This is a genomic window from Methylobacterium aquaticum, from assembly GCF_016804325.1.
In the GTDB taxonomy this organism is placed as follows: domain Bacteria; phylum Pseudomonadota; class Alphaproteobacteria; order Rhizobiales; family Beijerinckiaceae; genus Methylobacterium; species Methylobacterium aquaticum_C.
In genome coordinates this window covers 4,501,639-4,615,809 of sequence record NZ_CP043627.1, presented here as the reverse complement: position 1 = coordinate 4,615,809, position 114,171 = coordinate 4,501,639, and the positions used below count along the sequence as shown (strand labels likewise).

Below are 114,171 nucleotides of genomic sequence, written 5' to 3'. Positions count from 1 at the left end.
CCTGGAAGTCCTGATCCTGGGTCACGGCGCCTACCTCTTGGCCGTCGGGGTGACGGTGCGGGTGGGAGTGGAGGTGGAGCCGGTGGTGCGCGGCTCGTCGCTGCGGGCAGCGGTGGTGGAGGGCGCGCGCTCCTTGGCGGCGGGCGTCGCCGTGGCGCCGAGGCCCAAAGCCTCGAGCTTGCGGGCGATCTCGTCGCCGCGATCGGCCTTGGCCGGCAGGTCGGCGAGCCGCCCGAGATGGGCGGTGCCGATCGGCTCGAGGTCGAGATACTTGGTGACCGCCCCCTGGAGCCGGTCGGGCCGGGTGAGCAGCTGCCACTCGGCGCGCAGGACCGCGATCGCGTCGCGCTCCTTGCGCAGGCGGGTCTTCAGCTTGGCGACCTGCTCGGCCTGGTAGAGCGTGTCGTACTTGATCGAGTAGGCGTAGATGGCCGAGGCGATCAGCCCGGCGATCGCCGCGAGGTGCAGGAGGCGGATCACCGGCGCCCTCCCCGGGTCTGGGTCTCGGGCAGGGAGGCCAGGGCTTCGAGGGCCGTCAGCGGCGGGGGCGCCGGCGCGTCGGTGCGCTCGCCGGCCCGGAGCTTGGCCGAGCGCGAGCGGGGATTGGCCCTGCACTCGGCCTCGCCGGCGGCGACCGGGCCCTTGGTGGCGAGGGTGAAGCTGCGCGGCGTCGGCTGCGAGGCCATCGGCAGGTGGCGCGAGGCCGCGACCGCCCGGCCGCTGCGGGCCGAGAAGAACTGCTTCACGATGCGGTCCTCCAGCGAGTGGAAGGTGACCACCGCGAGCCGCCCGCCCGGCCGCAGGATCCGCTCGGCGGCGTGCAGCGCCCGCTGCAGCTCGCCGAGCTCGTCGTTCACCGCGATGCGCAGGGCCTGGAAGGTCCGGGTCGCCGGATGGATGCCGCTGCCGGGCTCAGCCCGCACCACCCCGGCGACGATATCGGCGAGCGCCGCCGTGGTCTCGATGCGGCCGCGCCGGCGGGCCTCGATCAAGGCGCGGGCGACGGCGCGGGCCCGGCGCTCCTCGCCGTAATGATAGATCACGTCGGCGAGCGCCGCCTCGGAGGCGTCGTTGACGAGGTCGGCCGCGCTCTCGCCCGCCCGCTCCATCCGCATGTCGAGGGGACCGTCGAACCGGAACGAGAAGCCGCGCTCGGCCTGGTCGAGCTGCATCGACGAGACGCCGATATCGAGCACGACGCCGTCGGCCTCCGCGAAGCCGTGGTCGCGCGCGATCGCGTCGAGGTCGCCGAAGCGGCCCTGGACCAGGGTCAGGCGCCCGCCTTCCGCCTCGACCAGGGCCTGGCCGGCGGCGATGGCGGTGGGGTCGCGGTCGATGGCGAGCACGCGGGTCCGCGGATCGGCCGCCAGGATCGCCTTGGTGTAGCCGCCGGCGCCGAAGGTGCCGTCGATCACCGAGGCCGGGCTGTCGGAGACGCGCAGGGCGCCCAGGACCTCGGCGAGCAGGACCGGGATGTGGGGAGCGGCCTCGGTCACGACCGGCGCTCCGCCGCGGCGGCGACCGACGGAAAAGCCCATCCCGCGCGCCGGGCGCGCCCTGAGGCGTGACGAATCATGGTGCTCCGCTGTCCGCACGAGCCGGGCCGAGGCCGGCCGGGATCGGCGCCAGGGCGCCGCTTTGCCCAGGCGAGGCACCGCCGCGCGACCACCATGCCCGCTGTCGCGGGGTGAGGCCGCCGATGCTGGAATCGCCGTGGACGGGGTGGCTCGGGGTATCATGGGCCTCTGGGGTCGTCAACGCGAGGACACACGCGGCGGGCAGCACCCGCTCCGACCGCATCAGAGACCAGCAAGGTTAACGAAGGCTTGTGACGGCGGCGCGCCGCACCGGAAAGTCGAGATCCGCCCGGCTGATTGCCGGCGGGCGCCGGTTCTACCTCGGCGATGCCTCGCCCCGGCTGGATTTCAGCTGGGGCGGCCCCGGGAGGGACTTTTTTTCGAATTGGGTATCAGCCGGCCTATAAGCCGGGTTCTGTATGGCCCGGTGGATCCGCGAGGATCCCCCGGACGTGGCGGCCATTCCTCTGGGACGGCCGTTGCCGGCCGCCTCGAGCAACCAACCCGGGCGACGGGCCTGAAGAAGGCCGTGCGCGAAGCCTCGCGCGTGCCGCCCCTATTCGGTTTTGCTCCCGGTGGGGTTTGCCGTGCCGTCCGCGTTGCCGCGTCCGCGGTGCGCTCTTACCGCACCCTTTCACCCTTACCGCGGCGAATCCCGAAGGACCCGCGATGCGGCGGTCTGCTCTCTGTGGCACTGTCCCTGGGGTCGCCCCCGCCGGACGTTATCCGGCACCGTCTCTTCATGGAGCCCGGACTTTCCTCCCCGGATCCCGCTGGGGCAGGCGAACCTGCCGACGGGACCGGAGCGGCCGCCCGGCCGGCTGATGGCGCCGATGTGCGATGCGGGAGCGCCCGCGTCAAGGCGGGGCGGACCCGCGAGGCGCGCACGGGGCGGGTTGCCGCGCCGTCGGGACTCCCTACCTGCCGGTCTCAAGGCCGCCCCGATGCGGCCGCGAGAACGGAGGCGACCCTGATGAGCGAGAACATCGAGGCGGGCTGGACGCTCGAGACCGTGCAGCAGCTCAAGGCCATGGCGCAGGAGGGCGTCTCGCCCTCGGTGATGAGCCTGAAGCTCAAGCGCCCGGTGACGGCGATCCACGCCAAGCTGGCCGAACTCGGCATCACCCCCGCCGCCGGGGCCTGAGACCCGGCGCGATCCAACCGATGGATCCCACACCCTCCGCGTCATCCCGGGGCCGCGAAAGCGGAGCCCGGGATCCAGATCCGCAGGTGCTGACGAATCGAACGGCACGCTGTCCGCTCGATCCTGAACCATCAGAGGGTCTGGATTCCGGGCTCCGCTCGCGCGGCCCCGGAATGACCCGGCGGGTGTTGGTGTCGTCTTCGTCCTATGTCGACGGGTCCCTGGTCGCGGGACGGACCGCGTGCGACCCGCCCGCCGGCCCCTACCAGCTGCCGGTATTCTGCATCGAGGCCCAGGGCTCCTGCGGCGGCTTGGCCCCACCCTTCTGCAGGATCTCGATCGAGATGCCGTCGGGCGAGCGCACGAAGGCCATGTGGCCGTCCCGCGGCGGGCGGTTGATGGTGACGCCGGCATCCTGGAGCTTCTGGCAGGTCGCGTAGATGTCGTCGACCTGATAGGCGAGATGGCCGAAGTTGCGCCCGCCGGTATACTCCTCCGGATCCCAGTTGTAGGTCAGTTCGAGCAGCGGCGACTTGCTCTCCTTGGCCCGCGCGGCATCGCCCGGGGCGGCGAGGAAGACCAGGGTGAAGCGGCCCTTCTCGCTCTCGGTGCGGCGCACCTCCTGGAGGCCGAACTTGTTGCAGTAGAAGTCGAGCGCCTTGTCCAGATCGGCGACGCGGACCATCGTGTGCAGGTATTCCATGGCGCTTCCCATTCCTTCCGTGTCGGGACGCCCGTTCCGGGCGCCGGATCCGGCGTCGTAGCTAGGGCGGCCGGCCGCCGGTGGGGAGGGCCGGAAGGACGTGCGGGAAGGCGGACGGGCCGGGATCTCCGCATCGATCCCGCGTTGCGCTGCGGCCGGTGCCGGTGCAAAGGCTCGTGTCTTCCCCCGCGCCCCGCGAGACCGCCGAGGACCCCGCCATGCAGCCGATCACGCGCCTCGCCGATTACCGTCCGAGCGACTACCTGATCGACCGCGTCGACCTCGACCTGCGCCTGCACCCGACCGAGACCCGGGTCACCGCAACCCTCGCGCTGCGGCCGAACCCCGCCGGCGAGCCGGGCGCGCCTCTCGTTCTCGACGGCGACGAACTGACCTTGCTCGCCATCGCGCTCGACGGGCAGCCGACCGGCCCCGGCGCCATCGACGTAACGCCCCGCTCGCTGACCCTGCACCAGCCGCCGCAGCGGCCCTTCGTGCTCGAGATCGCGACGCAGGTGAACCCGAGCGCCAACACCAAGCTGATGGGGCTCTACCGCTCGAACGGCGTCTACTGCACCCAGTGCGAGGCGGACGGCTTCCGGCGCATCACCTATTTCCTCGACCGGCCGGACGTGATGGCGGTCTACACCACCCGGATCGAGGGCGAGCGGGCCGACACCCCGGTGCTGCTCGGCAACGGCAACCCGGTCGAGCAGGGCGAGGTCGGCCTGACCCGCCATTACGCGGTCTGGCACGACCCCCATCCGAAGCCCGCCTACCTCTTCGCCCTCGTCGGCGGCCGTCTCGGCCGGGTGGCGTCGCGCTTCACCACCATGGAGGGGCGCGAGGTCGAGATCGCCGTCTACGTCGAGCCCGGCAAGGAGGACCGCGCCGACTTCGCCCTCGACGCGGTCGCCCGCTCGATGCTCTGGGACGAGCGCACCTTCGGCCGCGCCTACGACCTCGACGTCTTCAACGTCGTCGCCGTCTCCGACTTCAACATGGGGGCGATGGAGAACAAGGGCCTCAACATCTTCAACGACAAGTACGTGCTGGCGAGCCCCGATACCGCGACCGACGCGGACTACGCCAACATCGAGGCCATCATCGCCCACGAGTACTTCCACAACTGGTCCGGCAACCGGGTGACCTGCCGCGACTGGTTCCAGCTTTGCCTCAAGGAGGGCCTGACGGTCTTTCGCGATCAGGAATTCTCGTCCGACGAGCGCTCGCGCCCGGTCCACCGCATCGCCGAGGTGAGGACGCTGCGCGCCCGCCAGTTCCCGGAGGATGCCGGACCGCTCGCCCACCCGGTGCGGCCGCAGGCCTATCGCGAGATCAACAACTTCTACACCGCGACGGTCTACGAGAAGGGCGCCGAGATCGTCCGGATGCTGCGCACCCTGCTCGGCCCCGAGACCTTCCGGCGCGGCATGGACCGGTACTTTGCCACCTGCGACGGCACCGCCGCCACGGTGGAGGATTTCCTGGCCGCCTTCGCCGCCGAGAGCGGTCGCGACCTCGCGGCGTTTTCCCGCTGGTACGAGCAGGCCGGCACCCCGACCGTCGCGGTGTCGGGCACCTACGACCCGGCCGCCCGGACCTATACCCTCGCCTTCCGCCAGAGCCTGCCGGTCGTCGCCACCGAGGCGACGGCCGGCTCCGCGCCGCAGCCCCTGGTGATCCCGGTCGTGCTCGGCCTCGTCGCCCGCGAGGGCGGGCCGGTCGCGGCGACGAGCGAGCGGGTGCGGGACGGCGTGTTCGTGCTCGAGACGGCGGAGGATACGCTGGTCTTCCACGAGGTCGCGGCGGCGCCGGTGCCGTCGCTGTTTCGCGGCTTCTCGGCGCCGGTGAAGGTCGAGCACGCGCTCACCCGCGACGAGCGCCTGACCCTGCTCGCCCATGACGGCGACGCCTTCAACCGCTGGCAGGCGGCCCAGAGCCTCGCCATGGAGGTGCTGGTCGATCGCGCAACAGCCGACGCGCCGCTCGAAGCCGAGGCCGGGCCGGAGGCTGCGGGCCTGAGCTCGGCCCTCGCGACCTTCCTCGACGGCGAGGCCCTGGCCGACCCCGCCTTCGCCGCCCTGGTCCTGACCCTGCCGGGTGAGCAGGAGGTGGCGCAGACGCTGCGATCCGAGGTCGATCCCGACGCGATCTGGCGCGCGCGCCAGAGCCTGCGGATGCAGCTCGGCCGCGACCTCGGCCCCCGGCTCCTGTCCTTGCGCGAGGCGCTGGCCGCGCCGGCGGGCGCTCCCTTCAGCCCCGACGCCGCCAGCGCCGGGCGCCGCGCGCTGCGCAACGCCGCCCTCGACCTCGTCGCGGCGGCCGATCCGCAGGCCGGCACCGCCCTGGCGCTGGCCCAGCTCGAGACGGCGGCGACCATGACCGACCGGCTGGCGGCGCTCGCCACCCTGAGCCTGGTGCCGGGCGAGGCCCGGGAGGCGGCGCTCGCGCGCTTTGCCGACACCTATCGCCACGAGCCCCTGGTGCTCGACAAGTGGTTCGCCCTCCAGGCGATGATTCCGGAGGACGGGACGCTGGAGCGGGTCCGCGGGCTGATGCGCCATCCGGCCTTCTCGCTCGGCAACCCGAACCGGGTCCGCTCGCTGGTCGCCAGCTTCAGCCTCAACAATCCGACGCAGTTCCACCGCCCGGACGGGGCAGGCTACGACCTCACCGCGGAGGTGGTCCTGGCCCTCGACGGAAAAAATCCGCAAGTCGCGGCGCGCCTGCTAACTGCCTTCAATACTTGGCGTATGGTCGAGGGCGGGCGCCGCCGGCGGGCCGAATCCGCCCTGCGGCGGGTCGTCGAGACCCCCGGCCTCTCCCCCGACGTCAGCGACATCGCCGGGCGGTCGCTCGCCGCCGCGAAATAATGCATAACCCCTTGCAGACATGAGAAAAATCGCGCCGGAGCCGGATTCCTCGCGCGATCCGATCACTGGTTAACACTTCATTTCCAAGGCGCGAGGCGCTGGACAAAATGCTTGTGGAAATGCCAGATTGAGGCTCGATTCGGGGGCCTGCCGGGAACCTCCGCGGCATCTGTCTTTTTGTTCCGTTGGGGGTTTCGGTATGCTGGAGGCGGATCCCGCCCCCTTCTCGGCGCGTGCCGCGACGATCCTGGGAATCAGCCGGGTCTCGAAGGCCGCGCACCAGCGCCTCGCCCATGCGGAATCCTGGCTCCGCTTCGCCGTTCCGGCGATGCTGGCGGCCTTCCTGCTCTGCCTCGGCACCGTCACCGCCCTGCAGCTCTCCGGCCACCGCGAGGAGGTGGTGAGCGACGCGCGGCGCGACATCGACCTGGTGGCCCGCCTGACGGCCGGGACGCTCCCGGCCTCGCTCGCGCGCTCCCCCGGCGCGGTACCGTCCGAGGTGATGACGCCGGCCGCCTTGCGCGAGCGGCTGGTGCGCCTGCTGCCGCCCGGCGGCCTGCCGGCCGGCCGCTCCGTGCTGCTGATCGGCGCCGACGACGCGATCCTGGCCGCCTTGCCGGAGCAGCCCGGGCTGCCGCGCCAGTTCGGCGAGTTCGTCGGCGAGGTGCAGGTGCTCGGCATCATGGGCGAACGCGCCGGGGTGCTCAACGTCGTGCTGGGCAACGGCGAGCGGGCGCTGGCGACGGTGCGCTCGGTCGCCGGCGGGGCCGGGATCAGCCAGGTCGCGGTGGTCCAGACCCTCGATTCGGTCACCGCCCTCTGGGCCGGCCGGGCGCGCATCGCCGCGGTGCTGGTCGGCGCCGTGACCCTCGTGGTGGTCTGCACCGGGCTGGCCTACGCGCTCCAGGCCGACCGGGCTCGCGCCGTCGACCGGGTCTGCGAGCAGGTGCGCCAGCGCCTCGACACGGCGCTCGGCCGCGGCCGCTGCGGCCTGTGGGACTGGGACATCCCCCGCGGCCGGATCTACTGGTCGGATTCGATGTACCAGCTCCTCGGCTACGTGCGGGAGCAGGAATTCCTCTCCTTCGGCGACGTCAACGCCCTGGTCCACCCGGACGACACCGATCTCTACGGGCTCGCCCGCCAATTGGCGGCCCGCGACACCACCGTCGACCACGAGTTCCGCATCCGGGCCGCCGGGGGCGAGTGGGTCTGGCTCAAGGCCCGGGCCGAGATCGTGCAGGACCTGGAGGACAATGGCCGGCACCTCGTCGGCATCGTCATCGACATCTCGGAGCAGCGGCGGCTGGCCGAATCGACCGCCACCGCCGACATGCGCCTGCGCGACGCCGTCGAGGCGGTGTCCGAGGCCTTCGTGCTCTGGGACGCGCAGAACCGCCTGGTCCTGTGCAACTCGAAGTTCCGGCGCCTGCACGCGCTGACCTCCGACGAGGCCCAGCCCGGCCGCCGCTACGACGCCATCATGGGGCGCGCCGCCCTGCCGACCGTGCGGCGCGAGATCCCCGCCGGCGAGTTCCCGGAAGCGGGAGCCCGCACCTTCGAGGCCGAGCTCGCCGATGGGCGCTGGCTCCAGATCAGCGAGCGCCGCACCAAGGATGGCGGCTACGTCTCGGTCGGCACCGACATCACGGCCCTGAAGAGGCACCAGGAGCGGCTCGTGGAATCGGAACGCCAGCTCATCGCCACCATCGCGGACCTCAAGCGCTCCCGCCGGACCCTCGAGATCCAGACCCAGCAGCTCGCCGACCTCGCCGAACGCTACCTCGACCAGAAGGCACAGGCCGAGAGCGCCAACCGCTCCAAGTCCGAGTTCCTGGCCAACATGAGCCACGAGCTGCGCACGCCGCTGAACGCCATCCTGGGCTTCGCCGAGGTGATGGAGAGCGAGGTGTTCGGATCCCTCGGCTCCGAGAAGTACCGCGAATATTGCCGCGACATCCGCTCCAGCGGCCATTACCTGCTGTCGGTGATCGACGACATCCTCGACATGTCGCGGATCGACGCGCGCCGGGTGAAGCTCGCCAAGCAGCCGGTCGCCGTGAGCGAGGCGCTAGAGCGCGCCCTCAAGCTGATCGCCGAGCCGGCCCGGATGAAGGGGCTCACCGTCAGCGTCGAGATGAGCGCCGACACCCTGGTGATGGCCGACGAGCGGGCCCTGCACCAGATCCTGGTCAACCTGCTCCAGAACGCCGTGAAGTTCACGCCCGAGGCCGGCCGGGTGGCGGTGCGCACACGGCGCGCCATCGATGCGGTCCACATCTTCGTCGAGGATAGCGGCATCGGCATCCCGAAGGCGGCCTTGCCGAAGCTCGGCTATCCCTTCGAACAGGTCGAGACCAACTTCGCCCGCAGCTACAAGGGCTCGGGGCTCGGCCTCGCCATCGCCCGCTCGCTCGCCGAGCTCCATGGCGGGGGCCTGCGCATCCGCTCCGAGGAGGGCACCGGCACGATCGTCCTGGTGCGCCTGCCCCGGCCCGGCCGCACCGAGGCGGCCGAGGCGCAGGAGGCGGCGGAACTCCAGGCGTGAGGCTCGCGCCGCTTCGCGACTCCTGGAGCCTATTCGCGTGATCAAACCGAATTGACACCCTCGATGTCATCCTAGGGCCGCGAAAGCGGAACCCGGGATCCATAACCGCTCACCTTTCCAGACAAAGCCGACAGCGTTCCGCATCATCCTGGACAATCCGCGGTTCTGGATTCCGGGCTCCGCTTTCGCGGCCCCGGAATGACCCGGAGGGTGTCAAGACTGTCGAGAAAGTCGAACGGTCTCTCACGCCGTCGTCGCCAACCACTCGCAGAAGGCCCGCACCACGGGATCGTCCCGGCGGGCCTCCGGTACGTAGGTGTAGTAGCTGCGCGCCGGCAATGCCGGCCCCGCGAAGGGCAGCATCAGCCGACCCGCCGCCACGTCGTCGGCGACGAGCCGCGTCGGGCCCATCGCGACGCCCAATCCGTCGAGCGCCGCCTGCAAGGTCAGGTAGACATGCTCCAGCGTGATCGAAGCCTGCGGCTCCAGGTCCGGCACTCCGGCCGCCGCCAGCCAGTGCGGCCAGATTCCCGGCAGGGTCGCCGCGTGCAGGAGCGTGTGGCGTGCGAGCTGTGACGGATTGTCGAGCGGCAGCCGCTCCAGCAGGGCCGGGCTGCAGACCGGGATCCGCTCCTCGGTGAGGAATTCCTGCCCGACATGGCCCGGCCGAGAATCGGGGCCGCCGCGGATCGCGACGTCGTAGGGCCCGGCCAGTTCGGCGAGCGGCACGGTGGAGGTCGTCAGCCGGACCTCGATGGCCGGATGGGCGCGCTGGAAGGCGTGCAGCCGCGGGATCAGCCAGCGCAAGGTGAAGGTCGCCAGCGTGTTCACGTGAAGAATTCGGGCCTGGCCGCGCTCAAGCTGCCGCGCGGTCGCGAGCGCCACGCGGTCGAGGGCCGCGCCGATTTCGGCGAGGTAGCTCCGTCCGGCTTCCGTCAGCACGACCCGCCGGTTGTGGCGCACGAACAAAGGCACGCCGAGCCAGGCTTCGAGGGCCTGCACGTGCCGGCTGACCGCGCCGTGGGTCACCCGCAGCTCCTCCGCCGCCAGGGTGAAGCTGCCGTGGCGGCCGGCCGCCTCGAAGGCCTTCAGGGCGTTGAGCGGCGGCAGGCGGCGATGCACGTGTCAGGTTTCCTCACGCGAAAGCCACCATAAGGCGTTTGTCGGCGCGCGGCGAGGGCGGCATGCTCCGGGCTCATGAACACCACGACCGACGGATCGCCGACGATGGATCGAGGGCCCGCCGCATGACCCCGACCGTCCTGGTCGGCGTCGTCTGCGCCGCCATCCTGCATGCCGGCTGGAACGCGGTCCTGCGCGGCGGCAGCGACCGGCTGTGGTCGATGACGCTGATGATGATCGCCGTCGCGTGTGCCTCGGCGGTGGCGGTGGTGTTCCTGCCCTGGCCGGGGCCGGCGAGCTGGCCCTATCTCGTCGCCTCGGCGGCGATCCATGCCGGCTACAACCTGTCCCTCGTGCGGACCTACCGCTCCGGCGACCTCGGCCAGACCTACCCGATCTCCCGCGGCTCCTCCCCCGTCCTCGTCGCGCTCGGGGCGGCTCTGTTCGCGCACGAATCGCTCACGCTGCTTGCCGTCCTGGGCGTCGCGCTGGTCTCTGGCGGCATCCTGTCCCTCGCCCTCCAGGGCGGGCGGCTGCGGGCGGATTTCCTTCCCGCCGCCTGTCTCACCGGCCTCCTCATCGGGGCCTACACCGTCGTCGACGGGATCGGCGTGCGCCTGTCGGGCAACAGCCTGTCCTACGCGGCTTGGATGTTCCTGCTCTGGAGCCTGACCATGCCGCCGCTCTACCTCGGCTTGCGCAGAACGACGCCGTCCTACAGCGCCCGGCAGACGGCGATGGCGCTCGGCGGCGGACTCGTCTCGATCCTCGCCTACGGCATCGTCATCTGGGCGATGCAGTTCGACGCGATGGGGACGGTCTCGGCCCTGCGCGAGACCAGCGTAGTCTATGCGGCGCTCATAGGACGGGTCTTCCTCGGGGAGAGCTTGAGTCCGCGCCGGGTCGCCTCGTGCCTCGCCGTCGCGGCCGGCGCGGCGTGCCTGGCCTGGTGAGGGACGTCGGAGCCCGGTCGAGGGAAGCGACGGTCTCGATACCCACCGCGCCAGTCCGGGGCCGCGCACGCGGAGCCCGGAATGACGCGACGGGTTCGGGATCTGTCGAGATCAGCCGCAAACCGCTCTCATCCTCGACAAGCCTCTGCCCGCCCCTCCCCCGCTCGACCCGCACCAGCAGGCATCCCGGCCGCGCCGTGTGGATGTTCACGAAGGCCGTACGGGGATCGTCGAGCGCGCGGGCGAGGGAAGCGTCGATCTCCGCCCCGGCACAGACATGGCCGAGGTCGTAGAGGCATTGGTGCTCGCCGTCATAGGCCCGGACCGAGACGAGGGGATTCGCCCGCACGATCGGGGCGATCTCGTCGGCCGCGTCGGAGCGCGGACATTCCGCCTCGTGCAGTAAGATCGGGCTCGGCGTCCAGTAGATCCCGAGCGGCTTCGGCAGGTCGTAGGACCCGAGGAGCATGGCCTCGCCCGGCCGGGCGAGGCGCAGGCAGTGCCGGCACGGGTAGCCGCCGCCCGGCATCGCTATGATCCGCCGGAGCGGATTGCCGCGGTCGTCCAGACCGGTCGCCCGGAACCGGGCGGCCGTCTCGGTCTCGATCGCGATACAGTGGAAAGCGGTCATCGGGTCACCTCCGGGACCAGCCCTACGGCGTCCGGAGCAGAGGTTTCATCCCGCTTCTTGCGCCCGAATCGCGGAGGCGATCATGGCGCCCGCGACGCGTCAGGCCGCCCGCACGGTGGCGAGGAAGCGCGCCACCTCGGCGCCGAGATGCTCGGACTGGCGCGACAATTCGGTGGCCGAGGCGAGGACCTGGGTCGCGGCGGCGCCCGTTTCCTCCGCGGCGCCGGCGACGCCCGCGATGTTGCCGGTCACCTCGCCGGTGCCGGTCGCGGCCTGGGAGACGTTGCGGACGATCTCCTGGGTGGCGACGCCCTGCTCCTCGACCGCCGCCGCGATGGCCACGGTGACGGTGTCGATCTCGCGGATCCGGGCGGTGATGGCGGTGATCGCCGAGACCGTCTCGCCGGTCGCGCTCTGCACGGCGGTGATCTGCTGGCCGATCTCCTCCGTCGCCCTGGCGGTCTGGGCGGCGAGTTCCTTCACTTCCGCCGCGACCACCGCGAAGCCGCGCCCCGCCTCTCCGGCCCGGGCCGCCTCGATCGTGGCGTTGAGCGCGAGCAGGTTGGTCTGCGCGGCGATCGACGAGATCAGGCCGGCGATGTCGCCGATCCGGCCGACGATGTGGCTGAGTTCGCGCACCTGGGCGCCGGTCCGGTCGGCCTCCGCCACCGCCTGGCGGGCGAGGCCGGCCGAGCCATCGACCTGGCGGCCGATCTCCTGCACCGAGGCGCCCAGCTCCTCGGCCGCCGCCGCGACGGTGCCGACATTGGAGGCCGCCTCCTCGGCGGCGGCGGCGACCGCGGCGGACTGGCTCGCCGTCTCGGTCGCGGTCCCGGTCATCTGCCCGGCGGTCGCCTGCAACTCGGTGGCCGAGGTCGAGACGATGCCGACGATGCCGCCGACCGTCCGCTCGAACCCGTCGGCGAGGTCCATCATGGCGCGCCGGCGCGCCTCGGCCGCCGCGGCGTCGGCGATCCGCTTGATCTCGGCTTGCTCGGCGGCCTTCTCGGCCACCATCGCCTTGATGCCCTCGACCGCCCGGCCGATGGCGCCGATCTCGTCGCCCCGGCGGGCCTCGGGAATGTCGGCGTCGATCTCGCCGTGGGCCATGCGGTCCAGAATGCGCACCAGCCGACCGATCGGACGGGTGACGCCGAAGACGGAGACCAGTGCGACCGCCACGAGGCCCAGGGCCAGGCCGAACCCGCTGACGGCCATCAGGCGCATGCGGGTGGCGTTGGTCTCGTCGGTCAGCCTGTCGGAGGCCCTGGTGACGTAGTCCTGGATGTCGTCGGCGAGTTTCCGGGTTTCGTCGCGCTGTCCGCCCAGGACGGGATCGACGCTGCGCCGGACCAGGTCCAAAGCGTCGGCATTGCGATGGGTGATGCCGAGGTCGCGCACCGCCTTCAGCTTGCTGGTGAGGTCGTCGAGACCGTGGGCGAGCGCGTCGATGCGTGCCGCGAAGGTCGGCGCCTGCTCGCGCAGGGCCGCGACGGTCGGCTTGAGGAGGGCGAGGGCCTCGTCGAATTCGGCACCGGCACGATGCATCTGCGCCTGGTCGGTCTCGGCGATGATGCGGAACGTGGCGGAGGTCAGGGTGTAGAGGGCGCGGTTCAGGCGGCTGGCGCTCGCCGTCGCCCGTGCCTCGCGCACCAGGAACACGCTGTAGGCGTCGTCGATCGCCGTCATGCGCTCCTGCGCGTACCAGACGCAGCCGCCGACCAGGGCGGCGATCAGCATGACGGCGGCAGTGAGCTTGTGCAGAATCTTGAACTTGGCGAGCACGGCCGCGGTCCCCAATCGATATCCGTTGCGCCGCACAAAACGACAGAGTACTTAACCCGGCGTAAAACCTGCGAAATCCAGGGAGTGACGACAGGCTATTCGCATCGGTTTTCCCGTAACCATCGTTCGGCTCCACGACTGTGCAACCCTGTCGTGCGCGTTAGTTCTTGTCCGGCTTGCCGTCAGATCAGAACCGGAGAGTCGGCAGGCCGGCAAAGCAGGAGGCCGGCGGCGTGGGCGAGCCACGGCGATGCCGCGGGCCGCGGCTCTGCGTGAGCCGCGAGACGACCATGCGACGACGGATCTTCCCGGTCGCGCATCCGGCGCGCCCCTCACGCCAGGATCGTCCCGAACGCCTCCCGCACCCCGGCCCGCGTCTCGGCGAGCTGCGCGGCGAGCGCCGCCTCGTCGGGCTGGCCGAGCGCCGCGGCGAGGCGGGCGCGGGCCGCCGGCGGGGCGGTGCGGCCGAAATCACCCTCGACCATCAGGCGCTGCCAGTGATGGGCGTCGTCGAGGAGCCGGTAGGCGGTGACGAGGCGACCGGCGAGGCCGGCCTCGAGGAGGCCGTGGCGGCCGGCCCGCTCCAGCACCTCCGGCGCGTCGAGGCCGACGAGGTCGGGATGGGCCGCGGCATGGGACAGGACGAGGGCCTGGGCGAGGAAATCCAGGTCGAGGAGCCCGCCGGGAGCGAGCTTCAGGTCGAGGGGGCCGTGATCGCCCTTCTCGCGCTCGATGAGCGCGCGCATCGTCCGCACCTCCCCGACGACGCCGCGCACGTCGCGGGTCTGGCGCAGGACCTCGACGGCGGCGGCTTCGGCCTCCCGCATCAGGCTCGCATCGCCCGCGACGGCTCTGGCGCGAGTCAGGGCCATGTGCTCCCACAAGGCCGCCTCCTCGCGCCAATAGGCCGAGAAGCGCTGCCACTGGTTGGCGATCGGTCCCTGCCCGCCGCTCGGGCGCAGGCGCAGGTCCACCTCGTAGAGCCGGCCGCGCCGCGTCGGCACGGTGAGCGCGCCGACGAGGCGCTGGGTCAGGCGGTTGTAATAGACCGCCGCATCGAGGCGGCGGCGTCCGTCGCTCTCGCGGTGTTCGGGATCGAAATCGTACAGGACCACGAGGTCGAGGTCGGAATCGGCGGTGAGCTGGCGCGAGCCGAGGCGTCCGAGGCCGAGCACCGCGATGCGGCCGCCCGGCACCCGGCCGTGATCCTCGGCGAAGGCGGCCTCCACGGCGCGCAGCGCCGCCGCGATGGCGGCATCCGCGATGCCCGCATAGGCCCGGCCGGCACCCGCGGGCGGCAGGATGCCGGAGAGGAGCCGGGCGCCGGTGACGAAGCGCAATTGCCGGGCGGTGTCGCGGCTGCGGTCGAGGAAGTCTTCCAGGTCCCGGGGCTGGCCGAGGCCGAGGCGGAACTGCTCGGACAGCGCCCCGGCCTCCGTCACCGGCGCCACGAAGGCGGGGTCGATCACCGCGTCGAGGACGTGCGGGCTGAACGCGACCGTGTCGGCGAGCCGCGGCACGGTGCCCAGCAGATCGGCGAAGAGCAGCCGCAGCCGCTCGTGCGAGCGCAGGATGGTGAGAAGCTCGACCGCCGCCGGCATCCGCCCGAAGGCGCGGTCGAGGGCGGCGAGCGCCCCGTCCGGGTCGGCGGTGCCGGACAAGGCCTGGATCAGCGCCGGGACCAGCTCGGTCAGGACCTCGCGGGCCCGCGGGCTCGTCACCGCCGGGCGGCGGCCGAAATGCCAGCCCCGCACCGTCTCGGTCGCCCGCTCCGGCGCCCGGAAGCCGAGGCGGCTCAAGGTGGCGAGCGTGCCGGGATCGTCCTCGACGCCGGTGAAGACGAGGTCGCCGACCTCCGCGGCCAGATCCGGCTCGGCCTCGAACAGCAGGGCGTAATGCCCCTGGACCCGGCGCGCTTGCGCCGTCAGCGCCTCGCCGAAGGCGGCCTCGTCGGGGTAGCCGAGGAAATGGGAAAAGCGCGCGAGTTTGGCGGTGTCCTCGGGCAGGCGCTGGGTCTGCTCGTCGGCCACCATCTGCAACCGGTGCTCGACCGTGCGCAGGAAGCGGTAGCTCTCGGAGAGCTCGTCGCGGGCCTCCGGGGTGATCCACCCCTCGTCGTGGAGGGCGGCCAGCATCTCCAGCGTGCGCCGGCCGCGCAAGGTGGGGCGGCGGCCGCCGAAGACGAGCTGCTGGGTCTGGACGAAGAACTCGACCTCGCGGATGCCGCCGCGCCCGAGCTTGATGTCGTGGCCGGCCACCGCGATGGCGCCGTGGCCGCGCACCGCGTGGATCTGCCGCTTCATCGCATGCACGTCGGCGATCGAGGCGAAGTCGAAGTATTTGCGCCAGATGAACGGCCGCAGCTCGGCGAGGAATCCGTCCGCTAGCGCGTGATCGCCGGCGACCGGCCGGGCCTTGATGAAGGCCGCGCGCTCCCAGTTCTGCCCCACGGTCTCGTAATAGGTATAGGCGGAGGCCAGCGACAGGGCGGTCGGGGTCGAGCCGGGATCGGGCCTGAGCCGATAGTCGACCCGGTGGACGTAGCCGTCGGCAGTACGCTCCTGGAGGAGCTTGGCCACCGCTTGCGCGATCCGGCTGAAGAACGGCGTCGCCTCGACGCCGTGGCGCAGCGGCGCGGTGTCGGGATCGAACAGCACGATCAGGTCGACGTCGCTCGAATAGTTCAGCTCGCCGGCCCCGAGCTTGCCCATGCCAAGCACGATCAGGCCCGACCCGCCTTGCGGCCGGGCGGGATCCGGCGGCAGGAAGCGGCCGGTGCCGGCGGCCTGAGCGAGCGCCGCATCGACCGCGGCGCTCACCGAGGCATCGGCGAAATCCGAGAGCGCCGCCGTCACCTCTTCCAGCGACCAGACCCCGCCGATATCCGCGAGCGCCACCAGGAGCGCGTGGGCGGCGCGGTTGCGGCGCAAGGCCCGGGCGACGTCGCCGCCGGCGAGGCCGGCCGCGCGCTGGTCGGCCAGGATCGCGGCGTTCGACTCCTCGGGCGGGCGCGCGAGCAGCCCGGCGAGCCGGGCCGGCTCGCGGGCCGCGAGGCCCCACAGGAACGGCGAATGGTCGGCAAGGCCCAGCAGCAGGTCGCGGGCCGGGCCGCCCTCGCCGAGGAGCGGAGCGAGATCGGGCGCTTCGGCGAGGAGGTCGGCGAGCCGGCCCTGCGCCCGCTCCGGTTCGGCGAGGCGGGGCGCGGCGGTGAGACGAGCGGAGAGCGGCCCGGTCATGCGGCGATCTCCTTCGGAGCCTGGTCGCGCAGGGCGGGCAGCCGCAAGGTCGCGCGCAGGCCCGGCGCGTTGTCCTCGAGCGCGAAGGTGCCCTGGTGCAGGCGCGCGACGGCGTTGACGAGGCTCAGGCCCAGTCCGAATCCCGGCCGGGTCCGGGCGGTCTCCAGCCGCACGAAGCGTTCCAGCACCCGGCCGCGCTCGGCCTCCGGGATGCCCTCGCCCCGGTCGGCGACCGACAGCACGATCTCGCCCTCCTCCCGCCGCGCCGCGACGCGGAGTACCGGCTCGGCCGCCGAATCGACGGTTTTCTGTCCGTATTTCAGGGCGTTGTCGATCAGGTTCGCCATCGCCTGTCCGATCAGTTCGCGGCTGCCATGCAGCTTGAGGCCGTCCTCGACCTCGGCCGTCAGGGCGATGCCGCGTTCCTCCGCCACCGCTTCGTACAACTCCGCGACCTCGAGGGCGACTGCGCCCGCGTCGAATTCCGCCAGCCCGTCGCGAGGAGCGTTGCCGGCCTCCAGGCGGGCGATCATCAGGAGCGCGTTGAACACCCGGATCAGGTTGTCGCTCTCCTCGATATTGGCCTCCAGGGCCGCCCGCAGGGCGTCCGGGTCGTTGCCCTCGCGGAGCGCCGCGTCGGCCTTGTTGCGCAGGCGGGTGAGCGGGGTCTTGAGGTCGTGGGCGATGTTGTCCGAGACCTCGCGCATGCCGCGCATCAGCTCGCCGATCCGGTCGAGCATCGCGTTGAGGTTGCGCGCCAGCCGGTCGAGCTCGTCCCCGGTGCCGGCGAGCGTCAGGCGGCCGTCGAGGTCGCCCGCCATGATGGTGCGGGTGATGTCGGTCATCTGGTCGACGCGCTTGAGCACGCGCTGGGCGATGAACCAGCTGCCGAGGAAGCCGAGGCTGACCACCAGCATCAGCGACCAGGCGAAGGCCCGACCGATCACCGCCCGCAGGCGGTCGCGCTCCTCGACGTCGCGTCCCACCAGCAGGCGGAAGCCCCCCGGCAGGGTGAAGATGCGCACGATCGCCCGGTGGTCGAGGCGGTCGTTGTCGGTGTTGCGGGCATACGCCGTCTCGGTCTGGCCGGGCTCGGCGAGGGTGCCCGGGGCAGCGCCTCGACGTTGCCGGCGACGTGCTCGCCGGCCGGGGTGGTGACGAGGTAGAGCGAGGCGCCCGGCTCGCGCGAGCGGCGCTCGACCACGCCGACGAGGCGGCGGATGCCGCCCGCGGCGTATTGGTCGGACAGCCCGTTGATCTCGGCCTCGATGGTCGAGACGATCTGGTCGTCGAGGACGCGCCGGGCGTTCCAGGCGACGTAGCCGAGGGCGAAGAACGCGAAGGCGGCGAAGACCAGGAGGTAGGCGAGCGAGAGCTTGAACGCGGTGGTGCGGAACAGGGCGCCGAGGCGGGCGAGGATCCCCTCCTGTCTCCCGTCCGGTCCTTCGCTCGCCGGACCCGCATGCGCCGGCCCCGCATTCGCCGGCCCCGCATTCGCGATGCGCGCGCTCACGCCTCGCCGCCGGCGCGGACCATGTAGCCGGCTCCCCGCACCGTGTGGATCATCGGCCGCTCGAAGCCCTTGTCGACCTTGGCGCGCAGGCGGGAGACGTGGACGTCGATGACGTTGGTCTGCGGGTCGAAATGGTAGTCCCAGACGTGCTCCAGCAGCATCGTGCGGGTGACGACCTGGCCGGCATGGCGCATCAGGTATTCGAGCAGGCGGAACTCGCGGGGCTGGAGCGGGATCTCCTGGCCGGCCGGGTGACCCGGTGCGACAGCCGGTCGAGTTCGAGGTCGCCGACGCGGTAGCTCGTCGCCTCCGCCGCCGAGGAACCGCCGCGGCGGCGCGCCAGCACCTCGATCCGGGCCATCAGCTCGGAGAACGCGTAGGGCTTGGGGAGATAGTCGTCGCCGCCGGCCTTGAGGCCCTTCACCCGGTCGTCGACCTGGCCCAGCGCCGAGAGGATCAGCACCGGGGTCTCGACGCCCTGCTCGCGCAGCGAGCGGATCAGCGACAGGCCGTCGAGCTTCGGCAGCATGCGGTCGACGACGAGCACGTCGTAGGCGCCCTCGCGGGCCAGCGCGTAGCCGTCGAGGCCGTCATCGGCGGTATCGGCGACGTGGCCGGCCTCGCGAAAGGCCTTGGAGAGGTAGGTGGACGCCTCGCGGTCGTCCTCGATGATCAGGAGGCGCATGTCGGGCATTCTAGGGCAGATCCCCGGCGCGCGGGAGAGTTCCGTCTCCGGGATCCTGGCGCCCTGGCCCCGGGACGGGCCCCGCCCGACATGCCGCTTTCGAGGGGGAGGAAGCGCGGCACGCCGGGTGTCGCCTCCGGGGCGGCAGGCCGAGCGGGGGGCTCGGCCTGCCGCGGCACGGAGCACCGGATCGTCTGGGGGGCGACGATGATGATCCGGCGCCTCGGCCCTCGGGGCCTTGGATCGCGGCGGCGCCCCGGGGGATGAGGGCGCCACCGCGTCCGGCGACGGTGTCGTTATGGACCGTGCCGGCTTACGCCGGTGTCTCCGCCCCGTGACCGATAGGTAATCTTTGCCGGAGCGGGAGGCCCGCTCCGGGTCGTGCTCCCGGGGGTCAGACCACGGGGGGCGCCGTCGCGGCGGCGTCCGGCGCCGGCGACTTGGTGCCGGAGACGAGCGGCCCGTCGCCGTGGATCAGCGTCATCACCAGGGCGACCACCGCCAGCAACGCGGCCAGCACGGCGGGGACCAGGAAGGCGCTCTCGCCGAACCGGCTGTGCAGGAGGCCGCCGGTGATCGCCCCGAGGCTCAGGGCGGCCCAGAGGGGCGCCTGGATCCAGAAGGACGGCGAGGGATGGCCGAGCAGCAGGTTGGCGAGGCCGGTGCCGAAGCGCACCACCGCGCCGGTGACGTAGGTCAGCGCCAGGCTGCGCCCCTCCTCGTCCTGGAGCACGGCGTTCTGCATGCCGAGCGCCAGCACGATCGGGTAGGCATGGAACGGGAACTCCTCCGGCCCGCGCGGCAGGGTGAGGCCGACGCAGAGCAGGAGCGCCTGGAGGCCGAGCAGCACCGCGAGGCGCCAGTAGCCGACGGCGGCGGCGATGAGCGTGCCGATGAAGGCGCCGAAGCAGAACACCGCGATGGTGCTGCCGACCCGGGTGACGTTGCCCCAGTCGCTCAGGCTGACGGCGACGCCGAGACGGGTGGTGTTGCCGCTCATGAAGGACATGAACAGCTGCGAGAATTCGAGGAACCCGATCGAGTCCGCGCAGCCGGCCAGCGCCGACAGGGCCAGCGCGAACGGCACCCGCGTGCTCGCGGCGGCCGGAAAGGCCTTGGTTTCCTTCTCTGCTGCCATCCAGTCCGTCTCCTGTGCTGCCGTCGGGGCAGAAATCGCTCCAAACCAGAACAGGGCGGCAGCGTGACGGTTCCGCTGCGGCGCGGCAAACCGTTGCGTCATCGGAACGCAGCGTCAGGCAGCCTGCGGGCGACGGCGCCCGTCACGTGTTTGCGGCGCGACCGATCCCGCTTCGTTCAGGTGCGGCGCAGGGCCGGCAGCATGCCCGCCAGGGCGTTGTAGTCGAAGGGCTTCGACCAGGCGGGAATCGCCTCGTAGTCGGCCGGGATCGCCGCCGCGTCGTAGCCGGTGGCGAAGACCACCGCCACGCCGCGCCGCGTCAGCTCGGCAACCAGGGGATAGACGAGCTCGCCCCGCAGGTTGATGTCGAGGACGGCGAGATCGAGGGCGTGCGAGGCCGCGAGCGCCCGCGCCTCCCGGACCGTCGGCACCGGACCGACGACCTCGACGCCGTGCCGGGTCAGCGCCCGCGAGAGGTCGTCGGCGATGAAGTACTCGTCCTCGACCACGAGAACCCGAAGGGGATCGGGTCTCCTCTGTCCTGACATCGCCTCGTCCCCACCTCGGACGGCGCATCCCGCACGGGCGCCGTCCGGGCGGCATGCTATCACAGCCGGGTCGGTTCCGTCGCGCGTGCAACAGAGGCGGTCGCTGACCGGCGGGCACCCTTGGCGGCGGGCACCCTTCGCGGCGGGCACCCTTCGCGGCGGGCACCCTTCGCGGCGGGCACCCTTGGCGGCGGGCACCCTTGGCGGATCGGCTCAGGCCGCGATCTCGGCCACCACGGCGTTGAGCACCGGGGCCCCCTTCGGGGTCGCGGCGAGGCGGCCCTCGCCCGTCCGGGCGACGAGCCCGGCCGCGACCAGCCCGGCGACGCGGTCCGGGTCGAGGGGCCGGCCCTTGAGCGCCGCGTAGCGGGCGGGGTCGATGCCCTCGCGCAGGCGCAGGCCCATCATCAGGAACTCGTCGGCCTGGTCGCCCGGGCTCAAGGATTCCGTCTCGACGACCCCGTGGCCCGCGGCTTCCGCCTTCGCCAGCCAGGCCTCCGGGTTGCGCTCGGTCGAGGTGCCGATGCGGCCCTCCGGGAGCACGAGGCGGCCATGGGCGCCGGGGCCGATGCCGGCATATTCGCCGTAGCGCCAGTAGAGCAGGTTGTGGCGCGATTCGGCCCCGCGCCGGGCGTGGTTCGAGATCTCGTAGGCCGGCAGGCCGGCGGCCTCGCAGACCTCCTGCGTCACGTCGTAGAGGATCCGGGCGGTGTCGTCGTCCGGCACGGTGAGCTTGCCGGCGGCGGCGAGCCCGTAGAACGGCGTGCCCTCCTCGATCGTGAGCTGGTAGAGCGACAGGTGCTCCGCCGCCCGGGCGATCGCCCCGCGCAGTTCCGCCGCCCAGGCCTCCGGCGTCTGGTCCGGGCGGGCATAGATCAGGTCGAAGGAATAGCGCTCGAAATGCGCCGCGGCGGTCTCCACCGCCCGCATCGCCTCCTCGGTGCTGTGCAGCCGGCCGAGCTTCTTCAGCGAGGCGTCGTCGAGGGCCTGGACCCCGAGCGAGACCCGGTTGACCCCCGCCGCCCGGTAGCCGCGGAACCGGCCGGCCTCGACGCTGGTGGGGTTGGCCTCCAGCGTCACCTCGACCCCGGGGGCCACGCTCCAGGCGCCCGCCACCGCCTCGAGGAGCGCCCCCACCGTCTCGGGCTCCATCAGCGAGGGCGTGCCGCCGCCGAGGAAGATGCTGGTCACGGTCCGCCCCGGCGTGAGCGAGGCCGCGTGGGCGATCTCGCGCGCGAAGGCGGCGCGCCAGCGCGCCTGGTCGAGGCGCCCGTGGCGGACATGGCTGTTGAAGTCGCAATAGGGGCACTTCGCGGCGCAGAAGGGCCAGTGCAGGTAGACCCCGAAGCCGACGTCCCGGGTCGGATGATCGATCATCGGGCGGATGTGAACGCCTTGGGCCCGCGGCGCAAGGGGCTGGGACGTCAGACCGGCAGGCCGTGATGCCGCCGGGCGATCAGGCATTCCGGGTCGCCGGGCTCGCAGGTGCGGCAGACCTCGGGGCGCACCGCGTAGACCTTGCAGGCCACCCGCTCGCCGACCTTGCCGTCGAGGGCGCTGCAGCGCTCGCCCTCGCAGCGCATCCGCCCGGCCGGGTCGTCGACGTAGACTTCCGGGATCCGGGCGATGTCGGCATCGTCCTCGGTGCTGAACCGCGGCCACTCGGCCGAGTAGGCGCAGCAGGCGCCGCATTCCTGGCAAGAGAAACTTTGGCGGATGAAGGTCTCCGGGTCGGCCGGGCTCACGGCGTGAGGCCCGGCGCCGCCGGCGGGATCGGGCGCGGACGGCCCTCGTCGTCGATCGCCACGAAGGTGAACACCCCGACCGTCACCTTCTCGCGGGTCTGGGTGCGGAAGCGCCGGGCCCAGGCCTCGATCTGGATCCGCATCGAGGTCCGGCCGGTGGCGACCACCTGGGTGTAGACGCAGAGCACGTCGCCGACCCGGACCGGGCGCAGGAAGGTCATGCCGTCCACCGCCACCGTGACCACGCGCCCCTGCGCCCGCTCGACCCCGGCGATGCCGCCGGCCTGGTCCATCTGCGACATCACCCAGCCGCCGAAGATGTCGCCGTTGGCGTTGGTGTCGGCCGGCATGGCGATGGTCCGCACCGTCAGGTCGCCCTGCGGCCGGGCCGCCTCCCCGGTCGTCGCGTCGGTGGTCATGATCCCCCTGCCCCCTTTGCCCCTGGTCTCCGGCGCGAGCATAGGGCATCGAGACACCGGAGCGCGAGCGCCCCGATTCGAAACGCCCCGCGGTTTCATCAGCCCGCGGATGGTTCTAGTTTCGGCGGCACGCCATCAGCCGGAGGACGCATCATGATCCAGGGCCATCCCACCAGCGGCGCCGAAGCCGACCGCGACTGCCCGGTCCCGCTGGCGACCCTCGGGGAGATCTACCGGGCCGAGCCGGAGGACCTGCCGGACCTCCTCGACGCCCTGCCGGTGGAGACCCGCGCCAAGCTCGCGGGCTACCTCTATGCCAAGAGCCACACCCACAAGCTCGGCCTCACCGTCGCCCGCACCTGCGGCAAGGACGACCTGGTCAAGGCCCTGGGCGAGATCGGCACCGTGGTCCACGGCCAGGCCCACCTGCCGCCGCCCAAGCCCGTCCAGGCCGCCCCGGCGGCGCCCCAGACCCGCAAGATCAGCCTCGGCGGATCGGGCACGAAGCGCAGCTTCGATTGATCGTTTTTTTCGATCGGCGCGATCAAAATGCAGGATCCCGCGCGCAACCTCATCCTGAGGTGTCAGTCGATCGACGATCGACTGACCTCGAAGGAGGGCTCCAGAAAGCTCGGCGATCTTCTGGAGCCCTCCTTCGAGGCTGTGCGATCTTCGATCGCCCAGCTCCTCAGAGCCTGTTTGAGCAGGATTTCTACCCAATATTTGAGGCAGGGGGGGGATCATCCTGCCCACTAACCTCATCCTGAGGTGCGAACGAAGTAAGCCTCGAAGGAGGGCTCCGGGGATCGCAGAGGCTTCTGGAGCCCTCCTTCGAGGTCAGTCGATCGTCGATCGACTGACACCTCAGGATGAGGTGGAATGGTAGGATATCTCCTGATTTTTCGCAGTTTTCGTCAAATCACGCTGCTCAAACATGCTCTCAGGAAGAGGTCGTGAGCCGGATCACCGTCACGACGCCGCTTCCGTCCCGCACCACTCGGCGACGAACAAAGCCATCGCGGTGGTGATGCGCCTCAACGAGGCGAGGCTGACCCGCTCGTCGAAGCCGTGGATGTTCTCGCTCTTCGGCCCGTAGCAGAGCGCCGGCACCCGGTCGTAGAGGGCGTGGACCCGGGTATCGAGGTAGCCGGCGGTCATGAAGCTCTTCAGCGGAGCCCCCGTCGCCGCCTCGTGCGCCTGGGCCAGCACGGCTTCCGCCTCCGAGCCCTCCTCCAGCACGTAGCCCTCCGCGAAGAAGCCGTGGAAGGTGACGCTCGGCGGGCTGTTCGACAGGAACACGTCGTCGCGGGCGAAGGCCTGGACCGCCGCCTCGATCTCGCGGGCGGCGTCCGCCGCGCTCGTGCCCGGATAGATCGCGATACGGCAGTCGATCCGGCACCAGGCCGGCACCGAAGAGGCCCAGTCGCCGCCCTCGATCCGCCCGATATTGAGGTTGATCGGGTGCGCCTCGCCCTCGAAATGCCGGCGGCCGGCCTTGTCGGCGTTCCAGCGTTCCTCGAGGGCGCGCAGCGCACCGATCACCCGGTAGGCGGCGTCGATGGCGTTCGCGCCCGTGCCCATCTCGCGCACGTGGACCGGCCGGCCGCGGACCTCGACCCGGAACCACAGGACGCCGGTATTGGCGCGCACCAGCATCTCCTCTTCCGGCTCCGGGATCAGCACCGCATCGGCGCGGTAGCCGCGCAGATGGGTCATCAGGGCGCCGTTGCCGGTCGATTCCTCTTCCACCACCGATTGCAGCGTCACGGTGGCGGCGGGCTGGAGCCCGATCCGCCCGAGCGCGTCGAGGGCGAACAGGTTGGCGGCATGGCCCGCCTTCATGTCGGCGCCGCCGCGGCCGTAGAGCCAGTCGCCCTCCACCACCGGCTCGAAGGGCGGGTGGGTCCAGAGGTCGGCGGGGCCCGCCGGCACCACGTCGACATGGGCCTGGAGGATCAGCGAGCGCCCCCGCTCCTCCCGCGGCCGGTGGATGCCGACGACGATCGGCGCCTCGGAATGCTCGGGCGTGAACCTGGCCCCGCCCGGATGCGCCTCGATCTGCGCCCGGTCCATCGCGAAGCGGTCCATGGCGTAGCCGCGCTCGCGAAAGGTGCGGAAGACGAAGTCCTGGATCGCCTGCTCCTCGCCGCGGGTCGAGGGGAAGCGCATCAGCGCCTGGGTATGGGCGACCTGCTCGGAAAAATTCTCGGCGACGGCGGCGACGATGCGGTCGCGCAGGGCGGGATCCAGGGGCATCGGGGGCTCCTCGAAGGCAGGGACGCCCTCCTGAATAGCCGGGAAGCGCCGCCGCCGCGACGCACTTGTCCCCGGACGATCCTGCGATCGGCGCGAAAGCCCGACCGCCCCGGCCGGTCAGGCGAGCCCCGACAGCACCGCCTCCCGCAAGGCCAGCGGCAGGGCGACGAGTTCGCCGTGGATCGGCTCGCGCCGGTTGTAGACCGGGGCCCGGCCGTCGAGGCCGAGCACGGCGCCGCCGGCCTCGCGCAGGATCAGGTCGGCGCCGGCGAGGTCCCAGTCGCGGGCATCCGAGGAGACCAGGCCGACATCGACGAGGCCCTCCGCCACCCGCACCAGGCGCAGGGCGAGCGACGGGATCCGCGGCAGCCGCACCAGCGCGTCCGGGGTTCCGCCGAGGCCGAGCCGGCCCTCGAGCCGGTCGGCCATCGGCTTGGGGCCGGTGACGCGGGCGCCGGCCATGCCGGCCTGGCCCGAGACCCGGATCGGCACCCCGTCCTTGGTCGCCCCCTCCCCGGCCACGGCCTCGTAGAGGGTCGCGGTGACCGGCGCGGCGACGTGGCCGAGCACCGGCTGGCCGTTCGCGAGCAGGGCCACGGCGATCGACCAGTCGGGATCGCCCGTCAGGAAGGCACGGGTGCCGTCGATCGGGTCGACGATCCAGACGAGGTCGTGGGAGAGGCGGACCGGATCGTCGCGGGTCTCCTCCGAGAGCCAGGCGGCACCGGGGATCAGCTCGCTCAGGCGCACCTTCAGGAAGGTGTCCACCGTCACGTCGGCTTCCGTCACCGGCGAGCCGCCGGCCTTGTTCCACACCCGGGCGGAGGTGTGCTGGCCCTGGCGGAAATACGGCAGCGCCAGCAGGGCCGCCTCGCGGATGATCGCCCGTACCTGGGGCAGGAGCGGGCGCAGGTCGTCGGGGAGAGGCATGGAAGGCCGCCGCTGATGCGAGGGGAGTGCCCGGCGGCCCCGCGGCGGGCACGGGTCGAGCCGGATCAGGATTCCCTCCGTTGTAGGCCCCGGCTCCGGGCGCCACAAGGATTCGTCGCGGCGCACCCGGCGGCAGCGATGCCGCATCGTCTTAGCGAAGCGTTTCACTCCGCGGCTCTGCCATGTACTGGCGGTGAACGATAAATGAATCGCAACGCGACAAGGATCCGTTGAGCATTCGGCTCATCTGTGCCGCGCCAACTATCGCTTAACGCTGCCTTTTAAGGCGTTCTGAGGCGGTGCGGGTCCAATGTCGGATCAACAGCGGACGACACGACAGAGGTCGCCGCCTCACGCGGACAGGGCGTCGAGCAGAACCATGATCACCAGATTCCCCTCTTCCAGCAGCCGGTCTTCGCGCAGCAACGCCGCCCGTCGCGACGTCGAGCTCCCCGTCATCCATCGCGGCCCGGTCCAGGCCGAGCCGACGGCGCTGCCGATGGTCGGCCGCATGCCGGGCGCCAGCGCCGCCGGCAGCCTCGCCCTCTGCCTCGACGGCGATGCCAGCGACGCCGCCGGGGAGGACCGCTTCGCCGTCATGGTGCTCGACCGCAGCGGCGACCCGCTGATGCGGCTCGGCCTCTACGGCGACGACGAGGTGGTGGCGGTGTGGCGCCGGCTCGGCGCCGAATCGGGCCTGCCCCTGGTGGTGATCCAGGAGGACGGCGCGGTCTCGCCGATGGGTGAGCAGCTCGGCCGGGTGAAGCTCGGCGCGGTGCGGATCCGCCGCCGGCACGGTCTCCTGAACCACCGCCGGCCGCGCTTCCTGACCCGCCGCAAGACCGGCCGCCTGCCGCTGCGCCCGCTGGTCTACCGCGACGAGGCGCTGATGACCGAGGGCGGGAGCGTCTGACGCTCCCGATCTCGTCAACTGGTCACATCAAGCCTTGCCAGAGCGCATCCAGCGTGAGGCCGCAGAACAGGATCAGACCCGCATCCCGGTTGCTGCGAAACAGCCGCAACGCCTCCGCGCCGTCGCGCGGATCGAGCCGCCCGACCTGCCAAGCGAGGTGGCCGGCAAACAGCGCGAGACCGGCAAGACCGATCGGCCCGGCCCCGGCTCCCGAGAGGGCGAGGCCGATGAACAGGACGCAGGCCAGGAAGCAGCCAGCCACGGCGAGGCGCACCTTCGTGCCGAAGAAGCGGGCCGAGGACTTGATGCCGGCGATCTCGTCGTCCTCGATGTCCTGCACCGCGTAGATGGTGTCGTAGCCGATGACCCAGGCGATGGCGCCGGCATAGAGCCAGTAGGCCGGCGCATCGAGGCGGCCGAGCAGGGCGACCCAGCCCATCAGCGCGCCCCACGCGAAGGCGAGGCCGAGCACGGCCTGCGGCACCGGCATCACCCGCTTCATGAACGGGTAGATGGCGACGGGCGCGAGCGAGGCGATGCCGACGAGGATCGCCGTCCTGTCGAATTGCAGCAGCACCGCGAGGCCGACCAGCGCCTGCAGCGCCAGGAAGGTCAGGGCGTGGCGCACGCGGATGCGCCCGGAGGGCAGCGGCCGCAGGCGGGTGCGCTCGACCCGGGCGTCGAGGTCGCGGTCGGCGATGTCGTTGTAGGTCGAGCCCGCCCCCCGCATGGCGACGGCGCCGATCAGGAACAGGGCGAGGTGCCACAGGCTCGGGCCCGGCCGCCCCGCCGCGATGGCCGCGAGCGAGGCCGACCACCAGCACGGCAGCAGCAGCAGCCACCAGCCGATCGGCCGCTCGATGCGGGCGAGCCGCAGGTAGGGCCGCACCCCTTCGGGCGCGTGCCGGTCGACCCAATGCCCGGTGACGGCATCGGCGACCGGACGGTCGGGGGCAGGATTCATCTCTCGGCGTGAGGCGCCGGGGCCGTCATCGGCATCCGGCTCACAGGGCGCCCTGCGGCACCCGGAAGCTGCCGGTCAGGCCGGGACCGCCGAGGAGGCCGCCGCCGCCACCGCCCTGCTGCTGCTGGGCCGCCATGGCGCGGGCCTTCTTCTCCATCGCCGCCTGCTGCACCGCCGCGTTGCAGACCTTGGTGCGCAGGGTCGAGACCCGGCCGTGATCGGCCTTGAAGCCCTCGACGAAGGAATCCGGGATCGAGCACCAATCCTTGTTGGCGGTGATCCACTTCAGGCCCTCGGTGCCGTTGGCCTGGAGCTTGGTGAACAGGGTGCAGGCGGCGGCCGCGGTGATCTTCGCCTTCTTGCCCTGGGAGGCGGCGTTGACCTTGCCGACGATGTCCTTGCGCTCGGTGAGGGTCTTCTGGATCGTCGAGCAATCGGCGCCCTGGGCCCGGGCGGCCCCGCCGAGGAGCGTCGCGCCGAGCAGGCTTCCGGCCAGCGCCGCCACGGTCACACGCATGCGAGTCATCTCCCAACCCCCCAAAGCTCTCGGCCCCGTTCATCGGCCTTGCGCCGGTCCGGCCGTCGTGTCGGCGCCCCCGGCATAGTGAAGAAGTCCGTGCCGCTCCCGGCCTCGTAGCGCTTTCTGCACAGGAATGTGGCGCCTTCATGCGGCCGGAGCCCGGCGGCACGCGTCCCGGCCATGGTCGCCGCCCCTTGTTGCACGCCGGCAACAGACTCGGCGCGACCGGTCCGGCGATTGACATCCCGCCCCCGACTCGGCGAGCAGAGCGGCCATGGCGGCCTACGACTTCAACGCACCCCGGCTCTTCCTCGACATCCCGATGCACGAGGGGGCGCGGCATACCCTGGAGCGGGCGCAGGCGAATTACCTGCTCTCGGTGCTGCGGCGCGACGCTGGCGAGCCGGTGCTGGTGTTCAACGGCCGCGACGGCGAGTGGCGGGCCGAGATCGAGCCCACCGGCCGCAAGGCGGCGGACCTGGTGCTGCGGACGCGGCTCCGGCCGCAGACGCCGCCGGGCGACCTGCATTACCTCTTCGCCCCGCTCAAGGCCGCCCGCCTCGACTACGTCGCCCAGAAGGCGGTGGAGATGGGCGCGAGCCTGATCCAGCCGGTGGTGACGCGGCGCACGCAGGGCGACCGGATCAAGCTCGACAAGTTGCAGGCCAACGCGATCGAGGCCGCCGAGCAATGCGGGATCCTGAGCCTGCCGGAGATCCGCGACGCGGCGCCGCTCGGGCAAGCCCTGGCCGGGCTCGCGCCGGAACGGCTGCTGGTGTTCTGCGACGAGGACGCGCCCGTGGCCGATCCGGTCGCGGCGTTGCGGCAGGCGGCCTCCGGGCAAGCCTCGTCCGGGAACGCCCCGGTTCCGCTGGCCGTTGTGATCGGGCCTGAGGGGGGGTTCACGCCGGAGGAGCGCACCCTGATCGGAGACCGTCCCAACACCGTCCGCCTCTCCCTCGGCCCGCGGATCCTGCGCGCCGACACCGCCGCCGTGGCGGTGCTCGCCCTGGTCCAGGCCGTGCTCGGCGACGGGCGGCAGAAGGCCTGACGAGGGCCTGACAAGGGGCCCGATCCGCCCCGTTCCGCGGCCGCGACCATCCGGGCTCGCGCCGCAATTCAAGCGCTGACTGACCGAGCCGCCCCGTGGGCGCACGCCGATTCGCGGCGCGCGACCCTCGGCGCGTCGCGGCCCGCTTTTGCCGGAGGTGTTGCGTATGCGAGCGGATTTCGACGTCTGCCTCGAGGAGGAAGTGTTCATCAACGATGCGGGCAAGCGCGACGCCGCCCGGGCCCGCACCCGCGATTTCCTGGCCGCCTGCCGCTCCGCCCACCCGCAGGTGCGCACCGAATTGATGGAGCCGCAGCTGGTCTGGGCGACCGAGCCGGCGAGCGATCTCGGCGACGCGCGCGCGACCCTCGCGGCCCTGCGCCGCGAGATCGGCGCGCTGGCCTCCGCCCGCGGCCTCGCCCTGATGGCGTCGGGCACCCATCCGCTGGCCCAGTGGAGCCGGGTGCGCCCGCGCGACCAGGCCGCCCGCGGCCGGGTGCTGCGCGACCTCCAGATGGTCGGCAGCCGCACCATCGTCTGCGGCCTCAGCGTCGGGGTCGGGGTGCCCGACGGCGTGTCGCGGATCGACCTGATGAACCGGATGCAGCCCTACCTCGCGCTGCTGCTGGCGCTCTCGACCTCGTCGCCGTTCTGGCAGGCGCAGCGCACCGGGCTCCTCGGCTACCGCCTCGCCGCATCGCGGGAGCTGCCCCGCAGCGGCTTGCCGCCGCTGTTCCGGGACGATGCCGATTACGCCCGCTACCTCGACATGGTGGTGGGAGCCGGCGCCATCGACGACCCGCGCCACGTCTGGTGGGTGATCTGCCCGTCCCCGACGGGGCCCGGGCTCGATCTCCGCATCGCCGACAGCTGCACCCGCCTCGACGACGCGCTCGCCATCGCGGCGCTCTACCGCTGCCTCGTGCGCCGGCTCGCCCACGCGCCGGCGCTTCACCGCGACCTCACCGGGGCCTCGCAGGCGATCGCGGCGGAGAATTGCTGGCGGGCCCAGCGCTACGGCATCCACGGCAGCTTCGTCTGCGAGGCGACGCGGACGGCGCGGCCGGTGGCGACGGTGCTCGCCGAGACCCTGTCGCTCGTCGCCGAGGATGCGCGGGCCTTGGGGTGCGAGGCCGAGCTCGACCTCGCCCGCTGGATCGTCGCCCGCGGCACCAGCGCCGACCGCCAGCTCGCCCTGTTCACCGAGGCGCAAGGGCGAGGCCTGCCGCCGCGGGAGGCCCTGGCGGAGGTGGTGGACTGGCTCACGGCCGAGACGGTGGGGGCGAACCCGACGCGGCATTGATACGGTTTCCGCATCGCGAAGCGATCAACCGGAAATCATATGAGAGCCTGTTGAGGCGCCCGACCGAACTGAAACCCTCCTCGTCATCCTGGGGCTCGACGAAGTCGAGAACCCGGGATCCATAACCGCTGACGCCGCCAGACGAGGCGGTCGGCGTTCCGCTACATCCTGAAAGGTCAGCGTTTATGGATCCCGGGTCCCGCTTTCGCGGCCCCGGGATGACATCGAGATGTCCAACTGGACGACGCTGGATGTCGCCTTGGATCATGCGAACGCTTCATCTGATGATCTTCGCGACAGTTGTCCGGCGCCCGTCCCATCCTCGACCTCATCCTGAGGTGTTAGTCCATCAGAGATGGACTGACCTCGAAGGAGGGTTCCAGGGATCGCAAGGCTTCTGGAGCCCTCCTCCGAGGCCAAGCGATCTTCGATCGCTCGGCACCTCAGGATGAGGTTGCGAGTGGGATGACAGCAGAGCCAGCCAAGCAGGATCTCAGCCGACCCTCACCGCCCCACCGTACACTCGATCTGCCCGTGCGGCTCGTCGGTGGCGATGAAGACCTGATTCGGGTTGTCGAGGCCGAAGGGCGCAAGGTTCGCCAGCAGGTAATGCTTGTTCGGGCAGGCGAGCGTGATCGTCTCGATCTCCGGCACCGCCGCCAGCGCCGCCATGCCCATCCGGTAGAGGCTGTCCTGCAGGCTGTGGCTGTAGCTGCCGGAGAAGACCCGCAGCAGCGTCTCGAGAATCAGCGCGTTGGCGGCCTCGTAATCGGCCGGCTCCGAAGTCCAGCGCCAGGTCGCCTCCATGCTGGTGGCGGCGATGCGGTCGTGGGTCTCGGGAATCGTGGTGTAGGGATCCTTGACGTAGTTGGCCCAGCCCGATTCCGTGCTCTTCAGGAAGGTGAAGCCCGACAGGCCGGATTCCACCACGGCACCTTCGCGCGACAGCTCCACCCGGGCGAAGGGCTGGCCGTTGCCGTCCAGCGTGAAGGTGTGGGGATGGGCGGCGCCGTCGACCGCGAGGCGGTTCCAGCGGGTCTCGTGGCCGGTGACGGTCGCCGTCTCCATCTGGGGATAGCTGTCGAGCAGGGTTTTCGCCACCGCGCGGCAGAACGCCTCCGCCGGCAGGGCCGGATTCTCGCGGGCGACGATGTAGACCACGTTCTTGACCGTGTCGGTCGAGACGGTGGCGCTGTTGTCGGCATCGGTGAAGGTGCGGTCGAAGGCGCCGGTCAGCATCGCCTTCACGGTCAGCTCGCGCACCTCGTGCCGGTCGCCGTCGCGGTGGACGCGCATCACCCGCACCCGGCCCTTGCCGTAGGTCTTGTGCAGCAGGGTCATGGGTTCCTCTTGCAATATCCCGGATCAGACGTGTTCGGCGGCGGAAGCGGCTCTGGCGGCGTCCCGCCCGGCCTGCTCGGTGCTGCGTACGCCGTTGAAGAAGGCGTTGAGCAGGACCGCGGCGATCGAGGCGAGCAGGATGCCCGATTCGAGCAGCGGATGCAGCGCGTGCGGCAGGTTGCGGAAGAAGGTCGGCGCCACCAGCGGAATCATGCCGAAGCCGACCGCGACCGCCACCACGAACTGGTTCTTCGGCCGGCCCCGGAAATCGACGCCCGTGAGGATGCGCGCCCCGGTGGCCGCGACCATGCCGAACATCACCAGCCCGGCGCCGCCGAGCACCACCTGCGGCACCGCCTCGACCAGCGCCGCCATCTTCGGCAGCAGCCCGAGGGCCAGCAGGATGACGCCGCCCGCCACGGTGACGTGGCGCGAGCGCACCCCGGTCACCCCGACGAGGCCGACATTCTGCGAGAACGAGGTGTAGGGGAAGGTGTTGAAGATGCCGCCCAGCAGCGTGCCGAGCCCGTCCGCCCGCAGGCCGCGGGCGAGGTCGTCTTGCGAGACCGGCCGGCCGGTGATCTCGCCCAAGGCCAGGAACATCCCGGTCGATTCGATCATCGTCACGATCATCACCACGCACATCGTGGCGATCGGCACCAGGTGGAATTGCGGCCAGCCGAAATGGAACGGCAGGATCGGGGCGAACCAGGGCGCCGCCGCGACCTTGTCGAGATGCATGAGCCCTAAGGACGCCGCCAGGACCGAGCCGGCGACGATGCCGAGCAGCACCGCGACGTTGGCGACGAAGCCCCTGCCCCAGCGGATCAAGGCGAGGATCACGAGCAGCACCAGGAGGGCGATGCCGAGGCCGCCGGCTTGGGCGTAGTTCGGGTTCGGCACGGTGGCGGGCACCCCATCGATGATCCTCGTCAGGGTCGGCTGGCCGCCGCCGGCCCAGTTGATGCCGACCCGCATCAGCGAGATGCCGATGACCAGGATGATCGTGCCGGTGACGACCGGCGGGAACAGCGGCAGCAGGCGGCTGACATGGGGCGCGACCAGGAGGCCGAACACGCCCGACGCGATCACCGCGCCGTAGATGCCGAGAAGCCCGATCTCCGGCAGGGCCCCCATCGACAGGATCGGGCCGACCGACGCGAAGGTCACGCCCATCATCACCGGCAGGCGGATGCCGAATCCCGAGAATCCCGCCGACTGGATCAGGGTCGCGAGGCCGCAGGCGAACAGGTCGGCACTGATGAGGAAGGCGACCTCTTCCGGTTTCAAGCCGAGCGCCCGGCCGACGATCAGCGGCACCGCCACGGCGCCGGCATACATCACCAGCACGTGCTGCAGCGCGAGCGGCACGAGGCGGGCCGGCGGCAGCATTTCCTCGACGGCGTCGGCGGGCTCGACTGTCATGGGGCGCATCTCTTCCTGCGGCATCCGGGGATGATGCGGGCGGACCGATCACGACGTCCCCTACGTCGCCCCGGCGCCTCATCATCGCCCATCCCGGGGCGGCCGCAAGCGCCGTGCCAGCCTCCAGCCGGGTTGCGCGGGTGCGCGCCTGGGTATTTGTTCACCATTCCGGGCCGACACTGCCCGCGCGGCCGGCAGCCCCTCGCGAGGGAGCGCGGCCGCATTCCGTTTTCAGACCTTCAGGCAAAGGCAGCCATGCGAACCATCGTGTATGCCGACGGCGGCTGCGATCCCAATCCCGGCCCGGGCGGCTGGGGCGTGGTGATCCAGGCCACGGACGGCACCGTCGAGCTGTGCGGGGGCGATCCGCAGAGCACCAACAACCGCATGGAGCTGACCGCGGCGATCCGGGCGCTGGAGCATTTCCCCGAAGGCGCGGCGATCGAGATGCGCTGCGACAGCCAGTACGTGGTGAAGTCGGTCACCGAGTGGATCCGCGGCTGGAAGCTCAAGGGCTGGCGCACCACCACCGGCCCGGTGAAGAACGTCGAGCTGATGCAGCGCCTCGACGAACTGGCGGCGCGGCGCGACGTGCGCTGGGTCTGGGTCAAGGGCCATTCCGGCGAGGCCGGCAACGAGCGCGCCGACCGGCTGGCGGCGCAAGGGCGGCGCCAGGCCCTCGGGCTGCCGCCGCGGGCCGACATCGCACCGGCCAAGACGCCGGCCAAGACCCCGGCTGCCTCCCCGGCTTCCGCTTCACCGTCATCCGCACCGCCCGTGGAATCCGCGCCCCGCGGCACCTCGATCCCGGTGGACGGGGCGCTGGGCCTGCGCCTCTCGCGCGCGGCCAAGCAGGCCGGCACCACCCCGCAGGCCTATGCCGACGAGGTGCTGCGCCTCGCCGTCGATCTCGGCCCCGAGGGGCTGGCGCTCCTGCGCGAGGCCAAGGCCCGGAAGCTGCCGGCGGCGTGAGGGCGCCGGGAAGCGGCCAGCGTTTCGCTTCTCCCTGAAACCTCGGCGTCCATGGATCCCGGGTTCCGCCGCGCGGCCCCGGGACGACCCGGAGGGTCCCAGGATCGTCGCGGGAAAGCCGGCACCGCCCGCTCACGCGCTCTTCGGGAACGGCACCACCGTGTCGTCGTCGGGACCGGCCTCAATCCCCCGCACCACCACCTCGATCATCCGGGCGAGCGTCGCCTGGTCGTACGGCTTGGCGAGCCGCGGCAGGCCGGCGGCCTCGTCGGGGCCGAGATCGGCGTAGCCGGTGGCGAGGATGAGCCTGAGGCCCGGCCGCTCGGCGGCGAGGCGGGCGGCGAGCTGGAGCCCGGTCATCTCCGGCATGGCGTGGTCGGTCAGCACCAGGTCGAGGGTCCGGGCGCGGCGCATCAGGTCCAGGGCCTCGCGGCCGGACCGGGCCTCGATCACCCGGTGGCCGAGATCCTCCAGCATCGCCGCGGTGTTCTCGAGCACCAGGGGATCGTCGTCGACGACGAGGACGACCTGCGCCGGCACGGGGCGGGCGGGAGCGCGGCGGGTGGGCGCCTCGACCGGCACGGGCATCGCGGAGTCGGGCGCCGCCACCGGCAGCCAGATCTCGGCGGTGGTCCCGGCGCCCGGCCGGCTGCGCAGCGACAGGCGGCCCTGCGACTGGGCCGCCAGGCCATGCACCATCGAGAGGCCGAGCCCGGTGCCGCGGCCGACGCCCTTGGTGGTGAAGAACGGCTCCTGGGCGCGGGCGAGGGTCGCCTCGTCCATGCCGGTGCCGGTATCGGCGACCGAGAGGCAGAGTTCGGGGCCGCCCGCCCCGGCTTCGCCCGTCCGGGCCGCGATCGTGACGGTGCCGCCCTCCGGCATCGCGTCGCGGGCATTGACCACGAGGTTGAGGAGCGCGAGCTCGAGCTGGTGGGCATCGACCAGGGCCGGCGGCAGCCCGGCGGGAAAGCGCGTCTCGATCCGCACCGCGGGGCCGATCGAGCGCTGGAGCAGGTCGGTCATGTCGCGCACGAGATGGGCGAGGTCGACCGCCTCGGGCTTGAGCTCCTGGCGCCGGGCGAAGGCGAGCATGCGCTGGGTGAGCGCCGCGCCGCGCTCGGCGCCCTGGACCGCGTTGTCGAGCAGGCGCAGCAGGCGGGGATCGTCGGGCAGGCGCTTGCGCAGCAGCTCAAGGCTGCCCAGAACCGCCATCAGCAGGTTGTTGAAGTCGTGGGCGACGCCGCCGGTGAGCTGGCCCACCGCCTCCATCTTCTGGGCCTGGGCCAACGCTCCTTGCGCCTGGACCAGGGCCTCCTGCGCCGCCTTGCGCTCGGTGATGTCGCGGGTCACCTTGGCGAAGCCGACGAGCCGGCCGTCCTCGCCGACGATCGGGTCGATGACGGTGCTGGCCCAGAACCGGCTGCCGTCCCGGCGCACCCGCCAGCCCTCGGCCTCGAACTTGCCGCTTCCGGCCGCGATGGCGAGCGCCTGCGCCGGCTCGCCGGCCGCCCGGTCCTCCTCGGTGTAGAAGCGCGAGAAATGGGTGCCGACGATCTCCTCGGCCGCGTAGCCCTTGATCCGGCGGGCGCCGGCATTCCAGTTCGCCACCACGCCGTCGCGGTCGAGCATGAAGATCGCGTAGTCGGTCACGCTCTGGAGGAGCAGGCGGTAGCGCTCCTCGCTGGCGCGGAGCGCCTCGGCCTCGCGGGCGACGCGCTGGGAGACGCGGCGGTCGATCGCGGCGGCGGCGAGCGCGAGGGTGAGGACCAGGAAGGTCACCGCGGTGACGCCGGCGGCGAGACGGACCTGGTCGACCCCCGCCCCGATCCCGGCGGGATCGGCCCCGCCCGTATGCGACGCGTGCAGGCCGCGCATGGCGGCGTAGTGCATGCCCGCGATGGCAAGCCCCATCGCCCCGGAGGCCGCGGCCCGCACCCAGAACCCGCTCTCGGCCAGCGCCAGCCGGATCGCCACCGTGGCGGCCCCGACGGCGATCAGCACCGAGGCGGCGACCCAGGCCGGATCGTAATGGAGCGTGGCGGCCAGGCGCATCGCCGCCATGCCGGTATAATGCATCGTGGCGATGCCGAGCCCGGTCACGACGCCGGCCGCGACCACCGCTCCCCGTCCGCCGCCGGCCTTCTGGGCGATGGCGAGCCCGAACGCCGTGACGGCGACCGGCAGCGCCAGGGAGAGCAGCGTCTGGCCGAGATCGTAGGTGATCTCCAGCCCCGGCAGGCGGAAGGCCAGCATGGCCACGAAATGCATCGACCAGACGCCGCCGCCGAGCACCAGCGCGGCGACCGTCAGCCAGGCCCACCGGGCCCAGCCGGTCGCGGCCTTCATCCGGCCGGCGAGATCCAGTGCCACGAAGGATGCCAGCATGGCGATGGCGATCGACAGGACGACGAGGACGGGATCGTGGACGCCTTGATGCGCCATCGGGCACCTTGATTCGCAGGAGCGGACCTCGCGGCAGGCCCGTCCGGCCCCGGCTCGGCCGGGCGGGGGGCCTCATTTGATACTCCAGCCCACCCGCCAGTGCGATGCACGAAGTGGGAGTTGTGCCATCACATTCGACCGGCCCGCGCCCGCAGGACTACCAGATGGTCGGTTTCGGGTTGCGCTCGTCGAAGCCCTTCTGGTGCCAGTAGGGATAGATCGGGGTTTCCCGGCTCGCCGCGTCGAGGCGGGCGATCTGCGCCGGATCGAGGGTCCAGCCGACGGCGCCGAGATTCTGCTTCAGCTGCTCCTCGTTGCGGGCGCCGACCACGATGTTGGCCACCGTCGGGCGGCTGAGCAGCCAGTTGAGCGCCACCTGCGCCACGCTGCGCCCGGTCTCGGCGGCGAGTTCGTCGAGCACGTCGACGACCCGGAACAGGGCCTCGTCGGCGACCGGCGGCCCCCCTTCGGCGCCCCCCGCCGCGATGCGCCCGCTGTCGTTCGAGCCGCGGCGGATCTTGCCGGTGAGGCGGCCCCAGCCGAGCGGGCTCCACACCATCAGGGCGACGCCCTGGTCGAGGCCGAGCGGCATCAGCTCCCACTCGTAGTGGCGGCCGACGAGCGAGTAATAGCCCTGGTAGGCGACGTAGCGCGCCAGCCCGTAGCGCTCGGAGGTCCCGAGCGCCTTCATCAACTGCCAGCCGGAGAAGTTCGAGGCGCCGATATAGCCGATCTTGCCGGCCCGGACGAGGTCGTCCAGCGCCCGCAGGGTCTCGTCGACGGGGGTGAGCGCGTCGAAGCCGTGCATGAAGTAGACGTCGATATGGTCGGTGCCGAGGCGCTTCAGGCTGGCCTCGCAGGCGCGCACCAGGTGGTAGCGCGAGGACCCCATGTCGTTCGGTCCCTCGCCCATCGGGAAGGTCGCCTTCGTCGAGATCAGCGCCCGGTGGCGCTTGCCCTTGAGCGCCTGGCCGAGGATCTCCTCGGAGGCGCCCTGCGAGTAGATGTCGGCGGTGTCGAAGAAGGTGACGCCCGCGTCCAGGCACAGGTCGACCATCCGGCCCGCCTCGGCGACGTCGGTCCGGCCCCAGCGCTGGAAGAACTCGTTGTTACCCCCGAAGGTGCCGGTGCCGAGGCTCAAGGCCGGGACCTTGAGGCCGGAGCGGCCGAACTGCCGGTATTCCATGGCGCGTGCCCTCATCTGGCGCCGGGCGGTGCGCCCGGCGGCGTGGGATGGGGGGTGTCTTAGGAGCCGGGAAAGCGACGACAAGCCGGACGGGTGCGGGATCCGGCTTCACGCCACCTGCCGCAACCCCGGCCCGGCGAGCACCACCCGGTCGCGCCCCTGCGCCTTGGCCTGGTAGAGCGCCCGGTCGGCGAGGCCGAGCAGGGCCTCGAAATCGCCCGTGCCGTCGGTGCCGGAACTCCGGGCGACGCCGACGCTGACCGTGACGACGAGACCGGGCGCCCGGTCGGGGCGCATCGCCGCCACGGCGAGGCGGACGGACTCGGCGATGGAGGCCGCCCCGGCCGCGTCGGCGCCCGGCAGGAGGCAGGCGAATTCCTCGCCGCCGAGGCGCCCGAACGCGGTTCCGGCGGGCAGGACGCGTCGGGCGGCGGCGCAGAAGCCGACCAGCACCGCGTCACCGACCGCGTGGCCGAAGGTGTCGTTGACCCGCTTGAAGTGATCGAGATCGAACAGCAGCAGGGCGGCGGGCCCATGGCCGAGCACGACGCGGGCCTCGGCCGCGAGCGCCCGGCGGTTGGCGATGCCGGTGAGCGGGTCGGTCCCGGCGACGCGGCGCTGCTCGGCCTCCAGGCGCTCCTTGGCGAGCGCCATGAACAGCACCGAGACCGCCACCGTGTAGAGCAGGGCGACGAAGCACAGGGCCGCGACCCAGCCGGTCTGGACCGGGGTGCCGGTCGGCGGGACCGGCAGGACCAGGGTGGCGGGGATCCGCGCCCAGATCAGCAGCCCCTCGCTGGCGAGGAGGATCGCCGCTGGGGTCCGCGACGGCAGCCGGTCGCCGCCATGGTGCCAGAGGGTGCGGGCGGCGAGCGTGCAGTACAGGCCGGCCACCGCCGAGGACAGGATCACCCGGGCGCCGAGGGAGGCGTAGAACGGCGGCACCAGGCAGGCGGCGAGCCAGAGGAGCGGGCCGGCGGCGAGCCAGGCGAACGGGATGCGCCGGCCCTCGAACGAGCGGGCGCCGCACCACATCAGCCCGAAGGCGACGAGCATCACCGCGTTGGCGAGCCCGATCGACAGCCAGTCCGGGATGACGTCGCGCAGGCCGAACAGGGTGATCGCGGCGGCGCCCACCACCTGGGCCGCGCCGAGGAAGCCGAGCGCCCGCGTCTGCCGCGCCTGGCTCCAGGACAGGAGGTACAGCGCGCCCATCACGACCATCACGAAGACGGTCACGGTCACCAGGGTCGGCGCGTCCAGCTTCATGTGCGTGGGTTTCCGGCCCGGGCCGACTCGGCACCCGGTTGTAGCACGCCCACTTCTCGAAAAGTGTCAAAGCGCGGTCGGGAAACCCTCGAATGGGTGAGAGCCGAGGAAATTTTTCTGGGGTCGGACGGGATTAAGGAGGCGGGCCGGCTCACGCCGGAAGGCGGCGGAACCGCCACGCCACCCGGGTGCCGTCGGCGGCGGTGAGGTGGAGCACGATCTGCTCGGTGCGGCGGGCGCCGTTGAAGGCGGCGAAGAACACGCTCTCCTCGATCACCGGGTCGACCTCGTCGGCCTCGAACAGCCAGGGCGCGCCGGCCCCGGCGAGCCGCACGCCGCCAGCGACCCGGCTCGCCCGTACCGACGGGTGGAGATGGAAGCGGATCGCGGTCTCCACCGGGCCGCCCCGCCCGCCCGCCTCGCGCACGAAGCCGTCATGGCCCTCCAGCAGGGCGCCGTCCGGGTGCAGGCGCCAGCGCCGCTCGTGCAGGAGGCCGAGCGTCGGGGCGTAGCCGTCGTGCCGGGCGGCGAGCACGGCGGCCCCGGCCGCGTCGGTGCCGCGCTCGACCGCGACCTCGGCCGGCCCGCGCACGACGATCGGCCCCATCCGGCGCTTGAGCCAGGCGGCGAGCGGGTGGATCAGGCCCGGCTGCGACAGGGAGAGGAAGCGGCAGGAGGAGGTATCGGCGAGGCACGCGGTGGAATGGGCCGCGGTGGTGCGGGCGAGCTCCCGCATCTCCTCGCCGGTGGCCGGCATGCCGCAATTCACCACCAGCCGCTGCGGCCCGCAAGACAATTCGAAGGACAGGCAGCCGGCGCCGGCCAGCGCCGAATAGGCCGGCGGCGGAGCGGCACCGATATCGGCCACCACCAGGGTGCCGCCCCCGCCCTCGAGGCGGGCATAGCCCGAATGCGGCGCGTGCATCAGGGGCTTGGCCAGTGCGCCGTCATAGACCAGCAGGGTCGCGAGCTGGTCGGCGGCAGTCGCCCCCATGCCGTTGTGGTGGCCGAGGGAGGCGTCGCCGTGGCGCAGGAGGCGCAGGAGCGGCAGCATCCGGTCGATGGCATTGAGCAGCGAGTCCGGCGGGGCGATGTCGCGGCTGAGGAAGCTCTGGCGCAGCGGCAGGAGGTCGAGGAGGAGGTCCTTGGCAAAGCCCGGGTCGCGGCTGCGATGGCCGCCATCGGGCAGGATCTGGCGGGTCAGCTCGCGGTGCAGCAGCCGCGTGCCCCGGCGCAGGACGGGCTCGAACCCCTCGCAGCACAGGCCCGCATAGGCGAGCGCCACCGCGCAGACGAGCCGGTCGCGGGGCATCACGCCGCGGCGCAAAGCCCGGTCGAGACTGCGGGTGGAACGCCCGATCAGCTTCAGGAAGGCCTGGTAGAAGGCGTGGTCGGCCCCCTCCAGCACCAGGGGCGACTGGGACAGGAGCGAGATCAGCCGCCTGGCGACCACGGAGGGCCGCTGGGCCAGGACCGGATCGCCGCGGCCGGCCATGACATCCTGCACGAAGGCGCGGGCGTTGGACCGCGACAGCGCGCTCTCGGCGGCGCGCAGGTGGCGCAGCCAGCCGAAGCCGTAGAGCGCCTCGCCCCATTGGCTCGACGGCGGCGCGAAGTCGAAGGGCGAGCGCCCGCCGGTGGCGAGCGCCCGGCCGGCGAACACGAACAGGCCGGCATAGATGTCGGCCGCGATGGTCGGGTCGCTGGTGCGCAGGTCCTGCGGCGCGATGACGAGGCCGGTCGGGCGCAGGCGGGCGAGCGCCGAGGGGCGCGAGGTCGCGCGAACGGCGGCGGCCCGCAGGACGCGCCCCGCCTCGTGCCCGACGAGCCGGTAGAATCGCCAGCGGTCAGGCCCCCAACCCACGCCACCTCCTGCCCGTGGACCGGCGCCGTGCGGCCACGCTCAAGGAATGGTCAAGGATCGTCACGGGGTCAAACCGCCGGATCGCCCCGTGAACAGGTTCCTCACGCGCCGCGCCGCTCCAGCCGCACGGCGAAGAAGCCGTCGAGCCCGCCGCGGCCTTCGTCCGGCCAGTGCGACGGCAGGGTGCGCAGGTCCCCCGACGGCGTGACGAGGGCGGGATCGCCGACCTCCTCGGGCGTGATCGGGCGGCGGACGAAGTCCGGCTGGCGCTTGAGGAAGGTCTCGGCCTGCACCTCGCCCTCCGCCGGCTCGAGCGAGCAGGTGCAGTAGACGAGGCGCCCGCCCGGGCGGGTGAGCCGCGCCGCCTTGTCGAGGAGCCGGGCCTGGAGCGCGGTGAGGCGGGGCAGGTCGCTCTCGCGCTTGGCCCAGGCGACGTCCGGGTGGCGCCGCACCGTGCCGGTGGCGCTGCACGGCGCATCGAGCAGCACCGCGTCGAAGGGCCGGTCCTCCGGCAGCGCCAGCGCGTCCATGGCCTTGACCTCGGCCGAGAGGCCGAGACGGGCGAGGTTCGCTTCCAGCCGGCGCAGGCGCGGGGCCGAGCGGTCGACGGCCAGCACCGTGGCGCCGCTTGCCGCGAGCTGGGCGGTCTTGCCGCCGGGCGCCGCGCAGAGATCGGCGACCCGCTCGCCGGCCTGCACCCCGAGGAGATGGGCCGGCAGGGCCGCGGCGGCGTCCTGCACCCACCAGGCGCCGTCCTGGAAGCCGGGCAGCTCCGGCACCGGCGTGCGGGCATCGTCGAGGCGCAGGCTCAGGCCGCTCGGCAGGCGCCGCCCGTCGAGGCCGTCGGGCAGCGCGGCGCCCGGGCGTAAGGTGAGGTCGAGCCCCGCCCCCCGCGCATGGGCCGCCGCGATGGCCCGGGCGGTCTCCTCGCCATAGGCCTTGATCCAGCGCTGCGCGAGCCAGCCCGGCGTGTTGAGGCGCAGGGGCTCGGCATCGCCCTCCTGGCGGATCGCGTCGCGCTCGCGGGCGATCCGGCGCAGGACGGCGTTGGTGAGGCCGCCGAGATGCTGCATCCCCGGCTCGGCCTTGGCGAGGCGCACCGCCAGGTCGACGGCGGCGTGGTCCTGGACGTTGAGGTAGAGGATCTGCGCCGCCCCGGTGGCGAGCAGCGCCACGAGGCCCGGCTGGTCCTCCGGCAGGCCCTTCGCCAGGCTCTGGTCGAGGGCGTTGAAGATCACCCCGAGATGCCGGAACGTCGTGGAGGCGATGGCGCGGGCGAGGCCCGCATCCTGCGGCGGCAGCGCGGCCCGGTGGACGACCGGCTCCATCGCGTCCTCGAGCGCCGTGCCGCGGTTCTTGCCGAGCAGGTCCGCCACGATCCCCCAGGCGAGGCGCCGCGCCGGCAGGCCGGCGGCCTCGGGGCCCGCACCGGCGTTGTGTTGTCCGTCCATCCTCACTCCACCACGCCCCCGGGCCTGGAACGGCCCGCGCGCGCCTCGCCCGTCCGCGGGCCTGATCTTGACGCTGCCGCCCGCGCCCTCCACCTCGGAGGGAACCGGCGGCCTGATCTCCCGGGGTGGCATCCGGCCGCCCGAGATGCAAGCGCCGCGACGCAGAGACCGAGCGAGACCCGATCGATGAGCGAGAGCGAGACTCCGTCCAAGACCCTGTCGCCGGCGGCGCAGCGGGCGCTGGCCGAGGCCGAGGCGCGGCGGGCCGAGATCGACGCCCGGGCGGACGAGATCCGCCGCGAGCGCGAGATCAACGGGCGCGGCGGCCTGGAGCCGGTGCGCTACGACGATTGGGAAGTGAAGGGCCTGGCGACCGACTTCTGAGGAGAGACCGATGGGCTTGCTCGACGGGCTGCTCGGCCATGGCAGCGACATAGCGCCGGAGGCGGTGGCGCAGGAACTCGACGGGATGCTGGTGCCCGGCGAGACCGTGCAGGTGGCGTTCCGGGTGATCCGCGACCTGATGGTCTTCACCGACCGGCGGATGATCCTGGTCGACAAGCAGGGCGTGACCGGCCGCAAGGTCTCGTATCTCACGGTGCCCTACCGGGCGATCACCTCGTTCTCGATCGAGAATGCCGGCAGCTTCGACATGGATTCGGAGCTGACGATCTGGGTCTCGGGCCGGCCCGACCCGATCAGCCGCACCTTGAAGCGCGGGGCCGACATCCGCGGCATCCAGCGGGCGATCGCCGCGACCTTGCGGTGACCTGACGTCTGGAACGCCCGCCCTTCCGCTTCCGTTGGGGTCGCGAAACCCGCGACAGGAGCGATGACCATGGGTGACACGACGATCAAGAAGGTGTCCGGCGGGCAATCGCCGCAGGGGCCGGACGGCCAGCGCTACCTCGCCTCCGGCAAGCAGGTCGCGATGCGGCTGTGGGTCGACGAGCCGCCGACCGACGACAAGCCGAGCGCCGCCCGCGACTACGAGACCGTCGGCTACGTGATCGCCGGCCGGGCCGAATTGGTGGTCGAGGGCCAGACCGTGCGGCTGGAGCCGGGCGATTCCTGGCTGGTGCCGGCGGGCGCCGAGCACACCTACCGCATCCTCGAGACCTTCACCGCCGTCGAGGCGACGTCGCCGCCCGCGTGAGGCATGCGCGCGAGGGCTGAGGAGGGGGGGCACGCGCGGTCCGCGACACGGGAGGCTGCGCGAGTGCGAGTGCGGGCGTGACGAAAGCCGTGCGTGAACCCTCCCCCCTCTGCGGGGGAGGGTGGCCTGCGGCGAGTGCGCAGCACTCGTGCCAGGCCGGGAGAGGGGCAGCACGACGCTTCGGGGCTTGGCGCCCTTCAGTACGTTTCCGCCTTATCCGGAAGCGTGGTTCCCCTCTCCCGCCCGGCTCCGCCGGGCACCCTCCCCCGCAGAGGGGGGGAGGGTCACGCTCCGGCAGTCGTCGCTCCCCATCAAACACCCTGACGTATCACCGCGTCACCACCACCGTCGTCCCGACCTGGACGCGGCCGTAGAGATCGGCCACGTCCTGGTTGTACATCCGGATGCAGCCATAGGACGCGAAGGTGCCGATCGAGCCCGGCCGGTTGGTGCCGTGGATCGCGTATTCGCCCCGGTCGAGGGTGAGCGCCGCCACGCCCATCGGGTTGCTCGGCGAGCCGCCGGCGATCACCTCCGGCAGGCGCGGATTGTCCCGCTTCACCTCGTCCGGCGGCGACCAGGCCGGCCGGAGATATTTGCCGTCGATGCGGGCATAGCCGGTCCATTGCTTGCCGGCCTTGCCGACCGCCACCGGATAGCGGATCGCCGTCCCGTCGCCGTTGACGAAGTACAGCCGCCGCTCGGCGGTGCGCACCACCACCGTGCCGGCTTCCGCCGCCGCGTCGAAGGCGACCAGTTCCCGCGCCGCGGCCGGACCGGCCGCCATCGTTGCCGCGACGATCGCCGCCGCGGTCCATCCACTCTGCTTGTGCATCCCTGCGGTCCTCGAGCGTGACCTTTTGAGCAGAGCGATAATCCGCCGGGAAACCTGTCGTTCCGGTTGGCAAAGATGCTTGCCGGGGGATGAAGAGCGGGGGGATGCCCGGGAGCGTCAAGGAGTGGTTACCGGCGGCCCCGTATCGCGTCGCCGACCCACCGCGCCGGGACACGCCATCGACGGTTGCCCGCTCGTCGCTCGCGCATCCGTCAATTGACAGACGCAGCCGGCCGCCGCGAAGCTGTCAGCGCTAAAAGGTGCGAACCAACGGCCCACCGGCGGCACCCCACGCGGCCGCTCCTCCCCCACGGCGCCGCCCGAGCGCCGGCCCAACCCGAACGGAAGCGCCCATGATACGCCTGAACGTGAACGGCTCCGTGCGCGAGGTCGAGGCCGAGCCCGACACGCCGCTGCTCTGGGTGATCCGCGAGCAGGTCGGCCTCACCGGCACCAAGTACGGCTGCGGCATCGCCCAGTGCGGCGCCTGCACGGTCCATATCGACGGGCAGGCGGTGCGCTCCTGCTCGATGCCGGTGTCGAGCATCGAGCCGAACCAGAGGATCGTCACGATCGAGGGCCTGAGCCCCGACCGTTCCCACCCGGTGCAGAAGGCCTGGGCGGCGCTCGACGTGCCGCAATGCGGCTTCTGCCAATCCGGCATGATCATGGCCGCCGCCGCCCTGCTGGCGCAGAAGCCCAAGCCCAGCGAGGCCGAGATCCGCCAGGAGATCACCAACATCTGCCGCTGCGGCACCTACAACCGGGTGCTCGCCGGCATCACCCTCGCCGCCGAGGGCGGCGAGACCGGCCGCGGTTGAGGGGACACGCCATGACCGACACCGTCTCCCCCATCCTGTCGCGCCGTTTCTTCCTCGCCGGCTCCGCCGCCGCGGCGGGCGGCCTGGCGCTGGGCTTCGATCTGCCTGTCGCGCAGGCCGCCCCCGGCGCGACCGCGCCCGAGGTCAATGCCTGGGTGGTGGTGCGCCCGGACGAGACCGTGGTGATCCGCATCGCCCGCTCCGAGATGGGCCAGGGCACGCTCACCGGCCTCGCCCAGCTCGTCGCCGAGGAACTGGGCTGCGACTGGAACAGGGTCACGACCGAGTATCCGACCCCGGGCCAGAACCTCGCCCGGGGCCGTGCCTGGGGCGATTTCTCCACCGGCGGCAGCCGCGGCATCCGCGAATCCTACGTCGCGGTGCGCCAGGGCGGGCCGCCGCCCGCACGATGCTGGTCGCGGCGGCAGCGGCAGAGTGGAACGTGCCGCCCGGCGAGTGCCGGGTCGAGCGGGGCACGATCAGCCATCCGGCGTCCGGCCGCTCCACCACCTTCGGCAAGGTCGCCGCTGCTGCCGGCCGGATGGAGGTGCCGAAGGACGTGGTGCTGAAGGATCCGAAGGACTGGATCATCGCCGGCCAGCCGGTGAAGCGCCTCGACACGGTGGAGAAGACCGACGGCTCGCAGGTCTACGGCATCGACCTGAAGCTCCCCGGCCTGCTCAATGCCGCGATCCGCGATTGCCCGGTGGTCGGCGGCACGGTGAAGAGCGTCGATGCCGCGGCCGTCGAAAAGATGCCCGGCGTGCGCAAGGTGGTGCGGGTCGGCGACAGCGCCGTGGCGGTGGTGGCCGACACGTTCTGGCGCGCCAAGACGGCCGTGGACGCGCTCACGATCGTCTGGGACGAGGGGCCGAACGCGAGCGTGTCGAGCGAGACCATCGCCGCGATGCTGAAGGAGGGCCTGGACGCGCCCGAGGCCTTCATCGGCAACAAGGCGGGCGACGCCGCAGGCGCGCTCAAGGGCGCCGCCAAGGTGGTCGAGGCGACCTACGCCTATCCGTTCCAGAACCATGCCACGATGGAGCCGATGAACGCCACGGCGCGCTGGACGCCGGAACGCTGCGAGGTCTGGACGCCGACCCAGAACGGCGAGGCGGCGCTCGCCGCGACGGCCGAGGCCGCCGGGCTGTCGCCGCGGCAATGCGACGTGCACAAGATCCATCTCGGCGGCGGCTTCGGCCGGCGCGGCGCCACCCACGACTGGGTGCGCCAGGCGGTGCTGATCGCGAAGGAACTCCCCGGCACCCCGGTCAAGCTGATCTGGACCCGCGAGGAGGACATGACCCATGGCCGCTACCATCCGGTCACGCAGTGCCGGATGCGGGCGGCGCTGGACGAATCCGGCAACCTGACCGGCCTGCACATGCGGATCTCCGGCCAGTCGATCCTGGCCGGCATCCTCCCGGGACGGCTGGGGGCGGACGGCAAGGATCCGGTGGTGTTCCAGGGCCTCAATCCCGGCGGGGCGGAAGCGGCGATCGGCTACACGATCCCGAACCTCCTCATCGACCATGCGATGCGCAACCCGCCGATCATCCCGGGCTTCTGGCGCGGGGTGAACACCAACCCGAACGCGATCTACCTCGAATGCTTCCTCGACGAGGTGGCGCATGCGGCGGGCCAGGATCCCCTCGCCTTCCGGCGCAAGCTGATGGAGAAGCACCCCAAGCACCTCGCCGTGCTGAACGCGGTGGCCGAGCGGATCGGCTGGGACTCGAAGCCCCCGTCCGGCATGCATCGGGGTCTCGCCCAGATCATGGGGTTCGGCAGCTACGTGGCGGCCGCCGCAGAGGTGTCGGTCGGCGAGGACGGCCGGATCAAGGTCCACCGCATCGTCGCCGCCACCGATCCGGGCATCGCGATCAACCCGCAGCAGATCGAGGCGCAGGTCGCCGGCTCCTTCGTCTACGGGCTGTCGGCGGCCCTCTACGGCGAATGCACGGTGAAGGACGGACGGATCGAGCAGACCAACTTCGACACCTACCCGGTCCTGCGCCTCGACGAGATGCCGAAGGTCGAGGCGATCCTGATGCCGTCGGGCGGCTTCATCGGCGGCGTCGGCGAGCCGACGATCGCCGTGGCGGCGCCCGCCGTCCTCAACGCGGTCTTCGCCGCCACGGGCAAGCGGGTGCGCCAGATCCCGGCGAGCCGCACGGACCTGAAGCGCGCGTGAGGTCCGCTCTGCTGCTGCTCCTCCTCGCGGGCCCGGCGGCGGCCTCGCCGCCGGGCGCCTCGTCCTGCTCCGGCTGCCACGGGGCGCCGGGGGGCGCGGTGCCGAGCCTCGCCGGCCGCTCGGCCGCGGACATCGCGGCCTCGCTCGCCGCCTTCCGGTCGGGATCACGGCCGGCCACGGTGATGAACCGCATCGCCAAGGGGTTCTCGGACGAGGAGAGCCGGGCGATCGCCGCCTGGATCGCGGGGGCGGCCCATGACGGGACTCGATCGGCGGGCGGTCCTGGCGGGGCTCGCCGCCAGCCTCTCTCGCCCCGCTTTGGCGCAAGCCGCGCGCGGGCGCGTCGTCGTGGTCGGCGGCGGCTTCGGCGGCGCCACCGCCGCGCGGGTCCTGCACCGGGCGGGCCTCAGCCTCACCCTGGTCGAGCCGGCGGAGACGTACTTCGCCTGCCCGTTCAGCAACGAGGTGATCGCGGGCCTGCGCCCGCTCTCGGCGCAGGCCTTCGGCTATGACGGCCTGCGGGCGAGCGGCGTCACGGTGGTGAGGAGCAGCGCCGAAGCGATCGACGGCGCCGCGCGGCAGGTGCGCCTCGCCGACGGGTCCACCCTCGATTACGACCGGCTGATCCTCTCGCCCGGGATCGCGCTCCGCTTCGACGCCCTGCCGGGCTACGACGCGGCCGCCGCCGAGAGGATGCCCCATGCCTGGAAAGCCGGGGCGCAGACCGAGCTGCTGACCCGCCAGCTCGCCGCGATGCCGGAGGGCGGGACGGTGGTGCTGTCGGTGCCGGCCAATCCCTATCGCTGCCCGCCCGGCCCCTACGAGCGGGCGAGCCTGATCGCCCACTTCCTCAAGACCCGCAAGCCCCGCGCCAAGCTGATCGTGCTCGACGCCAAGGATACCTTTTCCAAGCAGAAGCTGTTTCAGCAGGCCTGGGCGGCGCTCTATCCGGGCATCCTGGATTACGTGCCGCTCGCCTCCGGCGGCCAGGTCACGTCGGTCGATGCCAAGACGATGACCGTCGCCACCGACTTCGAGACCTACCAGGCCGACGTCGCCTGCATCATCCCGCCCCAGCGGGCGGCACCGATCGCCGCTGCGGCCGGCGTCGCCGACCGGTCGGGCTGGTGCCCGATCGATCCGGTCACCTTCGAATCGCGCCTGGTGCCGGACATCCACGTGATCGGCGACGCGGCCATCGCGGGCGCGATGCCGAAATCCGCCTTCGCGGCCAACGCGCAAGCCAAGGTCTGCGCCGAGGCCGTGATCGACCTCCTGGCCGGGCGGGTGCCCGAGCCGCCGAAGCTCGTCAACACCTGCTACAGCCTGGTCGCGCCGGGCTACGGCATCTCGGTCGCCGGGGTGTACCACCCGGACAAGGGCGTGCTCGCCGATGTCGAGGGCGCCGGCGGCACCAGCCCGGTCGATGCGCCCGAATCTGTCCGCCGGCAGGAGGCGGCCTATGCCGAGGACTGGTATCGCACCATCACCCAGGCGGTGTTCGGGTGAGGCGGGCGGCCATGCTCGTCGCCCTCACCCAGACCGCGCTCGCGCCAGTCGCGATCGTCGGCGACGCAATCCCGTTGCCCCTCGACGGCCGGACCGGCGATGCGGCCCGGGGACGGTCCATCGCCACCGACACCCGCAAGGGCCTGTGCCCGCTCTGCCATACCGGCCTCGGCGGCGCAGGCCCGGCCGGCGATCTCGGGCCCGACCTCTCGGAGGTGGGCGCGCGGCTCTCCGAGGGGCAGTTGCGGCTGCGCCTCGTCGATGGACGCGTCTTGAACCCCGCGACCCTGATGCCCTCCTATTACCGGACCGGGGGCATCCGGGTCGCCGGCGCCTGGCGCGACCGGCCGGTTCTGGAGGCGGGCGAGATCGAGGACGTGATCGCCTATCTCGTCACGCTGAAGGGGGCCTCGAGGACGCCATGACGGCTTTCCACCGCCGCACGATCCTCGCCGGGGGCGCCGGCCTGCTCACGATCGCGCTGGTGCGGCCGGGGCGGGCGGCGATCCTCCGCCCGACCCGCGAGGCGACCGTGGAGGCGATCCGCCGCTTCACCGGCGGCGCTCCGGTCCAGGGCGGCCGGATCCACCTCGACATGCCGCCGCTGGTCGAGAACGGCAACACCGTGCCGCTGTCCATCACCGTCGAGAGCCCGATGAGCGCGGCGGATTTCGTCCGCCGCATCGCGGTGTTCAACGACAAGAACCCGCAGCCCCACGTGGTGACCCTGCATCTCGGCCCCCGGGCCGGCCGCGCCGCGGTCAACACCCGGATCCGCCTCGCCGATTCCCAGACCATCACCGCCATCGCCGAGATGCGGGACGGCACCTTCTGGTCCGCGACCGCCGACGCGATCGTGACGCTCGCGGCCTGCGTGGAAGGATCGTGACGATGGCCCGCGCCCTCATCAACCTGCCCAAGACCGCCAAGGCCGGCGCGGTGATCGAGATCAAGACCCTGATCTCGCACCCGATGGAGACCGGCTACCGCCCCGGCCCCGACGGCCGCCTGATCCCGCGCAACATCATCACGGAGTTCGTCTGCACGTATGACGGCGAGGAGGTGTTTCGCGCCGAGTTGTCGTCGGCGAGCGCCGCCAACCCGTACCTCACCTTCACCACCGTGGCGACGAAGACCGGCACCCTGCGCTTCGCCTGGACGGGGGATAACGGGTTCTCGCAGGTCGAGGAGGTGGGGCTTACGGTGACGTGAGGGATGTCGGGGGCTTGCGGGTCTTCATTGGATGTCGACGATCCCAAGAGCCTGTTTGAGCAATAATTTATAAAAACGATTAGCGTGAGGCAGGATCATTCCATCCTCTGACCTCATCCTGAGGTGTCAGCCGATTGAAAATCGGCTGACCTCGAAGGAGGGCTCCAGGGATCGCAGAGGCTTCTGGAATCCTCCTTCGAGGTCAGTCCATCTCCGATGGACCGACACCTCAGGATGAGGTGGAAGGATAGGATATTCCATGGTTCCTTGTGATTTTTTGTCAAAATAAACATGGTATATATTAGACAATAATACAAAATTTTTGATCATGCTTTGAAGACTTCGATTGGCATCATGAGGCGCCCACCTACAGAAAGCTCTGCGGGTCGACATCGATCCCGACCCTCAGATTCCCCCGCACCTTCGGCCCCCGGGCGAGCCAATCGCGCAGATAGCTCTGAAGGTCGATCTCGCGTTCGGTCTTGACCAGGAGGCGGAAGCGGTAGCGGCCGCGCACCAGGGCGAGCGGCGCTTCCGCCGGGCCGAGCACCATCACGCCGGGCGGCGGCTCGGCGACGCGGGCCAGCGCCCGGCCATGGGCCTCCGCCGCCTCCCGGTCGGTGCAGGAGATGACCAGAGCCGCCAGGCGCCCGAAGGGTGGCAGGCCGGCGACCTCGCGCGCCGCCGTCTCCTCGGCATAGAAGCGCTCGGCATCGCCCGAGATGAGCGCCGAGAGCACCGGATGCTCGGGCTGGTAGCTCTGGACCAGCGCCCGGCCCGGCTTCTCGCCGCGCCCGGCCCGGCCCGTGACCTGCTGGAGCAGCTGGAAGGTGCGCTCGGCGGCGCGGGGATCGCCGGAGGTCAGCCCGATATCGGCATCGAGCACGCCGACGAGGGTCAGGTGCGGGAAGTTGTGGCCCTTGGCGACGAGTTGGGTGCCCACCACGATGTCGCAGCCGCCCTCGGCCACGGTCTGGAGTTCGGCCCGCAGCCGCTCGGCGCCGCCGGGAAAGTCGCTCGACAGCACGATCACCCGCTTGTCCGGGAAGGTGGCCGAGACCTCCTCGGCGATGCGCTCGACGCCCGGACCGCAGGCGGTCAGGTTGTCGAAGGTGCCGCATTCGGTGCAGGCCTCCGGGCGCCGCTCGGCGTGCCCGCAATGGTGGCAGACCAGCGCCCGGCGGAAGCGGTGCTCGACGAGCCAGGTCGAGCAGTTCGGGCATTGGTAGCGGTGGCCGCAGGCCCGGCACAGGGTGAGAGGGGCATAGCCGCGGCGGTTGAGGAAGAGCAGCGCCTGCTCGCCCCGCGCGTTGGTCTCGGCGATGGCCGAGACGAGGCTCGGCGACAGGTAGCGCCCGCGCGGCACCTTCTCGGATCGCATGTCGATGGCGCGGATCTCGGGGAGGCGCCGTCCGCCGAAGCGCTCCGGCATCACCACCCGGCGGTAGCGGCCGCGCTCGGCATTGACCCGGGTCTCGATCGCGGGCGTCGCCGAGGCCAGGACCACGGCGGCGTTCTCAAGCTTGCCGCGCACCACCGCCATGTCGCGGGCGTGGTAGCAGACGCCGTCATCCTGCTTGTAGGCGCCTTCGTGCTCCTCATCGACCACGATCAGGCCGAGCTGGCGGAACGGCAGGAACAGGGCCGAGCGGGCGCCCACCACCACCTGCACCTCGCCCGACGCCACGCCGGCGCGGATCTTCTCGCGACGGCGCCCGCCGATTCCGGAATGCCAGGCGGCGGGCCTGACCCCGAAGCGCTGGGCAAAGCGGTCGAGGAACTGCGCCGTGAGCGCGATCTCGGGCATCAGCACGAGGGATTGCACGCCCCGGCGCAGCGCCTCCGCCACCACCTCGAAATAGACCTCGGTTTTTCCTGAGCCGGTCACGCCTTCGAGGAGCGTCACGCCGCCCTCCCCCGCCGCAGCCCCATCGGCAGGCGGCGCGGTCAGGGTGGCGATGAGCGCGCGGGCCGCCTCGGCCTGGGGTTCGGAGAGGGGATCGTGCGGATGCTCGGGATCGGGCGGCTCGGCGACCCGCTCGGGCGCCAGCGCCACGGTCTCGAGCACGCCGTCGTCGATCAGCCCGTCGATCACGCCGGCGCTGACCCCGGCCTCGAGGGCGAGCGCCCGCTTGCCCCGCACCGCCTTGTCGGCCGCCACCGCCACCACCTTGCCCCGCGCCGGGGTCATCCGGCTCGGCGGCATCCCGGTCGCCCGCACGCCGACCTTGGCGGTCTCGGTGCGGCTCTCCTCCGGCAGGCGGAGCGCCATGGCGAGGGCCGAGCCCTTCGGCGCCAGGGTGTAGCGGGCGATCCACTCGACGAGGCGGCGCAAAGCCGGGCTCAGGGGCTCGACGCCGAGCCGGCCGGTGACCCGCCGCAGGTTCGAGCCGGCGCCGTCGCGAAGACTCCAGACCACGCCGACGATCTCGCGGGGCCCGAGCGGCACCTGCACCACGTCGCCTTCCGCCAACGTCAGTTCGGGCGGCACGGCGTAGCTGTAGGCCTGGTCGAGGGCGAGCGGGATCAGGACGTCGGCGATCGGGGCGGTCATCGGGCTGTGCTGTCGGGCGGCATCATCCGCTCATATAGGAACGGTCACGCCGTCTCGCCGCTGGACTCCTCCTCGTCCTCGCCGATCCGCCGCCGCACGCCCCACTCGGCGAGAACCGCGTTGAGGTCGTCGAGGACGAAGTGGCGGGCACTGTCCTGGTCGTAGCCCTCCTCCAGGAGGGAATCGTACTCGGTGAAGACGTGGCGGGCATACGACACCATGCCGAGCCAGGCGGCGGTCTCGGGTGCGGCGCCGCGCAGGCCCGTGCTCGCCAGCGCCCGGTCGACGATCGCCTCCGCCTCGAAATCCGGCGCCCTCGGGGCGAGGCGGGCGAGCGCCGCCTCCACCGCCTCGCGGCGGGTGGGGAGCGCGGGATCGGGGCGTCGGGTCATCGGCGTCCTTCGCGGGCGGGAGGACGACCCTGCCGGAGCAGGGCGATCCTGTCACCCCCGGGCTGGACGGCGCGAACAGGAGACGAGGCCGAGGCGCGCCAGCCACCGCCCCGGATGCGCCGATCGGCGCCGGTGTCCCCGTCGGCGAAACAATGCATAAGGACGAGAGACTGCTCCTTTTCCGCCGTCCCGCGACCCGAGCGGGCGGCGCCCGGGACCCCGCCATGCGCCTCCTCCTCGCCAGCACCCTTCTCGCCGCGCCTCTCCTGGCCTTGGCCGCCGGCACCGCCGGGGCTCAGACCGAGACTCCCGCCCCGCTCGGCGCCGCGCCCGCCACCGCGCCGGAGGCGGCGCCCGTCGCCGGACGGCGCCAGCCGCGCCGGATCGACGCCGCCGCGCCAGGGGCAGCCAAGCCGGTCGCCGCCAAGCCCGATACGGGGGAGGCCCTCCGCAAGGCCCAGGCCGCGACCGCGGCCCGCGACAAGGCCTGGGACGTGCGGATGAAGCGCACCCTCGGGTCGATCTGCCACGGCTGCTGAGCCCGGCCGGGCATCCGATGCGGGAGGCGCGGCGATGATCCGCTTCGAGGGCGTGGGCAAGACCTATCCGGGCCAAGCCAGACCCGCGCTCGACGCCTTCGACCTGACGGTCGAGGCCGGCACGACCTGCGCGCTGATCGGCCCATCGGGCTGCGGCAAGTCGACGGCCCTGCAGATGGTGAACCGCCTGGTCGCGCCGAGCACGGGCCGGGTGTCGCTCGAGGGGCGCGACGTCGCCGGGCTCGATCCGATCGCCTTGCGCCGCCGCATCGGCTACGTGCTCCAGGGCGTCGGGCTGTTTCCGCATCGCACGGTCGCCCAGAACGTCGCGACCGTGCCGGGTCTCCTCGGCTGGGACCGGGCGCGGATCCGGGAACGGGTCGACGCGATGCTCGACCTCGTCGGCCTCGACCCCGGCGAGGTCCGCGACCGGCGGCCGGACGCGCTCTCGGGCGGTCAGCGCCAGCGCGTCGGCGTCGCCCGGGCGCTCGCCGCCGACCCGCCGGTGCTGCTGATGGACGAGCCGTTCGGCGCCGTCGACCCGGTGGCCCGCACGCGCCTCCAGGACGAGGTCCGGGGAATTCTGAGGACGCTGAAGAAGACCGTGCTGATGGTCACCCACGACATCGACGAGGCGGTGCGGATGGGCGACACGGTCGCGCTGATGCGCGAGGGGCGCCTCGTCCAGGTCGCAGCCCCCGCGACCCTGCTCGCCGCCCCGGCCGATGCCTTCGCGGCGGAGTTCGTCGGCGGCGACCGGCTGCTGCGCCGCCTCGCCCTGCTGCCCGCCCGCGACCATGCCGAGCGCGAGGCCGCCGGCGACGCACCGCGCCTGCCTGGGGATGCGTCGCTCAAGGACGCGCTGGCCCTGATGCTGGGAAGCGGGCGGGAGCGGGTCGGGCTCGGCGAGGGCTCGGTGACGCTGTCGGGCCTGCGCGCCGCCGCGGAAGCCGATCCTTCGGGATAATACCAACGGTCGTTGGAAACGACCTTTGGTTCCGTTCTCGAATTTTCGTCAAGCCTCTGGCTTGGCATAGAAAATTCGAGATGACTCAATGGCCCGATGCGTCAGCATCTTGGGCCATTGGTATAACACCGTCTTGAGGTCGCGAGCGGGCCCGGTTCGGACCCGCCCGGCGGATGAACGGAAGAGCATCCGGGAGAGGCCCGGCTTTCCCGTGCCCTCCCCTCGCGCTCACCGGCCCGACATCCGGACAAAGCGCCGGACGCCCCGACCGCGAGCCTATTTCCGGTTGGAGATCAGCCGATCGACGTTGTGATTGGCTTCCTTGGTCTCCTTGTGCTGCTGCTTGATCTGGCTCTCGGTGTATTTCTGAGACATCTCGTCCCGCTTGCCCTGCGGGATGGTGTTCCCGGCGGCGAGCACCGGCGTCACGGTCAGCAGGCAGGCCGCGCACAGAGCGGCGGAGATCACGGACTTGGACATGGCCTCTTCCTCTGGGTGAGAGACCGTTCAACTCGCAGCAATTCCGACAGGTTCCGCAGCCCACACTCCGTTTTCGCTGCGGCGCATCGATCGAACGGCAGGGTGAGAAAGACACTAACACTCTGTATAATTGTGCATCGCGCCATAATGACGAAGATGACTTATTCGTAATCTTTCACGCCCGGCATCGTCTCGCGGAACGATGCCGGGCGGGAGCGCCCTCTCCTACTCCGCCGGTGCCGGCCTCCGGGCCGCCTCGTGCCCCGGCGGTTCGTCCACGGCGCCGACGAAGCGCCCGAACAGGCGGCCGGTCAGGCGGGACAGGTCGTCCATCAACAGGAAGATCGCCGGCACGAAGACGAGGGAGAGCAGGGTCGAGACGATCAGGCCCGAGATCACCGCGATCGCCATCGGCGAGCGGAACTCGCCGCCGATGCCGAAGGCCATCGCGCTCGGCACCATGCCGGCCGCCATGGCGATGGTCGTCATCACGATCGGCCGGGCGCGCTTGGCGCCGGCCTGGGTGATCGCCGTGACCCGGTCGACGCCGCGGGCCATCTCCTCGACGGCGAAATCGACCAGCATGATGGCGTTCTTGGTCACCACGCCCATCAGCATCAGGATGCCGATCACCACCGGCATCGAGATCGGCCGGTTGAAGATCAGGAGGCCGAGAATCGCCCCGCCGATCGAGAGCGGCAGCGAGAACAGGATGGTGAGCGGCTGGAAGAACGAGCCGAACAGCAGGATCAGCACGCCGAGCACCATCATCAGGCCGGCGCCCATCGCCATCGCGAAGCCCTCGAACACCTCGCCCATCACCTCGGCGTCGCCGGTCTGGCGGAGCGTGATGCCGGGCGGCAGGTTGCGGGCGGTGGGGGTGTTCATCGCGAGCTTGATCTGCTCGCCGAGCGCGTCCGAGCCCTGCATGTTGGCCTCGAGCGCCACGCGCACCGCCCGGTCGTAGCGATCGATGGCGGTGGGCCCGCGGCCGAGGCTGATATCGGCTACCGCCGACAGGGGCACCGAGGCCCCGTTCTTCGCCGGCACCTTCAGGCTCTCGAGCGCCGGGAGGTCGCCGCGCAGGGTCGTCGGCAACTGCACCCGGATCGGGATCTGCCGGTCGGTGGCGTTGAACTTGGCGAGGTTCGGGCCGATGTCGCCGATCGTGCCGACGCGCACCGTCTCGGCGATGGTGTCGGTCGAGACGCCGAGATCGGCGGCCACGCCGGGTTTGGGGCGAATGCGGACCTCGGTCCGGTCGAGGGGCGCGGTCGACATCACGTTGACGAGGTTCGGCAGCGCCGCGACCTCGCGCTGCATCCGCTCCGCCACCTCGGTCACCTGGGCGGTGTCGCCGCCGGCGACGATGAGCGTGAAGTCGCGCTGGCCGCCCTCGCGCAAGGACCAGTAGCGCACGTCCGCCTCGTCGCGCATCAGGTCCATGATCGCCGCTTCCACGTCGGCCTGCTTGCGGGCGCGGGCATTCTTCGGCGTCAGGTTGATGGTGAAGGTGGCGAGCCGCACCTCCTTCTTGCCCGGCAGCTGGCGGCCGCCATCGACGAAGACCGAGCGGACCTCCGGCAGGGTGCGGATGCGCTGGGCGATCCGGTCGGTGACGGCGATCGTGTCGTCGAGCCGGGCGCCTGGGGGCAGCTCGACCACCATCAGGGTGCGGGCGGCGTCCTCCTTCGGCAGGAAGCCGGCGGGCAGGAGGCTGGTGGAGAGGATGGAGGCGGCAAACAGCGCGAGGCCGACCACCAGGGTCACGTATTTGTGCCGCACCGACCACACCACGACGCGGTTGTAGACCCGCATCACCGGGCCGTCCCGCTCCTCGTGGTGGCCGTGGTCGCGCAGGAAATAGGCCGCCATCATCGGGGTGATGAGCCGGGCCACCAGCAGCGACATGAACACGGCCGCCGCGATGGTGAGGCCGAACTGCTTGAAATACTGTCCGGCGATGCCGCCCATGAAGGAGACGGGGGCGAAGATCGCGATCAGGGTGGCGGTGATGGCGATGACGGCGAGCCCGATCTCGTCGGCGCCCTCGATCGCCGCGCGGTAGGGCGACTTGCCGAGCCGCATGTGGCGGACGATGTTCTCGATCTCCACGATCGCGTCGTCGACCAGGATGCCGGTGACCAGCGTGATGGCAAGCAGGCTGACCGCGTTGAGCGAGAAGCCCATCGCGCTCATCGCCCAGAAGGTCGGGAAGACCGAGAGCGGCAGGGCCACCGCGGCGATCAGCGTCGCGCGCCAGTCGCGCAGGAACAGGAACACCACCAGCACCGCCAGGCCTGCGCCCTCCATCAGGCTGTGCATGGCGGATTCGTAGTTGCCGATGGTGTTGGTGACCGAGGAATCGATCCGGTCGAAGCGGACGTCGGGATAGGTCCTGGCGAATTCCTCCATCTTCTTGGCCACCACCTCGCCGACCGAGGCGTCGCTGGCGCCGCTCGCCCGCGAGATCGCGAAGGCGACGACCGGCTCGCCGTTGAGGCGCGCGAAGGTGCGCGGCTCCTCGGCCCCGTCGCTCAAGGTGGCGAGGTCGTCGAGGCGGACCTTGCGCCCGCCCGGCAGCACGATCGAGGTCGCCGCCAGGGTGTCGAGGCTCGAGGAGGCGGCGAGCGTCCGGATCGACTGCTCCTGGCCGCCGACCTCGGCCCGGCCGCCGGCCATGTCGGCCGACGTCAGGCGCAACTGCCGGTTCACGTCGGCCGCGGTGATGCCGAGCGCCAGCAACCGGTCGGGTTTCAGGGTCACCCGGACCTCGCGGGCGACGCCCCCCAGGCGCTCGACGCCGCCGACGCCGCGCAGGCCCTGGATCTGGCGCGCCACCACGTCGTCGACGAACCAGGACAGGTCCTCGGGCGTCATCGCGGGGGCCGAGGCGCCGTAGACCATGATCGGCAGGCCGGCGATCTCGACCCGGGAGATGATCGGCTCGTCGATCGTCCGGGGCAGGTTCATCCGGATCTTGGCGATCGCGTCCTTGACGTCGTTGACGGCGCGATCGGTGTTCACCTCCAGCCGGAACTCGATGCTGGTGGCCGAGGTGCCCTCGGTGATCGCCGAGGTGATGTGCTTGACGCCCTTCACCCCCGCCACCGCGTCCTCGACCCACTTGGTGACCTGGGTCTGCAACTCGCTCGGCGCGGCGCCGGCCTGGGTCACCGTCACCGAGACGATCGGGATGTCGATGTTGGGGAAGCGGGTGATCGGCAGGCTGCGGAAGCTCACGAGGCCGAGCAGCCCGAGCACCAGGAAGAGCACGATGGAGGGGATCGGCTTGCGGATCGCCCAGGCGGAAACGTTCAGGCGCATCGCGCGGACCCGTTCAGGAGAAAAATGGCGGAGGCGTCGGGGACGCCGAGAATCGGGGTGGGGGCGTCAGGGACGCCCCGCCTCGGCGGTCGCCGGCAGGGCCGGATAGATCGGCCGCACCCGGTCGCCGTCGCGCAGGAAGCTGCCGGCCCGGGCCACCACGGCCTGTCCGGCCTTGACCCCGTCGCGGATCTCGATGAAGCCGCCGGCCGAGAGGCCGGTGCGGATCGGGCGCTGGTCCACCCGCTCGCCGGAGACCACCAGGACGGTCGGGCCCGAGGCGCCGTAGACTACCGAGGCGAGCGGCACCGCGACGCCGGTGCGCCGCGCCGCCTCGACCGCGCCGCGGGCGAAGGCCCCGATGCGCAGGCGCGGATCGGCGTCGAGCTTGATGCGGACCTTGCCGAGGCGCGTCGCCCGGTCGACCTCCGGATAGACCACGCGGACCCGGCCCAGGACCGCGACCGGCCCGTCCGTGGTGTCGAGGTCGAGGCTCGCCGGGGCCCCGGCGCGCAGGCGCGCGAGGCCGGTCTCCGGCACCTCGCCTTCCAGCTCGATCTCGCCGCGGGCGATCAGCCGGAACAGCGGCTCGGCGGAGGCGCTCGCCGTGGCGCCGACCCGGGCGGTACGGCGGCTGACGATGCCGCCCTCCGGCGCCCGGATCTCGGTGCGGGCGAGCTTCAGGTCGAGTTCGCTGCGCTGCGCCTTCGCCTGGGCGAGGTCGGCCTGGGCGATGGCGAGCCCATTGCGGGCGGCCGACAGCCGGCCCTCCGCGCCCTTGGCGGCGGATTCGCGCTGCTCCAGCACCGCCGCGGTGGCGTTGCCGGTCTTCGCCAGCGACTGCGCGCGCTCCAGCGACAGGCTCGCCTCGACCTGCGCGGCCTCGGCCTGCACGATGGAGCTGCGCGCCTGGGCGACCGCGCCCTCCGCCCGGGCGATGGCGGCGGCGTTCTGGGCGAGCTGGGTGTCGATCATCTCGCGCGAGAGCCGCGCCAGGACCGCACCCTTGGCGACCCGGTCGCCCTCCTCCGCCAGCAGCTCGGTGACGCGGCTGCCCTCGATCTCCGGCGAGACCAGGATCTCGTCGCGCGGCACCAGGGTGCCGGTGACGACGGCGCGCTCGACGATCTCGCGCTCGGTGGCCACCGCCACGGTGACGGCGGGCGCGGGCGCGGCGGTGACGACGGGGCCGGCGGAAGGCATGGTCTCGGCGGCGCCAGCGGGCGCGACGGCCAGGGCGACCAGGAGGGCGGCCGGAACGCCGGCGAGGCGACGGGGGCGGATCATCGGGCGGGTTCCGGATGGGGCGGCGCCGGCGAGGCGGTGCCGGTCGGGTCGAAGCGGCCGTCGAGCGCCGCGCCGATCAGGGTCAGCATGGCGTCGATGACGGGGCCGGGGGCGAAATCGGGCGAGAGGGCGCGGCGGACCATGATCCCGTCGGCCATCACCATGGCGAGGCGGGCCAGCGCCTCCGGGTTGGCGCCGGGGGGCGACGGTTCGAGGCACTCTCGGTCGCGGCGCTCTTGCGCCCGGCGGTACAGGCCGGAGAGGCGCGCGGAGATCTCGTGCTCGAAGTCCCGGCAGATCGCCGCCATGGCCGGGTTGCGGGTCGCCTCGGCCCACATCTCCAGGCACAGCACCGCCTTCTCGGCCGGGGCCTCCGCCAAGTGACGCCGCGCCAGGCCCGCGAAGGCCTGCATCAGGTCGGGGGCGGCCTCGATGCCACCGAAATCCTCGGCCACCGCGGCGCGGTCGCGCTCGGCGAGGCCGGCCACGATCGCATCCTTCGACGGGAAGTAGCGGTAGAGGTTGCCGGGGCTCATGCCGGCTTCCGCCGCCACGTCGTTCATCGTGGCGCGATGGAAGCCGTCACGGACGAAGCAGGCCTCCGCCGCATCGAGGATGCGGGTGCGGCGTTCCTCGGCCGAATCGAGGCGGGCGGGACCCGCCGGAGCGGAATGGGTCTGGGACGGCACGCGGGAGGCCCTGAGAATGAACGTTCATTCTCTACACCCGATTCGGGTGTTCCTGCAACGTTCGATCCCGTGCAACCTCCGCCGGTCGGCGCGCGTTGAGGGTCACGATCTTCGTCTTCAGCAGGAGGACAGTGTTCATGGCCATCTTCCAGGTCAGGCAGACCGCGACCGGCGCCATTCTCTGGACCGGCGGCGCCGCGAACGAGCAGCAGGCCCTCGACGCGATGGCCCGCGAGGCGGGCTACGCCGATTTCTCGGCGATCCCGGAATCGTTGCGCGGGGCGGGCACCAAGGTGGATCGGCTGAATCTCGGCTGAGCCAACATCCAGAAGCGATCGACGACGGCTGGCCGGGGTTCGCACCCCGGCTTTTTCGTGGGCCACGTCCGCGGGCCAGGATCTGACCGATTGTAAATCTTCTATCGCTTTATGGTTAATAAATCGTCAGGCCGCAGCGAGGGGTCGATGCTCGCCGGCCCGGCGCAAGGCTCGGATTGCCGATCACAAGCTGGAGGAGTACCGACCAGGTCGCGAGATCTCGATATCCCGACGGCCGGGCCGTGGGACCGGCTCACGATTCTGATGACGGGCGACCGGAGATTTTTCTCACCAAGACGTTCGACGGATACATTCCCCGTACTCGTTCACCTCGTCCCGGGGCGTGGACGATGCGAGCCTCGTCGGGGAGATCCTGTGACCACGGACGCTGCCGGAGCCATCCTTCGAAGTCGGTCGATCTGCGATCGCCACACCTCAGGATGGTGCAGGAGGGCATGATCGATCATGCTCGTTTTCAGGTGTCGGCGGATCGGCCCGTTCGAACCGGCCGCTCAAGCGCCCAATCCACCGCCGCCTCGGCATGGAGCGTCGTCGTATCGAAGAGCGGCACGGCGCTATCCTCCGGCCGCACCAGCAGCATGATCTCGGTGCAGCCGAGGATGACGGCTTGCGCGCCCCGCGCGACCAGCCGGGCGATGACCGCCCGGTAGGCCTCGCGCGAGGCCGGCAGCGCCCGGCCCTGGACCAGTTCCTCGTAGATCACCCGGTGCACCTCGGCCCGATCGTCGGCCTCGGGCACCAGCACGTCGAGGCCGTAGCGCGTGGCCAGCCGGCCCTTGTAGAAGTCCTGCTCCATGGTGAAGGCGGTGCCGAGCAGGCCCACCCGGGACAGGCCCGCGGCGCGGATCCGTTCCGCCGTCGGGTCGGCGATGTGCAACAGGGGCAAGCCGATCGCCGCCTGCACCTCGTCGGCCATGCGGTGCATGGTGTTGGTGCAGATCACCACGACATCGGCCCCACCCCGCTCCAGCCGCCGGGCGGCATCGATCAGCGCAGCCGTCGCCTCGTCCCAGCGGCCGGCCTGCTGCAAGGCTTCGATCTCGCCGAAATCGAACGACCACATGAGGCAGCGCGCCGAGCGTAGCCCCCCGAGGCGGGCGCGCACGGTCTCGTTGATGAGGCGATAGTATTCGGCCGAACTTTCCCAGCTCATCCCGCCGATCAGGCCGATGACCTTCTGCTGCATCGTGAGGCCCCTTTCCAATCGGCAATGCATGCCGCGTGCCTGCCGCCGGTCGCGCGGCGGCAGGCACGCGCCGTCCTACCGGGCGAGAGCCGCCAGGATCCGCGCCCAGGAGCGCGTGCCCTTGTGGAAGCTCTGGAGGTCGTACTTCTCGTTCGGGGAATGGACCCGGTCGTCGTCGAGGCCGAAGCCGACCAGCAGCGTGTCGAGGCCGAGCGTGCGCTTGAAGTCGCCGACGATCGGGATCGAGCCGCCCGAGCCGATCGTCACCGGGGCCCGGCCCCATTCCTCGGCGAGCGCCCCCTTGGCGGCCTCCAACGCCGGCATGCCGTGGGGCAGGGCCAGCGCCCGCGAGCCCTTGTGGGTGACGATGTCGACCGAGCAATCGGCCGGGATGCGCTCCTGGACGAAGGCGCGGAAGTTGCGGTCGAGCGCCTCCGGGTCCTGGTCGCCGACGAGACGGAACGAGATCTTGGCGCTGGCCTTCGCGGCGATCACCGTCTTGGTGCCCTCACCCGTGTAGCCGCCGATGATCCCGTTGGCATCGCAGGTCGGACGGGACTGGATCTGCTCGATCAGCATCCGGTCGCGCTCGCCCGCCGGCCGATTCAGGCCGACGGTGCCGAGGAAGCTCTCGGGCGTCAGGTTCAGGCCCCGCCACTGCTCCAGCACCGCCTCGGGCGTCTCGTGGACGCCGTCGTAGAACCCCGGCACGGTCACCCGGCCCTGGTCGTCGTGCAGGTCGGCGATGATGCGCGAGAGCACCCGGATCGGGTTGGCGGCCGCCCCCCGAACAGGCCCGAATGCAGGTCCCGGTCGGCGCACGTCACGGTGACCTCGAAATAGGCCAGCCCCCGCAGCGACGAGGTGATGGCCGGGGTGTCGCGGTCCCACATGCCGGTGTCGCAGACCAGCGCCACGTCGGCCTTCAGCGCGTCGCGGTTCGCCGCGACCCATTCGGGCAGAAACTCCGAGCCGTTCTCCTCCGCCCCCTCGATCAGCAGGGTGACGCCGACCGGCAGCTCGCCGTCGATCGCCTTGAAGGCGCGGCAGGCCTCGACGAAGGTCATCACCTGGCCCTTGTCGTCGCAGGCGCCCCGGGCGCTGATGGCCTTGCGACCGTCCGGCAGCGTCGCCATGCGCGGCTCGAAGGGCGGGGTCTCCCACTCCTCCAGGGGATCGACCGGCTGCACGTCGTAATGGCCGTAGAACAGCACGTGCGGGGCACCGGGCTTGGCGTAATGGGCAAGCACCACCGGGTGGCCGCCGGTCTCGCGCAAGGACGCCTCGAAGCCCATGGCGGCGAGATCGCCTTCGAGCCATTCGGCCGCCTTCCGGCACGCCGCGGCATAGGCCGGATCGGTCGAGATCGATGGGATGCGCAGGAAGGCGAACAGCCGCTCCAGGGAATTGTCGAGGTCGCGGTCGATATCGTCGAGGATCCGGTCAAGCGCGGCCATGCGGTGTCTCCGGTCTGCATGAGGGCCCCCGGGGGCCCGATCGTCACGGCGTCATCACTAGCCCAGCCGGCCGGCAGCCAGAAGCCGCAAGGCGCGGCTCCCGGCGCATGGGCCAGGCCACGCTCATGCGCGGTCCCGCGGAGGAGGAAGCCCGTCACGGGCGTCATCTCCGCGACCTAACCCCCGGCGTTCGACCTTGGGGAACGCCTGCACCCTGGAACGGTTATCGGGTACGCCAGCCCGGGCAGAGTTGCGCGCCGTCTCGGCGTGCGCCGTCGCCGGGCTCCCCGAGTTTCGAGAAACGGCCACGCCCATGCTGAGCGAAAGCGGCTCCTCCGCCCCACCGGGCACGATCCCGGTCACCCTGACGGTCAACGGGCAGGAGCGGCAGCTCCAGGTCGCGCCCTGGACCACGCTCCTCGACCTCCTGCGCGAGGAACTCGACCTCACCGGCACCAAGAAGGGCTGCGACCACGGCCAGTGCGGCGCCTGCACCGTCATCGTCGACGGCAAGCGCATCAATTCCTGCCTCGCGCTCGCGGTGCAGAAGGATGGCTCCACGGTCACCACCATCGAGGGCCTGTCGTCGGGCAACCTCCATCCGGTCCAGGCGGCGTTCGTCGAGCACGACGCGTTCCAGTGCGGCTACTGCACCCCGGGCCAGATCATGTCCGCGGTGGCGCTGATCGAGGAGGGCCGGGCCCGCTCGCGGGAGGAAATCCGCGAGCACATGAGCGGCAACATCTGCCGCTGCGGCGCCTATTCCAACATCGTCGACGCCGTCGAGGACGTCCTGAAGAGCAAGACGTCGTCGTTCCGGGAGGCCGCGGAATGAACCGGTTCGAGTATACCCGCGCCGGCACCGTGCAGGAGGCCGTGCAGGCGCTGGCCGCCGATCCGGCGGCGCGCTTCATCGCCGGGGGCACCAACCTCGTCGACCTGATGAAGTACAATGTCGAGCGGCCCGGCCGGCTCGTCGACATCACCCGCCTGCCCCTCGACGAGATCGTCCAGCACGACGGCGGATTGCGCCTCGGCGCCCTGGTGCCGAACGCCACCGTCGCCTACGACCCGCTGGTCAACGAGCGCTATCCGCTGCTGGCGAGCGCGCTGCTCGCCGGCGCCTCGCCGCAACTGCGCAACGCCGCCACCACCGGCGGCAACCTGCTCCAGCGCACCCGCTGCTATTATTTCTACGACGAGGGCACGCCCTGCAACAAGCGCGAGCCCGGCAGCGGCTGCCCGGCGATGACCGGCGTCAACCGCATCCACGCCATCCTCGGCGCGTCGGATAAGTGTATCGCCACTCACCCGTCCGACATGTGCGTGGCGCTCGCGGCGCTCAACGCGACCGTGCAGGTCGAGGGACCGGACGGCCGCCGCGGCATCCCCTTCGCCGAGTTCCACCGCCTGCCCGGTGACGAGCCGCAGCGCGACACCACGCTTCGCCACGGCGAGATCGTGCTCTCGGTCGACCTGCCGGACGAGGACTTTTCCAGGCACTACACCTACCTGAAGCTGCGCGACCGTCTGTCCTATGCCTTCGCGCTGGTCTCGGTCGCCGCCGCGCTCGAGATGGACGGCGACACGATCAAGACCGCGCGCCTCGCGCTCGGCGGCGTCGCCCACAAGCCCTGGCGCAACGCCGAAGCCGAAGCCCGCCTGGCCGGCAAGCCCGCGACCCCGGCGACGTTCCGCGAGGCCGCGGACGTGATCCTGGCCGAGGCCCGGCCCTATTCCCACAACGCGTTCAAGATCGAGCTGGCGCGGCGCGCCATCGTGCGGGGCCTGTCCCAGGCCGCCGCCGGCACGCCGCAATCCCAGACCGACAAGCGCATCGCCTAGAGGACCGCCATGGCCACCCCCTCGCACTATGTCGGCACCGCCCGGAGCCGGCTCGACGGCCCCGCCAAGGTGACGGGCGCCGCCAAGTACGCCGCCGAGTTCACCGCGCCCGACCTCGCCCACGGCGTGGTCGTGTCGAGCGCCATCGCCAAGGGCCGCATCACGGCGATCGACACCGCCGCCGCCGAGGCGGTGCCCGGCGTGATCAAGGTGTTCACCCACGAGAACAAGCCGCGCACCGCCTGGCTCGACTACAATTACCGTGACCAGGTCGCGCCGCCCGGCTCGCCGTTCCGGGCGCTGAACGGCCCCGACATCGTCTATGGCGGCCAGCCGGTGGCCCTCGTCGTCGCTGAGAGCTTCGAGCTCGCCCGCCACGGCGCCAGCCTCGTCAAGGTGACCTATTCGGAAGAGGCCCCGAACACCGACCTCGAGAAGAACCGCGACGCGGCCTACGTGCCACCGAAGAAGCGCTCCGGCATCAAGCCGCCGCCGGATCCGCGCGGCGATGCGGCGCAAGCCTACGACGCGGCACCGATCCAGCTTCGCCAGGAATACAAGCAGGCGATCGAGCATCACAACCCGATGGAGCCGCACGCCTCGACGGTGGTCTACGAGGGCGAGGGCAAGCTCACCATCCACGACAAGATCCAGGGCGTGAACAACACGCAGGGCTACGTCTGCAGCGTGTTCAGCCTGAAGCCCGACGACGTGCGGGTCATCACGCCTTACGTCGGCGGCGGGTTCGGCTCGGGCTTGCGGCCGCAATACCAGCTCTATCTCGCGGTCTCGGCCGCCCTCGACCTCAAGCGCTCGGTCCGCGTGGTGCTGACCCGCGACCAGATGTTCACCTTCGGCTACCGGCCCGAGACCTACCAGACCGTCGCGCTCGGCGCCGATAACGATGGACGGCTCCAGGCGCTCACGCACGACGCGGTGGCCGGCACCTCGACCTTCGAGGATTACCAGGAGGCGGTCGTCAACTGGTCGGGCCTGCTCTACCATTGCCCGAACGTCACGCTCGACTACAAGCTCGCCAAGATCGACACCTACACGCCCTCCGACATGCGGGCGCCGGGCGCCGTCACCGGCATCTTCGCGCTCGAATCGGCGATGGACGAACTCGCCTACGCCACCGGCGTCGACCCCCTAGACTTGCGCCTGCGCAACTATGCCGAGCGCGACGAGGGCGAGGGCAAGGACTTCACCTCGAAGGCGCTGCGCGCCGCCTACGAGCAGGGCGCGCAGAAGTTCGGGTGGTCGAAGCGCAAGGCGGAGCCGCGCTCGATGCGCGACGGGCGCGAGCTCGTCGGCTGGGGCATGGCCACCGGGGTGTGGGAAGCCATGATGATGCAGTCGAGCGCGAGCGCCACGCTCACGCCCGACGGCAAGCTGGAGCTTGCCTGCTCCACCGCCGATCTCGGCACCGGCACCTACACGATCCTGGCCCAGATCGGCGCCGACGCCCTCGGCCTCGACCTCGACCACGTCACCACCCGGCTCGGCGACACGGCCCTGCCCGAGGCGCCGCTCGCCGGCGGTTCCTGGACCGCGGCCTCTTCCGGGGCGGCGGTGCAGGCGGCCTGCCGGACGGTGGCGGAGAAACTGTTCGGCTATGCCCGCGGCATGGCCGACTCGCCCCTCGCCAACGCGGATTTCGCCCATGTCACCTTCGCGGGCGGCGAGATCCGGCTCCAGGGCGACGCCTCGCGAAAGGTGTCCATCGCCGAGGCGATGCGGGCCGGCGGCGTCGAGCGGGTCGAGGCGACCGAGACGGTCAAGCCGAGCATGCTCACCAACATGCGCTTCTCGGCCTACACCCACTCGGCGGTCTTCGCCGAGGTGAAGATCGACGAGGAACTCGGCGTGGTGCGGGTGACCCGCATCGTCAGCGCCATCGCCGCCGGCAAGATCCTCAACCTCAAGACCGCCCGCAGCCAGATCCTCGGCGGGGTGGTGATGGGGATCGGCGCGGCGCTCGAAGAGGAGTCGATGCTCGACCACAACCTCGGCCGGATCATGAACCACAATCTCGGCGAGTATCACGTGCCGGTGAACGCCGACATCCACGACATCGAGGTGATCTTCGTCGACGAGCACGACGACAAGGTCAGCCCGCTCGGCGTCAAGGGTCTCGGCGAGATCGGCATCGTCGGAGCCGCGGCGGCGGTGGCGAACGCGGTGTTCCACGCCACCGGCAAGCGGGTGCGCGAGCTGCCGATCACCATCGACAAGATCATCGGCTGACCCATCTGACGCTTCAGGGGTGCATGGGGCGGGGCCTTCGCGGGTCCCGCCCCTTAGCGTTTTGGAATGGGGGAGTAGTGCCCATGGACGTCAACAGCGTCACGGCCGGCGAGGTCGAGATCACCTACGAGGCCTCGGGACCGGATATGGGCCAGCCGGTCCTGCTGCTGCACGGCTGGCCGGACGATCCGCGGACCTTCGACGCGGTGGTGCCGAAGCTGAACGCCGCCGGCTGGCGCACCATCGTTCCCTACTGGCGCGGCTGCGGCCCGACGAAGTTCCTGAACCCGGAAAGCCCGAGAACCGGCGAGACGGCGGCGCTCGCCACCGACATCCTGGCCTTCATGGACGCCCTCGGCTTCTCGCGCCTGCCGGTGGTCGGGCACGATTGGGGCGGGCGCGTCGCCTACCTGCTCGCTGCCGCCCGGCCGCAGCGGGTCGCCTCGATCGCCGCGCTCTCGGTGCCCTGGGCCCCCGGCCGCATCGGCGTGCCGCCGCTGCCGCAGGTGCGGGCGTTCTGGTACCAGTGGTTCATGAACACCGCGCCGGGCGCCGCCTTCGTGCGCGAGAATCCCCTCGCCTTCGCCCGCGAGCAATGGGTGGCCTGGAGCCCGCCCGGCCCCTGGTTCACCGACGAGATTTTTTCCAAGACCGCCCCGTCGCTCCAGAACCCGGACTGGGCCGCGGTGACCCTCAATTTCTACCGCTCGCGCTGGGGCGCCGACGCCGCCGATCCGCGCTTCGCCGACCTGACCCGTGACGCGGAAGCCGCCGCCGGCATCGCGGTGCCGGCCCTGGTCATCAACGGCGCGGCCGACACCTGCGTGCTGCCGGCCTCGTTCGCCGGTCAGGAGCAGCATTTCACCGGCCCGTACCGGCGGGTGGAGTTGGAGGGCATCGGCCACTTCCCGACCCGCGAGGCACCGGACGCGGTGGCGGAGGCGCTGCTGACGCATCTGGGGGAAGTCGGGGAGCATTGATCGCGGCGGCGTGGAACTTGCGAAGACCCCTGCGTCTCTCGACGCAGGGGAAGCCCCATGGATCCCGTCACGCTGCTCTCCTTCGCGGCCGCCTTCCTGGTCTTCGCCGCGAGCCCCGGGCCCGACAACATGACCATCGTCGCCCGCACCCTGTCGCACGGGCCGGCCGCGGGCTTTGCCTACGGGTTCGGCATGGTGGTGGGCATCCTGGCCGTCCTTGTCCTCGCCGCGACCGGGCTCGCGGTGGTCGCGCAGGAGATGGGGGCGCTGATGACGGTTTTGCGCTATGCCGGCGCCGCCTACTTGGTCTGGACCGGGATCCGGCTCTGGACCACCGAGCCGGTGCTGCCGGCGGAGCGCGCGGGCGGCAGGCGTCCCGGTCTGGTCGCGAGCGTCCTCACCGGCATCGCCCTCAATCTCGGCAACCCGAAGATGCCGCTCTTCTACCTCGCCCTGCTGCCGAACGTCGTCGGCGCCTCCCTCGCCCCGGCGCAGGTCGGGATCCTGGCAGCCGTCATCCTCGCCGTCGAGGCCGCAGTGATCGCCGGTCACATGCTCCTCGCCGGCCGCCTGAGGCAGGCCCTGCGCACCCGCGCGGCGGTCCGGCGGGCGAACCGCGTCGCCGGCGGCGTCATGGTCGGGGCCGGGGTCGCGGTGGTCGCAGCGCGCTGACACGCGGCGTCTTCCGCTCCAGGCCTGTCTCTGCGACGACGCAGGCCCGATCCGTCGCGAGCCCGCCCCGATGTCCCGTGCCGAACGCCTGCTCGACCTCGTCCAGGTCCTGCGCCGCCATCGCGGCCCGGTCAGCGGCCGGCATCTCGCGCAGACGATGGGCGTCAGCCTGCGCACCCTCTACCGCGACATCGCCAGCCTCCAGGCGCAGGGCGCGGCGATCGAGGGCGAGCCGGGCCTCGGCTACGTCCTGCGCCCCGGCTTCACCCTGCCGCCGCTGATGTTCCGCGAGGAGGAGATCGAGGCGCTGGTCCTCGGCATGCGCTGGGTGGCGACGCGGACCGACGGTCCCCTGGCGTCGGCGGCGGGCGATGCGCTGGCGAAGATCGCCGCGGTGCTGCCGCCCGCGTTGCGCGAACGGCTCGATGCCTCGACCCTAATGGTCGGCCCGGCTGAAACAGTCCCGGAGCGCATCGACCTCGCGGCCCTGCGCGGCGCCATCCGGGCGCAGCACAAGGTGGCGATCCGCTACCGCGACGCGGGCGGCGCGGGATCGGAGCGGATGATCTGGCCCTTCGCCCTCGGCTTCTTCGAGCGGGTGCGGGTCGTCGTCGCCTGGTGCGAGGCACGAGACGATTTCCGCCATTTCCGCACCGACCGGATCGAGGCCCTGACCCTCACCGGGGAGCGCTATGCCCGCCCCCGCCACGCCCTGCTGCGGGAGTGGCGGGTGCTCCAGGGCATCGCGCCCGCCGCGTGATCGCTGCTGCCGGAATCTGTCAGCGGGGCCTTCTACACGAGGGGCGTCGCACCAGACGGGACCGCAGACGATGCTCCAGCCGACCTACACCCTCCTCTACGTCGACAACCCCGAGGCGAGCGGCCGCTTCTATGCCGCCCTGCTCGGCCGCGCCCCGGTCGAGGCACAGCCGACCTTCGTGCTGTTCGTCTTCGAGAGCGGCGTGAGGCTCGGCCTGTGGTCGCGCCACACTGTCGAGCCGGCCGCGTCCGCTACCGGCGGCGGGACCGAGGTCGCCGTCACGGTGGCGGACGACGCCGCCCTGGAGGCGACCCACGCGGCCTGGGTGGAAAACGGCGTGCCGATCCTGCAACCGCCGACCGACATGGATTTCGGCCGCACCTTCGTCGCCCTCGATCCGGACGGCCACCGGCTGCGGGTGTTCCGGCCGCACTGACCGCCTGTCCTTTTTCGTCCGCTTCCGGTCCGGACGCGGCCTTTCGGGTCTCGGCGCGGCGCCTATCCTGGCGCCGTCCCACCCGATAAGGACCAGAGGCCATGCCCGATACCGCCCTCCTCGTGATCGACGTGCAGGAATCCTTCCGCCACCGCCCCTACTGGGACGAGGCGGACCTGTCCCGATTCCTCGATCGCCAGCAAGCCCTGGTCGACGGGGCCATGGCGCGAAACGTCCCCGTCGTGCAGGTCTTCCACGTCGAGGATCAGGGTCCGTTCTCCCTCGCCTCCGGTCATGTCCGCACCCTGGAACCCCTGCGGATCACCCCGGACGCGGTGTTCCACAAACGCCGCCACTCGGCGCTCGTCGGCAGCGGGCTCGACGTCTGGCTGACCCGGACCGGCATCCGCCGGGTGATCGTCAGCGGCATCCGCACCGAGCAATGCTGCGAGACCACCACCCGCCACGCCTCCGATCTCGGCTACGGCGTCGATTACGTGGCCGAGGCGACCCTGACCTTCGCCATGACCGATGCCGCCGGGCGGCGCTGGAGCGCCGAGGAGATCCGGGCCCGCACCGAACTGGTCCTGGCCGGGCGCTTCGCCCGCATCGCCACGGTCGAGGAGGCGCTCGCCGGCCCAACTCCCCGCCTCGCCGCGTGAGCGGGCCCGCCGACATCCCGGTCGTGGTGGTCTGCCCGCCGCGCACCCTGCTCCTCGACGTGGCCGGGCCCGTCGAGGTGTTGCGCAAGGCCAACCTGATCCAGGACAGGGTGCGGTTTGGCGTCCGCCATGTCGGGCCGTGCCCGGAGGTCACGAGCTCGATCGGGCTCGGCCTCTCGGGGCTCGCCCCCCTGCCGGTCCCGCTGCCGGAGGGGGCGATCGTGGTCCTCGCCGGCACGGCGGAGCTGGTCCTGGGGAATCCCTTAGCCCCGGGCGAGGCCGAGCGGGCGGCCGAGACCGCGATCGTCGCCTGGTTGCGGGCGGAGGTGAAGCCGGGGCACCGCCTGGTCTCGATCTGCTCCGGCGCCCTGCTGGCGGCCCGGGCCGGGCTCCTCGACGGGCATGCCTGCACCACCCATCACGCGGCCTGCGCGGAACTGGCGGCGCTGGCGCCTGCCGCCCGGGTGCTGGAGGACCGGCTGTTCGTCGAGGATCGCGAGCGCCTGACCAGCGCCGGCATCACCGCCGGGATCGACCTGATGCTCCATCTGGTGGCGCGCCTCGTCGATCCGGCCTGCGCGGCGGCGGTGGCGCGCTACCTCGTTGTGTATCTGCGCCGGGCCGGCCACGATCCGCAGCTCTCGCCCTGGCTGGAGGGGCGCAACCATCTCCACCCGGCGATCCACCGGGTGCAGGATGCGGTGAGCGCCGACCCGGCCCGGGCCTGGAGCCTGGAGGCCCTGGCCGACCTTGCCGCCACCAGCCCGCGCCACCTGTCGCGGCTGTTCAACCGCCATGCCGGCATGAGTCTTCCGAGCTATATCAACGGCTTGCGGGTAGCGCTGGCCCGCGACCTGCTCGCCCGGACCCGCCTCGACATGGAGGGTGTGGCCGAGCGGGCCGGCTTCGCGTCGCCGCGCCAGCTTCGCCGCGCCTGGAGCCGCTGGCACGATCGCCCGCCGAGCACGGTCAGGGATTTGCCATGAGATCGTGCGGCGCCGGACTTCGAACCAGAGCCTGTTTGACCTGCTCCACGGTCCTTGCGATCTGGACGTCATCCTGGGGCTCGTCGAAGACGAGAACCCGGGATCCATAACCGCTAGCGGTTCGTGATGAAGCGGAACGCGGGCCACTCCATCCTGCATCGTCAGCGGTTATGGATCCCGGGCTCCGCTACGCGGCCCCGGGATGACATCGAGGGCGTCAAGTCGGTCGGCCTACTCAAACAGGCTCTCGAACCGATGGTGCAAGGGAAGGAAGACAGCGATTTCCGTCGCCCCGATCGGGCGGCCTGGAAGGCGCCGGGCCGGACGGAGGCTCTCCGGTCAGGGGCCGCCGCGTCGAACGCCGGCGCGGCGGCACTACGGGAATTTTCCGGGCTAGTGCATCACGCGAGTGGACGTCGTCCGCAGACGACTGATCTCATCCTTCAGGTGAAGCTTTCGCCGCTTGAGTTCGACAACTCGCAAATCATCGGTGGAGAGGTGGTTGCATGCGTCCTGGATCTCGCGCTCCAACGCTTCGTGCTTACGCTCAAGCTCGGAGAGATGCGTGTTCAGCGACATCAGCCATTGCCTCCTGTCATGTAGGTGACACACGCAGCCTGCCACAGCCCGCGGCCGATGTCTAAGGCATTCCGTATTGCACTTGCGTCATGTGCAGCGCAGCACAGGGCCCGGGAAGCCGGCCCAGGAAGCCGGCCAAGGAGGGGCTGCACAACCCCGCCGGCGGCCGTGCGATGCCCTTGCCGGAGGCCGGGGCCTGGTTCATGCTTCGCCGCATATCTGAAGGATCTGGGGCGGCGATGGCGTTCGAGTTGAGTGCGGAATCGACGGAGGAATTCGAGACCGAGCTGGCGCGGCTCCGGGAGGAGCATCGCGACCTCGACGACGCGATCGAAGCCCTGTCCGGGGTCATGGCCGGCGACCGCCTGCAGCTCCAGCGGCTCAAGAAGCGCAAGCTGTCGCTGCGCGACCGCATCTCGTTCCTGGAGGACCAGCTCACCCCGGACATCATCGCCTGAGGAGGGGGTCCGGCGGCGGCTTGCACGAATCCGAATGCGCCGCTACTGCGGCAGGACCGGCTGCGGCCCGCTCGCGGCTTAGCAGCGCTTTCTAGAGGATGCGCTTGACGATGGCGGCATCGCCCCCCGTCGCGGTGATCATGGGCAGCCAGTCCGACTGGGCCACCATGCGCCACGCGGCCGAGACGCTCGACGCGCTCGGCATTCCCTACGAATCCCGCATCGTCTCGGCCCACCGGACCCCGGATCGCCTGGTCGCCTTCGCCAAGGGCGCGAAGGCCGCGGGCGTCCGGGTGGTGATCGCGGGCGCCGGAGGCGCCGCCCACCTCCCCGGCATGGCCGCCGCGATGACGCCGCTGCCGGTCTTCGGCGTGCCGGTCGAATCGAAGGCGTTGTCCGGTCAGGACAGCCTGTTGTCGATCGTGCAGATGCCGGCCGGCATCCCGGTCGGCACCCTGGCGATCGGCCGGGCCGGCGCCGTCAACGCCGCCCTTCTCGCCGCCGCCGTCCTCGCCCTGACCGACGACGCCCTCGCCGGCCGGCTCGATGCCTGGCGTGCCCGCCAGAGCGCCGCGGTGGCCGAGCATCCGGATACGAGCGCCTCGTGAGCAGCCCCTTACCCATCGCACCCGGCGCGACCATCGGGATCATCGGCGGCGGCCAGCTCGGCCGCATGATCGCGGTCGCGGCGGCGCAGTACGGGCTGAAATGCCATGTTTACTGCCCCGATCCCGACAGCCCGGCCTTCGAGGTGGCGGGACGGCGCACGATCGCCGCTTACGACGACGCGGCGGCGCTCCGGGCCTTCGCCGAATCCGTCGACGTGGTGACCTACGAGTTCGAGAACATTCCGAGCGCCGCCGCCGAGATCCTGGCCGCGCGCCGGCCGCTGCATCCGAGTGCCTCGGCGCTCGCCACCACCCAGGACCGGCTGACGGAGAAGAGCTTCGTCGCCGGCCTCGGCATCCCGGTGGCGCCTTTCCGGGCGGTGGACGACGCTGCGGGCCTCGCGGAGGCGATCCGGGAGATCGGCCTGCCGGCGGTGCTGAAGACCCGGCGCTTCGGCTATGACGGCAAGGGGCAGGTGATGCTGCGCGAGGCGGTCGCCGATCCCGCCGCCGTGATGGCGTCCTTGCGCGACCAGCCCTGCATCCTCGAGGGGTTCGTCCCGTTCGAGGCCGAGGTGTCGGTGGTCGCCGCCCGCAATGCGGAGGGGGGCTTCTCGGCCTATGCGCCGTGCGCCAACGAGCACCGCCACCACATCCTCGCCCGCACCGTGGTGCCGGCCCCCGGCATGGCGCCGGAGACCGCCGCGGAGGCGGTGGCGATCGCGCGACGAATCGCGGATGCGCTCGACTATGTCGGCGTGCTGGCGGTCGAGATGTTTCTGGTCCGCGGCACCGACGGCCGGGCGAGCGTGGTCGTCAACGAGATCGCGCCGCGGGTCCACAATTCCGGCCACTGGACCATCGAGGGGGCCGAGACCTCGCAATTCGCCCAGCACGTCCGGGCGATCTGCGGCTGGCCCCTCGGCAGCGCCGCGCTCGCCGGCACGACGGTCGAGATGCTGAACCTGATCGGCGCCGAGGCCGACGACTGGACCCGGATCCTCGCCGAGCCCGGCCGCCACCTCCACCTCTACGGCAAGGGCGAGGCCCGCCCCGGCCGCAAGATGGGTCACGTGACCCGCGTGACGACCGGCGTCGCCACCGGGACCTGAGGCCCCGGCGGGTGCGGCTTTCCGGCCACACTCGGCTCCTGGCGGCGCCCTCCCCTGCCGTTGCGGCGCCGAGAGGCCACACCTTCGCCACATCGGCCCTCACAAGCGTCAGGGGCGCATCGCCTTTAAGCCGGCGTTCACCCCGATCCGGAATGGTCGTCCGGCGTCGGGACCGCGGCTGAGAGCGGGGGCGCGTGCGAATGGCGAAGGTGCGCGGCGCGACGAGGATGCGCCGCCCCGGGGGAGCGGGCGATGAACAACGTGATCGGCTTTTGCCGCGTGACACCGGCGGCCCGGATGCTGGGGGCGACCGTGCTGACCGCGCTGGCGCTCGCCGGCTGCGACACCGTCAGCCGGGCGACCGCGACGCGGCAATTCGCGGTGGTCGAGGCCGACAAGTCCGGCGCGACCGAGGTCAACATCGCCTCGCTGACGGACGTGATCCAGCGCAACCCGAGCGACGCGGCGGCCTACAACACCCGCGGCGCGGCTTACGCCCGCGCGGGCAACTTCGATTCGGCCATCGCCGACTTCACCAAGGCGGTCCAGCTCGACCCGAACTCGGCCTCGGCCTACGGCAACCGGGCGCTGGCCTACCGCCAGTCGGGCCGCAACGACGCGGCGCTCCAGGACTTCACCAAGGCGATCAACGCCGACCCGAACTACACCGCCGCCTATATCGGACGGGCGAACCTCCAGCGGGCGCAGGGCAACTTCGAGGCCGCCTACAGCGACCTCAGCCAGGCGATCCGCCTGACGCCGGAATCGGCCGAGGCCTACCACGCCCGCGGCCTGGTGCGGCAGGCACAGGGCCAGCACCGCTCGGCCATCGGCGACTTCGACGCCGCCATCGACCGCAACCCCTTCGTCGCGGCACCCTACGCCGCCCGCGGCCAGAGCCTGATCGCCACCAACCAGTACGACAAGGCGATCGAGGACTACAACGCGGCACTGAACGTCAACAACAAGGATGCGGATTCCTGGGCCTACCGGGGTCTCGCCTACGAGAAGTCCAACCGCCGCCAGGAGGCGACTGAGAGCTATCAGCGCGCCATCGCCATCGACCAGGGCAACCAGGTCGCCAAGCAGGGCCTCGGGCGGATGCAGGGCGGAATGGCGTCGTTGTTCCGGTAGAACAATCGGATCGTAGCGATCATCGAAGCCCCCGGCCCGTGCCGGGGGCTTTTTCTTTGGAAAAAACGAAGCGCCTGACACCGCGTCCGGACGACGCCGTCCGATGACGGCATCCTCAGCGCACGGCGCTCGAGCGACGCCGCATCCCGCGTCGCGAAGCGGTCGGTTGTGGATCGCATCCCCGGGCCGCCCGGGGAACGCCGTAGCAAGCCGCCCTTCTTCCGTTGCGGGCCGGCAGACTCGCCCGTCGAGGGACAGGAACGTTCTTACGACGGGTTGGCCGATCGCCTCCTCGACGCGGCCATCGAGCCGAGGCCCGGCGAAGGGCGACGCCGACCGGATCGCCGGTCCCTCACCGCCAGGGCCGCTTCCAAAGTAGCAAGGTCAGGGCGAGGAGATCCAACGCCGGATTCGGGCAGGATCTTTCCGGAACGGCCCCGCGACCGGCGCGAGGACGAGAAGCCGGCGCCCGTCGCGCTCCGGGAACGGCCCACCCACGCGGGGGAAAGATGCGCGCTCCTCGCCGATTTCGGCATTTCGTTGCGGCCCTCCGACGCGATACGCAAGAAAAGCACAAGCCCCGACCGAATGGCCTCTTGCTGGACCGATTGAAATCTGGCAGGTTCCCCGAGTTAGGACAGTACCGCTGTCCCATTTTCCCGGCCGGGCTCCGTGCCCCCGGGTCGCAAGGGCGCTGGCTTGTGGCTTGCACGACGGCCAAACGAGATACCAAACGCGCCGCCATTCGGGCGGTGCGGGCGCACGCGGCCTGAAACCAGGCCTGCCGGGCGCTCGCGAGGTGCGGGCGCTCCCTTCGCGAGACGCGACCGACCCTCCCGCGGCTGAAGAACGATAAGGCGGCGGCCGTGCCCTCGGCCCGCCTGCCGGCGGAGGCCCTGCGGCCGTCCGCGCCACTTCGCCCACCTTTGACGGTGGGATAGCCTGCCGCCGAGGCAGGTTCGCCTGCCCGGGAGGCAGGCCGCCCTTTCGCGGCCGGTGCGACCCGGCCCTCTTCGACCCTCATCGAGCGCGCCCGCGCGCCTCGGCACGACGACCGGACCTTGGGAGACCAGACCATGAGCGGCACGGACCAGTCCCAGCACCCCTCCCGCGGGCAGGCGGTCCCCGCCCTCGTCGTGCGCGATCCGGCCCTGCCGGCGCGCCAGGGCCTCTACAACCCGGGCAACGAGAAGGATGCCTGCGGCGTCGGCTTCATCGCCGACATGCACAACCGCCAGACCCACGCCATCGTCCAGCAGGGCCTCCAGATCCTGGAGAACCTCGACCATCGCGGCGCCGTCGGCGCCGACCCGAAGATGGGCGACGGCTGCGGCATCCTGGTGCAGGTCCCGCACGGCTTTTTCGCGGCGGAGGCCGAGCGCCTCGGCATCGCCCTGCCGGAGGCCGGCCATTACGGCGTCGGCCAGCTCTACATGCCGCGCGACGAGGAGGGCTTCCAGCTCGTCGAGAAGCTCGTCGAGAAGGCGATCGCCGACGAGGGCCTGAGCCTGCTCGGCTGGCGCGACGTGCCGGTCGACCCGAGCGACCTCGGCGAGAGCGTGAAGGCGAGCGAGCCGCGCCACCGCCAGGTGTTCATCGGCCGCCCGGCGTCGAGCGCCGACCAGGACGCCTTCGAGCGCCGGCTGTTCCTCGTCCGCAAGGTGATCTCGAACGCCGTCTACACCCTCAAGGACGAGCGGCTGAAGGAGTTCTACCCGGTCTCCCTGTCCTCGCGCACCATCGTCTACAAGGGCATGGTGCTGGTGAACCAGCTCGGCCACTACTACCTCGACCTGAAGGACGAGCGCTTCGTCTCGGCGCTGGCGCTGGTGCACCAGCGCTTCGCCACCAATACCTTCCCGACCTGGCGCCTGTCGCACCCCTACCGGATGGTCGCCCATAACGGCGAGATCAACACGCTGCGCGGCAACGTGAACTGGATGGCGGCGCGCCAGGCCAGCGTCGATTCGGAGCTGTTCGGCAACGACATCTCGAAGCTCTGGCCGATCTCCTACGAGGGCCAGTCCGACACCGCCTGCTTCGACAACGCGCTCGAATTCCTCGTCCAGGGCGGCTACCCGCTCGCCCACGCGATGATGATGCTGGTGCCCGAGGCCTGGGCCGGCAACCCGCTGATGAGCGAGGAGCAGCGCGCCTTCTACGAGTACCACGCCGCCCTGATGGAGCCGTGGGACGGCCCGGCCGCGCTCTGCTTCACCGACGGCCGCCAGATCGGCGCCACCCTCGACCGCAACGGCCTGCGCCCCGCCCGCTACCTCGTCACCGACGACGGGCTCGTCGTGCTCGCCTCCGAGATGGGCGTGCTGCCGATCCCGGACGAGAAGATCGTTTCGTCCTGGCGCCTGCAGCCGGGCCGGATGCTGCTCATCGACCTCGAGAAGGGCCGCATCGTCTCCAACGAGGAGATCAAGAACGAGCTCGCCGCCGCCCACCCCTACAAGGAGTGGCTGAAGCGCACCCAGATCGTTCTGGAAGACCTGCGGCCTGTGCAGCCGCGCGAGTCGCGCACCGACGTGTCGCTGCTCGATCGCCAGCAGGCCTTCGGCTACACCCAGGAAGACCTGAAGCTCCTGATGCAGCCGATGGCCGTGACCGGCCAGGAGGCGGTCGGCTCGATGGGCTCGGACACGCCGCTCTCGGCGCTCTCCGACAAGCCGAAACTCCTCTACACCTACTTCAAGCAGAACTTCGCGCAGGTGACGAACCCGCCGATCGACCCGATCCGCGAGGAGGCCGTGATGAGCCTCGTCTCGTTCATCGGGCCGCGGCCGAACATCCTCGACCTGGAGGGCACCTCGCGCAAGAAGCGCCTCGAGGTGCGCCAGCCGATCCTGACCAATGCGGACCTGGAGAAGATCCGCTGCATCGGCCATTTCGAGGACCGGTTCGACACCAAGACGCTCGACATCACCTACCCGGCCGAGACCGGCGCGCAGGCGATGGAGGGGCGCTGGACCGTCTCTGCGACCGCGCCGAGGCGGCGGTGCGCGGCGGCTACAACATCATCGTGCTGTCCGACCGCGCCGTTGGCCCGGACCGGATCCCGATTCCGGCGCTGCTCGCCACCGCGGCTGTCCACAACTACCTGATCCGCAAGGGGCTTCGCACCTCGGTCGGGCTCGTGCTCGAATCGGGTGAGCCGCGCGAGGTGCATCACTTCGCGTGCCTCGCCGGCTACGGCGCCGAGGCGATCAACCCCTATCTCGCCTTCGAGACGCTGATCGCGATGAAGGACGAGCTGCCGCCGGAGCTGACCGACGACGAGATCGTCTATCGCTACATCAAGTCGATCGACAAGGGCCTGCTCAAGGTGATGTCCAAGATGGGCATCTCCACGTACCAGTCCTATTGCGGCGCGCAGATCTTCGACGCGATCGGTCTCAACTCGGCCTTCGTCGAGCGCGACTTCTTCGGCACGGCGACCACCATCGAGGGCGTCGGCATGGCCGAGGTCGCCGAGGAGACGGTGCGCCGCCACCGCGACGCCTTCGGCGACGCGCCGGTCTACCGCACCGCCCTCGATGTCGGCGGCGAATACGCCTACCGCCTGCGCGGCGAGGCCCATACCTGGACGCCCGACACCGTCGCGACGCTCCAGCACGCGGTCCGGCTCAACCTGCCCGACCGCTACCGGGCCTTCGCCAAGATGGTGAACGAGCAGGAGAACCACCTCAAGACGATCCGCGGCCTGTTCCGGATCAAGAGCGCGGCGGAACTCGGCCGGACCTCGGTCGAGATCGACGCGGTCGAGCCGGCGGTCGAGATCGTCAAGCGCTTCGCCACCGGCGCGATGTCCTACGGCTCGATCTCCAAGGAGGCGCACGAGACGCTGGCGATCGCCGTCAACTCCTTCGGCGGCCGCTCGAACTCGGGCGAGGGCGGCGAGGAGCGCGAGCGCTTCAAGCCGCTGCCGGACGGCCGCTCGCGGCGCTCGGCGATCAAGCAGGTCGCCTCGGGCCGGTTCGGCGTCACGACGGACTATCTCGTCAACGCCGACATGATGCAGATCAAGGTGGCGCAGGGAGCCAAGCCCGGCGAGGGCGGCCAGCTGCCCGGCCACAAGGTCGATGCCAAGATCGCCAAGGTCCGCCACTCGACCCCGGGCGTCGGCCTGATCTCGCCGCCGCCGCACCACGACATCTACTCGATCGAGGATCTGGCCCAGCTGATCTTCGACCTCAAGAACGTCAACCCGGCGGCCGACGTGTCGGTCAAGCTGGTGGCGGAGGTCGGCGTCGGCACGGTGGCGGCCGGTGTCGCCAAGGCGCGCGCCGACCACATCACCATCTCGGGCTTCGACGGCGGCACCGGCGCGGCGCCGCTGACCTCGATCAAGCATGCCGGCGGTCCCTGGGAGATCGGGCTCGCCGAGACCCAGCAGACCCTGGTGCTCAACCACCTGCGCGGCCGGGTCGCGCTCCAGGCCGATGGCGGCATCCGCACCGGCCGGGACGTCCTGATCGCGGCCTTGCTCGGCGCCGACCAGTTCGGCTTCTCGACCGCGCCGTTGATCGCGGCCGGCTGCATCATGATGCGCAAGTGCCACCTCAACACCTGCCCGGTCGGCGTCGCGACCCAGGATCCCGTGCTGCGCAAGCGCTTCAAGGGGACCCCTGAGCACGTCATCAACTACTTCTTCTTCGTGGCGGAAGAGGTGCGCGAGCTGATGGCGTCGCTCGGCGTCACCAAGCTCGACGACCTGATCGGCCGGTCCGAGTATCTCGACAAGCTGGCGGCGATCTCGCACTGGAAGGCCAAGGGCCTCGACTTCACCCGGCTGTTCCACAAGCCGGACGTGCCGGAGAGCGTCGCGCTCCGCCACGTCGAGACCCAGAAGCACCCGATCGACCAGGTCCTCGACCGTCGCCTCATCGCGGCCGTCGGCGACGCGATCGAGACCGGTGTCGCTGTGACCGTCGAGGACACGATCCGCAACTCCGACCGGGCCGCTGGCGCGATGCTCTCGGGCATGGTCGCCAAGGCGCACGGCCACGAGGGCCTGCCGGACGACACCCTGACGGTGAAGCTCACCGGCACCGCCGGCCAGAGCTTCGGCGCCTGGCTCGCCGCGGGCGTGACGCTCAGCCTGACCGGCCATGCCAACGACTATGTCGGCAAGGGCCTGTCGGGCGGCAAGCTGATCATCCGGCCCTCGGATGCGCTCGGCTCGCCGTCGGACCGCACCATCATGGTCGGCAACACGGTGCTGTACGGGGCGATCGCCGGCGAGGCCTATATCCGGGGTGCCGCCGGCGAGCGCTTCGCGGTCCGCAACTCGGGCGCCATCGCGGTGGTCGAGGGCATGGGCGACCATGGCTGCGAGTACATGACCGGCGGCGTCGTCGTGTCCATCGGCGAGACCGGGCGCAACTTCGCGGCCGGCATGTCGGGCGGCATCGCCTACGTGCTCGACGAGGACGGGTCGTTCGCCAAGCGCTGCAACCTGTCGATGGTCGATCTCGAGCCGGTCGAGGAGGAGGACGAGTTCATGCGCCGCTTCCACCAGGACGGCGACCTGGAGACCAAGGGGCGCATCGACATCCTGGCCGACATGTCGGGCCACGACGAGGCGCGCCTGGTCGGGCTGATCAACAACCACCTGAAGTATACCGGCTCGGTGCGCGCCAAGGCGATCATCGACAACTGGGAGACCTACCGCACCAAGTTCGTGAAGGTGATGCCGGTCGAGTACCGGCGGGCGCTTCGCGAGATGGAGCGGGCCCGGATGCCGGTGGCGGCGGAGTAACGCCGACCTAAACCCTCCCCCCTCTGCGGGGGAGGGTGCCCCGCGGAGCGGGGCGGGAGAGGGGCAGCGCGACGCTGTTCCAGGTGGCTGGCTTCATGAAGGTCGCGACCTTTCCGGAAGCGGCGTCCCCTCTCCCGGCTCGCTCCGCTCGCCACCCTCCCCCGCAGAGGGGGAGGGTTGGGGGCGAGCCTCGTCGACGATCGCGGAAGCAAGGAGATCCGGCGGTGAAGGTCTACGGCGACATGATGTCGGGCAACTGCCTGAAGGTGCGGTACGTCGCCGATCACCTCGGGCTCGCCTATGACTGGATCCCGGTCGACATCATGCGGGGCGAGAGCCGCATGCCCGACTACCTCGCCCGCTTCCCCGCCGGCCAGGTCCCGGGCGTCGCGTTCGACGACGGGCGGACGCTCGCGCAGTCGAACGCGATCATCCGGCATCTCGCCCGCGGCTCCGCCCTGCTGCCGGACGATCCCTGGACGCAAGCCAAGATCGACGAGTGGCTGTTCTGGGAGCAGTACAGCCACGAGCCGACCATCGCGGTCTGCCGTTTCCACATGCGCTACAAGGGCGAGCCGGCCGAAACCCGCGACCCGAAGAAGGTGGCCGGGGGCGAGGCCGCCCTCGCCCTCATGGAGCGACACTTGACCGCCGCCGACTGGTTCGTCGGGCGTGCGGTCAGCATCGCGGATGTCGCACTCTTCGCCTATACGCAATTCGCCGACGAGGGCGGATTCGATCTCTCGGGCCGGCCCGCGATCCGGGCCTGGCTCACCCGCTGCGGGACGCGCTCCCCACATCCGCCACCGTCGCCGGGGTCGCTTAGACCCACCGCCGGCCCGATCACTTCATGAACTGAGCACTCCACCGATGGGCAAGGTCACAGGCTTCCTCGAATTCGACCGGCAGGAGCAGAAGTATCAGCTCGCGGCCGACCGCGTGCGCCACTTCCTCGAATTCACCCTGCCGCTCGACGAGCACGACCTGAAGAAGCAGGCGGCGCGCTGCATGGATTGCGGCATCCCGTTCTGTCACGGCCCGACCGGCTGCCCGGTCCACAACCAGATCCCGGACTGGAACGACCTCGTCTTCAACGCGGACTGGGAGGAGGCGGCGCGCAACCTGCACTCCACCAACAATTTTCCGGAGTTCACCGGCCGCATCTGCCCGGCCCCCTGCGAGGAGGCCTGCACCCTCAACCTCGAGAACCAGCCGGTCGCGATCAAGACCATCGAGCAGGCGATCGCCGACAAGGCCTGGAGCATGGGCTGGGTCGTGCCTGAGCCCGCCGCGGTGAAGACCGGCAAGCGGGTCGCGGTGATCGGCTCGGGGCCTGCGGGCCTCGCGGCCGCCCAGCAGCTCGCCCGGGTCGGCCACGACGTCCACGTCTTCGAGCGCGAGCCGAAGGCCGGCGGCCTGCTGCGCTACGGCATCCCCGACTTCAAGATGGAGAAGCGCCACATCGACCGCCGGGTGCGGCAGATGGAGGCCGAGGGCGTGCAGTTCCATTACGGCGTCAATGTCGGGGTCACCCGCTCCTTCGCCAGCCTGCACAACGAGTTCGACGCCGTGCTGTTCGCCGGCGGCGCCGAGGCCCCGCGCGATCCCGGCCTGCCGGGCCAGGAGCTCGAGGGCGTGCATTTCGCCATGCCCTACCTGGTGCAGTCGAACCGCCGCGTCGGTCACGAGGCGCCGACCGCCGAGGAGCCGATCGTCGCCGCCGGCAAGAACGTCGTCGTCATCGGCGGCGGCGACACCGCATCGGATTGCGTCGGCACCGCCTTCCGCCAGGGCGCCCTCTCGGTCACCCAGCTCGACATCCGCCCGCGCCCGCCGGAGCGCGAGGACAAGCTGACCGTGTGGCCCTACTGGGCGACCAAGATGCGCACCTCGTCGAGCCAGGCGGAGGGCGCCGAGCGCGAGTTCCAGGCCGCGACGCTCCGCATCGAGGGCAAGAAGGGCAAGGTGAAGGGCGTCGTCTGCGCCCGGGTCGACGAGGCCCGCAAGCCCATCCCCGGCTCCGAGTTCCTGCTGCCCGCCGACCTCGTCTTCATGGCGATCGGCTTTGCCGGCCCTGTCGCCCAGGGCCTGCTGGAAGAGTCCGGCGTCGCCCGCGACAAGCGCGGCAACGTCCAGGCCGACGACAGCCAGTACCGCACCTCGACCGACAAGGTGTGGGTCGCCGGCGACATGCGCCGCGGCCAGTCCCTGGTGGTCTGGGCGATCCGCGAGGGCCGGCAGGCCGCCCGCTCGATCGACGAGGCGCTGATGGGGTCGACGACCCTGCCGCTCTGACGGCGGGGTCCGCGGCGGAGACAGAGGTCCCCGCCGATACAAGCTCGAACGACGATATGCGGGATCCGCTCCATCCGGGGCGGGTCCCGCTGTCGTTCGGGCGCCATGCCGGGCCGAGCGACCTCCCATCCATCGAACGTCGAGGGACAAGCCGCGCCTCGGCCAGCAGTTTTTGTATCTATTCTAATTCACGTAATGACGGCAGAGTTATCCACGCATTCCGCCAACCGATGAACATTGCGGCAGATGCGTCGATGCCACACCTAAGATGATTGCGACCGGCCCTGGAATCGTTCCAGATCTTGCCGGAATGAATCGATTGATTGCCGATGATCGGATGATTACGCCGCAGGAAGCCATTCCTGCCGCCCGAGGTCTCCGTGCGCTCATCCCCCTGCCCCGCGATCCGGCGCCGGTCGTCGCTGCTCTTCGCACTGCTCGCGGGTGCGGCGCCGGTTCTCGCGGCCGGGCGTGCCGGAGCGCAGGAAGCGGGTGAGGCCATCGCCCTCGATACGATCACGGTGGCCGGCGCTCCGGTCTTCCGGGAGACCGCGACCGGGCCGGTCCAGGGCTACCGCGCGACCCGCAGCGCCACCGCGACCAAGACCGACACCGCGCTCCGCGACCTGCCGCAGACCGTCAACGTCGTGCCGCGCGAGGTGATCGTCGACCGCGCCGAGACGCGGCTCGCCGATGCCCTGTTCAACGTCAGCAACGTGCAGCCGGGCGGCAGCATCCAGGGCCGCAGCGACACCTTCATCATCCGCGGCTTCCGGACCCAGACCTACGCCATCGACGGCGTGTTCATGAACCAGGCCAACACCTTCTATCCGGTCCAGCGCGACCTCGCCGATGTCGAGCGGATCGAGGTGCTGAAGGGCCCGGCCTCGGTGCTCTACGGCCGCGGCGATCCGGGCGGGGTCATCAACATCGTCACCCGCCAGCCGAGCCTGGTGCCGACCGCCGATGCCAGCATCCAGGGCGGCAGCTTCGGCTTCCGGCGGGTGCAGGGCTCGGCCTCCGGTCCGGTGCCGGGCGTCGACGGGCTCGCCGCCCGGCTCAGCTTCGGGACCCAGGTCGATCCGACCTTCCGCGATCTCGCCGGCCGCGACAATTCCCGCTTCTTCATCGCGCCGGCCTTCTCCTGGAATCCGAGCCCGGACACCCGGGTTTCGTTCATCGGCGAGTTCACGCGTCAGGACAGCGTCTACGACGAGGGCCTGGTCGCCCGGAACGGCCGCGTGCCGCTCGACAACTTCGCGCGCTATTACGGCGAGCCGTTCTCGCGCTACAACGCCAACGCCAATTTCGGCACGCTGAAGATCGAGCACGACTTCAACGAGCACCTGATGCTGCGTCAGGTGCTCAACGCCCAGAGCGGCAGCTTCGACACGCTCGCAGCGCGGGCCAACAGCGTCTCGGCGAACGGGCTCACGGTCACCCGCCGCACCACGGCGACCACCTCGACCTACGCCACCGTCGACAGCCAGACCGAACTGGTGGCGAAGTTCGACTGGCTGGGCTTGCGCCACACCGCGCTCGTCGGCGTGGAATACGTCAACGGCTATCGGCGCGCGATCACAACCCAGGGGCCCCTCGCCTCGGTGAGCTTCCTCAATCCCGTCCCCGGGCTGGCGCTGCCGGGCGCCCTGTCGCTGCAAAGCGACCTGAAGCAGAAGACCGAGCTGACCGGCCTTTATGCCCAGGACCAGATCGACCTCGGCTACGGCCTGCAACTGCTGCTCGGTGTGCGCTACGACACCGGAAGCCAGTTCTACTTCAGCCGCACACCGACCTCGCGCACGGTCCCGCCGGAGCAGGAACTCTCCGGCGTGTCGCCGCGGGTCGGCCTGATCTACCGCGTCGCCGAACCGCTGGCGCTGTATGCGAGCTACAGCACCTCGTTCAAGCCGCAGACCGCCAACGTCTTCGGCGCCGTCAATCCGCCGCCGGAGACCGGCGAGCAGGTCGAGGTCGGCACCCGGTTCGATCTCTCGCCCGACCTGAGCCTGACCGCTTCGGTGTTCGACATCACCCGCAACAACGTCGCGGCCAACGATCCGGTCAATACCGGCTTCTCGATCATCACCGGGCAGCAGCGCTCGAAGGGGGTCGAGGCCGACCTCTCCGGCACGATCCTGCCGGGCTGGAAGATCATCGGCGGCGTCGGCTACACCGATGCCCGGGTGACGCGCGACACGAGCGTCCCGGTCGGCAACCGGCTCGACGGCGCACCCCGGGTCAGCGGCAGCGTCTGGACCACCTATCAGGTCCAGGAAGGCCCCTGGCGCGGGCTCGGGATCGGCGCCGGCGTGACCCATGTCGGCTCGCGCTTCGGCGACATCACCAACACCTACAAGGTCGGCGCCTATACCCGCGTCGACGCGACCGTGTTCTACGACCTCAACGAGCACGCCCGGTTCGCGCTGAACCTGAAGAACCTCACCGATGCGCGCTACATCGAAGCGCCGTTCAACCAGTTCAACAACATCCCGGGGCACCGTTCTCGGTGCTGGCGACGCTGACGGCGCGGATGTAGCCGCCCCCGGGGCCGGGGATCGAATCGCAACGATCGATCCCCGGCCGGGCGGCTCACTCCGGCAGGCGCGGCAGCGGCGTGCCGTCCTTCGGCAGGGGATAGCGGGCGACGTTCAATTCCATCGCCAGGAAGGTGTAGTAGCCGCTCACCGCCGTGAGATCGACGACGCCCGGCTTGCCGAAGAGCTTCTCGGCCCGGGCGAAGGTCGCGTCCGAGACCCGCTTGTTCTGCAACAGCTCGGCGGTGAAGTCGTAGGCCGTCTCCTGGTCCTCCGGCAGGCCGGTCGGGCGGCGGCCGTCGCGGATCGCCGCGATGGCCTCCGGGGCGATGCCGACCTTCTTGGCGATCGGTGCGTGGACGTACCACTCGTAATCCTGCGTCCAGTGGCGGGCATTGACCAGGATGACGAGCTCCGAGAGCGTGGTGCCGATCTTCGGCTTGTAGCGCAGGTAGTCGCCCATCGAGCGGGCGAGGCTCATCACCTCGGGCGAGTGCATCAGCGGCTCGAACGGCCCGAAGACCGGGGTCTTGCGGGCGGCCTCGAAGGCCTCGGCGGCCTGCTTCTGCTCCGGGCTGTACTGGGCCGGCGGGATCGTCGGCAGCCGGTCCTCGGCGCGGGCGGCGCCGGGCAGGAGGAGGGGGAGGACGACGGCGAGGCAGGCGGGCAGCAGGCGCGACATGGTACGGGTCTCCGGGACGGGCGATCGCTCGCCTGTCAGTCCTTTACCCGAAAGGCGATGCCCGTGACGGCCCCGCTCCCGCAATCCCGCCTCATTCCCGCGGTTAACAGGACCTTGTCCGAGCACGAGGGGAATGCGGGGCTCACACCCGGCACGACCCCGGAAACAAGGGAATGCGGGACGATGACTGCCAAGCCGTCGAAGACGGGACCGCGGTCCGTGACGGGCGCGGCCTTGCTGGCCGCGCTCGCCGCCACGCTGCTCGCGGGAGCGGCGACGACCGGGCCTGCGCGGGCGCAGGGCTACGGCTTCACCCTCGAGGACGAGACCGACGCGATCCTGCCGCCGCGGGCGGTGATCTTCCGCCTCGGCCGGGCCGGCTTCACCGGCATGACCCATCCGCGCTTCGACGGCGAGACCTACCGGATCCAGGCCGACAGCCCGTGGGGCAACCGGGTGCAGCTGGTCGTGGATGCCCGCACCGGCCGCATCCTCGATCGCGAGCGCCTGGAAGCACCGCTGATTCCCCCCGGCACGGTCCCCGGCGGCCGGCGGCCGGGCTACGGCTGGACCGAGGCCGAGGCTCGCCCGCCCTGGCCGCGCGACGAGGCGTTCCGCGAGCCGCCGCCCCGTGACAATTCTTGGCGCGACCGAGGCACCTACGCCCCCGTGCCGCTCTCCCGAGCCGAGCCGCTGCCGCCGGTCGAGCGCCGGCCGGAGGAGCGGCGCGTCGCCGCCCGTCCGCTGCCGCCGCAGGATCTCCAGGCCGTGCCGCCAGCCGAGGCGCCCTCCCCGCGCGCCGCCGGGCCGAACCCGATGGGCCTCAACCCCGACAGCCCGGCCGCCCGCACCGGCGCCGCGCCGCGCCGCGAGACCGTCGCCCCCGAGGGCGCGAAGCACGAGGCGCCGCGCAAGACCGCCGCCCGCGCGAAGCCGCCCGAGAAGATCGAGGCCCCCTCTGCCCTCGTCCCGCCCCTGGCGCCGCAGCCGGCCCTGAAACCGGCCACCCCGCCCGCCAAGGCGGCGGAGGCGGTCCCGAAGCCGGCGGAGGCGAAGGATGGCGGCTGGAAGACCCCGCCCGACGGCAACCGCCCGGTGCGGGTGATCGGCGGCATCACCCAGGTCCCGGGCAAGGACGAGCCGGCCAAGGATTAGCGTCGCGCCCGCCCGCGGCGATGCCGGCTGGCGGCCCCCGCCCGCAGGGGCCCGGAAATCTCACGACGAACCGGTATCCACTTCGTCGGAAAATGCTCTTGCGGCCGCGCAGGGTCCGCCGGCCGGGATCGGTCCAGGCTGGCGGCGTGCCGCAGGACGCTCGGAAATCCTCCGGCATGGCGAAGATCGTCGCTCTCCACTATTTCTCGGTCGTCACCCGCTGCACGTCGCTGCGCGACGCCGCCACCCAGCTCGACATCCATCCCAACGTGCTGGCGCGGCACATCTCGCAGCTCGAATACTACATGAACGCGCCGCTGCTCGAGCGCGGGCCGCTCGGCATCCGGCTGACCGCGGCGGGGGAATTGCTCGCCGCCAAGCTCGACCGGACGATCAACGAGCTCGACCACGTCGTTCGGCTGATCGACGACCTGAAGGGCCTGCGCGGCGGCCTCGTCGGCGTCCATGCGGCGGAGGGCGTCGCCTCGGCGATCCTGGTGCCGGTGCTCGCCGCCTTCGCGACCCGTCACCCGCATGTCCGCGCCCGCCTGCGCACCGGGACCGCCAAGGATGCGGTGCGGGCGATCGAGGATGCGTCCTGCGACCTCGCCCTCACCTTCTTCGCCCCTGCCTCCGACGCGATCGCGGTGGTCAAACGGGTGCGGCTGCCGCAATTCATCATCGCGCCCCCGGGCCACCCGGTGACGCACGAAGGCGGCGCGACCTGCGCCAGGCTGGAGACCTACCGCTGGGTGCTGCCGGGCCCGGACTTCGGCGTGCGCACCTTCCTCGACCGGGCGGCCGCGGAGGCCGGGTGCCGGATCGTGCCGACCTTCGAGGCCGCCTCCCTCGATCTCCAGCGCACGCTGATCGGGCAGGCCGGCGCCCTCGGGGTGCTGCCGCGCGTGACCGTGGCCGAGGAGATCGCGGCCGGCACGATGGTGGCGGTGCCCTTTCCCGCCACGATGCCGGTCGAGACCTCCCTCGACCTCTGCGTCCCGGCCGACCGGCAGCCGAGCTATGCCGCCGAGCGGTTGCGCCGGGAGCTGGAGGCCGCCCTGCTCCGGGTTCAGGCCTGAACCGGCCGGGGTGCCACGAAAAGCGGTGCACCCCTCCCCCGATTTCGTCGTAGTCAGCTTAGGCTCTCTCCCGCATCCTGCGACGGTCTGCGGCGGCCTGGTCTGTGCAAGACCTGCGCGGCTTCAGCCTCTGCTGTTCCGAGACTTGAACCGAGCCGAGTTCTTCGGCGCAACCGATCGGCTTCGGCTGTTGCGGCCGGGCTGGTCTGCCGATTGCATGGCTCGCCCCGCGGACCTTCTGCCCCGCACCCGATCGCGTCGCCGGACGGCGACATGGCGAGGAGACAACTTGATGGCGTTTCGTCGGTCCGTTCTCGGCCTCCTCGCGGCAAGCGCGGTTCTCATCGCCCCCGTGGCCGCACCGGCGCAGACGCTCAAGGCGGTGATGCATTCGGACGTCAAGATCGTCGATCCGATCTGGACCACCGCCTACATCGTCCGCAACCACGGCTACATGATCTACGACACGCTGTTCGCGCTCGACGGCAAGGGCGAGGTCAAGCCCCAGATGGTCGATACCTACACGGTGTCGCCCGACAATCTCACCTATACGTTCACCTTGCGCGACGGCTTGACCTGGCACGACGGCAAGCCGGTGACGGCGGAGGATTGCGTCGCCTCGATCAAGCGCTGGTCCGCCCGAGATTCGCTCGGCCAGAAGCTGATGACCTTCGTCGATGCGATGAGCGTCGACGATGCCAAGCGCTTCACCGTCAAGCTCAAGTCGCCGACCGGGCTGCTGCTGTTCGGCCTCGCCAAGCCCTCGTCGAACGTGCCGTTCATGATGCCGAAGCGGGTCGCCGAGACCGACCCGAACCAGCAGATCTCGGATTTCACCGGCTCCGGCCCGTTCGTGATGAAGACCGACGAGTGGAAGCCCGGCGACAAGATCGTCTATACCAAGTTCAAGGACTACAAGCCGCGGGCCGAGCCGGCCTCGGGGCTGGCCGGCGGCAAGGTGGTCAAGGTCGACCGGGTCGAGTGGCTGGCGATCTCGGACCAGCAGCAGGCGGTCAACGCGCTCCTCGCCGGGGAGATCGACCTGATCGAGCAGCCGGCCTACGACCTGATCCCGCTGCTGAAGGGCGATTCGGGCGTCACGCTCGTCGACTACAATCCCCTCGGCCTGCAATACGCGATGCGGCCGAACCACCTGATCAAGCCCTTCGACAACCCGAAGGTGCGCCAGGCCCTGACCTACGCCCTCAACCAGACCGACTTCCTCCAGGCGGTGGTCGGCGATCCCGATTACTACAAGACCTGCAAGGCCCTGTTCGTCTGCGGCTCGCCGCTCGCCACCGACAAGGGCATGGACGGGCTGCTCGAATCCAATTTCGCCAAGTCGAAGCAGTTGCTGAAGGAGGCGGGCTATGACGGCACGCCGATCGTCCTCCTGCACTCGACCGACCTGCCGACCCTGACCAATCTCGGCCCGGTCGCCAAGCAGCTGCTCGAGAAGGGCGGCTTCAAGGTCGATATGCAGTCGTCCGACTGGCAGACCGTGGTGTCGCGCCGGGTGCGCAAGGATCCGGCCGACAAGGGCGGCTGGAACCTGATGAACACCTCCTGGGTCTCGGCCGACATCCTGAACCCGGTGATGTCGAGCTTCATGAACATGAGCTGCGACAAGGCCCCGTTCGGCTGGCCCTGCGATTCCGAGATGGAGAAGTTGCGCGACGACTTCGCCCGCGAGGTCGACCCGGCCAAGCAGAAGGCGATCGCCGAGACCGTGCAGGCGCGCTGGCGCGAGGTCGTGCCTTACGTCCATCTCGGCCAGTTCTACATCCCGATCGCCGCGCGGAAAAACGTCACCGGTATCCTGACCGCCGCGGCGCCGGTATTCTGGAACGTCGAGAAGAAGAAATAAGCCGATGCTCGGCTACGTCCTGCGGCGATTGCTCGCCGCCATCCCGGTCCTGGCGATCGTCGCGGTGCTGGTCTTCCTGATGCTGCGGCTCACCCCCGGCGACCCGGCGGCGGTGATCGCCGGGGACAACGCCTCGAGCGAGCAGATCGCCCAGGTGCGCCAGCAGCTCGGGCTCGACCAGCCCCTGCCGGTGCAGTTCGCGATCTGGATCGGCAATCTGGCGCAAGGCAATCTCGGCGAGTCGTTCTTCTTCAAGAAGAGCATCGGCGAGCTGATCCTCGGGCGGATCGAGCCGACCCTGTCGCTCGCCGCCGCGACGATGCTGATCGCGGTCTGCGTCGCCATCCCGCTCGGGGTCGTGGCGGCCTACCGGCACGGCTCCTGGCTCGACCGGATCGTGATGGGCGTGTCGGTGCTCGGCTTCTCGGTGCCGGTCTTCGTGATCGGCTACCTCATGATCTACGTCTTCTCGATCACGCTCGGCTGGTTCCCGGTCCAGGGCTACCAGCCGCTCTCGGGCGGGCTCGGCGGCTACCTGCACCGGCTGGTCCTGCCGGCGCTGACCCTGTCGGTCGTCTACATCGCGCTCATCGCCCGCATGACCCGGGCGAGCGTGCTGGAAGTCCTGAACGAGGATTACATCCGCACCGCCCGGGCCAAGGGCCAGGTCGAGCGCAAGATCCTGTTCCGCCACGCGCTGAAGAACGCCGCGGTGCCGATCGTCACGGTCGTCGGCATCGGCATCGCGCTCCTCATCGGCGGGGTGGTGGTGACCGAGAGCGTGTTCGCGATTCCCGGCCTCGGCCGCCTCACCGTCGATGCGGTGCTGGCCCGCGACTACCCGACGATCCAGGCGCTGATCCTCATGTTCTCGGGCGTCTACGTCCTCATCAACCTGCTGATCGACCTGACCTACAGCCTGTTCGACCCGAGGATCCGTCATTGAGGTTCGAACCATGAGTGCCGAGCCGACCCTGCTGGCGCCCGCCATCGCGACCCTGCCGCCGCCCCGGACGCTGGCCTCCCGCCTCCTGCGCAACCCCGTCGTGGCCCTCGGATCCGGCTTCCTGCTGCTGATGGCGCTGATCGGCCTGTTCGCGCCGTTCCTCGGCACGCTCGATCCGACGGCGATCAACCCGGCCACCCGCAACCGCCCGCCGGGCTTCGAGCGCACGATCCGGGCCGAGGACGGCTCGGCCACGACTTTCCGCCACCGGATGGGCACCGACAGCCTCGGGCGCGACGTCTACAGCCGTGTCCTCTACGGCGCCCGGGTGTCGCTGATCATCGCCGTCGCGGTGGCGTCGATCGCGCTCTCGGTCGGGCTGCTGCTCGGGCTCGTGGCCGGGTATGTCCGCCCCCTCGACGGGCCGATCATGCGGCTGATGGACGGGCTCATGGCGATCCCCGGCATCCTGCTCGCCATCGCGGTCGTCTCGCTGTTCCGGGCCGGGCTGCCCGCGGTCATCGCGGCGATCGTGGTGCCGGAGATCCCCCGGGTGGTGCGGCTGGTGCGCTCGATCGTGCTGTCGGTGCGCGAGGAGCCTTACGTCGAGGCCGCGATCATGGCCGGCACCCGCCTGCCGCTCCTCATGGCGCGCCACATCCTGCCCAACACCGTCGCGCCCCTGATCGTGCAGGGCACCTTCATCGCCGCCTCGGCGATCCTGGTCGAGGCGGTGCTCTCCTTCCTCGGCATCGGCATCCCGCCGGAGATCCCGAGCTGGGGCAACATCATTGCGGAGGGCCGCAACCTGTTCCGGGTCTATCCCCACAACATCCTGTATCCGGGGATCTTTCTCGGCCTGACGGTGCTCGCCGTGAACATGCTCGGCGACGGCCTGCGCGACACCCTCGATCCGAAGATGACCGGCCGATGACCTCGCCGATGAGCACGACCACGCCCCCCGTCCTCGAGGTCGAGAACCTCGCCATCGCGCTGCCCGGCGGCGGCGACCGGCTCCGCGCCGTCGACGGCGTGTCGTTCACGGTCGCCCCCGGCGAGATCGTCTGCGTCGTCGGCGAATCGGGCTCGGGCAAGTCGGTCACCGCCTTCTCGGTGATGGGGCTGCTCGCGAAGGTCCTGAAACCCGTCGCAGGCGCGATCCGGCTCAACGGCGAGGACGTGCTGACGGCGAGCCCCCAGCGCCTGCGGGCGTTGCGCGGCGACCGGATGGCGATGATCTTCCAGGAGCCGATGACGGCGCTGAACCCGGTGCTCACCGTCGGCGACCAGATCGAGGAGGTGTTGCGCATCCACACCGGTCTCGGCGCGTCGGAGCGCCGGGCCAAGGTGCTGGCGATGCTCGACGCCATGCACCTGCCCGACCCGGAGCGGATGCACGCCTCCTATCCCCACCAGCTCTCCGGCGGCCAGCGCCAGCGGGTGATGATCGCCGCCGCCCTCATCCTCGACCCCGCCCTCCTCATCGCCGACGAGCCGACGACGGCCCTCGACGTCACCACGCAGGCGCAGATCCTCACGCTGATCCGCGAGATGCAGGAGCGCCGCGGCACCGGCGTTCTCTTCATCACCCACGATTTCGGCGTGGTGGCGGAGATCGCCGACCGGGTGGTGGTGATGCAGCACGGCCGCATCGTCGAGCAGGGGCCGGCGGCGCAGGTTCTGGGCAACCCGCAAGCTCCCTACACGAGGATGCTGATCGCCGCCGTGCCGACGATGACGCCCGCAAGGCGCCTGCCGGCGACCGGGGCGCTGGCTTTGGAGACCGCGGGGCTCGCCAAGACCTATCGCAGCGGCGGCCTGTTCAAGAAGACCCGCGAGGTCCATGCCGCCGCCGACGTGGCACTCCGGATTCGGCGCGGCGAGACGGTCGGCATCGTCGGCGAATCGGGTTCGGGCAAGTCCACGGTCGTCCGCTGCATCGCCCGGCTGATCCCCCCGAGCGGCGGGCAGATCATGGTCGGTGACAAGGACATCGCCCGCCTGCCCGAGCGCCGGTTGCGGCCGTTGCGCCAAAGGATCCAGGTGGTGTTCCAGGATCCGTTCCGCTCGCTCAATCCGCGCCGGACGGTGGGCGCCTCGATCGTCGAGGGGCCGGTGAATTTCGGCATGAGCCCCGATGCGGCGATGGCCAAGGCGCGCGAGCTGATGGGCCTCGTCGGCCTCGATCCCGCGGCGCTTGCCCGCTACCCGCACCAGTTCTCCGGCGGCCAGCGCCAGCGCATCGCACTCGCCCGGGCGCTCGCCATGGAGCCCGAGATCCTGATCGCCGACGAGGCGGTCTCGGCCCTCGACGTCTCGGTCCAGCGCCAGGTGCTGGCCCTCCTCGACGACGTGCAGCGGCGCTTCGACCTCGCGATCCTGTTCATCACGCACGACCTGCGGGTGGCGGCGCAGATCTGCGACCGGCTGATCGTGATGCAGCGCGGCCGCATCGTCGAGGAGGGACCCACGGTCGAGGTCTTCGCCCGGCCGAACGCGGCCTATACCCGGGCCTTGATCGAGGCGGCGCCGGGGCGGGAATTCGGGCGGGGGAAGCAGCTTGCCGAAGCGGCGTTGGCCTGATGCAGACGAACAAGGATGAAGCACCTCCCCTCCCCCTTGTGGGGAGGGGTCTGGGGTGGGGGTGGTGCCGGATAGAGCTTTGCGGTGCCTCCTGCACCACCCCCACCCCTTGCCCCTCCCCACAGGGGGGAGGGGAAGCGCCTCGTCTTGAAATGACAGCAAGTCTTCAAGCGTAACAAAAACAGGACCACACCAATGACCCTCGCCATGACCTGGGAGGAATGGGCGCAGCACGATGCCTGCGCGCTCGCCGCGCGGGTGCGCGCCGGGGAGGTGACGGCGGCCGAGCTCGCCGCCCAGGCCGCCGCCGGCGTGGCGCTGACGAACCCGCAGACGAGCGCCGTGATCGAGCTGTTCGATGACGCGATCGCCGACCCGGCGAAGGCCGGCACGAACCTCGACGGCGCCTTCGCGGGCGTGCCGTTCCTGATGAAGGATCTCGGGCCGACCCTGGAGGGCCGGCTCCAGGAGATGGGCTCGCTCCTGATGCGCGGCCACCGCGCCTCGTCGGACAGCCATCTCACGGGCAGGATGCGCCAGGCGGGCCTGAACCTGATCGGCCGCACCACCACGCCGGAATTCGGCGTGTGCAGCTCGGCCGAGAACCCGGCGGTCTACGTCACCCGCAACCCGTGGAACCTCGACTACACCACCTGCGGCTCCTCGGCCGGCTCCGCCGCCGCGGTGGCCTCGGGCGTGGTGCCGATGGCGCACGCCACCGATGGCGGCGGATCGATCCGCATCCCGGCCGGCGTCAACGGCAATCTCGGGCTCAAGCCCTCCCGCGGCGTGTTCTCGATCGCGCCCTACGGGTCGGACCTCACCAGCATCGTGTCGATCCAGGGCTGCCAGTCACGGACCGTGCGCGACACCGCCACCTTCGTCGACCTTTGCCGCGGCGGTGCGCCCGGCGAGTTCATGCCCTACTGGACCGCGCCCGAACCCTACGCCACCCTGATCGCGCGCGATCCGGGCCGCTTGCGCATCGCGCTCTCGCACGAATGGGGCGATTACCGCGCCGTGCCGCAGCACGTCGCCGAGCTGGAGCGGATCGGGCGCTTCCTCGAAGGGCTCGGCCACCATGTCGAGTGGGCGCTGCCGGCGGTCGACATCCGCGCCGCCTTCGAGGCCCAGACCACCTGCTACATCACCAACTTCGCCCAGACCATCAACGGGCTCCTGGCCCTGAAGGGCCTCGAGCGACCGCCCGAGGATCTGGTCGAGCCGATGAACATCCGGATCTGGGAGGCCGGGCGGCACGCGAGCTACACCGAGCGGACGGCGATGCAGGCGACGTTCAACGCTACGGCGCGGGGCTTCGGCGCCTTCCTCGAGGAGTGGGACATCATCCTCACCCCGATCACCGCCCTGCCGACGCCGAGGGTCGGCACCACCGATTACCTGACGATCAGCGACGAACCGTCGGTCCATGCCTGGTTCGAGAACCTGTGGCGCAACTTCGCCTATACGCCGCTCGCCAACCTGTGCGGCCTGCCGGCCCTGTCGATGCCGCTGGCCTGGAACGAGCACGGCCTGCCGCTCGGCATCCAGGCCCAGGCGGCCCAAGGGCGGGACGGGCTCTTGCTGCAACTCGCCGCGCAGGTGGAGCGGGCGATCGACGGCAGGTGGAACGACGGGCGGCGGCCGGGGGTGCATGTGGCGGCGAAGGGCTGAGGCGCAGCATGACGTAGCGAACGAAGACCTGCCTTTTCCCACCCGCGACCTCATCCTGAGGTGTTAGTCGATCGAAGATCGACTAACCTCGAAGGAGGGCTCCAGGGATCGCAGAGACTTCTGGAGCCCTCCTTCGAGGCTCCCGTTGGTCGCACCTCAGGATGAGGTCGTGGGTAGGATGGACCGTCCTGAGCGAGCAGGCATCGCAGCCGCTCCGACGTCGGCCCCAGAATCCACCTCGTCCCAGCTGATCATCAGGAGACCCACCCGTGAAGCTCTTCATCGCCGCACTCGGCACCGAGACCAACACCTTCTCGCCGATCCCGACCGGGCGCGCCGCCTTCCTGGACGACCTCTACGTCGAGACCGGCGCCTCGCATCGCTCGGACCACTGGTTCGCCGGGCCGCTGCGGGTCTGGCGCGAGATGGGCGAGGCTGCCGGCTACGGGATCGTCGAGAGCCTGGCCGCCTTCGCGCCGCCGGGCGGGCCGACGCGCCAGGACGTCTGGGAGGGCTTGCGCGACCGCGTCCTCGGCGACCTCCGCGCCGCCGGCCCGGTCGACATGGTGCTGTTCAACCTCCACGGTGCGATGATCGCCGACGCCCAGGACGATTGCGAGGGCGAGCTCGTCGCCGCCGCGCGGGAGATCGTCGGGAGCAGGGTGACGATCGGCGTCGAGCTCGACCTGCATTGCCACCTGACCGACCGGATCGTCGCGGCCTCCGACGTGCTGCTGACCTACAAGGAATACCCGCATGTCGACGTCGACGACCGGGCGCGCGACCTCTTCCGCCTCTGCGAGGCGGCGCGGGCCGGCCGGATCAAGCCCGTGATCGCGGTCGCCGACTGCCGGATGCTGGCGGTGTGGCGCACGCCCAACCCACCGACCCGCGGCTTCGTCGACCGGATGAGCGCGGCCGAGGGGCGGGACGGCATCCTGTCCCTGTCGCTCGCCCACGGCTTTCCCTGGGCCGACATCCCGGATGTCGGCGCCAAGGTGGTGGCGGTGACGGATGGTCACCGGGATCTCGCCAAGTCCACGGCCGAGGCGCTCGCCCGCGAGCTGTGGGAGAAGCGCGACGCCACCACCGACCGGCTCCTCACCCTCGACGAGGCGGTGGGGGTGGCGCTCTCGCCCCCGGCGGGCGTGACGGTGCTGGCCGACGTCTCCGACAATGCCGGGGCCGGCTCGGCGAGCGATTCGACCTTCCTGCTGCGCGCCCTCGTCGAGGCCGGCGCGACCCGCTGCGCCATCGGCAGCTTCTGGGATCCGGTGGCGGTCCGGCTCTGCCGCGAGGCCGGCGAAGGCGCGAGCTTAGCCCTGCGCATCGGCGGCAAAACCGGGCCGATGTCGGGCGATCCCGTCGACCTGACGGTGCGGGTGCTCGGCATCCGGCCCGACGCGGTCCAGACCTACGGCAACGGCAAGCAGCCGATGGGCGATTGCGTGATGGTCGAGGCGCGGGGGCCTGCACATCGTGCTCAATGCCCTGCGCACCCAGGTCTTCCAGCCGAGCGTGTTCGAGCAGTTCGGCGTGGCGTTGGGCGATTACGCCACCGTCTTCGTGAAGTCGGCGCAGCACTTCAATGCCGGCTTCGCCCCGCGGGCCGACCGCATCCTCCACGTCGCCGTGCCGGGCAGCGCCAATCCCGATTTCGCCCGCCTGCACCTGCCGAAGGCGAGCCGTCCGCTCTGGCCGATCGTCGCCGACCCGTTCCCGGTCTGACCGGATCACGGGATACCCTGCCCTCTTGCCTCATCCTTAGAGCCTGTTTGAGCAGGATTTCTACCCAATATTTGAGTTGGACGGGATCATCCTACCCGCTAACCTCATCCTGAGGTGCGAACGAAGTGAGCCTCGAAGGAGGGCTCCAGGGATCGCCGAGGCTTCTGGAGCCCTCCTTCGAGGTCAGTCGATCTGCGATCGACTAACACCTCAGGATGAGGTTAGAGGGTAGGATATTTCCTGATTCCTCTCAGTTTTTGTCAAATCACTCTGCTCAAACAGGCTCTTAGGCGGGAGGGCCGGACATTCCGGTCACCGCGCGACCCGAGGGGACATCCCGCGCGAACGGGTCCCGGCATCGTGGGCGGGAGGGACGAGGCGGATCCGTCGAAAGGGACCGTCCAGCCCGTTCCGGGGCGGAGGCTCACCCCGCGTCGACGCCGATTCGCACGCCGCCCGCCTTCAGGGTGGCGACGAGCCGTTCCAGCCGGGACCGGACATGGCACCGGATGTCCTCCCCGGATCGGTCCGTCGCGCTCTCCGTGAAGTCGACCATGCGCCGTGCTGGAACCGTCATCGCATCGACCCTTCTCGATACAGGGCAAGCCTCACGTCTACGCCACCGATACAGCACGGAAAGACATCGAACCCATCGGAACGATGCATGGTCGGGTCATCCGGGGAGGGGGAAAGCTCGATCGTCCGCCGTTCACCTCGCAGAGTGGCGGAGGTTTGTTGCGCCAGTATTACGTGCGGGATCGCCGAACGATCCGGGCGCGTCGGCGCCCCATCTCCGTTCGGACGAGGGGCGACGAGCCGCCTGATCCTGGCACGGGTGAGGCGCCGGCTGCCGCGGGGCCTGTCGTTCGGGCGTCGGAAGAACCGTCACGCCGCCCGGGCAGGCTTTCGTGACGGTCGCAGGCGCGGGTTTCCGCCTCTCCCCGCCCCGATACGGGTCAGCGCTCCAACGCCACCAGCCGCCCGCCCGCGTCCATCCGGCAACGGACCCACTCGCCGTTGGCGAGGCTGCATCCGGTGACCGCCATGATGAACCCCCAGTGGCACACGACCAGGGTGTGGGCCCAGTCGGGATCGCTCTCCATCCCGGCCCGGAAGGAGGCGGTGCGCGCCTCGAACAGGTGATCCGGCTCGTGGTCCGCCTCGTCCTCGGGCTCCCGCCACCAGACCTCGTCCAGGTGGTCCAGGTCGAGATGGGGCCAGGCGCGGGCAAGCTCGGTGCGGCAGGTGCCGATGTCGCAGCTCGCGCCCCGGCGCTCCCGCACCGCCGACGTGACCAGGACCGGCAGGTCCAGGCGGGAGGCGACCGGGGCGGCGGTCTGGAGCGCGCGGGTCAGCGGCGAGCAGAGGATGCGCCGCATCCCCTCTCCCGCCAGGGCGCGGGAGGCGGCCTCCGCCTGCTCGTGGCCGAGCGGCGTGAGCGGCGCATCGACGATGCCGGGATCCATGCCGGTGGCGTGGAAGTGAAGGTTGAATTGGCTCTGGCCATGGCGAAGCAGGATCATGGCGGGGAAGGTAGGGCGCCGGCGCGATCCGGGCTCGCGACGCGCCGCCGCGCCGCGAGGGGCCGGCGAGACCGCGCGACCTTCGCCCGCTTCCCTTCCCGCTCCTCGGCACCCGCGCGCAGGTGCCGCCCGGCAGGGCCCTGACGCGCCCCGTCCTTCGCCTGGACTGCCCGCCGCCCAGCGCGGATGGACGGTCGTGCTCGCGCAGGCTTCGCCCTCACGGCGCCACCGCCCGATCCGGCGCCTCCGCCCCGTCCCCCGCCACTCCCGGGCTCATCAGCCCCCGCAGGGTCGCCGCGAGATCGGCCATGCCGAGGCCGGCCTTGGGCAGGATGCGGTCGGCCTGGCCGGCGAGGCGGCGGCGGTCCTCCGCGGTGACGTCCTTGGCGGTGAGCACGACGACCGGGATGTCGCGCCATTCCGGACGGTCGCGTAAAGACCGCAGGAAGCCGAACCCGTCCAGTTCCGGCATCATCAGGTCGAGGAGGATCAGGCCGGGCTTGCGCACCCCGACCGCCTCCAGGCCGGCGAGCCCGTTCTCGGCCGTTGCTACCCGCCAGCCCTCGCGGGTCAGCATGGTGGTCATGCGCTCGCGCACGTCGGGGTCGTCGTCGACCACCAGGACCGGGCCTTCGTGGATGGCGGGCCGGAAGCGCTCCATCGCCTCCTTGAGCGCCCCCCACTCGACCGGCTTGTGCAGGTAGTCGGTGGCGCCGAGGGAGAAGGCGAGGTTCTGCTCGTCGAGCACCGTGACCATGATGACCGGCGTCGCACCGAAATCCGGGTCGGCGCGCAGCGCCCGCAACACCGCCCAGCCATCCATCCGCGGCATCGTCACGTCGAGGAGGACGACGCGGGGGCGCAGGAGCCGCGCCTGCTCCAGCCCGGCCCGGCCGTCGGCGGCGATGGCGACCGTGAACCCGTCCCGGCGCAGGAAGCGGGCGAGAAGGTCGCGGGTCGCCGGGTCGTCGTCGACGACGAGGACGAGGTTGGAGCCGGTATCGGGCGGTGCGCCCGCGCTTGCCGGTGCCTCGGGCGCGAGCGCGCCGGCGGGCTCGGCCGGGGCGCGCTCCTCGTAGAGCGCCGGCAGCTCCAGGGTGAAGGTGGTGCCCTCCCCGAGCCGGCTCTGAACGGAGATCTCGCCGCCGAGCATCTGCGCGAAGGCCCGGGTGATGGCGAGCCCGAGCCCGGTGCCGCCGAAGCGGCGGGTGGTCGAGGCATCGGCCTGGGTGAAGCGCTGGAACAGCCGGGCCTGCTGCTCCTCGCTCATGCCGATGCCGGTGTCGGTGACGGTGAACCGCAGCCGGTCGCCGCCCTCGCGATGCTCGCGTTCGGCGCGCAGCGTGATCGTGCCGCCCTCGGTGAACTTGGCGGCGTTGCTCAGGAGGTTGATCAGGCACTGCCGCAGCTTCGTCGCGTCGGTATGCGCCCGGCCGAGATCGTCGCCGAGACCGAGGCTCAACGCGTTGCCCTTCTTCACCACCAGGGCGTCGACCGTGGTGGCGACCTCCCGGACGGTCTCGGCGACGTCGATATCCTCGGCGAAGACCTCCATCCGCTCGGCCTCGATCTTCGAGAGGTCGAGCACGTCGTTGATGAGGCCGAGCAGGTGGCGGGCATTCGCCTCGATCTTGCGCATGTCGGCGAGCAGGCTCTCCTCGCCGAGATCCTCCATCTCCTCCTGCAGCATCTCCGAATAGCCGATCACCGCGGAGAGCGGGGTGCGCAGTTCGTGGCTCATGTTGGCGAGGAACTGGCTCTTGGCGCGGTTGGCCTCCTCGGCGGCCTCCTTGGCCGCCTCCAGCGCCAGCTCGGCCTCCCGGCGGGCGGTGACGTCGGCATGCGCCCCGACCCATTCGCGCACCCGGCCATCCTCCTCCAGGATCGGGACGGCGCGGCCCTCCATGTGGCGCCAGACGCCGTCATGGCGGCGCAACCGGTGCTCGATGGCGTAGAGCGTGCGCGAGGCCACCGCCCGCTCCCAGGCATCCCGGGTCGCCTCCCGGTCGTCGGGGTGGATCGCCTCCAGGAAGCCGTGGCCGGCGGCCTCGGCCGGCGCCTGGCCGGTGAAGCGGGTCCATTCCGAAGCGGCCTGGCGGAAGGCGCCGTCCGGCGTGGTGGTCCAGACGATGGCCGAGGTGGCTTCGGTGAGCGAGCGGAACCGCTCCTCGCTGTCGACGAGGCGCCGCTCGGCGAGTTTGCCCAAGGTCACGTCGTTCATCACGATGCCGACGCCGTCGGCCCGCTCGCCCTCGGGGCCCTTGCCGCGGCGGCGCAAGGGGAAGAAGCTCGCCTCGAAATGGCGGATCCCGCCCGGCGCGCTCGGGGCCGGCACCGCGACCGCGACATTGGCGGTGACGAGCCCGTTGTCGCGGGCGGCCGCCAGCTTCGGCCCGAGTTCGTCGCGCAGGGACGGCAGCAGCGCCCAGATCGGCGCGCCGAGATCGGCGCCGAAGCCGCGCTCGCTCATGTTGCCGAGCGCCCGGTTCATGTGCTGGAGGTTGAGATCGCGGTCGAGGAAGCCGAGGCCGACCGGCGCGTTCTCCAGGACGCTCTCGAGCAGGTCGGCCATGCGCTGGCTCTCGCGGCGGCGCACCAGGGCGAGCCGCGCCAGGAGACCGACGGCGGCGAGCGCGGCGGCGAGCGTCACGAGGGACAGGAGCGGCGAGCGCACGGCCTCGGCCTTCGCGAGGCGGCGCAGCTCGGTGGCCGCCCGGTCCTGGACCTCCCGCGTCGTCTCGCGCACCGCATCCATGACGCGCTTGCCCTCCCCGGTCTGGATCAGGGCGAGGGCGGCCTCCTGGCCGCCGGTCCGGCGCGCGGCGACGACGCGGGCGGCGTAGTCCCTCTCGGCCGCGATCACGCCCCGGCGGCGCTCGCGCACCCCCCAGTCGGGGGTGACGGCGTCGATGGCGGCGAGCTCGCCGTCGATCCGGGCGAGCGCCGCCTCGTAGGGCTGGAGGTAATCCTCGCGGCCGGTGAGCACGTAGCCGCGCTGGCCGGTCTCGAGGTCCTTCATGCTCGACAGGACGTGCTCGCTCAGCGCCATCACGCGCCCCAGCCGCTCGGCCTCGGCCCGGCTGCGGGTGCCCGCGGCATAGTTCCAGCCGCCGGCCGCCACCGCGACGGCGAGGAGGAGGAAGGCCAGCGGCGAACCCGGCAGGCGCCGTCCGGGGGCGAGGAAGCGCCAGCGTTGCGTGGAGGCGGTCTTGCTGCTCATGTCACCGTGCTCTCGCGGGCCTCGAGGCGGGCGCCGCGTCGTCCTCATCTCGATCATGAAACGCCCGACCGCCGGCATCGCCCCGTGGTGCGGGCGCCGGTTCGGCGGAATTTTCAAGGAGCGATCGAGGCCCTCGCTCGCACGCCGGACGGATGCCCATTCGGTCGATGGCTCAACCCGCCTGCCGACGCCCCTCCCCCTCGTCCAGAACCCTTCTTCGCGTCTCCGGCAGCATCCACGCCGCCACCGTTCCCACGAGGCTGAAGGCGGCGAGGTAGTAGGCCGGCGCCATCCGGTCGCCGGTCGTGGCGATCAGCCAGTTGATGACGTAGTTGGTGCTGCCCCCGAACACCGAGACCGCGAGCGCGTAGACGATGGCGAGGCCCGAGCTGCGCACCGCGCGCGGCAGGGATTCCGGGATGCCGACGATGATCGCCGCCGCGTTGATCGAGGACAGGGCCGAGAGCAGGAAGGTCACGGCGTAGACGGCGAGCGGCCCCGGCAAATGCAGGAGCCAGGCGAAGGCCGGGACCGCCAGCAGCAGGATCAGGGCGCGGGGCCAGATCATCACCGGGCGGCGGCCGTAGCGGTCGGCGAGGTACCCGCCCAGCAGGGGAAAGACGACCGAGGCGAGGCCGAGGGCGATCGGCACCGCGGTCGCGACCGTCTCGGACAGGCCCAGGGTCGCGCCGGCATAGACCGGCATGTTGGTGCCGACGGCGTTCGAGACCGTCGAGGCGGCGATGACCAGGAAGGTCAGCCCGAGCAGGCGCCCGTGCTCGCGAAGCAACCGGCCGATCACCGCCCCGGTCGAGGACGCGGCGTCCGGGTCCTTCGCGACACCGCCGGTCTCCGGCAGGTGGCTGCGGATGACGAGGCCGACCGGCACGACGGCGAGGCCGACCAGGAACATCACCCGCCAGCCCCATTCCGCCATGGCGGCATCGCCGATCGTCAGCGCGAGCGCCGTCGCCAGCAGGCCGGCGAAGAGTGCCGCGCAACCCTGGCTGGCGATCTGCCAGCTGGTGACGAAGCCGCGGTGCTTGGGCGGCGCGGCTTCCAGCAGGTAGGCGGTCGAGGGGCCGACCTCGCCGCCGAGCGCCAGGCCCTGGATCAGCCGGCCGGCGATGACGATCGCCTGCGCCCATCCGCCGATCTGGGCGTAACCCGGGCAGGCGGCGAGCATCAGCATGCCGAGCGCCATCAGCGCGATGGTGACGAGCATGGCGGGCTTGCGCCCCGACCGATCCGCCAGGGCCCCGATCAGGACGCCGCCGATCGGCCGCATGACGTAGCCGACGCCGAACAGGGCGAGCGACGCGAGCAGGCTGTGGCTCGCATCGGAGGCCGGAAAGAACGCCTCGCCGATCGCCTTGGCGAAGAAGGCGTAGACGGTGAAGTCGTAGAATTCGAGGGCGTTGCCGAGCACCACGGCGCCGACCGCCTTGCGGTCGAGGCCGGGACGGTCTGCGGGACCCAAGTCGCGCGCGTCCATGCCGGGCGTCAGCGGCCCGGTTCGCGCTTGATGCCGCCGGTCACGGGCTCCGCGCCCGCCGCCACGGCCTCGTCGTAGCCGGAAAGCCAGAGCTCCCGCGCCTCGGTGCCCTCGGCATAGGGGCAGGCCTCGCGGGCGAGGCCCTTCTCGGGGGCGGCGCGGCCGAGGGCGTGGGCGTCGAGGTTGTCGGGCGGGGATTGCATCGGGTCGGCCGGGCTCCTGTCGGGCGCTTCTGTGTGCTTCGTACGGTCCGTCGGCGCATTTGCAGCCGGCGCATGGCCTCTGCGCGATCCAATCGCCTCCGGCTCTCGCGGTTCCCCCTTGGCCGTGATGCCGTCATCGCGATTCAAGCCCTTGACGTCCGGAGGTTCCTCCACCGCCTTTCGGCTCCGGAACAGACGAGCGTCGTCGCGTTTGCAAGACTTGACAGTAAATCTTGTTCCGGCTTTCATGGCAAAATATACCGCGGGAATAGAACGCCATTTCGGCTGGCAACCTGTGCATCGACGCAGATGTGATGGCCATGGAGATTGAAATGACCGAAAAACTGCAAATTTCATCCGGCCAAGTCTCAAGGATTTCTGATAATGACTTTGGATACATATATATAAAAGACGCCGCACAAACGATATCGTTCGTGTCGGCAGACGTTTCGGGGCATGCCGGAAGAAATTTCGGTGAGATGGGTATCAGGGTCGGCGATCAAGTTCACATCCGTGAATCGGACGGCAATCACATCATCACGGTTTCAGACCGCCAAGCTCCTGCCGTTGCACGGGCATCAAGCATCTTCGATTTTTTTCGCAAAGAACACTCGTCCATGCATGCAGATCGGGATCCGCCGGACGCGGACGACGAGGCCGCCGAAAATCTTCAGGCCGAAATCAAAAGCGGCTTACAGAGCCTTCTGCATCTGGATCCGGGCTACGCCGCCAGCGACAGCATCAATATACCTCACGCCTTACCGATCAAAACTCGAAAATTTGGCAAGGTTTTGAATACATCCGGTCTCCTCCCGGGGGACTTGCTATTATCCAGCGCAACCGTGCCGACGGGTATTTCGGAAAAGATCTATCGCGTTCAGCATCAAGGAGGCTATGTGCCGCTCGATGCGATCTGGACTCATGCAGCCATGTATCTTGGCGACGGCGAGAACGTCGTCGAAGCCGATTACGAGAGTCATCTCAAGGGCGGAACGGTCAAAATATCGAGCATCTATGATTATTGTCAAGGTGATTATCGGCTCAGATTTCGCCGACCAAAGCATCTGTCGAGCGATGTCGAGAGATGGAAACTTTGCATCAATGCACTCAGGAAGCTGAGAGAATCATACGATATCATGGCGGCTGCGAAAATATGGTATGAGGTGACATTTGGAGGCAAAAATTTTCATGATGACGGCGACCGCCACCCGGTAAGCGATGCGGTCCTCTGCTCGACCCTGTATGCAGATGCCTATAATAGAGCGACACGTCGGACGTTGGGAGAGGTGAGCGGCATCTGTGTTCCTGCTTGGCTGAACAGATCGAATGACTTCGATGATATCGCGGTCGGCTGGCTGAGCATCAGGAGCTGAGCGCAATATCGACAACCTTCGAAATCAGCGCGAGAAGGATCATGCCGCGACTCTTGATCGTTACATCGAACTCAAAGGATGAGCCGCTTCGACTTCAGGAAGAGGTTCGGAACATCCAGGAGGTCGTTGGATCGGGTTCCAATTTCTTGATCCGTCACTCGCCGGAGACACGCGCGAAGGATCGTATCGATATTCTTGTGACGGACCCGCCCGACATCTTGCATTTTGCAGGCCACGGACTGAAATTCGGGGATGTTGGTATTTCCCTGACAGGGGACGATCAAGCAACTGCCGTCCTGACGGCAAAAGATTTTGCAAAAATTCTCAGTAACATCGCGCGCCGTCCGCAAGTGGTATTTCTCAATGCATGCTACTCTGCAAATTTGTCAGATGCAATACTGCCATTCATCGACGCCGTCATAGGAGCGGATAGCGAGATACAGGATCAGGCGGCAATCAGATTTTCTACGAGATTTTATTCGGCGCTCGCGAACTCATGCACTCTGGGCGCCGCTTTCTCGCTGGCCCAAATCGAGCTAAAAGTTTCCGGATATGACGAAAGCCAAATCAAGCTGCACATGAACTCGCCCGCGACCGCGACCCGTCTCATTTTTTATGCGCGGCCCGAATTGATGGCGAAATTCTGCGACAAGGAAGACGGCGGCCTCGATGTAACGAACGGGCATTACAACATCGTGCTGTACGTCAGAGGCGCCGATCAGAATGTAGGCTCTGTATCGTACGAAATCTGTGACAAATCATATCGACGCAAGGATCGATATTGGGAAGTCGCTCGATCAGAAAGTCCTATTTTCATGGTTGATGATTTCAGCTCTACCGGGGAAATAACGATCAGGATCGTTGCCTGGGCCAGAACGAACGGCACGGGCGTTGAATCCACGCTCAGCGAGGCGCTGCACAGGCATTACAGCAATGAGCCGCCGAGAGACGATATTTCGGAGGCGATCAATATCATAAGATCGAAATAATATCGATATTCTGCTATAAAAGCCATCGAGAACGTCCGCTCGCCGACATGCAATCTGGCACGCCGACGCCATCCCTAGACCGCATGCGCTCACTTGTTGGCCCACGGCAAGGGTTGGGCCTATACGGCATGCCCCCCGAAGGCTGTGTCCTCGCCGGACCATCGCTCTGGAAGGAATTGCGCCGTGCTGCGTGCCCCCCACACCTCCTCCCCCGCCGTGGCCGGCTCCAAGATCGAGCGGCGTAAGGCGTTCCTGGACGGGTGCGGGCCGGAGACGCGGGCGATCCACGCCCCGATCCTCGATCTCGCGGCGTCGCGCGGCCACCTCAACCCGAGCGGCCTCGGGGAGGCCCGCGCCTCGTCCGCTCTCGGCTCGGTGGGCCAGAGCAGCGTCGGCTTCGACAGCCTCGGCGACTACGAGGCGGCCGATGCGGCGGGCCGCGCGCCCTATGGCGGCGCCGAATACGGCGTCGTCCTGTCGCCGGAGGCCGAGGCGGTCTGCGCGAAGTTCGCGCGGCTCCATGGCGGCGCCGGCGCGGTCGTCTGCGCCTCCGGCCTCGCGGCGATCGCGACCGTCCTCGACGCGTTCGCCCCCAGAGCCGTGCTGATCCCCGACGGCCTCTATTTCCCGGCCTGGCGCTACCTGTCCGAGACGGGGCGCGCCGAACTCCTGACCTACCCGGCCGGCGCCTCCGGCGAGGAGGTCGCCGCCCTGATCCGCGAGGCCGGGACGCGCGTCGCGCCCGCCGAGACGATGCTCTATCTCGAGGCGCCGGCGAGCGGCACCTTCGAGATCCCGGACATCGCCGGCCTCGTCGCGGCGGCGCGGGCGGCCGGGATCCGCACGGTGATGGACAACACCTGGGGAAGCCACGTCCGCTTCCGGCCCCTCGACCACGGGATCGCCCTCGCGGTCCAGGCGACGACGAAGTACGAGGGCGGCTACGGCGACACGCCGAGCGGCATCGTGGTCGCCCGCGACGAGGCCGATCTCGCCCGCCTGCGCCGGCAGTTGCGGATCAGCGGCAACGGCGCGGTCTCGCCCCAGACCTGCACCCGCCTGCTCCACCGGGTCGACAGCGCGGAACACCGGCTCGACCGGCACGCCGCCACCGCCGCAAAGCTGATGGGCTGGTTCGAGGACAGGCCCTTTACCGCCGACATCCTGAGCCCGGTCCGGGCGGCGAGCCCGTATCATGCCCGCTTCCGGCAGTATTTCGGCGCCGGCAACAGCCTGTTCACGGTGGTGTTCGACGAGGGGGTCCCGGTCGAGCGGGTTCAGGCCTTCGTCGATGCGCTGCTGCTGTTTCGCGTCGCCGAGAGCTGGGGCGGCCACGTCTCGCTGGTGCTGCCGGTCCATCCGCGCCGCGACCCGGCGATGCGACAGGGGGGCGCGATGTTCCGCTTCAATGCCGGGCTGGAAGAGGCCGGCGACCTGATCGCCGACCTGGAGCAGGCGGCGCGGGCGGCTTTTCTAGAAAACCTCGCGTAACTGTCCCCAAGCTTTATCATACCCACTGAGTCATTCCGGGGCCGCGAAAGCGGAGCCCGGAATCCAGAAACGCAGGTGCTTCAGGAGAGGGCGGGACGATCCCCGATTTATCCTGGACCATCGGCGGTTCTGGATTCCGGGCTCCGCTGCGCGGCCCCGGAATGACGAGGAGAGTGTCGGAACGATCGAGTCGTCCCGATCCGACAGGCTCGACGAGCCTACGGATAGCCGTAGCGCGACCGGCCCGCGGCCAGCAGGTGCAGCGCCTCGCCGTCGCGGCCGGCGGCGCAGGCGGCGGAGGCGTTGGCGAGATCGGCCGAGAAACGCTTGCCGACCGGGGCGTTGAGGTTGCCGGTGGCGACGTCGCTGTCGACGATCGCCTGGGTGCGGGCGATGGCGGGACCGCAGCCGGTGCCGGCAGGCAGCGCCCCGGCGGGCAGCGCGGCGACCGGGCCGAGCCCGGCGGCGGGCGGCGGCACGGCCGGCTTCGACTGGCAGGCGGCGAGGGCGAGGACGGCTGCGAGGGCGAATCCGGGCTTCCAGGACGACACGGGAAGGCTCCACCTTGGGATTGAACACGTAAAGCCGAGCTTGTCGCAAGCACGGACGGGGCGGTCAATCGCGGTACGGCGCAAGGGCCGGCCGCGGCTCGTCATCGCTCCCGCGTCATCATGCCCTTGTCATCGTTCCGCGGGCCCGGTACACAAGCCACCCTCGCCCCGGGTTCCGTAACCCTTCAGGAGACGCGAGCCGTGGCTCATGCCGGCTCCCCGCTGACGCTTCCGACGACCGCCCTCTCGGCGGCGCGGGCGCGCGCGCTCCTTCTCGGCGGCCTTCTTCTCCTTATCAGCCCCTGAGGGCCGTCCGGGCGTGCGCCTGGGCCCTTGGGGGATTGAGGATCGAGACACCTTCTTGCCAGTGACGCGCCCGCGCGACCCCTGATCCCGGGCGAACCAGGATTGCCATCATGACCGACCAGGCCTCCCGCATCGCGACCTCCCCGAGCGCGTGCTGATCTTCGACACCACCCTGCGCGACGGCGAGCAATGCCCCGGCGCCACCATGACGCTGGAGGAGAAGCTGGCGGTGGCCGAGATGCTCGACACGATGGGGGTCGACATCATCGAGGCCGGCTTCCCGATCGCGTCGAACGGCGATTTCGAGGCGGTGGCGGAGATCGCCCGCCGTTCCAAGTCCGCGGTGATCGCCGGCCTGGCCCGCGCCATTCCCGCCGACATCGCCCGGGCCGGCGAGGCGGTACGCTTTGCCAAGCGTGGGCGCATCCACACCTTCGTGTCGACCTCGCCGATCCATCTGGCCCACCAGATGCGCAAGACCGAGGACGAGGTCCTGGAGATCATCCTGAAGACCGTCGCCCAGGCCCGCGACCTCGTCGAGGACATCGAGTGGTCGGCGATGGACGCGACCCGCACGCCGATCGACTACCTGTGCCGCTGCGTCGAGGCGGCGATCCGGGCCGGTGCCACCACCATCAACCTGCCCGACACGGTCGGCTACGCCACCCCCGACGAGTACCGGCAGATGTTCCGCTCCGTCCGCGAGCGGGTGCCGAATTCCGACAAGGCGGTGTTCTCGGTCCATTGCCACAACGATCTCGGCCTGGCGGTCGCCAACTCGCTGGCCGGCATCGAGGGCGGCGCGCGCCAGATCGAGTGCACCATCAACGGCATCGGCGAGCGGGCCGGCAACGCCGCGCTGGAGGAGATCGTGATGGCGATCAAGACCCGCGCCGACGTGCTGCCCTATGCCACCGGCATCGACACCACCCAGCTGGTCCGCGCCTCGAAGCTGGTGGCGGGCGCCACCCACTTCCCGGTCCAGTACAACAAGGCGATCGTCGGCCGGAATGCGTTTGCCCACGAGAGCGGCATCCACCAGGACGGGATGCTGAAGAACCAGACCACCTACGAGATCATGACGCCGGAATCGGTCGGCGTCCACAAGACCTCGCTGGTGATGGGCAAGCATTCGGGCCGGGCCGCCTTCCGCTCCAAGCTCGAGGACATGGGCTACCGCCTGTCCGACAACCAGTTCCAGGACGCCTTCGAGCGGTTCAAGGCGCTGGCCGACCGCAAGAAGCACGTCTACGACGAGGATATCGAGGCCCTGGTCGACGAGAACCTGGCCACCGCGCACGACCGCATCCGGCTCGTCTCCCTGACGGTGATCGCCGGCACCCGCGGCCCGCAGCGGGCGACGTTGCGGCTCGACATCGAGGGCCGCACCGTCACCGAGGAGACGGACGGCAACGGCCCGGTCGACGCGGTGTTCAACGCCATCAAGGCCCTGGTGCCGCACGAGGCCGCCCTGGAGCTCTACGACGTCCACGCCGTCACCGAGGGCACCGACGCCCAGGCCGAGGTCTCGGTGCGCCTGCGCCAGGACGACCGCATCGTCACCGCCCGCGGCGCCGACCCGGACACCCTGGTCGCCTCGGCCAAGGCCTACCTCGCCGCGCTGAACAAGCTGATGGCCGGCGCCAGCCGCCTGCACGCCCAGCACGCCGCCGCGGAGTAACCCGGGCCGAATAATCCGGGCCGAGTAACCCAGGCCGGGTGAGCGCGGTCGGCGAGCCAGCCGGCAAAAAATCGAGGGCACGGCGGGATCGGGGCTGGACAGCCCCCGCCGGCCCAGTAAACGACCTTCACCGCCGGGGCGGTTTGGTGGCTTCCCCGGAGGCGCTCTTGTGAGAGCGGGCGCATAGCTCAGTTGGTAGAGCAGCTGACTCTTAATCAGCGGGTCCTAGGTTCGAGCCCTAGTGCGCCCACCACAAGAACCAAGTTGCTCTCGCGGTGACTTGAAACGGGTACCTTCACGGTATCCCGCACCTTCGGAACGGTTGGTGGCCGTTCCCCTCTCGCCTTTATCGGCGATGGGCGCATAGCTCAGTTGGTAGAGCAGCTGACTCTTAATCAGCGGGTCCTAGGTTCGAGCCCTAGTGCGCCCACCACTCCCCTCCCCTGACGATCACGGACCGAACCGGCTGCAACGCAGCCTCAGGTCGACTATCCTGCCCGAGGCACGCATGACCGTGGTGCTGCTGCACGGCTTGGGGCGCACGAAAGCCAGCATGGCGCGGCTCGCCGCGCGCCTCACCGCCGCCGGTCACCACGTCGAGAATCTGAGTTATCCCTCCCGCCGCCTCGGCCTTGCCGCCTGCGCCGCGCATCTGCTTCCTGCCCTCTCGACGATCCGCCCGCGTGCCGGAGGCCCAGTCGTCCTCGTTGGGCATTCCATGGGCGGCCTCGTCGCCCGATGCCTCGCCGCGGCGGATCCGGACCTCGCCGCCGGCCTCGTCATGCTGGGCACGCCGAACCGCGGCAGCGAGGCGGCCGACATCGTGTCGGGCTTCCGGCTCGGGCGAAGGGTGTTCGGGCCGGCGCTGCACGACCTGCGCACCGATGCCTGTCCGGCGATCCCGATCCCGGCCTGCCCGATGGTGGTGGTGGCGGGCACGCGGGCGCTCATCCCGTTCTTCCGCAGCCGGATCCCGCGGCCGCATGACGGCCTCGTCAGCGTGGAGCGCGCCCGGCTCGGAGCCGGCGAGCGCGGGTGCACGGTGCCGGCCCACCACACCTGGCTGATGGACCATCCCGCGACGGTCGCGGCGGTGCTGGACGCCCTGTCGGCCTGGAATCCTCCCGTCGACCGGGCGGGCTGATCGCAGACCGCTCCACCGAGGCGGCCGGCGGACAATCCGCTTGACGAGGCAGGCGTGTGCCGACACTGTCCCGCGCCATGATCGGGAACCGGACCTTGTGTGATCGACGCCGACGCCGCCTCTCCGCGGCGGCTGTCCGGCTGCGCGTCGATCGGTGTCCTTCCGCAGGGTGACGGGCTCAGGCCTCTCATCCTCGACCGGAGGCGGCCACCCGGCCCGCAATCCCGAACCAAGCCCCCGCAGCCCCCGGCTCCGGGGGTTTTCTTTTGCCCGCATTCCAAGAAGGACACCCCACCCATGAGCATTCGCGTCGGCATCGTCGGGATCAGCGGCTTCGGCGGCGGCGAGGCCCTGCGCCTGATCGCCGGTCACCCCGCCTTCGAGCTGGTCTACGCCGCGGGCGAAGGCAGCGCCGGCAGCCGCCTGGTCGAGCGCTTCCCCGGCGTGCCGGCGCGGCTCGCCGACCTCGTGATCGAGAAGTGGGACCCCGCCTCCCTGCCGCCCCTCGACGTGCTGTTCGCCTCGCTGCCCACCGGCACCTCGGCGGCGGCGCTGGCGCGGGTGCCCGGGAGCGTCAAAATCGTCGATATCGGCGGCGACCACCGCTACGTCGAGGGCTGGACCTATGGCCTCGCCGATATCTGGCCCGACCGGATCGTGGGCCGGAGCCGGATCGCCAATCCCGGCTGCTTCCCGGCGGCGACGCTCACCGCGCTCGCGCCGCTCCTCGCCGAGGGGCTGATCGAGCCCGGCCACATCGTGATCGACGCCAAGACCGGCATCTCGGGCGCCGGCCGGGGCGGCGGCGACAGCCGGTTCGGCTATGCCGAGAGCAACGAGAACCTGGTGCCCTACGGCCTGCTGAAGCACACCCACATGCCCGAGATGGCGACGACGATTGAACAGCTGAGCGGCGGCAGCGCCGCCGGCCTCGTCTTCACGCCGCATCTGGTGCCGATGACCCGGGGCATCCTCGCCACCATCTACGGCCGCGGCCGCGCCACCACGGCGCAGTGCTTGGAAGCCGCCCGGCGCTTCTATGCCGGGCGGGCCTTCGTCCGCGTGACCGACGCGCCGCCGCAGACCAAGTGGGCGACCGGCTCGAACCTCGCCTTCGTCAGCTACGCCGCCGATCCGGCGCGCAACCTGGTGATGGCGTTGGGCGTGGTCGACAATCTCGGCAAGGGCGCGGCGGGCCATGCGGTGCAGAACGCGAACCTGATCTGCGGGCTGCCGGAGAATGCGGGGCTGGAGGGCGCGCCGGTCTGGCCGTGAGGTGATGGGGTCGGGGTGGTGCGCGTGCGGATCTCGGACTTTGTTTGAGCCGCCAAACGACCTCGCGAGCGCCTGTCCGATCCCGGTCGCAACCTCATCCTGAGAGCCTGTTTGAGCAGCGTGATTTGACAAAAACTGAGAAAAATCAGGAGATATCCTACCCTTCCACCTCATCCTGAGGTGTTAGTCGATCGCAGATCGACTGACCTCGAAGGAGGGCTCCAGAAGCCTCTGCGATCCCTGGAGCCCTCCTTCGAGGCTCACTTCGTTCGCACCTCAGGATGAGGTTAGCGGGTAGGATGATCCCATCCGCCTCAAGTCTTGGGTAGAAGTCCTGCTCAAACAGGCTCTGAGGTGGATGGGTGGGATTTCCGATCGTCAGAAATTTTCCCGATGCGGCCGATCAGTTCGGTGTCACGCCGCCCGCACCGTATCGAGGAAACGCGCCACCTCGGCCGAGAGATGCTCGGACTGGCGCGACAACTCGCTGGCCGCCCCCAGCACCTGGCTCGCCGCGGCGCCCGTCTCCTCCGCCGCCCCCGCCACACCGGCGATGTTGCCGGTCACCTCGCCGGTGCCGGCTGCGGCCTGGGAGACGTTGCGGACGATTTCCTGCGTCGCCGCGCCCTGCTCCTCGACCGCCGCCGCGATCGAGGTCGCGACCTCGCTGATCTG

Annotated in this window: 91 protein-coding genes, 2 tRNA genes, 1 other RNA gene and 6 pseudogenes (2 of these 100 cut by a window edge); 55 read left to right on the top strand and 45 right to left on the bottom strand. The window is 70.8% G+C overall.

The genetic code is table 11. The annotated features are described in order from the left end of the window. The 4 genes from F1D61_RS21040 to rnpB all read right to left on the bottom strand — a co-directional run. Positions 1–25, bottom strand: partial view of a peptidoglycan D,D-transpeptidase FtsI family protein gene (locus F1D61_RS21040; RefSeq protein WP_432443159.1) — the start only. Its footprint begins 1,817 nt before the window's first position; the window shows 25 of its 1,842 coding nt (coding positions 1–25); the start codon lies at positions 23–25; its stop codon lies beyond the left edge, outside the window. A 5-nt stretch (positions 26–30) separates the two neighbouring features. Next, positions 31–480: a cell division protein FtsL gene (gene ftsL / locus F1D61_RS21035; protein WP_203153856.1), complete on the bottom strand. Its 450-nt coding sequence runs from the start codon at positions 478–480 to the stop codon at positions 31–33. Further along, on the bottom strand, positions 477–1,538 hold the full coding sequence (rsmH, locus tag F1D61_RS21030) for a 16S rRNA (cytosine(1402)-N(4))-methyltransferase RsmH (protein WP_203153854.1): 1,062 nt from the start codon (positions 1,536–1,538) through the stop codon (positions 477–479). Before rsmH ends, ftsL begins: the two co-directional genes overlap by 4 nt. A gap of 427 nt (positions 1,539–1,965) precedes the next feature. Then, an RNA gene (gene rnpB, locus F1D61_RS21025) (RNase P RNA component class A) lies at positions 1,966–2,402 on the bottom strand. A gap of 148 nt (positions 2,403–2,550) precedes the next feature. Here rnpB and F1D61_RS21020 point away from each other — a divergent pair. After that, entirely contained in the window at positions 2,551–2,721 is a 171-nt protein-coding gene (locus F1D61_RS21020) for a hypothetical protein (RefSeq protein ID WP_165083051.1), read from the top strand. A gap of 262 nt (positions 2,722–2,983) precedes the next feature. On the opposite strand, the gene gloA is transcribed toward F1D61_RS21020, so the two are convergent. Beyond that, positions 2,984–3,424 (bottom strand): lactoylglutathione lyase, encoded by a 441-nt coding sequence (gene gloA, locus F1D61_RS21015; protein WP_203153852.1) that lies wholly within the window; start codon positions 3,422–3,424, stop codon positions 2,984–2,986. Between the two features lie 218 nt (positions 3,425–3,642). On the opposite strand from gloA, the gene pepN reads away from it, so the two are divergent. Continuing rightward, positions 3,643–6,300: an aminopeptidase N gene (pepN, locus tag F1D61_RS21010; RefSeq protein WP_203153850.1), complete on the top strand. Its 2,658-nt coding sequence runs from the start codon at positions 3,643–3,645 to the stop codon at positions 6,298–6,300. Between the two features lie 199 nt (positions 6,301–6,499). Next, a complete protein-coding gene (locus F1D61_RS21005; protein ID WP_203153848.1) occupies positions 6,500–8,848 on the top strand; it encodes a PAS domain-containing sensor histidine kinase in 2,349 nt (782 codons plus the stop codon). 243 nt (positions 8,849–9,091) lie between these two features. Here the strand turns inward: F1D61_RS21005 and gcvA are convergent, their stop codons facing one another. Then, positions 9,092–9,970 (bottom strand): transcriptional regulator GcvA, encoded by an 879-nt coding sequence (gene gcvA / locus F1D61_RS21000; protein ID WP_203153839.1) that lies wholly within the window; start codon positions 9,968–9,970, stop codon positions 9,092–9,094. A 125-nt stretch (positions 9,971–10,095) separates the two neighbouring features. Here gcvA and F1D61_RS20995 point away from each other — a divergent pair, with 125 nt between their 5' ends. Continuing rightward, on the top strand, positions 10,096–10,923 hold the full coding sequence (locus tag F1D61_RS20995) for an EamA family transporter (RefSeq protein ID WP_203153837.1): 828 nt from the start codon (positions 10,096–10,098) through the stop codon (positions 10,921–10,923). On the opposite strand, the gene F1D61_RS20990 is transcribed toward F1D61_RS20995, so the two are convergent. From F1D61_RS20990 to yciA, 10 genes and pseudogenes are all read right to left on the bottom strand, one after another. Further along, a complete protein-coding gene (locus F1D61_RS20990) occupies positions 10,829–11,554 on the bottom strand; it encodes a DUF1203 domain-containing protein (RefSeq protein ID WP_203153835.1) in 726 nt (241 codons plus the stop codon). The genes F1D61_RS20995 and F1D61_RS20990 overlap by 95 nt on opposite strands. Positions 11,555–11,653: 99 nt before the next feature. Then, the gene (locus F1D61_RS20985; protein WP_203159187.1) at positions 11,654–13,294 is read right to left on the bottom strand and encodes a methyl-accepting chemotaxis protein; all 1,641 of its coding nucleotides are present in this window, start codon (positions 13,292–13,294) and stop codon (positions 11,654–11,656) included. Positions 13,295–13,671: 377 nt separating this feature from the next. Further along, positions 13,672–16,575 (bottom strand): bifunctional [glutamine synthetase] adenylyltransferase/[glutamine synthetase]-adenylyl-L-tyrosine phosphorylase, encoded by a 2,904-nt coding sequence (locus F1D61_RS20980; RefSeq protein WP_203153833.1) that lies wholly within the window; start codon positions 16,573–16,575, stop codon positions 13,672–13,674. After that, a pseudogene (locus F1D61_RS20975) lies at positions 16,572–17,995 on the bottom strand (ATP-binding protein). Before F1D61_RS20975 ends, F1D61_RS20980 begins: the two are co-directional and overlap by 4 nt. Before the next feature lie 89 nt (positions 17,996–18,084). Next, a pseudogene (locus F1D61_RS20970) lies at positions 18,085–18,773 on the bottom strand (winged helix-turn-helix domain-containing protein). A gap of 394 nt (positions 18,774–19,167) precedes the next feature. After that, a complete protein-coding gene (locus F1D61_RS20965) occupies positions 19,168–19,911 on the bottom strand; it encodes a YoaK family protein (protein WP_203153831.1) in 744 nt (247 codons plus the stop codon). Between the two features lie 176 nt (positions 19,912–20,087). Continuing rightward, positions 20,088–20,459: a response regulator gene (locus F1D61_RS20960; RefSeq protein WP_203153829.1), complete on the bottom strand. Its 372-nt coding sequence runs from the start codon at positions 20,457–20,459 to the stop codon at positions 20,088–20,090. A gap of 213 nt (positions 20,460–20,672) precedes the next feature. After that, positions 20,673–21,836 (bottom strand): radical SAM family heme chaperone HemW, encoded by a 1,164-nt coding sequence (gene hemW, locus F1D61_RS20955; protein ID WP_203153827.1) that lies wholly within the window; start codon positions 21,834–21,836, stop codon positions 20,673–20,675. Positions 21,837–21,883: 47 nt separating this feature from the next. Then, the gene (locus tag F1D61_RS20950; RefSeq protein ID WP_246775442.1) at positions 21,884–22,204 is read right to left on the bottom strand and encodes a YkgJ family cysteine cluster protein; all 321 of its coding nucleotides are present in this window, start codon (positions 22,202–22,204) and stop codon (positions 21,884–21,886) included. Next, positions 22,201–22,623, bottom strand: a complete 423-nt coding sequence (gene yciA, locus F1D61_RS20945) for an acyl-CoA thioester hydrolase YciA (RefSeq protein ID WP_203153825.1) — start codon at positions 22,621–22,623, stop codon at positions 22,201–22,203. Before yciA ends, F1D61_RS20950 begins: the two co-directional genes overlap by 4 nt. A gap of 153 nt (positions 22,624–22,776) precedes the next feature. Here yciA and F1D61_RS20940 point away from each other — a divergent pair, with 153 nt between their 5' ends. After that, positions 22,777–23,145, top strand: a complete 369-nt coding sequence (locus F1D61_RS20940) for a hypothetical protein (protein ID WP_203153823.1) — start codon at positions 22,777–22,779, stop codon at positions 23,143–23,145. 447 nt (positions 23,146–23,592) lie between these two features. Here F1D61_RS20940 and F1D61_RS20935 read toward each other — a convergent pair whose 3' ends face one another. Beyond that, positions 23,593–24,879 (bottom strand): ArgE/DapE family deacylase, encoded by a 1,287-nt coding sequence (locus tag F1D61_RS20935; RefSeq protein WP_203153821.1) that lies wholly within the window; start codon positions 24,877–24,879, stop codon positions 23,593–23,595. 117 nt (positions 24,880–24,996) lie between these two features. Then, positions 24,997–25,809, bottom strand: a complete 813-nt coding sequence (locus F1D61_RS20930) for a 3'(2'),5'-bisphosphate nucleotidase CysQ (protein WP_203153819.1) — start codon at positions 25,807–25,809, stop codon at positions 24,997–24,999. 379 nt (positions 25,810–26,188) lie between these two features. Here F1D61_RS20930 and F1D61_RS20925 point away from each other — a divergent pair, with 379 nt between their 5' ends. Continuing rightward, on the top strand, positions 26,189–26,722 hold the full coding sequence (locus F1D61_RS20925; RefSeq protein ID WP_203153817.1) for a DUF6101 family protein: 534 nt from the start codon (positions 26,189–26,191) through the stop codon (positions 26,720–26,722). A gap of 22 nt (positions 26,723–26,744) precedes the next feature. On the opposite strand, the gene ubiA is transcribed toward F1D61_RS20925, so the two are convergent. Continuing rightward, positions 26,745–27,686, bottom strand: coding sequence for a 4-hydroxybenzoate octaprenyltransferase (gene ubiA, locus F1D61_RS20920; RefSeq protein ID WP_203153815.1), 942 nt, complete (start codon positions 27,684–27,686; stop codon positions 26,745–26,747). A 40-nt stretch (positions 27,687–27,726) separates the two neighbouring features. Next, positions 27,727–28,212 carry a hypothetical protein gene (locus F1D61_RS20915; RefSeq protein WP_203153813.1) on the bottom strand — a complete coding sequence of 162 codons (486 nt, stop codon included), beginning with the start codon at positions 28,210–28,212 and terminating at the stop codon, positions 27,727–27,729. A gap of 268 nt (positions 28,213–28,480) precedes the next feature. Here F1D61_RS20915 and F1D61_RS20910 point away from each other — a divergent pair, with 268 nt between their 5' ends. Both F1D61_RS20910 and F1D61_RS20905 read left to right on the top strand, forming a co-directional pair. After that, positions 28,481–29,257 carry a 16S rRNA (uracil(1498)-N(3))-methyltransferase gene (locus tag F1D61_RS20910; RefSeq protein WP_203153805.1) on the top strand — a complete coding sequence of 259 codons (777 nt, stop codon included), beginning with the start codon at positions 28,481–28,483 and terminating at the stop codon, positions 29,255–29,257. 166 nt (positions 29,258–29,423) lie between these two features. Next, the gene (locus F1D61_RS20905) at positions 29,424–30,560 is read left to right on the top strand and encodes a YbdK family carboxylate-amine ligase (protein WP_203153803.1); all 1,137 of its coding nucleotides are present in this window, start codon (positions 29,424–29,426) and stop codon (positions 30,558–30,560) included. A 504-nt stretch (positions 30,561–31,064) separates the two neighbouring features. Here the strand turns inward: F1D61_RS20905 and pucL are convergent. After that, on the bottom strand, positions 31,065–31,901 hold the full coding sequence (pucL, locus tag F1D61_RS20900; protein ID WP_203153801.1) for a factor-independent urate hydroxylase: 837 nt from the start codon (positions 31,899–31,901) through the stop codon (positions 31,065–31,067). Between the two features lie 24 nt (positions 31,902–31,925). Next, a complete protein-coding gene (locus tag F1D61_RS20895; protein WP_203153799.1) occupies positions 31,926–33,326 on the bottom strand; it encodes a nucleobase:cation symporter-2 family protein in 1,401 nt (466 codons plus the stop codon). A 255-nt stretch (positions 33,327–33,581) separates the two neighbouring features. Between F1D61_RS20895 and rnhA the strand changes: the two genes are divergently transcribed. Then, positions 33,582–34,298: a ribonuclease HI gene (rnhA, locus tag F1D61_RS20890; RefSeq protein WP_203153797.1), complete on the top strand. Its 717-nt coding sequence runs from the start codon at positions 33,582–33,584 to the stop codon at positions 34,296–34,298. A gap of 132 nt (positions 34,299–34,430) precedes the next feature. Here the strand turns inward: rnhA and F1D61_RS20885 are convergent, their stop codons facing one another. From F1D61_RS20885 to F1D61_RS20865, 5 genes are all read right to left on the bottom strand, one after another. Then, complete coding sequence (locus tag F1D61_RS20885) at positions 34,431–36,740, bottom strand: MHYT domain-containing protein (RefSeq protein ID WP_203153789.1); 2,310 nt, start codon at positions 36,738–36,740, stop codon at positions 34,431–34,433. A 157-nt stretch (positions 36,741–36,897) separates the two neighbouring features. Continuing rightward, positions 36,898–37,926, bottom strand: a complete 1,029-nt coding sequence (locus F1D61_RS20880) for an aldo/keto reductase (RefSeq protein WP_203159185.1) — start codon at positions 37,924–37,926, stop codon at positions 36,898–36,900. 108 nt (positions 37,927–38,034) lie between these two features. Beyond that, positions 38,035–39,195, bottom strand: coding sequence for a GGDEF domain-containing protein (locus tag F1D61_RS20875; protein ID WP_203153787.1), 1,161 nt, complete (start codon positions 39,193–39,195; stop codon positions 38,035–38,037). 151 nt (positions 39,196–39,346) lie between these two features. Beyond that, positions 39,347–41,059, bottom strand: a complete 1,713-nt coding sequence (locus F1D61_RS20870; RefSeq protein ID WP_203153785.1) for a heparinase II/III family protein — start codon at positions 41,057–41,059, stop codon at positions 39,347–39,349. Positions 41,060–41,160: 101 nt separating this feature from the next. Next, positions 41,161–42,510, bottom strand: a complete 1,350-nt coding sequence (locus tag F1D61_RS20865) for an RsmB/NOP family class I SAM-dependent RNA methyltransferase (protein WP_203153783.1) — start codon at positions 42,508–42,510, stop codon at positions 41,161–41,163. 186 nt (positions 42,511–42,696) lie between these two features. On the opposite strand from F1D61_RS20865, the gene F1D61_RS20860 reads away from it, so the two are divergent. The 3 genes from F1D61_RS20860 to F1D61_RS20850 all read left to right on the top strand — a co-directional run bounded on the left by F1D61_RS20860 (position 42,697) and on the right by F1D61_RS20850 (position 43,666). Next, the gene (locus F1D61_RS20860; RefSeq protein WP_203153781.1) at positions 42,697–42,894 is read left to right on the top strand and encodes a DUF1674 domain-containing protein; all 198 of its coding nucleotides are present in this window, start codon (positions 42,697–42,699) and stop codon (positions 42,892–42,894) included. A gap of 10 nt (positions 42,895–42,904) precedes the next feature. Beyond that, positions 42,905–43,279, top strand: coding sequence for a PH domain-containing protein (locus F1D61_RS20855; RefSeq protein WP_203153779.1), 375 nt, complete (start codon positions 42,905–42,907; stop codon positions 43,277–43,279). A gap of 69 nt (positions 43,280–43,348) precedes the next feature. Continuing rightward, on the top strand, positions 43,349–43,666 hold the full coding sequence (locus F1D61_RS20850) for a cupin domain-containing protein (protein WP_203153777.1): 318 nt from the start codon (positions 43,349–43,351) through the stop codon (positions 43,664–43,666). Positions 43,667–43,994: 328 nt separating this feature from the next. On the opposite strand, the gene F1D61_RS20845 is transcribed toward F1D61_RS20850, so the two are convergent. Next, on the bottom strand, positions 43,995–44,501 hold the full coding sequence (locus F1D61_RS20845) for a L,D-transpeptidase (protein ID WP_203153775.1): 507 nt from the start codon (positions 44,499–44,501) through the stop codon (positions 43,995–43,997). Between the two features lie 353 nt (positions 44,502–44,854). Here F1D61_RS20845 and F1D61_RS20840 point away from each other — a divergent pair, with 353 nt between their 5' ends. The 7 genes and pseudogenes from F1D61_RS20840 to soxZ all read left to right on the top strand — a co-directional run bounded on the left by F1D61_RS20840 (position 44,855) and on the right by soxZ (position 50,237). Then, a complete protein-coding gene (locus tag F1D61_RS20840) occupies positions 44,855–45,322 on the top strand; it encodes a (2Fe-2S)-binding protein (RefSeq protein WP_203153773.1) in 468 nt (155 codons plus the stop codon). Positions 45,323–45,333: 11 nt separating this feature from the next. Then, positions 45,334–47,516 (top strand): annotated as a pseudogene (locus F1D61_RS20835) (molybdopterin cofactor-binding domain-containing protein). After that, a pseudogene (locus F1D61_RS20830) lies at positions 47,513–47,746 on the top strand (c-type cytochrome); the annotation flags it as partial. The pseudogenes F1D61_RS20835 and F1D61_RS20830, both read left to right, overlap by 4 nt. Before the next feature lie 25 nt (positions 47,747–47,771). Beyond that, complete coding sequence (locus F1D61_RS20825; protein WP_203153771.1) at positions 47,772–49,025, top strand: NAD(P)/FAD-dependent oxidoreductase; 1,254 nt, start codon at positions 47,772–47,774, stop codon at positions 49,023–49,025. Positions 49,026–49,036: 11 nt separating this feature from the next. Then, positions 49,037–49,450 carry a sulfur oxidation c-type cytochrome SoxX gene (gene soxX / locus F1D61_RS20820; protein ID WP_203153769.1) on the top strand — a complete coding sequence of 138 codons (414 nt, stop codon included), beginning with the start codon at positions 49,037–49,039 and terminating at the stop codon, positions 49,448–49,450. Beyond that, entirely contained in the window at positions 49,447–49,914 is a 468-nt protein-coding gene (locus F1D61_RS20815) for a SoxY-related AACIE arm protein (RefSeq protein WP_203153767.1), read from the top strand. The genes soxX and F1D61_RS20815 overlap by 4 nt, the downstream gene beginning before the upstream one ends. A 2-nt stretch (positions 49,915–49,916) precedes the next feature. After that, positions 49,917–50,237, top strand: coding sequence for a thiosulfate oxidation carrier complex protein SoxZ (gene soxZ / locus F1D61_RS20810; RefSeq protein WP_203153764.1), 321 nt, complete (start codon positions 49,917–49,919; stop codon positions 50,235–50,237). Between the two features lie 367 nt (positions 50,238–50,604). Here soxZ and F1D61_RS20805 read toward each other — a convergent pair whose 3' ends face one another. Further along, positions 50,605–52,791, bottom strand: coding sequence for a primosomal protein N' (locus F1D61_RS20805; protein ID WP_203153763.1), 2,187 nt, complete (start codon positions 52,789–52,791; stop codon positions 50,605–50,607). A gap of 44 nt (positions 52,792–52,835) precedes the next feature. Next, positions 52,836–53,183, bottom strand: a complete 348-nt coding sequence (locus F1D61_RS20800) for a DUF2293 domain-containing protein (protein WP_203153760.1) — start codon at positions 53,181–53,183, stop codon at positions 52,836–52,838. A 224-nt stretch (positions 53,184–53,407) separates the two neighbouring features. Here F1D61_RS20800 and F1D61_RS20795 point away from each other — a divergent pair, with 224 nt between their 5' ends. Then, positions 53,408–53,722, top strand: a complete 315-nt coding sequence (locus tag F1D61_RS20795) for a hypothetical protein (RefSeq protein ID WP_203159384.1) — start codon at positions 53,408–53,410, stop codon at positions 53,720–53,722. 34 nt (positions 53,723–53,756) lie between these two features. Further along, positions 53,757–54,689 carry an ABC transporter ATP-binding protein gene (locus F1D61_RS20790; protein WP_203153758.1) on the top strand — a complete coding sequence of 311 codons (933 nt, stop codon included), beginning with the start codon at positions 53,757–53,759 and terminating at the stop codon, positions 54,687–54,689. Positions 54,690–54,965: 276 nt separating this feature from the next. Here the strand turns inward: F1D61_RS20790 and F1D61_RS20785 are convergent, their stop codons facing one another. From F1D61_RS20785 to F1D61_RS20770, 4 genes are all read right to left on the bottom strand, one after another. Further along, positions 54,966–55,169 (bottom strand): hypothetical protein, encoded by a 204-nt coding sequence (locus F1D61_RS20785; RefSeq protein ID WP_203153756.1) that lies wholly within the window; start codon positions 55,167–55,169, stop codon positions 54,966–54,968. A gap of 225 nt (positions 55,170–55,394) precedes the next feature. Next, entirely contained in the window at positions 55,395–58,496 is a 3,102-nt protein-coding gene (locus F1D61_RS20780) for an efflux RND transporter permease subunit (RefSeq protein WP_203153754.1), read from the bottom strand. A gap of 66 nt (positions 58,497–58,562) precedes the next feature. Further along, positions 58,563–59,783 (bottom strand): efflux RND transporter periplasmic adaptor subunit, encoded by a 1,221-nt coding sequence (locus F1D61_RS20775; RefSeq protein ID WP_203153752.1) that lies wholly within the window; start codon positions 59,781–59,783, stop codon positions 58,563–58,565. Then, positions 59,780–60,472 carry a TetR/AcrR family transcriptional regulator gene (locus F1D61_RS20770; protein ID WP_203153750.1) on the bottom strand — a complete coding sequence of 231 codons (693 nt, stop codon included), beginning with the start codon at positions 60,470–60,472 and terminating at the stop codon, positions 59,780–59,782. Before F1D61_RS20770 ends, F1D61_RS20775 begins: the two co-directional genes overlap by 4 nt. A 137-nt stretch (positions 60,473–60,609) precedes the next feature. Between F1D61_RS20770 and F1D61_RS20765 the strand changes: the two genes are divergently transcribed. Continuing rightward, complete coding sequence (locus F1D61_RS20765; protein WP_203153748.1) at positions 60,610–60,789, top strand: hypothetical protein; 180 nt, start codon at positions 60,610–60,612, stop codon at positions 60,787–60,789. A gap of 475 nt (positions 60,790–61,264) precedes the next feature. On the opposite strand, the gene F1D61_RS20760 is transcribed toward F1D61_RS20765, so the two are convergent. Further along, complete coding sequence (locus F1D61_RS20760; RefSeq protein WP_203153746.1) at positions 61,265–61,996, bottom strand: aspartate/glutamate racemase family protein; 732 nt, start codon at positions 61,994–61,996, stop codon at positions 61,265–61,267. A gap of 75 nt (positions 61,997–62,071) precedes the next feature. Next, positions 62,072–63,453, bottom strand: a pseudogene (locus F1D61_RS20755) (M20/M25/M40 family metallo-hydrolase). Between the two features lie 313 nt (positions 63,454–63,766). Between F1D61_RS20755 and F1D61_RS20750 the strand changes: the two are divergent. The 9 genes from F1D61_RS20750 (at position 63,767) to F1D61_RS20710 (ending at position 72,041) form a co-directional block, all read left to right on the top strand. Further along, positions 63,767–64,288, top strand: a complete 522-nt coding sequence (locus tag F1D61_RS20750) for a (2Fe-2S)-binding protein (protein ID WP_203153744.1) — start codon at positions 63,767–63,769, stop codon at positions 64,286–64,288. After that, positions 64,285–65,298: an FAD binding domain-containing protein gene (locus tag F1D61_RS20745; RefSeq protein ID WP_203153742.1), complete on the top strand. Its 1,014-nt coding sequence runs from the start codon at positions 64,285–64,287 to the stop codon at positions 65,296–65,298. The genes F1D61_RS20750 and F1D61_RS20745 overlap by 4 nt, the downstream gene beginning before the upstream one ends. 9 nt (positions 65,299–65,307) lie before the next feature. Beyond that, positions 65,308–67,545 (top strand): xanthine dehydrogenase family protein molybdopterin-binding subunit, encoded by a 2,238-nt coding sequence (locus F1D61_RS20740; protein ID WP_203153740.1) that lies wholly within the window; start codon positions 65,308–65,310, stop codon positions 67,543–67,545. 83 nt (positions 67,546–67,628) lie between these two features. Further along, positions 67,629–68,525, top strand: a complete 897-nt coding sequence (locus F1D61_RS20735) for an alpha/beta fold hydrolase (protein WP_203153737.1) — start codon at positions 67,629–67,631, stop codon at positions 68,523–68,525. Positions 68,526–68,582: 57 nt separating this feature from the next. Further along, positions 68,583–69,197: a LysE family translocator gene (locus F1D61_RS20730; protein ID WP_203153735.1), complete on the top strand. Its 615-nt coding sequence runs from the start codon at positions 68,583–68,585 to the stop codon at positions 69,195–69,197. A gap of 70 nt (positions 69,198–69,267) precedes the next feature. After that, a complete protein-coding gene (locus F1D61_RS20725; protein ID WP_203153733.1) occupies positions 69,268–69,957 on the top strand; it encodes a helix-turn-helix transcriptional regulator in 690 nt (229 codons plus the stop codon). 70 nt (positions 69,958–70,027) lie between these two features. Further along, complete coding sequence (locus F1D61_RS20720) at positions 70,028–70,393, top strand: VOC family protein (RefSeq protein ID WP_203153731.1); 366 nt, start codon at positions 70,028–70,030, stop codon at positions 70,391–70,393. A 101-nt stretch (positions 70,394–70,494) separates the two neighbouring features. Then, positions 70,495–71,055 (top strand): isochorismatase family protein, encoded by a 561-nt coding sequence (locus tag F1D61_RS20715; protein ID WP_203153729.1) that lies wholly within the window; start codon positions 70,495–70,497, stop codon positions 71,053–71,055. After that, positions 71,052–72,041, top strand: a complete 990-nt coding sequence (locus F1D61_RS20710) for a GlxA family transcriptional regulator (protein ID WP_203153727.1) — start codon at positions 71,052–71,054, stop codon at positions 72,039–72,041. Before F1D61_RS20715 ends, F1D61_RS20710 begins: the two co-directional genes overlap by 4 nt. Positions 72,042–72,434: 393 nt before the next feature. Here the strand turns inward: F1D61_RS20710 and F1D61_RS20705 are convergent, their stop codons facing one another. After that, positions 72,435–72,620 carry a YdcH family protein gene (locus tag F1D61_RS20705; RefSeq protein ID WP_203153725.1) on the bottom strand — a complete coding sequence of 62 codons (186 nt, stop codon included), beginning with the start codon at positions 72,618–72,620 and terminating at the stop codon, positions 72,435–72,437. 239 nt (positions 72,621–72,859) lie between these two features. On the opposite strand from F1D61_RS20705, the gene F1D61_RS20700 reads away from it, so the two are divergent. The 8 genes and pseudogenes from F1D61_RS20700 (at position 72,860) to F1D61_RS20665 (ending at position 86,519) form a co-directional block, all read left to right on the top strand. Beyond that, the gene (locus F1D61_RS20700; protein ID WP_203153723.1) at positions 72,860–73,078 is read left to right on the top strand and encodes a YdcH family protein; all 219 of its coding nucleotides are present in this window, start codon (positions 72,860–72,862) and stop codon (positions 73,076–73,078) included. A 110-nt stretch (positions 73,079–73,188) separates the two neighbouring features. Next, positions 73,189–73,686, top strand: a complete 498-nt coding sequence (purE, locus tag F1D61_RS20695; RefSeq protein WP_203153721.1) for a 5-(carboxyamino)imidazole ribonucleotide mutase — start codon at positions 73,189–73,191, stop codon at positions 73,684–73,686. Continuing rightward, positions 73,683–74,798: a 5-(carboxyamino)imidazole ribonucleotide synthase gene (locus tag F1D61_RS20690; RefSeq protein WP_203153719.1), complete on the top strand. Its 1,116-nt coding sequence runs from the start codon at positions 73,683–73,685 to the stop codon at positions 74,796–74,798. The genes purE and F1D61_RS20690 overlap by 4 nt, the downstream gene beginning before the upstream one ends. A gap of 252 nt (positions 74,799–75,050) precedes the next feature. Further along, positions 75,051–75,932: a tetratricopeptide repeat protein gene (locus F1D61_RS20685; protein WP_203153717.1), complete on the top strand. Its 882-nt coding sequence runs from the start codon at positions 75,051–75,053 to the stop codon at positions 75,930–75,932. A 1,076-nt stretch (positions 75,933–77,008) separates the two neighbouring features. Continuing rightward, a pseudogene (gene gltB / locus F1D61_RS20680) lies at positions 77,009–81,699 on the top strand (glutamate synthase large subunit). Positions 81,700–81,923: 224 nt separating this feature from the next. After that, the gene (locus tag F1D61_RS20675) at positions 81,924–82,553 is read left to right on the top strand and encodes a glutathione S-transferase family protein (protein ID WP_203153715.1); all 630 of its coding nucleotides are present in this window, start codon (positions 81,924–81,926) and stop codon (positions 82,551–82,553) included. 16 nt (positions 82,554–82,569) lie between these two features. Beyond that, a complete protein-coding gene (locus tag F1D61_RS20670) occupies positions 82,570–83,994 on the top strand; it encodes a glutamate synthase subunit beta (protein ID WP_203153713.1) in 1,425 nt (474 codons plus the stop codon). Positions 83,995–84,374: 380 nt separating this feature from the next. Beyond that, on the top strand, positions 84,375–86,519 hold the full coding sequence (locus F1D61_RS20665) for a TonB-dependent siderophore receptor (RefSeq protein ID WP_348649373.1): 2,145 nt from the start codon (positions 84,375–84,377) through the stop codon (positions 86,517–86,519). 67 nt (positions 86,520–86,586) lie between these two features. Here F1D61_RS20665 and F1D61_RS20660 read toward each other — a convergent pair whose 3' ends face one another. After that, positions 86,587–87,213, bottom strand: coding sequence for a carboxymuconolactone decarboxylase family protein (locus F1D61_RS20660; protein WP_203153711.1), 627 nt, complete (start codon positions 87,211–87,213; stop codon positions 86,587–86,589). 183 nt (positions 87,214–87,396) lie between these two features. Between F1D61_RS20660 and F1D61_RS20655 the strand changes: the two genes are divergently transcribed. The 8 genes from F1D61_RS20655 to F1D61_RS20620 all read left to right on the top strand — a co-directional run bounded on the left by F1D61_RS20655 (position 87,397) and on the right by F1D61_RS20620 (position 98,358). Then, positions 87,397–88,368: a hypothetical protein gene (locus tag F1D61_RS20655; protein ID WP_203153702.1), complete on the top strand. Its 972-nt coding sequence runs from the start codon at positions 87,397–87,399 to the stop codon at positions 88,366–88,368. A 176-nt stretch (positions 88,369–88,544) separates the two neighbouring features. Beyond that, entirely contained in the window at positions 88,545–89,447 is a 903-nt protein-coding gene (locus F1D61_RS20650; protein ID WP_203153700.1) for a LysR family transcriptional regulator, read from the top strand. A gap of 292 nt (positions 89,448–89,739) precedes the next feature. Further along, the gene (locus F1D61_RS20645) at positions 89,740–91,314 is read left to right on the top strand and encodes an ABC transporter substrate-binding protein (RefSeq protein ID WP_203153698.1); all 1,575 of its coding nucleotides are present in this window, start codon (positions 89,740–89,742) and stop codon (positions 91,312–91,314) included. Between the two features lie 4 nt (positions 91,315–91,318). Continuing rightward, complete coding sequence (locus tag F1D61_RS20640) at positions 91,319–92,260, top strand: ABC transporter permease (RefSeq protein WP_203153696.1); 942 nt, start codon at positions 91,319–91,321, stop codon at positions 92,258–92,260. Positions 92,261–92,270: 10 nt separating this feature from the next. Next, positions 92,271–93,194: an ABC transporter permease gene (locus tag F1D61_RS20635; protein WP_203153694.1), complete on the top strand. Its 924-nt coding sequence runs from the start codon at positions 92,271–92,273 to the stop codon at positions 93,192–93,194. An 8-nt stretch (positions 93,195–93,202) separates the two neighbouring features. Beyond that, positions 93,203–94,843, top strand: coding sequence for an ABC transporter ATP-binding protein (locus F1D61_RS20630; protein WP_246775441.1), 1,641 nt, complete (start codon positions 93,203–93,205; stop codon positions 94,841–94,843). A gap of 195 nt (positions 94,844–95,038) precedes the next feature. Beyond that, positions 95,039–96,517: an amidase gene (locus F1D61_RS20625; protein WP_203153690.1), complete on the top strand. Its 1,479-nt coding sequence runs from the start codon at positions 95,039–95,041 to the stop codon at positions 96,515–96,517. Between the two features lie 269 nt (positions 96,518–96,786). Next, positions 96,787–98,358 carry a M81 family metallopeptidase gene (locus F1D61_RS20620; RefSeq protein ID WP_432443158.1) on the top strand — a complete coding sequence of 524 codons (1,572 nt, stop codon included), beginning with the start codon at positions 96,787–96,789 and terminating at the stop codon, positions 98,356–98,358. Positions 98,359–98,669: 311 nt separating this feature from the next. Here F1D61_RS20620 and F1D61_RS20615 read toward each other — a convergent pair whose 3' ends face one another. The 5 genes from F1D61_RS20615 to F1D61_RS20595 form a co-directional block, all read right to left on the bottom strand. Continuing rightward, complete coding sequence (locus F1D61_RS20615; RefSeq protein WP_203153688.1) at positions 98,670–98,822, bottom strand: hypothetical protein; 153 nt, start codon at positions 98,820–98,822, stop codon at positions 98,670–98,672. A gap of 379 nt (positions 98,823–99,201) precedes the next feature. Continuing rightward, complete coding sequence (locus F1D61_RS20610) at positions 99,202–99,768, bottom strand: histidine phosphatase family protein (RefSeq protein ID WP_203153686.1); 567 nt, start codon at positions 99,766–99,768, stop codon at positions 99,202–99,204. A 217-nt stretch (positions 99,769–99,985) separates the two neighbouring features. Beyond that, positions 99,986–102,988 (bottom strand): response regulator, encoded by a 3,003-nt coding sequence (locus tag F1D61_RS20605; RefSeq protein WP_203153684.1) that lies wholly within the window; start codon positions 102,986–102,988, stop codon positions 99,986–99,988. A 172-nt stretch (positions 102,989–103,160) separates the two neighbouring features. Continuing rightward, on the bottom strand, positions 103,161–104,468 hold the full coding sequence (locus tag F1D61_RS20600; RefSeq protein ID WP_246775440.1) for an MFS transporter: 1,308 nt from the start codon (positions 104,466–104,468) through the stop codon (positions 103,161–103,163). 23 nt (positions 104,469–104,491) lie between these two features. Continuing rightward, on the bottom strand, positions 104,492–104,686 hold the full coding sequence (locus F1D61_RS20595; RefSeq protein WP_203153680.1) for a ribosome modulation factor: 195 nt from the start codon (positions 104,684–104,686) through the stop codon (positions 104,492–104,494). A gap of 314 nt (positions 104,687–105,000) precedes the next feature. Here F1D61_RS20595 and F1D61_RS20590 point away from each other — a divergent pair, with 314 nt between their 5' ends. The 3 genes from F1D61_RS20590 to F1D61_RS20580 all read left to right on the top strand — a co-directional run bounded on the left by F1D61_RS20590 (position 105,001) and on the right by F1D61_RS20580 (position 108,539). Further along, positions 105,001–106,059: a hypothetical protein gene (locus tag F1D61_RS20590; RefSeq protein ID WP_203153678.1), complete on the top strand. Its 1,059-nt coding sequence runs from the start codon at positions 105,001–105,003 to the stop codon at positions 106,057–106,059. 41 nt (positions 106,060–106,100) lie between these two features. Beyond that, positions 106,101–107,048 carry a CHAT domain-containing protein gene (locus tag F1D61_RS20585; RefSeq protein ID WP_203153676.1) on the top strand — a complete coding sequence of 316 codons (948 nt, stop codon included), beginning with the start codon at positions 106,101–106,103 and terminating at the stop codon, positions 107,046–107,048. Positions 107,049–107,231: 183 nt separating this feature from the next. After that, positions 107,232–108,539, top strand: coding sequence for a trans-sulfuration enzyme family protein (locus F1D61_RS20580; RefSeq protein WP_203153674.1), 1,308 nt, complete (start codon positions 107,232–107,234; stop codon positions 108,537–108,539). Between the two features lie 218 nt (positions 108,540–108,757). Here F1D61_RS20580 and F1D61_RS20575 read toward each other — a convergent pair whose 3' ends face one another. Continuing rightward, complete coding sequence (locus F1D61_RS20575) at positions 108,758–109,090, bottom strand: hypothetical protein (protein WP_203153672.1); 333 nt, start codon at positions 109,088–109,090, stop codon at positions 108,758–108,760. Between the two features lie 457 nt (positions 109,091–109,547). On the opposite strand from F1D61_RS20575, the gene F1D61_RS20570 reads away from it, so the two are divergent. The 5 genes from F1D61_RS20570 (at position 109,548) to argC (ending at position 113,496) form a co-directional block, all read left to right on the top strand. After that, positions 109,548–111,077: a 2-isopropylmalate synthase gene (locus F1D61_RS20570; protein ID WP_203153670.1), complete on the top strand. Its 1,530-nt coding sequence runs from the start codon at positions 109,548–109,550 to the stop codon at positions 111,075–111,077. 177 nt (positions 111,078–111,254) lie between these two features. After that, a tRNA-Lys gene (locus F1D61_RS20565) sits at positions 111,255–111,330 on the top strand. 104 nt (positions 111,331–111,434) lie between these two features. Further along, positions 111,435–111,510, top strand: a tRNA-Lys gene (locus F1D61_RS20560). A 75-nt stretch (positions 111,511–111,585) separates the two neighbouring features. After that, complete coding sequence (locus F1D61_RS20555; RefSeq protein ID WP_203153668.1) at positions 111,586–112,221, top strand: alpha/beta fold hydrolase; 636 nt, start codon at positions 111,586–111,588, stop codon at positions 112,219–112,221. A gap of 297 nt (positions 112,222–112,518) precedes the next feature. Further along, a complete protein-coding gene (argC, locus tag F1D61_RS20550; protein WP_203153666.1) occupies positions 112,519–113,496 on the top strand; it encodes an N-acetyl-gamma-glutamyl-phosphate reductase in 978 nt (325 codons plus the stop codon). A gap of 414 nt (positions 113,497–113,910) precedes the next feature. Here the strand turns inward: argC and F1D61_RS20545 are convergent, their stop codons facing one another. Further along, a protein-coding gene (locus F1D61_RS20545) for a methyl-accepting chemotaxis protein (RefSeq protein WP_203153664.1) crosses the window boundary here: on the bottom strand, positions 113,911–114,171 show its end. The gene runs 1,425 nt beyond the window's last position; only the last 261 of its 1,686 coding nucleotides appear in the window; its start codon lies off the right edge, out of view; the stop codon is at positions 113,911–113,913.

What these genes read in the sequence shown, in the direction of transcription:
- rsmH (WP_203153854.1), bottom strand. Translation starts at nt 1,538, where the DNA reads ATGGGCTTTTCCGTCGGTCGCCGCCGCGGCGGAGCGCCGGTCGTGACC.
- F1D61_RS21020 (WP_165083051.1), top strand. Translation starts at nt 2,551, where the DNA reads ATGAGCGAGAACATCGAGGCGGGCTGGACGCTCGAGACCGTGCAGCAG.
- gloA (WP_203153852.1), bottom strand. Translation starts at nt 3,424, where the DNA reads ATGGAATACCTGCACACGATGGTCCGCGTCGCCGATCTGGACAAGGCG.
- pepN (WP_203153850.1), top strand. Translation starts at nt 3,643, where the DNA reads ATGCAGCCGATCACGCGCCTCGCCGATTACCGTCCGAGCGACTACCTG.
- F1D61_RS21005 (WP_203153848.1), top strand. Translation starts at nt 6,500, where the DNA reads ATGCTGGAGGCGGATCCCGCCCCCTTCTCGGCGCGTGCCGCGACGATC.
- F1D61_RS20995 (WP_203153837.1), top strand. Translation starts at nt 10,096, where the DNA reads ATGACCCCGACCGTCCTGGTCGGCGTCGTCTGCGCCGCCATCCTGCAT.
- F1D61_RS20990 (WP_203153835.1), bottom strand. Translation starts at nt 11,554, where the DNA reads ATGACCGCTTTCCACTGTATCGCGATCGAGACCGAGACGGCCGCCCGG.
- F1D61_RS20985 (WP_203159187.1), bottom strand. Translation starts at nt 13,294, where the DNA reads ATGCTGATCGCCGCCCTGGTCGGCGGCTGCGTCTGGTACGCGCAGGAG.
- F1D61_RS20980 (WP_203153833.1), bottom strand. Translation starts at nt 16,575, where the DNA reads ATGACCGGGCCGCTCTCCGCTCGTCTCACCGCCGCGCCCCGCCTCGCC.
- F1D61_RS20965 (WP_203153831.1), bottom strand. Translation starts at nt 19,911, where the DNA reads ATGGCAGCAGAGAAGGAAACCAAGGCCTTTCCGGCCGCCGCGAGCACG.
- F1D61_RS20960 (WP_203153829.1), bottom strand. Translation starts at nt 20,459, where the DNA reads ATGTCAGGACAGAGGAGACCCGATCCCCTTCGGGTTCTCGTGGTCGAG.
- hemW (WP_203153827.1), bottom strand. Translation starts at nt 21,836, where the DNA reads ATGATCGATCATCCGACCCGGGACGTCGGCTTCGGGGTCTACCTGCAC.
- yciA (WP_203153825.1), bottom strand. Translation starts at nt 22,623, where the DNA reads ATGACCACCGACGCGACGACCGGGGAGGCGGCCCGGCCGCAGGGCGAC.
- F1D61_RS20940 (WP_203153823.1), top strand. Translation starts at nt 22,777, where the DNA reads ATGATCCAGGGCCATCCCACCAGCGGCGCCGAAGCCGACCGCGACTGC.
- F1D61_RS20935 (WP_203153821.1), bottom strand. Translation starts at nt 24,879, where the DNA reads ATGCCCCTGGATCCCGCCCTGCGCGACCGCATCGTCGCCGCCGTCGCC.
- F1D61_RS20930 (WP_203153819.1), bottom strand. Translation starts at nt 25,809, where the DNA reads ATGCCTCTCCCCGACGACCTGCGCCCGCTCCTGCCCCAGGTACGGGCG.
- F1D61_RS20925 (WP_203153817.1), top strand. Translation starts at nt 26,189, where the DNA reads ATGATCACCAGATTCCCCTCTTCCAGCAGCCGGTCTTCGCGCAGCAAC.
- ubiA (WP_203153815.1), bottom strand. Translation starts at nt 27,686, where the DNA reads ATGAATCCTGCCCCCGACCGTCCGGTCGCCGATGCCGTCACCGGGCAT.
- F1D61_RS20915 (WP_203153813.1), bottom strand. Translation starts at nt 28,212, where the DNA reads ATGACTCGCATGCGTGTGACCGTGGCGGCGCTGGCCGGAAGCCTGCTC.
- F1D61_RS20910 (WP_203153805.1), top strand. Translation starts at nt 28,481, where the DNA reads ATGGCGGCCTACGACTTCAACGCACCCCGGCTCTTCCTCGACATCCCG.
- F1D61_RS20905 (WP_203153803.1), top strand. Translation starts at nt 29,424, where the DNA reads ATGCGAGCGGATTTCGACGTCTGCCTCGAGGAGGAAGTGTTCATCAAC.
- pucL (WP_203153801.1), bottom strand. Translation starts at nt 31,901, where the DNA reads ATGACCCTGCTGCACAAGACCTACGGCAAGGGCCGGGTGCGGGTGATG.
- F1D61_RS20895 (WP_203153799.1), bottom strand. Translation starts at nt 33,326, where the DNA reads ATGACAGTCGAGCCCGCCGACGCCGTCGAGGAAATGCTGCCGCCGGCC.
- rnhA (WP_203153797.1), top strand. Translation starts at nt 33,582, where the DNA reads ATGCGAACCATCGTGTATGCCGACGGCGGCTGCGATCCCAATCCCGGC.
- F1D61_RS20885 (WP_203153789.1), bottom strand. Translation starts at nt 36,740, where the DNA reads ATGGCGCATCAAGGCGTCCACGATCCCGTCCTCGTCGTCCTGTCGATC.
- F1D61_RS20880 (WP_203159185.1), bottom strand. Translation starts at nt 37,926, where the DNA reads ATGGAATACCGGCAGTTCGGCCGCTCCGGCCTCAAGGTCCCGGCCTTG.
- F1D61_RS20875 (WP_203153787.1), bottom strand. Translation starts at nt 39,195, where the DNA reads ATGAAGCTGGACGCGCCGACCCTGGTGACCGTGACCGTCTTCGTGATG.
- F1D61_RS20865 (WP_203153783.1), bottom strand. Translation starts at nt 42,510, where the DNA reads ATGGACGGACAACACAACGCCGGTGCGGGCCCCGAGGCCGCCGGCCTG.
- F1D61_RS20860 (WP_203153781.1), top strand. Translation starts at nt 42,697, where the DNA reads ATGAGCGAGAGCGAGACTCCGTCCAAGACCCTGTCGCCGGCGGCGCAG.
- F1D61_RS20855 (WP_203153779.1), top strand. Translation starts at nt 42,905, where the DNA reads ATGGGCTTGCTCGACGGGCTGCTCGGCCATGGCAGCGACATAGCGCCG.
- F1D61_RS20850 (WP_203153777.1), top strand. Translation starts at nt 43,349, where the DNA reads ATGGGTGACACGACGATCAAGAAGGTGTCCGGCGGGCAATCGCCGCAG.
- F1D61_RS20845 (WP_203153775.1), bottom strand. Translation starts at nt 44,501, where the DNA reads ATGCACAAGCAGAGTGGATGGACCGCGGCGGCGATCGTCGCGGCAACG.
- F1D61_RS20840 (WP_203153773.1), top strand. Translation starts at nt 44,855, where the DNA reads ATGATACGCCTGAACGTGAACGGCTCCGTGCGCGAGGTCGAGGCCGAG.
- F1D61_RS20825 (WP_203153771.1), top strand. Translation starts at nt 47,772, where the DNA reads ATGACGGGACTCGATCGGCGGGCGGTCCTGGCGGGGCTCGCCGCCAGC.
- soxX (WP_203153769.1), top strand. Translation starts at nt 49,037, where the DNA reads ATGCTCGTCGCCCTCACCCAGACCGCGCTCGCGCCAGTCGCGATCGTC.
- F1D61_RS20815 (WP_203153767.1), top strand. Translation starts at nt 49,447, where the DNA reads ATGACGGCTTTCCACCGCCGCACGATCCTCGCCGGGGGCGCCGGCCTG.
- soxZ (WP_203153764.1), top strand. Translation starts at nt 49,917, where the DNA reads ATGGCCCGCGCCCTCATCAACCTGCCCAAGACCGCCAAGGCCGGCGCG.
- F1D61_RS20805 (WP_203153763.1), bottom strand. Translation starts at nt 52,791, where the DNA reads ATGACCGCCCCGATCGCCGACGTCCTGATCCCGCTCGCCCTCGACCAG.
- F1D61_RS20800 (WP_203153760.1), bottom strand. Translation starts at nt 53,183, where the DNA reads ATGACCCGACGCCCCGATCCCGCGCTCCCCACCCGCCGCGAGGCGGTG.
- F1D61_RS20795 (WP_203159384.1), top strand. Translation starts at nt 53,408, where the DNA reads ATGCGCCTCCTCCTCGCCAGCACCCTTCTCGCCGCGCCTCTCCTGGCC.
- F1D61_RS20790 (WP_203153758.1), top strand. Translation starts at nt 53,757, where the DNA reads ATGATCCGCTTCGAGGGCGTGGGCAAGACCTATCCGGGCCAAGCCAGA.
- F1D61_RS20785 (WP_203153756.1), bottom strand. Translation starts at nt 55,169, where the DNA reads ATGTCCAAGTCCGTGATCTCCGCCGCTCTGTGCGCGGCCTGCCTGCTG.
- F1D61_RS20780 (WP_203153754.1), bottom strand. Translation starts at nt 58,496, where the DNA reads ATGCGCCTGAACGTTTCCGCCTGGGCGATCCGCAAGCCGATCCCCTCC.
- F1D61_RS20775 (WP_203153752.1), bottom strand. Translation starts at nt 59,783, where the DNA reads ATGATCCGCCCCCGTCGCCTCGCCGGCGTTCCGGCCGCCCTCCTGGTC.
- F1D61_RS20765 (WP_203153748.1), top strand. Translation starts at nt 60,610, where the DNA reads ATGGCCATCTTCCAGGTCAGGCAGACCGCGACCGGCGCCATTCTCTGG.
- F1D61_RS20760 (WP_203153746.1), bottom strand. Translation starts at nt 61,996, where the DNA reads ATGCAGCAGAAGGTCATCGGCCTGATCGGCGGGATGAGCTGGGAAAGT.
- F1D61_RS20750 (WP_203153744.1), top strand. Translation starts at nt 63,767, where the DNA reads ATGCTGAGCGAAAGCGGCTCCTCCGCCCCACCGGGCACGATCCCGGTC.
- F1D61_RS20745 (WP_203153742.1), top strand. Translation starts at nt 64,285, where the DNA reads ATGAACCGGTTCGAGTATACCCGCGCCGGCACCGTGCAGGAGGCCGTG.
- F1D61_RS20740 (WP_203153740.1), top strand. Translation starts at nt 65,308, where the DNA reads ATGGCCACCCCCTCGCACTATGTCGGCACCGCCCGGAGCCGGCTCGAC.
- F1D61_RS20735 (WP_203153737.1), top strand. Translation starts at nt 67,629, where the DNA reads ATGGACGTCAACAGCGTCACGGCCGGCGAGGTCGAGATCACCTACGAG.
- F1D61_RS20730 (WP_203153735.1), top strand. Translation starts at nt 68,583, where the DNA reads ATGGATCCCGTCACGCTGCTCTCCTTCGCGGCCGCCTTCCTGGTCTTC.
- F1D61_RS20725 (WP_203153733.1), top strand. Translation starts at nt 69,268, where the DNA reads ATGTCCCGTGCCGAACGCCTGCTCGACCTCGTCCAGGTCCTGCGCCGC.
- F1D61_RS20720 (WP_203153731.1), top strand. Translation starts at nt 70,028, where the DNA reads ATGCTCCAGCCGACCTACACCCTCCTCTACGTCGACAACCCCGAGGCG.
- F1D61_RS20715 (WP_203153729.1), top strand. Translation starts at nt 70,495, where the DNA reads ATGCCCGATACCGCCCTCCTCGTGATCGACGTGCAGGAATCCTTCCGC.
- F1D61_RS20705 (WP_203153725.1), bottom strand. Translation starts at nt 72,620, where the DNA reads ATGTCGCTGAACACGCATCTCTCCGAGCTTGAGCGTAAGCACGAAGCG.
- F1D61_RS20700 (WP_203153723.1), top strand. Translation starts at nt 72,860, where the DNA reads ATGGCGTTCGAGTTGAGTGCGGAATCGACGGAGGAATTCGAGACCGAG.
- purE (WP_203153721.1), top strand. Translation starts at nt 73,189, where the DNA reads ATGGCGGCATCGCCCCCCGTCGCGGTGATCATGGGCAGCCAGTCCGAC.
- F1D61_RS20685 (WP_203153717.1), top strand. Translation starts at nt 75,051, where the DNA reads ATGAACAACGTGATCGGCTTTTGCCGCGTGACACCGGCGGCCCGGATG.
- F1D61_RS20670 (WP_203153713.1), top strand. Translation starts at nt 82,570, where the DNA reads ATGGGCAAGGTCACAGGCTTCCTCGAATTCGACCGGCAGGAGCAGAAG.
- F1D61_RS20660 (WP_203153711.1), bottom strand. Translation starts at nt 87,213, where the DNA reads ATGTCGCGCCTGCTGCCCGCCTGCCTCGCCGTCGTCCTCCCCCTCCTC.
- F1D61_RS20655 (WP_203153702.1), top strand. Translation starts at nt 87,397, where the DNA reads ATGACTGCCAAGCCGTCGAAGACGGGACCGCGGTCCGTGACGGGCGCG.
- F1D61_RS20650 (WP_203153700.1), top strand. Translation starts at nt 88,545, where the DNA reads ATGGCGAAGATCGTCGCTCTCCACTATTTCTCGGTCGTCACCCGCTGC.
- F1D61_RS20645 (WP_203153698.1), top strand. Translation starts at nt 89,740, where the DNA reads ATGGCGTTTCGTCGGTCCGTTCTCGGCCTCCTCGCGGCAAGCGCGGTT.
- F1D61_RS20640 (WP_203153696.1), top strand. Translation starts at nt 91,319, where the DNA reads ATGCTCGGCTACGTCCTGCGGCGATTGCTCGCCGCCATCCCGGTCCTG.
- F1D61_RS20635 (WP_203153694.1), top strand. Translation starts at nt 92,271, where the DNA reads ATGAGTGCCGAGCCGACCCTGCTGGCGCCCGCCATCGCGACCCTGCCG.
- F1D61_RS20630 (WP_246775441.1), top strand. Translation starts at nt 93,203, where the DNA reads ATGAGCACGACCACGCCCCCCGTCCTCGAGGTCGAGAACCTCGCCATC.
- F1D61_RS20625 (WP_203153690.1), top strand. Translation starts at nt 95,039, where the DNA reads ATGACCCTCGCCATGACCTGGGAGGAATGGGCGCAGCACGATGCCTGC.
- F1D61_RS20615 (WP_203153688.1), bottom strand. Translation starts at nt 98,822, where the DNA reads ATGACGGTTCCAGCACGGCGCATGGTCGACTTCACGGAGAGCGCGACG.
- F1D61_RS20610 (WP_203153686.1), bottom strand. Translation starts at nt 99,768, where the DNA reads ATGATCCTGCTTCGCCATGGCCAGAGCCAATTCAACCTTCACTTCCAC.
- F1D61_RS20605 (WP_203153684.1), bottom strand. Translation starts at nt 102,988, where the DNA reads ATGAGCAGCAAGACCGCCTCCACGCAACGCTGGCGCTTCCTCGCCCCC.
- F1D61_RS20595 (WP_203153680.1), bottom strand. Translation starts at nt 104,686, where the DNA reads ATGCAATCCCCGCCCGACAACCTCGACGCCCACGCCCTCGGCCGCGCC.
- F1D61_RS20590 (WP_203153678.1), top strand. Translation starts at nt 105,001, where the DNA reads ATGGCCATGGAGATTGAAATGACCGAAAAACTGCAAATTTCATCCGGC.
- F1D61_RS20585 (WP_203153676.1), top strand. Translation starts at nt 106,101, where the DNA reads ATGCCGCGACTCTTGATCGTTACATCGAACTCAAAGGATGAGCCGCTT.
- F1D61_RS20555 (WP_203153668.1), top strand. Translation starts at nt 111,586, where the DNA reads ATGACCGTGGTGCTGCTGCACGGCTTGGGGCGCACGAAAGCCAGCATG.
- argC (WP_203153666.1), top strand. Translation starts at nt 112,519, where the DNA reads ATGAGCATTCGCGTCGGCATCGTCGGGATCAGCGGCTTCGGCGGCGGC.